The sequence below is a fragment of the Microbacterium sp. Root61 genome (assembly GCF_001427525.1).
Taxonomy (GTDB): domain Bacteria; phylum Actinomycetota; class Actinomycetes; order Actinomycetales; family Microbacteriaceae; genus Microbacterium.
The window spans coordinates 2,490,400-2,605,742 of sequence record NZ_LMGU01000001.1 but is presented as its reverse complement, the minus strand read 5'-3'; the positions used below and the strand labels follow the sequence as shown (position 1 = coordinate 2,605,742).

Annotated in this window: 96 protein-coding genes (2 of these 96 only partly in view); 41 read left to right on the top strand and 55 right to left on the bottom strand. The window is 69.2% G+C overall.

Annotated elements, in window-relative coordinates:
• Positions 1–1,293 carry the 5' portion of an argininosuccinate synthase gene (gene argG, locus ASD65_RS12350; protein WP_056223079.1) on the bottom strand. It extends 150 nt beyond the left edge of the window, so the window shows 1,293 of its 1,443 coding nt (coding positions 1–1,293); it begins with the start codon at positions 1,291–1,293; the stop codon falls past the left edge of the window.
• A gap of 220 nt (positions 1,294–1,513) precedes the next feature.
• On the opposite strand from argG, the gene ASD65_RS12345 reads away from it, so the two are divergent.
• On the top strand, positions 1,514–8,590 hold the full coding sequence (locus ASD65_RS12345) for a DUF5979 domain-containing protein (protein ID WP_056223077.1): 7,077 nt from the start codon (positions 1,514–1,516) through the stop codon (positions 8,588–8,590).
• A gap of 67 nt (positions 8,591–8,657) precedes the next feature.
• Here ASD65_RS12345 and ASD65_RS12340 read toward each other — a convergent pair whose 3' ends face one another.
• On the bottom strand, positions 8,658–9,368 hold the full coding sequence (locus ASD65_RS12340; RefSeq protein WP_056223075.1) for a Pr6Pr family membrane protein: 711 nt from the start codon (positions 9,366–9,368) through the stop codon (positions 8,658–8,660).
• A gap of 123 nt (positions 9,369–9,491) precedes the next feature.
• Between ASD65_RS12340 and ASD65_RS12335 the strand changes: the two genes are divergently transcribed.
• Together ASD65_RS12335 and ASD65_RS12330 are read left to right on the top strand one after the other, a co-directional pair.
• Positions 9,492–10,778, top strand: coding sequence for an adenylosuccinate synthase (locus tag ASD65_RS12335; protein WP_056223073.1), 1,287 nt, complete (start codon positions 9,492–9,494; stop codon positions 10,776–10,778).
• A complete protein-coding gene (locus ASD65_RS12330; RefSeq protein ID WP_056223071.1) occupies positions 10,778–11,992 on the top strand; it encodes a lactonase family protein in 1,215 nt (404 codons plus the stop codon). The genes ASD65_RS12335 and ASD65_RS12330 overlap by 1 nt, the downstream gene beginning before the upstream one ends.
• A 29-nt stretch (positions 11,993–12,021) precedes the next feature.
• On the opposite strand, the gene ASD65_RS12325 is transcribed toward ASD65_RS12330, so the two are convergent.
• Positions 12,022–13,182, bottom strand: a complete 1,161-nt coding sequence (locus tag ASD65_RS12325; RefSeq protein WP_056223069.1) for an AI-2E family transporter — start codon at positions 13,180–13,182, stop codon at positions 12,022–12,024.
• A 102-nt stretch (positions 13,183–13,284) separates the two neighbouring features.
• Here ASD65_RS12325 and ASD65_RS12320 point away from each other — a divergent pair, with 102 nt between their 5' ends.
• A complete protein-coding gene (locus ASD65_RS12320) occupies positions 13,285–13,578 on the top strand; it encodes a chorismate mutase (RefSeq protein ID WP_056223066.1) in 294 nt (97 codons plus the stop codon).
• A gap of 159 nt (positions 13,579–13,737) precedes the next feature.
• On the opposite strand, the gene ASD65_RS12315 is transcribed toward ASD65_RS12320, so the two are convergent.
• The 4 genes from ASD65_RS12315 to ASD65_RS19065 all read right to left on the bottom strand — a co-directional run bounded on the left by ASD65_RS12315 (position 13,738) and on the right by ASD65_RS19065 (position 16,085).
• The gene (locus tag ASD65_RS12315; RefSeq protein WP_056223064.1) at positions 13,738–14,433 is read right to left on the bottom strand and encodes a hypothetical protein; all 696 of its coding nucleotides are present in this window, start codon (positions 14,431–14,433) and stop codon (positions 13,738–13,740) included.
• The gene (locus ASD65_RS12310) at positions 14,430–15,335 is read right to left on the bottom strand and encodes an ABC transporter ATP-binding protein (RefSeq protein ID WP_056223062.1); all 906 of its coding nucleotides are present in this window, start codon (positions 15,333–15,335) and stop codon (positions 14,430–14,432) included. The genes ASD65_RS12315 and ASD65_RS12310 overlap by 4 nt, the downstream gene beginning before the upstream one ends.
• Positions 15,332–15,733 (bottom strand): GntR family transcriptional regulator, encoded by a 402-nt coding sequence (locus ASD65_RS12305; RefSeq protein WP_056223060.1) that lies wholly within the window; start codon positions 15,731–15,733, stop codon positions 15,332–15,334. The genes ASD65_RS12310 and ASD65_RS12305 overlap by 4 nt, the downstream gene beginning before the upstream one ends.
• A gap of 196 nt (positions 15,734–15,929) precedes the next feature.
• Positions 15,930–16,085 (bottom strand): hypothetical protein, encoded by a 156-nt coding sequence (locus tag ASD65_RS19065; RefSeq protein ID WP_156378866.1) that lies wholly within the window; start codon positions 16,083–16,085, stop codon positions 15,930–15,932.
• Positions 16,086–16,128: 43 nt separating this feature from the next.
• Here ASD65_RS19065 and ASD65_RS12300 point away from each other — a divergent pair, with 43 nt between their 5' ends.
• The 3 genes from ASD65_RS12300 to ASD65_RS12290 all read left to right on the top strand — a co-directional run bounded on the left by ASD65_RS12300 (position 16,129) and on the right by ASD65_RS12290 (position 19,329).
• Complete coding sequence (locus ASD65_RS12300) at positions 16,129–17,430, top strand: quaternary amine ABC transporter ATP-binding protein (protein WP_082561921.1); 1,302 nt, start codon at positions 16,129–16,131, stop codon at positions 17,428–17,430.
• Entirely contained in the window at positions 17,430–18,335 is a 906-nt protein-coding gene (locus tag ASD65_RS12295; RefSeq protein WP_056223056.1) for an ABC transporter permease, read from the top strand. The genes ASD65_RS12300 and ASD65_RS12295 overlap by 1 nt, the downstream gene beginning before the upstream one ends.
• Positions 18,336–18,435: 100 nt before the next feature.
• Positions 18,436–19,329: a glycine betaine ABC transporter substrate-binding protein gene (locus ASD65_RS12290; protein ID WP_056223055.1), complete on the top strand. Its 894-nt coding sequence runs from the start codon at positions 18,436–18,438 to the stop codon at positions 19,327–19,329.
• Between the two features lie 69 nt (positions 19,330–19,398).
• On the opposite strand, the gene ASD65_RS12285 is transcribed toward ASD65_RS12290, so the two are convergent.
• From ASD65_RS12285 to purL, 4 genes are all read right to left on the bottom strand, one after another.
• Positions 19,399–20,295: a hypothetical protein gene (locus ASD65_RS12285; RefSeq protein ID WP_056223053.1), complete on the bottom strand. Its 897-nt coding sequence runs from the start codon at positions 20,293–20,295 to the stop codon at positions 19,399–19,401.
• Positions 20,296–20,341: 46 nt separating this feature from the next.
• Complete coding sequence (locus ASD65_RS12280; RefSeq protein ID WP_056223050.1) at positions 20,342–21,235, bottom strand: hypothetical protein; 894 nt, start codon at positions 21,233–21,235, stop codon at positions 20,342–20,344.
• An 81-nt stretch (positions 21,236–21,316) separates the two neighbouring features.
• Entirely contained in the window at positions 21,317–21,451 is a 135-nt protein-coding gene (locus tag ASD65_RS19400) for a hypothetical protein (RefSeq protein WP_268778132.1), read from the bottom strand.
• A 9-nt stretch (positions 21,452–21,460) separates the two neighbouring features.
• A complete protein-coding gene (gene purL / locus ASD65_RS12275; protein ID WP_056223048.1) occupies positions 21,461–23,803 on the bottom strand; it encodes a phosphoribosylformylglycinamidine synthase subunit PurL in 2,343 nt (780 codons plus the stop codon).
• Positions 23,804–23,953: 150 nt separating this feature from the next.
• On the opposite strand from purL, the gene ASD65_RS12270 reads away from it, so the two are divergent.
• Both ASD65_RS12270 and ASD65_RS12265 read left to right on the top strand, forming a co-directional pair.
• On the top strand, positions 23,954–25,681 hold the full coding sequence (locus tag ASD65_RS12270; protein ID WP_056223046.1) for an acyl-CoA dehydrogenase: 1,728 nt from the start codon (positions 23,954–23,956) through the stop codon (positions 25,679–25,681).
• Between the two features lie 121 nt (positions 25,682–25,802).
• Positions 25,803–26,702, top strand: a complete 900-nt coding sequence (locus ASD65_RS12265) for a TerC family protein (protein WP_056223044.1) — start codon at positions 25,803–25,805, stop codon at positions 26,700–26,702.
• Positions 26,703–26,705: 3 nt separating this feature from the next.
• Here the strand turns inward: ASD65_RS12265 and ASD65_RS12260 are convergent, their stop codons facing one another.
• The 12 genes from ASD65_RS12260 to ASD65_RS12215 form a co-directional block, all read right to left on the bottom strand.
• Positions 26,706–27,380 (bottom strand): response regulator, encoded by a 675-nt coding sequence (locus ASD65_RS12260; protein ID WP_056223041.1) that lies wholly within the window; start codon positions 27,378–27,380, stop codon positions 26,706–26,708.
• Positions 27,377–29,899 (bottom strand): DUF4118 domain-containing protein, encoded by a 2,523-nt coding sequence (locus ASD65_RS12255; RefSeq protein WP_056223038.1) that lies wholly within the window; start codon positions 29,897–29,899, stop codon positions 27,377–27,379. The genes ASD65_RS12260 and ASD65_RS12255 overlap by 4 nt, the downstream gene beginning before the upstream one ends.
• Positions 29,900–29,932: 33 nt before the next feature.
• The gene (kdpC, locus tag ASD65_RS12250; RefSeq protein ID WP_056223035.1) at positions 29,933–30,544 is read right to left on the bottom strand and encodes a potassium-transporting ATPase subunit KdpC; all 612 of its coding nucleotides are present in this window, start codon (positions 30,542–30,544) and stop codon (positions 29,933–29,935) included.
• Positions 30,545–30,566: 22 nt separating this feature from the next.
• Positions 30,567–32,735, bottom strand: a complete 2,169-nt coding sequence (gene kdpB, locus ASD65_RS12245) for a potassium-transporting ATPase subunit KdpB (RefSeq protein WP_056223033.1) — start codon at positions 32,733–32,735, stop codon at positions 30,567–30,569.
• Between the two features lie 2 nt (positions 32,736–32,737).
• On the bottom strand, positions 32,738–34,426 hold the full coding sequence (gene kdpA / locus ASD65_RS12240) for a potassium-transporting ATPase subunit KdpA (RefSeq protein WP_056223030.1): 1,689 nt from the start codon (positions 34,424–34,426) through the stop codon (positions 32,738–32,740).
• Entirely contained in the window at positions 34,426–34,515 is a 90-nt protein-coding gene (kdpF, locus tag ASD65_RS19060; protein WP_156378865.1) for a K(+)-transporting ATPase subunit F, read from the bottom strand. The genes kdpA and kdpF overlap by 1 nt, the downstream gene beginning before the upstream one ends.
• Positions 34,512–34,664 (bottom strand): hypothetical protein, encoded by a 153-nt coding sequence (locus tag ASD65_RS19055; RefSeq protein ID WP_156378864.1) that lies wholly within the window; start codon positions 34,662–34,664, stop codon positions 34,512–34,514. Before ASD65_RS19055 ends, kdpF begins: the two co-directional genes overlap by 4 nt.
• 121 nt (positions 34,665–34,785) lie before the next feature.
• Complete coding sequence (locus tag ASD65_RS12235) at positions 34,786–35,592, bottom strand: esterase/lipase family protein (RefSeq protein ID WP_056223027.1); 807 nt, start codon at positions 35,590–35,592, stop codon at positions 34,786–34,788.
• A 10-nt stretch (positions 35,593–35,602) separates the two neighbouring features.
• Positions 35,603–37,714 (bottom strand): APC family permease, encoded by a 2,112-nt coding sequence (locus ASD65_RS12230; protein WP_056223024.1) that lies wholly within the window; start codon positions 37,712–37,714, stop codon positions 35,603–35,605.
• A 79-nt stretch (positions 37,715–37,793) separates the two neighbouring features.
• Entirely contained in the window at positions 37,794–39,014 is a 1,221-nt protein-coding gene (locus tag ASD65_RS12225) for an amidohydrolase (protein ID WP_056223022.1), read from the bottom strand.
• Positions 39,015–39,081: 67 nt separating this feature from the next.
• On the bottom strand, positions 39,082–40,110 hold the full coding sequence (locus ASD65_RS12220; protein WP_056223019.1) for a LacI family DNA-binding transcriptional regulator: 1,029 nt from the start codon (positions 40,108–40,110) through the stop codon (positions 39,082–39,084).
• A gap of 13 nt (positions 40,111–40,123) precedes the next feature.
• Positions 40,124–41,806 carry a glycoside hydrolase family 13 protein gene (locus ASD65_RS12215; RefSeq protein ID WP_056223016.1) on the bottom strand — a complete coding sequence of 561 codons (1,683 nt, stop codon included), beginning with the start codon at positions 41,804–41,806 and terminating at the stop codon, positions 40,124–40,126.
• 54 nt (positions 41,807–41,860) lie between these two features.
• Between ASD65_RS12215 and ASD65_RS12210 the strand changes: the two genes are divergently transcribed.
• On the top strand, positions 41,861–42,382 hold the full coding sequence (locus ASD65_RS12210) for an adenine phosphoribosyltransferase (RefSeq protein ID WP_056223014.1): 522 nt from the start codon (positions 41,861–41,863) through the stop codon (positions 42,380–42,382).
• A 29-nt stretch (positions 42,383–42,411) separates the two neighbouring features.
• Here ASD65_RS12210 and ASD65_RS12205 read toward each other — a convergent pair whose 3' ends face one another.
• Complete coding sequence (locus ASD65_RS12205; protein WP_235566688.1) at positions 42,412–43,347, bottom strand: 2-hydroxyacid dehydrogenase; 936 nt, start codon at positions 43,345–43,347, stop codon at positions 42,412–42,414.
• A 90-nt stretch (positions 43,348–43,437) separates the two neighbouring features.
• On the opposite strand from ASD65_RS12205, the gene ASD65_RS12200 reads away from it, so the two are divergent.
• The gene (locus ASD65_RS12200) at positions 43,438–43,869 is read left to right on the top strand and encodes a DUF1761 domain-containing protein (RefSeq protein ID WP_056223011.1); all 432 of its coding nucleotides are present in this window, start codon (positions 43,438–43,440) and stop codon (positions 43,867–43,869) included.
• Positions 43,870–44,028: 159 nt separating this feature from the next.
• Here ASD65_RS12200 and purQ read toward each other — a convergent pair whose 3' ends face one another.
• Together purQ and purS are read right to left on the bottom strand one after the other, a co-directional pair.
• On the bottom strand, positions 44,029–44,736 hold the full coding sequence (gene purQ, locus ASD65_RS12195; protein ID WP_056223008.1) for a phosphoribosylformylglycinamidine synthase subunit PurQ: 708 nt from the start codon (positions 44,734–44,736) through the stop codon (positions 44,029–44,031).
• Positions 44,733–44,981: a phosphoribosylformylglycinamidine synthase subunit PurS gene (gene purS / locus ASD65_RS12190; protein ID WP_056223007.1), complete on the bottom strand. Its 249-nt coding sequence runs from the start codon at positions 44,979–44,981 to the stop codon at positions 44,733–44,735. Before purS ends, purQ begins: the two co-directional genes overlap by 4 nt.
• Positions 44,982–45,553: 572 nt before the next feature.
• On the opposite strand from purS, the gene ASD65_RS12185 reads away from it, so the two are divergent.
• The 5 genes from ASD65_RS12185 to ASD65_RS12165 all read left to right on the top strand — a co-directional run bounded on the left by ASD65_RS12185 (position 45,554) and on the right by ASD65_RS12165 (position 51,470).
• The gene (locus ASD65_RS12185; protein WP_056223004.1) at positions 45,554–46,834 is read left to right on the top strand and encodes an ABC transporter substrate-binding protein; all 1,281 of its coding nucleotides are present in this window, start codon (positions 45,554–45,556) and stop codon (positions 46,832–46,834) included.
• A gap of 83 nt (positions 46,835–46,917) precedes the next feature.
• A complete protein-coding gene (locus tag ASD65_RS12180; RefSeq protein ID WP_056223002.1) occupies positions 46,918–48,027 on the top strand; it encodes a carbohydrate ABC transporter permease in 1,110 nt (369 codons plus the stop codon).
• Positions 48,024–48,935 (top strand): carbohydrate ABC transporter permease, encoded by a 912-nt coding sequence (locus ASD65_RS12175; protein ID WP_056222999.1) that lies wholly within the window; start codon positions 48,024–48,026, stop codon positions 48,933–48,935. The genes ASD65_RS12180 and ASD65_RS12175 overlap by 4 nt, the downstream gene beginning before the upstream one ends.
• A gap of 5 nt (positions 48,936–48,940) precedes the next feature.
• Positions 48,941–50,437 (top strand): GH1 family beta-glucosidase, encoded by a 1,497-nt coding sequence (locus ASD65_RS12170; protein WP_056224809.1) that lies wholly within the window; start codon positions 48,941–48,943, stop codon positions 50,435–50,437.
• A 19-nt stretch (positions 50,438–50,456) separates the two neighbouring features.
• On the top strand, positions 50,457–51,470 hold the full coding sequence (locus ASD65_RS12165) for a LacI family DNA-binding transcriptional regulator (protein ID WP_056222997.1): 1,014 nt from the start codon (positions 50,457–50,459) through the stop codon (positions 51,468–51,470).
• An 84-nt stretch (positions 51,471–51,554) separates the two neighbouring features.
• Here the strand turns inward: ASD65_RS12165 and ASD65_RS12160 are convergent, their stop codons facing one another.
• The 3 genes from ASD65_RS12160 to ASD65_RS12150 all read right to left on the bottom strand — a co-directional run bounded on the left by ASD65_RS12160 (position 51,555) and on the right by ASD65_RS12150 (position 55,018).
• Entirely contained in the window at positions 51,555–52,442 is an 888-nt protein-coding gene (locus ASD65_RS12160; protein WP_056222994.1) for a VOC family protein, read from the bottom strand.
• A gap of 162 nt (positions 52,443–52,604) precedes the next feature.
• On the bottom strand, positions 52,605–53,936 hold the full coding sequence (locus ASD65_RS12155; RefSeq protein ID WP_056222992.1) for a uracil-xanthine permease family protein: 1,332 nt from the start codon (positions 53,934–53,936) through the stop codon (positions 52,605–52,607).
• A gap of 77 nt (positions 53,937–54,013) precedes the next feature.
• Positions 54,014–55,018 (bottom strand): phosphoribosylaminoimidazolesuccinocarboxamide synthase, encoded by a 1,005-nt coding sequence (locus ASD65_RS12150; protein WP_082561739.1) that lies wholly within the window; start codon positions 55,016–55,018, stop codon positions 54,014–54,016.
• Positions 55,019–55,072: 54 nt separating this feature from the next.
• Here ASD65_RS12150 and ASD65_RS12145 point away from each other — a divergent pair, with 54 nt between their 5' ends.
• Positions 55,073–55,699, top strand: a complete 627-nt coding sequence (locus tag ASD65_RS12145; protein WP_056222986.1) for a PadR family transcriptional regulator — start codon at positions 55,073–55,075, stop codon at positions 55,697–55,699.
• Entirely contained in the window at positions 55,696–57,225 is a 1,530-nt protein-coding gene (locus ASD65_RS12140) for a DHA2 family efflux MFS transporter permease subunit (protein WP_056222984.1), read from the top strand. Before ASD65_RS12145 ends, ASD65_RS12140 begins: the two co-directional genes overlap by 4 nt.
• A gap of 121 nt (positions 57,226–57,346) precedes the next feature.
• On the opposite strand, the gene ASD65_RS12135 is transcribed toward ASD65_RS12140, so the two are convergent.
• The 3 genes from ASD65_RS12135 to purD all read right to left on the bottom strand — a co-directional run bounded on the left by ASD65_RS12135 (position 57,347) and on the right by purD (position 61,008).
• A complete protein-coding gene (locus ASD65_RS12135; RefSeq protein ID WP_082561738.1) occupies positions 57,347–58,240 on the bottom strand; it encodes a siderophore-interacting protein in 894 nt (297 codons plus the stop codon).
• 140 nt (positions 58,241–58,380) lie between these two features.
• Positions 58,381–59,583 (bottom strand): L-2-hydroxyglutarate oxidase, encoded by a 1,203-nt coding sequence (gene lhgO / locus ASD65_RS12130; RefSeq protein WP_056222981.1) that lies wholly within the window; start codon positions 59,581–59,583, stop codon positions 58,381–58,383.
• Between the two features lie 156 nt (positions 59,584–59,739).
• The gene (purD, locus tag ASD65_RS12125) at positions 59,740–61,008 is read right to left on the bottom strand and encodes a phosphoribosylamine--glycine ligase (protein ID WP_056222979.1); all 1,269 of its coding nucleotides are present in this window, start codon (positions 61,006–61,008) and stop codon (positions 59,740–59,742) included.
• Positions 61,009–61,239: 231 nt separating this feature from the next.
• On the opposite strand from purD, the gene ASD65_RS12120 reads away from it, so the two are divergent.
• Positions 61,240–61,608 (top strand): sterol carrier family protein, encoded by a 369-nt coding sequence (locus tag ASD65_RS12120; RefSeq protein WP_056222974.1) that lies wholly within the window; start codon positions 61,240–61,242, stop codon positions 61,606–61,608.
• Positions 61,609–61,671: 63 nt separating this feature from the next.
• On the opposite strand, the gene ASD65_RS12115 is transcribed toward ASD65_RS12120, so the two are convergent.
• Genes ASD65_RS12115 through ASD65_RS12105 form a run of 3 tightly spaced genes read right to left on the bottom strand, consistent with a single transcriptional unit; the run spans position 61,672 to position 64,618 of the window.
• Positions 61,672–62,442 carry a heme ABC transporter ATP-binding protein gene (locus tag ASD65_RS12115; protein WP_056222971.1) on the bottom strand — a complete coding sequence of 257 codons (771 nt, stop codon included), beginning with the start codon at positions 62,440–62,442 and terminating at the stop codon, positions 61,672–61,674.
• Complete coding sequence (locus ASD65_RS12110; protein ID WP_056222969.1) at positions 62,439–63,512, bottom strand: FecCD family ABC transporter permease; 1,074 nt, start codon at positions 63,510–63,512, stop codon at positions 62,439–62,441. Before ASD65_RS12110 ends, ASD65_RS12115 begins: the two co-directional genes overlap by 4 nt.
• The gene (locus tag ASD65_RS12105) at positions 63,509–64,618 is read right to left on the bottom strand and encodes a heme/hemin ABC transporter substrate-binding protein (protein WP_056222967.1); all 1,110 of its coding nucleotides are present in this window, start codon (positions 64,616–64,618) and stop codon (positions 63,509–63,511) included. Before ASD65_RS12105 ends, ASD65_RS12110 begins: the two co-directional genes overlap by 4 nt.
• 169 nt (positions 64,619–64,787) lie before the next feature.
• Here ASD65_RS12105 and ASD65_RS12100 point away from each other — a divergent pair, with 169 nt between their 5' ends.
• Positions 64,788–67,982 (top strand): HtaA domain-containing protein, encoded by a 3,195-nt coding sequence (locus ASD65_RS12100; protein ID WP_056222965.1) that lies wholly within the window; start codon positions 64,788–64,790, stop codon positions 67,980–67,982.
• Between the two features lie 119 nt (positions 67,983–68,101).
• Positions 68,102–68,491, top strand: coding sequence for a potassium transporter Trk (locus ASD65_RS12095; protein ID WP_235566687.1), 390 nt, complete (start codon positions 68,102–68,104; stop codon positions 68,489–68,491).
• Positions 68,492–68,495: 4 nt separating this feature from the next.
• Here the strand turns inward: ASD65_RS12095 and ASD65_RS12090 are convergent, their stop codons facing one another.
• Positions 68,496–69,107 (bottom strand): hypothetical protein, encoded by a 612-nt coding sequence (locus ASD65_RS12090; RefSeq protein ID WP_056222964.1) that lies wholly within the window; start codon positions 69,105–69,107, stop codon positions 68,496–68,498.
• A 166-nt stretch (positions 69,108–69,273) separates the two neighbouring features.
• Here ASD65_RS12090 and purM point away from each other — a divergent pair, with 166 nt between their 5' ends.
• From purM to ASD65_RS12070, 4 genes are all read left to right on the top strand, one after another.
• Complete coding sequence (gene purM, locus ASD65_RS12085; RefSeq protein ID WP_442922454.1) at positions 69,274–70,326, top strand: phosphoribosylformylglycinamidine cyclo-ligase; 1,053 nt, start codon at positions 69,274–69,276, stop codon at positions 70,324–70,326.
• A 6-nt stretch (positions 70,327–70,332) separates the two neighbouring features.
• Positions 70,333–71,793 (top strand): amidophosphoribosyltransferase, encoded by a 1,461-nt coding sequence (gene purF / locus ASD65_RS12080; RefSeq protein ID WP_056222959.1) that lies wholly within the window; start codon positions 70,333–70,335, stop codon positions 71,791–71,793.
• A 48-nt stretch (positions 71,794–71,841) separates the two neighbouring features.
• On the top strand, positions 71,842–73,074 hold the full coding sequence (locus tag ASD65_RS12075; RefSeq protein WP_056222956.1) for an MFS transporter: 1,233 nt from the start codon (positions 71,842–71,844) through the stop codon (positions 73,072–73,074).
• An 83-nt stretch (positions 73,075–73,157) separates the two neighbouring features.
• Positions 73,158–73,577 carry a TIGR02611 family protein gene (locus ASD65_RS12070; protein WP_235566686.1) on the top strand — a complete coding sequence of 140 codons (420 nt, stop codon included), beginning with the start codon at positions 73,158–73,160 and terminating at the stop codon, positions 73,575–73,577.
• 3 nt (positions 73,578–73,580) lie between these two features.
• Here ASD65_RS12070 and ASD65_RS12065 read toward each other — a convergent pair whose 3' ends face one another.
• Positions 73,581–73,760 (bottom strand): DUF3073 domain-containing protein, encoded by a 180-nt coding sequence (locus tag ASD65_RS12065; protein WP_056222954.1) that lies wholly within the window; start codon positions 73,758–73,760, stop codon positions 73,581–73,583.
• A gap of 150 nt (positions 73,761–73,910) precedes the next feature.
• On the opposite strand from ASD65_RS12065, the gene ASD65_RS12060 reads away from it, so the two are divergent.
• Complete coding sequence (locus ASD65_RS12060; RefSeq protein ID WP_056222951.1) at positions 73,911–74,462, top strand: universal stress protein; 552 nt, start codon at positions 73,911–73,913, stop codon at positions 74,460–74,462.
• A 167-nt stretch (positions 74,463–74,629) separates the two neighbouring features.
• On the opposite strand, the gene ASD65_RS12055 is transcribed toward ASD65_RS12060, so the two are convergent.
• Together ASD65_RS12055 and ASD65_RS12050 are read right to left on the bottom strand one after the other, a co-directional pair.
• On the bottom strand, positions 74,630–75,244 hold the full coding sequence (locus ASD65_RS12055) for a PadR family transcriptional regulator (RefSeq protein WP_056222949.1): 615 nt from the start codon (positions 75,242–75,244) through the stop codon (positions 74,630–74,632).
• The gene (locus ASD65_RS12050; protein ID WP_082561736.1) at positions 75,241–76,188 is read right to left on the bottom strand and encodes a DUF4097 family beta strand repeat-containing protein; all 948 of its coding nucleotides are present in this window, start codon (positions 76,186–76,188) and stop codon (positions 75,241–75,243) included. Before ASD65_RS12050 ends, ASD65_RS12055 begins: the two co-directional genes overlap by 4 nt.
• Positions 76,189–76,353: 165 nt before the next feature.
• Between ASD65_RS12050 and ASD65_RS12045 the strand changes: the two genes are divergently transcribed.
• Complete coding sequence (locus ASD65_RS12045) at positions 76,354–77,124, top strand: MerR family transcriptional regulator (protein WP_056222946.1); 771 nt, start codon at positions 76,354–76,356, stop codon at positions 77,122–77,124.
• Between the two features lie 55 nt (positions 77,125–77,179).
• Here the strand turns inward: ASD65_RS12045 and ASD65_RS19230 are convergent, their stop codons facing one another.
• A complete protein-coding gene (locus ASD65_RS19230; RefSeq protein WP_200948663.1) occupies positions 77,180–77,344 on the bottom strand; it encodes a hypothetical protein in 165 nt (54 codons plus the stop codon).
• Positions 77,345–77,563: 219 nt separating this feature from the next.
• Between ASD65_RS19230 and ASD65_RS12040 the strand changes: the two genes are divergently transcribed.
• The 5 genes from ASD65_RS12040 to ASD65_RS12020 all read left to right on the top strand — a co-directional run bounded on the left by ASD65_RS12040 (position 77,564) and on the right by ASD65_RS12020 (position 83,638).
• Positions 77,564–77,833 carry a DUF7218 family protein gene (locus ASD65_RS12040; RefSeq protein WP_056222943.1) on the top strand — a complete coding sequence of 90 codons (270 nt, stop codon included), beginning with the start codon at positions 77,564–77,566 and terminating at the stop codon, positions 77,831–77,833.
• A gap of 35 nt (positions 77,834–77,868) precedes the next feature.
• Positions 77,869–78,831, top strand: coding sequence for a DNA topoisomerase IB (locus ASD65_RS12035; RefSeq protein WP_056222940.1), 963 nt, complete (start codon positions 77,869–77,871; stop codon positions 78,829–78,831).
• Positions 78,832–78,882: 51 nt separating this feature from the next.
• Complete coding sequence (locus ASD65_RS12030) at positions 78,883–79,347, top strand: fluoride efflux transporter FluC (RefSeq protein ID WP_056224803.1); 465 nt, start codon at positions 78,883–78,885, stop codon at positions 79,345–79,347.
• Entirely contained in the window at positions 79,344–79,721 is a 378-nt protein-coding gene (gene crcB / locus ASD65_RS12025) for a fluoride efflux transporter CrcB (protein ID WP_056222937.1), read from the top strand. Before ASD65_RS12030 ends, crcB begins: the two co-directional genes overlap by 4 nt.
• A 116-nt stretch (positions 79,722–79,837) precedes the next feature.
• Entirely contained in the window at positions 79,838–83,638 is a 3,801-nt protein-coding gene (locus tag ASD65_RS12020; protein WP_082561735.1) for an efflux RND transporter permease subunit, read from the top strand.
• On the opposite strand, the gene ASD65_RS12015 is transcribed toward ASD65_RS12020, so the two are convergent.
• The 4 genes from ASD65_RS12015 to ASD65_RS12000 form a co-directional block, all read right to left on the bottom strand.
• Positions 83,575–84,609, bottom strand: a complete 1,035-nt coding sequence (locus tag ASD65_RS12015; RefSeq protein WP_056222934.1) for a hypothetical protein — start codon at positions 84,607–84,609, stop codon at positions 83,575–83,577. The two genes, ASD65_RS12020 and ASD65_RS12015, sit on opposite strands and share 64 nt — an antisense overlap.
• A 186-nt stretch (positions 84,610–84,795) precedes the next feature.
• Positions 84,796–85,725: an aldose 1-epimerase family protein gene (locus ASD65_RS12010; protein ID WP_056222932.1), complete on the bottom strand. Its 930-nt coding sequence runs from the start codon at positions 85,723–85,725 to the stop codon at positions 84,796–84,798.
• Between the two features lie 2 nt (positions 85,726–85,727).
• The gene (locus tag ASD65_RS12005) at positions 85,728–86,330 is read right to left on the bottom strand and encodes an antibiotic biosynthesis monooxygenase (protein WP_056222928.1); all 603 of its coding nucleotides are present in this window, start codon (positions 86,328–86,330) and stop codon (positions 85,728–85,730) included.
• Positions 86,331–86,388: 58 nt separating this feature from the next.
• Positions 86,389–87,426, bottom strand: a complete 1,038-nt coding sequence (locus ASD65_RS12000) for a hypothetical protein (protein ID WP_235566685.1) — start codon at positions 87,424–87,426, stop codon at positions 86,389–86,391.
• 333 nt (positions 87,427–87,759) lie between these two features.
• On the opposite strand from ASD65_RS12000, the gene ASD65_RS11995 reads away from it, so the two are divergent.
• Positions 87,760–89,967, top strand: coding sequence for a DEAD/DEAH box helicase (locus ASD65_RS11995; protein WP_056222922.1), 2,208 nt, complete (start codon positions 87,760–87,762; stop codon positions 89,965–89,967).
• A 159-nt stretch (positions 89,968–90,126) separates the two neighbouring features.
• Here ASD65_RS11995 and ASD65_RS11990 read toward each other — a convergent pair whose 3' ends face one another.
• Positions 90,127–91,386 (bottom strand): glycosyltransferase, encoded by a 1,260-nt coding sequence (locus tag ASD65_RS11990; RefSeq protein WP_162248500.1) that lies wholly within the window; start codon positions 91,384–91,386, stop codon positions 90,127–90,129.
• Between the two features lie 128 nt (positions 91,387–91,514).
• Between ASD65_RS11990 and ASD65_RS11985 the strand changes: the two genes are divergently transcribed.
• Positions 91,515–92,819 (top strand): M23 family metallopeptidase, encoded by a 1,305-nt coding sequence (locus ASD65_RS11985; protein WP_156378861.1) that lies wholly within the window; start codon positions 91,515–91,517, stop codon positions 92,817–92,819.
• Here ASD65_RS11985 and ASD65_RS11980 read toward each other — a convergent pair.
• Positions 92,816–93,889: an Rv2578c family radical SAM protein gene (locus ASD65_RS11980; protein ID WP_056222914.1), complete on the bottom strand. Its 1,074-nt coding sequence runs from the start codon at positions 93,887–93,889 to the stop codon at positions 92,816–92,818. The two genes, ASD65_RS11985 and ASD65_RS11980, sit on opposite strands and share 4 nt — an antisense overlap.
• A gap of 201 nt (positions 93,890–94,090) precedes the next feature.
• On the opposite strand from ASD65_RS11980, the gene ASD65_RS19325 reads away from it, so the two are divergent.
• Complete coding sequence (locus tag ASD65_RS19325) at positions 94,091–95,683, top strand: M15 family metallopeptidase (protein ID WP_056222911.1); 1,593 nt, start codon at positions 94,091–94,093, stop codon at positions 95,681–95,683.
• Between the two features lie 164 nt (positions 95,684–95,847).
• Positions 95,848–97,011, top strand: coding sequence for an acyl-CoA dehydrogenase family protein (locus tag ASD65_RS11970; protein ID WP_056222909.1), 1,164 nt, complete (start codon positions 95,848–95,850; stop codon positions 97,009–97,011).
• Between the two features lie 245 nt (positions 97,012–97,256).
• Here ASD65_RS11970 and ASD65_RS11965 read toward each other — a convergent pair whose 3' ends face one another.
• Positions 97,257–98,249, bottom strand: coding sequence for a 1-phosphofructokinase family hexose kinase (locus ASD65_RS11965; RefSeq protein ID WP_056222906.1), 993 nt, complete (start codon positions 98,247–98,249; stop codon positions 97,257–97,259).
• A 189-nt stretch (positions 98,250–98,438) separates the two neighbouring features.
• Positions 98,439–100,157 carry a SulP family inorganic anion transporter gene (locus ASD65_RS11960; RefSeq protein WP_056222904.1) on the bottom strand — a complete coding sequence of 573 codons (1,719 nt, stop codon included), beginning with the start codon at positions 100,155–100,157 and terminating at the stop codon, positions 98,439–98,441.
• 338 nt (positions 100,158–100,495) lie between these two features.
• Between ASD65_RS11960 and ASD65_RS11955 the strand changes: the two genes are divergently transcribed.
• Together ASD65_RS11955 and ASD65_RS11950 are read left to right on the top strand one after the other, a co-directional pair.
• The gene (locus tag ASD65_RS11955; RefSeq protein WP_056222902.1) at positions 100,496–100,879 is read left to right on the top strand and encodes a YciI family protein; all 384 of its coding nucleotides are present in this window, start codon (positions 100,496–100,498) and stop codon (positions 100,877–100,879) included.
• Complete coding sequence (locus ASD65_RS11950) at positions 100,879–102,093, top strand: RNA polymerase sigma factor (RefSeq protein WP_056224801.1); 1,215 nt, start codon at positions 100,879–100,881, stop codon at positions 102,091–102,093. The genes ASD65_RS11955 and ASD65_RS11950 overlap by 1 nt, the downstream gene beginning before the upstream one ends.
• Here the strand turns inward: ASD65_RS11950 and ASD65_RS11945 are convergent.
• The 5 genes from ASD65_RS11945 to ASD65_RS11925 all read right to left on the bottom strand — a co-directional run bounded on the left by ASD65_RS11945 (position 102,090) and on the right by ASD65_RS11925 (position 106,857).
• A complete protein-coding gene (locus ASD65_RS11945) occupies positions 102,090–102,662 on the bottom strand; it encodes an ECF transporter S component (RefSeq protein ID WP_056222899.1) in 573 nt (190 codons plus the stop codon). The genes ASD65_RS11950 and ASD65_RS11945 overlap by 4 nt on opposite strands.
• The gene (locus tag ASD65_RS11940; RefSeq protein ID WP_056222896.1) at positions 102,659–103,543 is read right to left on the bottom strand and encodes a siderophore-interacting protein; all 885 of its coding nucleotides are present in this window, start codon (positions 103,541–103,543) and stop codon (positions 102,659–102,661) included. The genes ASD65_RS11945 and ASD65_RS11940 overlap by 4 nt, the downstream gene beginning before the upstream one ends.
• 28 nt (positions 103,544–103,571) lie before the next feature.
• Entirely contained in the window at positions 103,572–104,435 is an 864-nt protein-coding gene (locus tag ASD65_RS11935; protein WP_082561734.1) for an energy-coupling factor transporter transmembrane component T, read from the bottom strand.
• A complete protein-coding gene (locus tag ASD65_RS11930; protein ID WP_056222891.1) occupies positions 104,432–106,225 on the bottom strand; it encodes an ABC transporter ATP-binding protein in 1,794 nt (597 codons plus the stop codon). The genes ASD65_RS11935 and ASD65_RS11930 overlap by 4 nt, the downstream gene beginning before the upstream one ends.
• A 77-nt stretch (positions 106,226–106,302) precedes the next feature.
• Positions 106,303–106,857: an ECF transporter S component gene (locus ASD65_RS11925; RefSeq protein WP_056222888.1), complete on the bottom strand. Its 555-nt coding sequence runs from the start codon at positions 106,855–106,857 to the stop codon at positions 106,303–106,305.
• Between the two features lie 139 nt (positions 106,858–106,996).
• On the opposite strand from ASD65_RS11925, the gene ASD65_RS11920 reads away from it, so the two are divergent.
• Positions 106,997–110,572: a S8 family serine peptidase gene (locus ASD65_RS11920; protein WP_056222886.1), complete on the top strand. Its 3,576-nt coding sequence runs from the start codon at positions 106,997–106,999 to the stop codon at positions 110,570–110,572.
• Between the two features lie 51 nt (positions 110,573–110,623).
• Here the strand turns inward: ASD65_RS11920 and ASD65_RS11915 are convergent, their stop codons facing one another.
• On the bottom strand, positions 110,624–111,598 hold the full coding sequence (locus ASD65_RS11915; RefSeq protein ID WP_056222885.1) for a pirin family protein: 975 nt from the start codon (positions 111,596–111,598) through the stop codon (positions 110,624–110,626).
• Positions 111,595–111,915, bottom strand: a complete 321-nt coding sequence (locus ASD65_RS11910; RefSeq protein WP_235566683.1) for a GNAT family N-acetyltransferase — start codon at positions 111,913–111,915, stop codon at positions 111,595–111,597. The genes ASD65_RS11915 and ASD65_RS11910 overlap by 4 nt, the downstream gene beginning before the upstream one ends.
• 142 nt (positions 111,916–112,057) lie before the next feature.
• Here ASD65_RS11910 and ASD65_RS11905 point away from each other — a divergent pair, with 142 nt between their 5' ends.
• Positions 112,058–114,592: a DEAD/DEAH box helicase gene (locus ASD65_RS11905; RefSeq protein WP_056222884.1), complete on the top strand. Its 2,535-nt coding sequence runs from the start codon at positions 112,058–112,060 to the stop codon at positions 114,590–114,592.
• Positions 114,593–114,904: 312 nt separating this feature from the next.
• Positions 114,905–115,343, top strand: partial view of a DUF1684 domain-containing protein gene (locus ASD65_RS11900; protein ID WP_056222883.1) — the 5' portion only. 308 nt of this gene lie beyond the right edge of the window; only the first 439 of its 747 coding nucleotides appear in the window; the start codon lies at positions 114,905–114,907; its stop codon lies beyond the right edge, outside the window.

Below are 115,343 nucleotides of genomic sequence, written 5' to 3'. Positions count from 1 at the left end.
CCCGCCGATGAGGCCCATCGCGGCGTACTGCTCGAGCCGCGAACGGGAGTCGGCGATGTCGAGGTTGCGCATCGTCAGCTGGCCGATCCGGTCGGTGGGGCCGAACGCGGCGTCGCCGACACGCTCCATCGAGAGCTTCTCGGGGCCGTACGACATGTGCGGCGCAGTCGTGTCCAGGATCGTGTAGTCCTCGCCGCGACGCAGACGCAGTGTCACGGTTCCGGTGATCGTGGAGCCGACCCACTTCTGGATGGACTCGCGCAGCATGAGCGACTGCGGCTCGAGCCAGCGGCCCTCGTACATCAGTCGACCGAGACGCCGACCCTGCTCGTGGTAGGTCGCGAGGGTGTCCTCGTTCACGATGCTGTTCACGAGGCGCTCGTAGGCGATGAACAGCAGCGCCATGCCCGGGGCCTCGTAGATGCCGCGGCTCTTGGCCTCGATGATGCGGTTCTCGATCTGATCGCTCATGCCGAGACCGTGGCGGCCGCCGATGCGGTTGGCCTCGAAGACGAGCGCGACGGGGTCGCCGAACTCGACGCCGTTCAGGGCGACCGGGCGGCCGCTCTCGAACGTGACGGTGACGTCCTCCGTCGCGATCGCGACCGAGTCATCCCAGAAGCGCACGCCCATGATCGGCTCGACTGTCTCCAGCGACACGTTGAGGTGCTCGAGGGTCTTGGCCTCGTGCGTGGCACCCCAGATGTTCGCGTCGGTCGAGTACGCCTTCTCCGCGGAGTCGCGGTAGGGGAAGCCGTGCTCGACGAGCCACTCGCTCATCTCCTGGCGGCCGCCGAGCTCGGTGACGAAGTCGGCATCCAGCCACGGCTTGTAGATGCGCAGCGCCGGGTTGGCCAACAGGCCGTAGCGGTAGAACCGCTCGATGTCGTTGCCCTTGTAGGTCGAGCCGTCGCCCCAGATGTCGACGCCGTCCTCCTTCATGGCGCGCACCAGCAGGGTGCCGGTGACGGCGCGGCCGAGCGGAGTCGTGTTGAAGTAGGTGCGTCCGCCGGAGCGGATGTGGAACGCGCCGCACGCGAGGGCGACGAGGCCCTCCTCGACGAGCGCGGTCTTGCAGTCGATCAGGCGCGAGATCTCGGCGCCGTACTCCAGCGCGCGGCCGGGGATGGCATCGATGTCGTCTTCGTCGGGCTGACCCAGGTCGCCGGTGTACGTGCAGGGGATCGCTCCCTTGTCGCGCATCCAGGCCACGGCGACGGATGTGTCGAGGCCTCCGGAGAAAGCGATGCCGACGCGCTCGCCGACGGGCAGGGACTGAAGGACCTTCGACATGCCTCCAGCCTACCGGGGCCGTCTGCGGGTCGGGATTCTCATCGATCGAGGGCGAATGGATGCGGAGACGCGCCGCAGCGCGCGACTTCTGTCTCACCAGTAACTCTGGTGCACGCGCTCGCCCTCTGGCTAGGCTGACCGCGGGGGAGGTCTGTGCACCCCGAAAAGCGTGATAAGACGTGCAATCCGGCTCTGCCGTGGATCCAACGGAGGAACGCCCTTGTCTTCGACTCGACGATTCAAGGCCACTGCGGCCGTCGCGGCATTCACCATCGCGATCACCTCCCTGGTCGCTCCCGCCGCCGTCGCGGCGCCGGTCCTTCCGCCGCCGGTGCCGGCGGCCGTCACGTCGGTCGCCTCCTTGACCAAGACCGCTTCGGTCGACGAGATCGCTCCGGGCGACACCTTCACCTACACCCTCACTGTGGGCTGTTCGGCGATCACCGACGTGGGCTGTCGCGGCGCGGTCCTGACGGATGATGTTCCGGCCCCATTCGTGCTCGTTTCCGCCACGGTGGGCGCGGGCGCCAACACCGCGTCCGCACCCGTCATCAACGGCAACAGCGTCCGCGTCGACTGGACCACGCCGCTGGGCGACGGCACCACAGGCATCCTTGACGCCACGACCGGGATCGTGCAGCTCGAGGTCCGCCTCCCCGCGGACGCGTCCTACGACGCGAACGGCGTCGAGGTCTTCAACAACGCCTTCATCGAGGGCGTGAACTTCGAAGACGTCGATGCCGAGGTCGGGGTGACGCCGATCATCCCGCTCATCCTGAAGACGACGGCATCCAAGACACTGTCTCCGACGTCGAGCATCGCGACGCCCGGAACGACCGTCGAGGCCACCCTCGGCGGATCGAACGAGTCGGACGCGACGGTGGACAGCCTTGTGATCCAGGACCCGGTCGACGTGGCCGCGACCCCGAACCCGTTCGAGTACCTCGGGTTCACCGGCTTCGGCACCGTGACGCCGCCGGTCGGCGCCACCGGTCCGCCGCTGTACGAGGTCTACGCGAACGGTGCGTGGGTCGCGGCGCCGGGTGGCGCGCTGCCTGCTGGCGTCGATCCTGAGGACGTGCGGGGTACGCGCGTGACGTTCACGGGCGACATCCCGGCCGGTGCCACGGGCTCGGTCGTGCTCGACCTCGAACTCACCGACCTGGCGGCCGAGCAGCCCGACCGCTTCGTCGTGACCAACACGGTCTCGTCCGAAGTCGCGGTGGGCGCGGAGACCGCCTCGGATGACGCCTCGGCCACGTTCACGCTCCTTCAGAACGACATCCAGGTCGCGGCGACGAAGTCGTTCGCCCCGGCCCTGGTGATCGCTGGCGAGAGCAGCACGGTGAACCTCGGCGTGACCAACACCTCCACGATCCCGCTGGACTCCCTCGCCCTGCGCGAGCCGTCCACCGGGGTATTCCCCGACGCGTATACCTTCGGCGGCTTCACGGACGACATCACCTACCCGTCCGGAGCGACCTCCGGAACCGTCATCTACCACTTCGCCGACGGTACGGAGCAGTCCGTGCCGTTCGACGACGGCGACACCCCGGCCGACCCGAGCGGTGACCTGGCCGATGTGGAGTCGTTCGAGGTCGTGTTCGAGGGTGACATCCAGCCGGGCGGCGAGAGTGCCGTCTCCTTCGCCGTCGACACCGACCCCGACCTCGCCGGACTGCCGCTCGCCGTCAACAACGAGGTGGCCGCCGTCGGCACGAATGCCGGCGCTACTGCGCAGAGCCCCGCCGACGCCGACCTCTATATCTACGACGAGATCATCGAGCCGTACATCGGCAAGCAGATCCGGCCGGACACGATCCTGGCGGTACCGGGTCAGATCGCGACCGTGACCCTCAACGGCGGCCTCACCGAACGACCGAATCCGCCCGAGACCCCGACGGGCACGACGGGCCACGCCTCGCAGATCGTGATCCAGGATCCCGAAAACCCGGTGGGCTCGGATGCCTGGTGGAACGCGTTCGATCTGACCGCCATCACGCAAACACCTGTGCCGGCCGACTCCGAAATGACGATCGAGTACTACGACACGACTGACGGCACGTGGAAAACGCTCGCCGGCCCGATCGTCGGCCCGACCATCTACTCCGCAGCCGTCGACCCGTCGATCTCGGACGTCGCGGGCGGCGTCCGCTTCGTCTACGACTACACGGGCTCCGACACCGGCTTCGCGCCGGGCACCGACCTGTCACCGAGTTTCACCGTCGCGCTCCGCGACGACGGACGCTACACCCCCGGCCCCCCGTTCTCCGATGACACCTCCACCTTCGTCGGCAACTGCGCGCAGTCCAGCGCCACCGCATCCACCCCCGGCGTCCCGGGCGGCTCGGCCGCGCTCTCCGACCAGGGCAGCTGCCCCGAGATCGAGTTGGTTCCGCCGACACCCGGCGGCGGCGACATCATCGACAAGACGTTCGGCACATCCAGCTCCGGCGGCATCAAGACCGTCATCGCGCGCAGCGGTGACACCATCCCGTCCGTGCTGCGCTGGTCGACGGGCGGGTACTCGGGCCTCGACCGCGTCGAGATCACCGACGTCGCGGCACCGGAGACCACTCCCGTCGCGCAGAGCGTCTTCGACGCCTTCAACCTCACGCGGGTGCAGCCCATCACCCCGGCGACCGATCCGCTGATCGCCTACGACCAAGTCCGCGAGGTGCTGCTGTACAACGGTGCCGCGTGGGTCAAGGCCGCCAACGACCCGTGTCCGGCCCTGTGCATCGGCACGTTCCCCGGAGTCACGCTCACCGGCGCCGAGCAGTCCTCGACGCTCGGGGTGCGTCTCGTGATCGTCGAGAGCCCGAACCGTGCCGCGGCATCCGCCGGTGATCCCGCTGCTCCGCCGGTCGGCTCGGGCGTCGCCCGCTCGATCGGCAACGACCGCCCGATCACCTTGACGTGGCAGGTGCGCGACACGCGTCGCTCGGACGGAGCCCCGGCACTCGGCGACATCGAGTACAACCTCGCCGGCCAGGACGGCATCGTCCGTAACACCGTCAACGCGACCGGATACCCGTCCGGCGGCGGCACGATCAGCGCGAACGACGCAGACGACGTGATCATCATCGACGTGCCGATCACGACCACGACCGACAAGAGCTGGCTGGACGGTCCGCTGGCGATTCCGACCGCGACTGCCGGCCTTCCTCCCACGGCGTACCCGCTGAGCCGCATCGTCATCACGACGCGCAATACGACTCCGGCAAAGGTCGACAACCTGTGGATCACCGATCCGGCTCCCGGAGCGAACGTCACGGTGTTCGACACGCAGGAATTCAACCGGTTCCTGCGCATCGACAACCCGGCCGGTGCTGACCCGACGAAAACGTTCGTCGACGTCTATTTCGAAGACGGCACGGTCGTCACGTACGACCGGCAGAGTGCCCTCGAACTTCGTCCGATCGGCCTTCCGAGCGGGCACGGCGACATGATCGGTTTCCAGGTCAGGTACGAGGGCCGCATCAATGCCGGCGCGGCGGGCGTGGTCGAGCTGCAACTGCGGCTCATGGCGCGAAATCGTGTGACAGGCGAACTGGTGACGGTGGCAGATTCTCCCGTCACGAACACCGCACAGGGCATCGTCGCCGACGTCGACCCGCCGGGCACCTGCCCGCCGCCGGGCACCGGCGCCGACGAGCCGCGCTACTCGTGCGACAACGGCTCTGCGACGCTCGTTCTGGCCGAACCGACGTTCGACATGGACGTGACGAAGTCCTTCACGCCCGCCGAGCAGAAGGAGCCCGACAACTCGCCGATCATCATGAACCTGACGGGCCAGCCCTCAGGCACGGTCCGCGCGGTCACCATGCTCATCGGCGACTCGGACGAGGCATTCTGGAACGCCTTCGACCTGGTCGGCGTCGATCCGAGCTTCACGCTCGCCACGCCGATCACTCGCGTGCAGGGCTGCTACCGCACCGGCGGTACCTTCTCCGTCGTGGATGACGAGGTCGTGGTCACCGGCGGGACCGGAGACCAATGCAGTTCGTTCGGTGGCTCGCTCGCCGATGCCGTCGCGTTCATGAACGCGGCTCCCGCCGACGTGCACCAGATCTCGTTCCAGTTCTGGAGCGAGAGCGGGTTCGGCTGGTCGAATCCCGCCAACCCGCTGCAGAAGATTCCCGTGCTCGTGCAGCGCCGCGCCGAGCTGCGCACCGGCGGACCGGTGCCCACCACTCGCAGTGATCAGGTCGCCGCGCCCGGGCAGCCCGGCCCGGGTCTGTTCGACAACGAAACCGTCGGGTTCGCGATCTCCAGCCAGGTATCGATCGGTGCGCCTTTGGATGCCGAGGACAAGGCGGAGGCGCAGTACCGCTATCTCCACCGGCAGAACAGCATCAGCGTCACCAAGACGCCGAACGGGGACGTGCGCCCCGGGGTGGCGATTCCCTACACGATGACGTTTGCCAATACGGGCGAGCGGCCCATCACCAACCCCGTGTTCAGTGATGAGCTGCCGGTGGATGCCGAAGGGCCGCAGCTGATCTTCGACCCGGACCGCGATCCGAGCGTGTCGCCGTACACATTCGCGCTCAGCGGCCCGACTCCGGATCCCACGATCGGGCTCCCGCTGCCGACGGACCCGAACGACCTCACGATCGTCGAGCAGCCATCCCGCATCGTGTTCACTCCACCGCCGGGCACCGTGCTGGGCATCGGCCAGACATACACGATCACGATCCAGCTGATGCTGCGTCCCGGCATCACGTCCGACATGGACGTCGTCAATACGGCCGTGATCACTGGCGGAGAGCCGTTCGACGGCTGCACGACGGCCCCGCTCGATCAGAGGCTCGACACGTGCAGCGACACCTCGACCGTGTCGCCGCTCGCGGTGCCGGCGCTGAGCACGATCAAGTCGGTGAAGGCAGACACCCCGCACGGGCTGACCGGCGTCCCGGACGTGTTCAGCGTCGTGAACAACTACACGTGCGACGGCACGGCGACCGCCGACGGCTTCTATCGCTACCCGTGCGTCCCGGTGACACTGCCGGGCGACACTGAGACGTGGCGCTTCACGGTCACGAATGCGGGCACCCTGCCGATGGACACCGTGGTCTCGATCGACAACCTCCCGATCCCCGGCGACCAGGGCCTCATCGCTGTCTTGCCCCGCGAAAGCGCATGGGAACCGACATTCGTCGGCGGCGTGGCGCTGATCCCCACGCCGACGACCCCGCCGGGCGCGGTGCTGACGACGTTCTATTCGACGTCGTCCACTCCGTGTATCGCGAATCTGAACCCGCTGGGCACGCAGTGCCCGCCGGGTTCCTGGCTGCCGCTGGCGGGCGCTGACCCGGCATCCGTCCGCAGCTTGATGTTCGTCATCCGGATGCCTGCCGGCGATCTACTCCAGCCTGGTGAGGCGCTGAACCTGCAGTACCAGACGCGAACGACGCCGACCGATCGGTCAGACACCAACTACCCGATCGCCTACAACACTGTGGCGACGGGGGGTGCAGCCATCCAGGCCGACTTGACGCGGACTCCGGTGCCCGCGACCGAGGGTCGTCGCGCAGGTATCTCGTACCCCACCGGTCCGATCTCCCTGGAGAAGATCGTGTCCGGCCCGGCGGCCGAGCTCGCCCCCGCGCTGTTCCCTGTGCGCCTGGTGTGCACCGTCGACGGGCAGCCCATCGCGGGTCTGCCACCTGTGGTGATCCTCCGGCCGGGTGCCGACCCCCACGTCGTCGACGGGCTCCCCATCGGCGCGGAATGCACGGCGACGGAGGGCCAATTCGGCCAGACGGCGACAGAGATCGGCACCGCCACTGTCGGCGGTCCCGATGACCCCATCGATGTCGTGTCGATCGAGAACATCTACAACGTCTCGGACCTCTCGATCCGCAAGATCGTGGATGCGGCAGGCAAGGACAAGGAGGGCAACTCGATCGAGTACGGCCCGTTCCCGTTCAGCGTGACGTGCACGTTCCGCGGTTCCGAGGTGTGGGCGGACGGATACGACGCCGACAACCCGATGGCGGAGAGCCTGACGGTCGATGAGCTGTGGGCCATGGCCGGGATCCCGGTCGGCAGCACCTGCACGATCACGGAGGATGACGCGCTGGGCGCGACATCCTCGTCCTTCACCGTGTCGGTCGATGGCGATCAGATCGACGCCGTCGACGGCAACTCGGTCGACGTCGTGATCCGGGATGGCCAGCAGGTCGAGGTCGAGGCGACCAACGCCTTCGGTGCCGGCTCCCTCGCGCTCGAGAAGGCCGTCACCGGCGACGCGGCGGCGGACTTCGGAGCGGGTCCGTTCCTGCTCAACGTGAGCTGCACGCTGGACACCGGCAGCGGGCCGACCATCGTGTGGTCGGGCTTCGTGGCCCTGGGCGGGGAGAACCCGCTGACGAAGACCATCGACGACATCGCCGCTGGTGCGACCTGCACGGTCCACGAAACGTTCGCCGGCGGCGCGAACGAGAGCGTCGTCTCACCCGAGACGGTCACCATCGGTGACAGCACCACCGTCACCGTCACGGTCACCAACACCTTCAACGCAGGGTCGATCACCGTCACCAAGGTCAGGGACGGAGCGGGCGCCGATCTGTGGGGCGCCGGACCGTTCGAGGTCACCTTGGACTGCACCACGACCTTCCGTCGTTCGGTCGACATCCCAGGCGGCGCGGTGCGTGAGCTGAATGAGGCCAACGGCTACACGACGACCTATGAGCCGCTCCTGGTGGGGCTGAATTGCACCCTCACCGAGACCGACTCGGGCGGCGCGACCAGCACCGCGATCACCGACGCCCAGGGCGAGCCGATCGACGTGGTCCAGGTGGTCGAGGGCGCCACTGAGGTGACCGTCACCAACACCTTCGATGTGGGCGACCTCGTCGTCACCAAGACGGTCTCCGGCGGCGCGGCGGCTGCGCACACGTCCGACACCTTCCAGGTGTCGGTGGCGTGCACGTGGAACGGCGACGAGATCGAGATTCCGGAGGGCGCCACCCGGCCCTTGACGGTCGCCGCGCCCGCGCGTTACGAGGATCTCCCGATCGGAGCCGAGTGCACCGTGCGCGAGTCCGACAAGGGCACCGCGAGTGCGGTGACGATGACACCGGCATCCGAGTCGGATCCGACGAGCGCCGTGGTGACGATCGGAGCGGATGCCGCGGCATCCGTCTCCATCGACAACCGCTTCGATCCGCCGCTGCCGGCGACGGGCTCCGATCCGACGCCGCTGATCATCGCGGCGAGCACGGCCGGGGTGCTGATCCTCGCCGGGGTCGTCGTGATGCTCGTGATGCGTCGCCGCCGCAAGGACTGATCTGGGCTGAGCGCAAAGCCGCCGCCGTGCACTCCAGGGTGTGCGGCGGCGGTTCGCGTTGCGGGGGTCAGCTGACGGCGGCCTCCACAGCGACGCGGCGCTGTGCACGCCACCGGCCGACCCAGACGACGAGCAGGCCGACGCCGACGATGGCGATCGCGATGCCGACGATGTACCCGGCGACGCCGACGTAGCCGCCCGGCACCAGGTGCGGGTCGAGGAAGGGATACGGGTACCACCACGGATTGCCCGACGCCGGCGCGATGATCATGTCGGCGCGCAGCAGCGTGTAGACGGCCCACACGATCGGGTAGATCGCGATGATCCCCACCGTGCTCCACGGCAGCGGGCGACGCTTCGGTGCGACGAACAGATCGACGAGCATGAACACCGGGATGACGACGTGCAGGATCTCGTTCGACCACCACACCGTCACGCCTTGGTCCAGAACCACGTTGCGCAGGAGGGTGTTGTAGACGATGCCGGTCACGATCATGTAGGTGGTCAGGCACGCCAGCAGGATGGCGAGCCAGCGCGGCTCGGTCTCGGCGTCCTTGCCCTTCGTCCATGCCCACACGGCCGCGACGACGAGCAGTATCGCCGTGAACAGATTCGACTGGATCGTGAAATAGCTGAGGAAGTTCGCGACCACGGTCGGCACGTGGCTCGCGTAGTCAGTGGTCGCCTCGAGGGCGCGTTCCGTGGTCCTGATCAGTTGGGCGATGATCGCCGCGAAGGTGAGCGCGGCCGCGGCCACTCGGGCGTAACTCCAGGCCATTCTGTTCTCCTCAGGTCGTGGTCAGCATAGCGGCGCACACGCGCTGATCCCCGGAATCCCGGAGGGCACGCCCGCCCCGATAGGATGGGGTGTACCGTCGGACCCCACCCGAGGAGTGTCTTCATGCCTGGAATCGTCATCATCGGTGTGCAATGGGGAGATGAAGGCAAAGGCAAGGCGACCGACCTCCTCGGTGAGCGCACCGACTGGGTCGTCAAATTCAACGGCGGCAACAACGCCGGCCACACCGTCGTCATCGGCGATGAGAAGTACGCCCTGCACCTGCTGCCCTCCGGCATCCTGTCGCCCGGCGTCATCCCCGTCATCGGAAACGGCGTCGTCGTCGATCTCGAGGTCCTCTTCGCCGAGCTCGAGGCGCTCAACGCGCGCGGCGTCGACACCTCCCGCCTGAAGGTGAGCGCGAACGCGCACATCATCACGCAGTACCACCGCACGCTCGACAAGGTCACCGAGCGCTTCCTCGGCAAGCGCATGATCGGCACGACAGGTCGCGGCATCGGTCCGGCGTACGCCGACAAGATCAACCGCGTCGGCATCCGCATGCAGGACCTGTTCGACGAGAACATCCTGCGGCAGAAGGTTGAGGGCGCCCTCGACCAGAAGAACCACCTGCTGGTGAAGGTCTTCAACCGCCGTGCGATCACCGTCGATGAGATCGTGGACGACCTCCTCTCCTACGCGGACCGCCTGCGGGGCATGGTGTGCGACACATCCCTGCTGTTGACCGACGCCCTGGACCGTGGCGAGGTCGTCGTATTCGAAGGCGGCCAGGCCACGATGCTCGACATCGACCACGGCACCTACCCGTTCGTCACGTCGTCGTCCGCGACGGCCGGTGGCGCGGCCACCGGTGCCGGCGTCGGACCCAACCGGCTCGACCGCATCGTGGGCATCGTCAAGGCCTACACGACCCGCGTCGGCTCGGGCCCGTTCCCGACCGAGCTGTTCGACGAGCAGGGCGATTGGCTGCGCTCGCGCGGCTTCGAATTCGGCACGACCACCGGGCGCCCCCGCCGCGTCGGCTGGTACGACGCTCCGATCACCCGATACGCCACGCGCATCAACGGCATCACGGACCTCGTGCTCACCAAGCTCGACATCTTGACCGGGCTCAAGGAGATCCCCGTGTGCGTCGCCTACGACGTGGACGGCAAGCGGTTCGACGAGGTGCCGGTCAACCAGTCCGACTTCCACCACGCCGTGCCGATCCTGGAGTACTTCCCCGGGTGGAGCGAGGACATCTCCACGGCGCGCACCTTCGATGACCTTCCGCTCGCGGCCCAGGAGTACGTCCTGGCGCTCGAGGCCATGAGCGGCACACGCATCTCGGTGATCGGCGTGGGCGCCTCGCGCGATGCCGTCATCGTGCGCCACGACCTCGTGGACTGATGCGGTTCTGGCTCGGCGGGTACACCGCCGACATGGGCGGCAACGCCGACGGGATCGGCACGCTCGTCGCCGGCGCCGCGGATGACGGATCCGCGGGTGGGGCGCTCTCGTTCACGGGCGATGCCGTGACCGCGGCGTCGCCGTCGTGGCTGGCGCAGCATCCGACCCTCGACATCGTCTACGCGACGCTCGAGGCGGCCGGCACGGTGGCCGCGTATCGCCGCACCGGAGAGTCGTCGTTCGTGCCGCTCGGTGCCCCGGTCGAGGCCGGGGCCGCGGTCTGTCACGCCGTCGTCGCGCCGGACGGCGGCTCGCTGATCGCCAGCTGCTGGGGCGATGGTCGGGTCGTGCGCGTGGTGCTGGATGCCGCAGGTCGACCCTCGGCCCCGGTGCTGGCTGCGCCTGCCACGGACCCGCATTCCGGGCCTGTCGACCCGTTCAGCGGAGTGGATGCCGCTGTCGGCATACGCCCCGCCGGTGTCGATGCCGAGCTCGCCGCCGCGGCCCGCTCACTGCGCGCTGCCGCAGGCGACGAGTTCGCCCACCTCGTCCCGGGGTACGACGAGGGTCTCGATGAGGAGGAGCCGGCCGAAGAGGAAGCCACCGATCCGGGCCGGGTCTCGCGCGCACATGCCGCCGTGTTCCTGCCCGACGGCCGGATCGCGACGACCGACCTCGGATTCGACTTGGTGCGGATCTGGCGCCCGACGACGTCCGCGCTGCGCCTGGATCACGAGGTCGTCCTACCCTTCGGCACGGGCCCGCGGCATATGGTCCTGCACCCGAGCGGTCACCTGCACGTGGTGACGGAGTACTCCCTCGAGGTGTTCACGCTCGGCGCCGGGCGTGATGGCCGGTGGAGCCTGCTCGGGGGAGTCGCGGCATCCGGGATCTCGGTCGACGGCGACGCCGCTGCGGAGCTCACCCGTTCGCCGGATGGCGAGTACCTCTACGCGGCGCTGCGGGGCAGCAACACCATCGCCACCCTGCGCGTGCGCGGCGCGGGCGAGCGCACCGAGCCGGTGGCACTCGTCGACGCAGGCGTGAACTGGCCGCGCCACCACCTCGTGGTGCGCGACACTCTACTGGTCGCGGGGCAGCTCTCGGACGAGATCGTCTCGCTCACGATCGACCCGCGCACCGGCGTTCCGGGCCGGGTGCGCTCGCGCACCGCGGCGCCGTCGCCTACCCGCATCCTCCCCGCACGCGCGTAGGCATCTGCGTTCGGAACGAACGCGCCGCGCTACTCCTCCGGGACGATCTTGGCATCCTGCTTCGGGATCACCACTTGTTTGATGATCAGCAGGATCGAGGCCGTGACCGGGATCGCGACGAGGGCGCCGAGCAGTCCGAGCAGCGTGCCGCCGACCAGGGCGCCGATGACCACGAGCGACCCGGGAACCGAGATCGCGCGGTTCATCACCTTCGGCGTGAGCACGTAGGCCTCGAGCTGCATGTAGATCAGGTAAGCGATCGCGAAGATCAGCGCGGCGAGCGGGTTGGAGAAGAGTGCGATCACCGTGGCGACCATCCAGTACAGCACCGAGCCGACGAGCGGGATCAGTGTCAGCAGGAATGCGACGACCGACATCAGCGCGGCGAACGGGAGTCCCAGCACCAGGTGCAGGATCAGCGCGACGATCGAGTTGCAGAACGCCAGGATCACCATGCCCATCAGGTAGCCGCCGATGGAGTCGGTGATCTGCTCGGTCATGCTGGCCACGGCGGGGCGGCTGCGGGCGGGAGCGAGACGGTTGAACGCCACCTTCATCATCGGCAGGCCGGCCAGGAAGTACAGGCTCAGCACGAGCACGATGATCAGCCCGGAGATGGTCGTCGCGATGCCGACGCCGACCTTGACGACGCCGCCGCCGATGGTCGCCAGGTTGGCCGGGTTCGAGAGGAACTTCTGGATCTCGTCGACGGCAACGCCGACGACGTCGCTGAACGTCGCATTCAGCCATGCGTAGAAGTCGGACTTCTCGAAGTTCGTGATGATCCCCGGAATGTCCTTGATGAATGAGGTGATCTGTTGTACCACCGTCGGCACGATCAGGGTCAGGACACCGACCAGGATCAGGGCGAACACCGAGTAGACGATCACGATGCCCCAGCCGCGACCCACCTTGTGCGCCTCGAACCACCGGACGATCGGGTCCAGCCCGAGCGCGGCGAAGAGCGCGAACACGACATAGATGACGATGGTCGACAGATTGCCGAACGCGATCCCCAGCGCGAGTGCGACGAGGCCGCCCAGGGTGACCGAGAAGCCCACGGCGAACGGGTTGCTCACGCTCGTCCAGATATGCGCCCGCGGAGCAGGGGCCTGCGGTGCGACGGCGGGCGTCGCGGCATCCGTTCCCGTTGCGGGATCTGAAGCCAAAGGAGCAGCGGCATCGGTCATGCACACACTCTAGAGCCACCATGCCGCTGGACCAGGGACTTGTCGCGCGAAGCGCCGGGATGGCAACCGGACCGGGTATCGTCGATTCCCGAGGAGGGCGCCATGACCACTGATCCCGACGAGACGCTCCAGCGTCTGCGCGGCAGCATCGACAACATCGACGCCGCGCTCGTGTTCATGCTCGCCGAGCGATTCCGCTGCACGCAGCAGGTCGGCGTGCTCAAGGCCGAGTTCGGCATGCCGCCCTCGGATCCGGCGCGCGAAGAGCACCAGGTCGCGCGCCTGCGTCGCCTGTCCGAAGAGGCCGACCTCGACCCCGCGTTCGCGGAGAAGTGGTTCAACTTCGTCGTGGCCGAGGTCATCCACCACCATGAGCGGGCCGCCGAACGCCGCTGACACGGGCACCATTCCCGCCCACGTGGCTTCCAAGCTGTATCGCCACACGTTCTGGTGTGGCCTCACGCAGGAAGGCGGGTCGGACGTCCGCGTGCCTTTGCGTTGAGACGACGGATGCCGCGACCCGGCGGGTCGCGGCATCCGTCCGTTCCTTCGTGGTTACGGCGTCGCGCGCCGCAGGACCAGGTACGACACCCCGGCCACGACCACGATCACGACCAGCGACCACAACGCCAGGCCGACAGCACCGAGGGTCGCGAACCAGGTGAACATCTGCACCCACGCGTTCGCGCTGCCGACCAGCCACAGGATGCCGACGAGGATCACGGCGAAGCCGACCAGGACGACAGCCAACCACAGGCCCCCGAAGCGCTTGTAGATGAGGGCGCACGCGAATCCGATGACGAAGAACAGCATCGCGATGACGAAGTAGAACAGCAGGGCGCCGGCGGGCCCGGACTCCCAGACCCAGTCGAGACGGAAGAACCAGCCGTTCATGCCCCACCCGCCGGTGGCGACCTCGATCAGCCCGCCGACGAGGAACACCAGCGAAAGGATCGCGGAGGTCATCGCGGCGGTGAGCAGGGTGCCGAGGTAGAAGTCGCGTCGGGTAACGCTCATCGCCTGCGAGAACGGGAAGGTCAGGGTGAGCGCCTGCACGCCGACCACGAGGAAGTACCACAGGGGCGCCTGAGCGCCGCCGCCGTACTTCGCCTCGCTGATGCCGGCGTTCGAGAGGATGGCGTAGATGGCGAGGGTCAGCAGGAAAGAGCCGCCCAGGATGAGCAGCGGGATCCACACGTAGGTCTGCTTGTTGATCAGCTGCATGCGGACCACGTTCAGGGTGCGGCTCATCGGAGTGCTCCTTCGTCGCGAGCGGCGGCCGGGGTGGCGTTCTGCGTGACACGGACGATCAGCTGCTGGAGCGAGACCGGAGCGACCTCGAGTCCGGCCGCGACCAGCGCTTCCCGGTCCTGCGGGGTGAGGGTGCCGAGGACCGTCACGGAAGTGACCTTGCCGAGGCTCTCGCGGTGGATGACCTCGCGTCCCGCGACGAACGCGTCGACGGCGGCGGCATCGCCCACGATGTTCGCGGCACGGTCGCGCACGGCATCCGTGTCCTCGTTCATGATGATCCGGCCGCGGTCGATCACGAGCACCTTCTCGATGAGGTTGGAGACCTCGTCGATGAGGTGGCTGGAGAGGATCACCGTGCGGGGATGCTCGGTGTAGTCCTCCAGCAGCCGGTCGTAGAAGATCTGCCGGGCGACCGCGTCGAGGCCCAGGTACGGCTCGTCGAAGAACGTGATCTCCGCACGGGCGGCGAGTCCGATGATGACGCCGACCGCCGAGAGCTGGCCGCGGGAGAGCTTCTTGATGCGCTTCTTCACGGGGAGCTGGAAGTCGTGGATGAGCGACTGCGCGAGCTCTTCGTTCCAATGCGGGAAGAACAGCCGGGCCGTCTGGAAGGCGTGTGTCGGCGTCGCGTCGTCGGGGTACTTCTGGCTCTCCCGTACGAAGCACATCCGCGACAGCACGTGCGCGTTCTCGTACGGGTGCTCGCCGAACACGCGGATGTCGCCGCTCGTGGCGAAGTTCTGCGCGGTCAGCATCGACATGAGGGTCGTCTTGCCGGCGCCGTTGCGGCCGAGGAGGCCGTAGATGGTGTCCTGCTCGATCGTGAAGCTCACGTCATCTACAGCGAGCGTCTCGCGGTAGCGCTTGGTGAGTCCGGTCACTTCGATGACGGCGGTCATCGTGCGGTCCTTTCGGTGGGGTCGGATGCCGCATCCGGCGCCGCGGCGGCGCGTTGGCGGATGAGGCGGGAGAGATCGTCGGGCGAGAGGCCGAGCTTGCGGGCTTCCGCGAGCAGCGGGGTCACGAAACGGTCCGCGAACGCCGTCCTGCGCTCTTCCAGCAGGAGATCGCGGGCGCCGGCGGCGACGAACATGCCGATGCCGCGGCGCTTGTAGAGCACACCTTTGTCGACGAGCATCGCGATTCCCTTCGCGGCGGTGGCGGGATTGATGCGGTAGAACGCTGCAAGCTCGTTCGTCGACGGCGCCTGGCCCTCTTCGGCCAGGCTCGCGTCGATGATCGAGTCCTCGACGCTCTCTGCGATCTGCAGGAAGAGCGCCTTGCCTTCGTCCATCACATCAACCTCGTTCTATGGTTAGTTACTCAGGTAACTAACCATAGAACCGGGTCGAGTGTCAACCCACTTTCCCGGATCCCGCGCCGTGACTGGCATGCGGGCAGATTCACACGACCCCATCCCGAAGTCGGGCTTCGTCGAGGATCGCTCTCGGTTTGGCGAAGTGCATCTATCTCGTTACCGTGGAAAGAGGGCCTCACGGCCCGTCAACGACCAGTCCGCGATCGAAGCGTCTGGGCCGCGAGGTCCGCGCCGCGAGCGTATGGTCGATGGTCTTGGTGATGGATCCGAAATGCATCACCCCGAGCAGCAGGCGCGATGGAACCCACGTGCCGCCGCCGATGACTGTCACCCGGGCGTAACCGATGCTGCAGCTAGTGCGCTGCGCCGAGGTGATGCACTTGTCCGTTTCCCCTGCCCTTGAAGCGAAGAACCTGTACAAGGTCTTCGGGCGCCATCCGCAAGACGCCGTCCGCCGGCTCTCCGCCGGAGAGACGCGCGCCGACGTGAAGGACGCCGGAACCGCGGCCGTCATCGATGCGAGCTTCACCGTCCAGCCAGGCGAGATCTTCGTGATCATGGGACTTTCCGGTTCGGGGAAGTCCACCATCATCCGAATGCTCAACGGACTCCTGGAGCCCACCGCAGGCGAAGTCGTGGTCCAAGGCAGAAGCGTCACGTCGGCGTCGGCGTCGGAACTGCGGTCGATCCGACGCTCGTCGATGTCGATGGTCTTCCAGCACTTCGCCCTTCTTCCGCATCGCACCGTGCTCGACAACGCCGCATATGCGCTGGAGATCCAGGGCGTCGACAAGGCCGAGCGGATCGAGCGTGCGCGAGAGATCCTCGGCAAGGTCGGGCTCGCCGATCGGGCGGATGCGTACCCTGACGAGCTCTCCGGTGGAATGCAACAGCGCGTCGGCCTGGCCCGTGCGCTGACCGCCGGCACCGACATCCTGCTGATGGATGAGGCCTTCTCCGCCCTCGATCCCCTGATCCGCCGCGAGATGCAGGAGCAGCTGGTCGAGCTGCAGCACGAGCTCGGCCGGACGATCATCTTCATCACCCACGACCTGAACGAGGCGATGTTCCTCGGCGACCGCATCGCGGTGATGCGCGACGGTCGCATCGTGCAGAACGGGACGCCCGAGGAGATCCTCACCGACCCGGCGAACGACTACGTCGCGCAGTTCGTGCAAGACGTCGATCGTGCACGCGTGCTCACCGCCAGCGCGGTGATGGAGCCCGCCTACGCGACGGTGCCCGTCAGCGCCGGCGTGCGCGGAGCGCTCCGGGTGCTGCGCGAGCTGCAGGTCGCGTCGGCGTTCGTCGTCGAGAATCGCAAGCTGATCGGTGCCGTCAGCGATCGCGCCGTCATCTGGGCGGTCAAAGCGGGTCAGGGCGACCTGCGCGCCATCGCAGACCACGCCGTGCCGACCGTGGGCCCCGACGATCCGCTCACCGACGTGGTGGAGCGTTCGATCGAGAGTCCGCTCCCCGTGGCGGTCGTGGACGCCGATCGACGACTGCTGGGCATCATCCCGCGCGTCACGTTGCTGGCGGCGCTGGGCAACGTCCCTCCCACAACCCGGGAGCTGTCGATCATTCCGGCCATCTCGGTGGATCTCGTCGAGGAGCTCAGCCAACTGGTCGAAGCGCCCCGGCTCGAGACCGCGAGCGACGGAGGTGACCGCTGATGGATGGATTCCGCCTCCCCCTCGGTGCGTGGGTCAAGTCGTTCGTGGACTTCGTCATCGACACCCTCGGCTGGTTCTTCGACATCATCGCGGTGCTGTTCCGCGGACTCTACGACGGCGCCGAATGGATCTTCACGGCACCCCCGTTCTGGGTCGTCATCATCGCCCTCGCGGGTATCGCCTGGCTGTCGAAGGGGTGGAAGCTCGCCGTGGGTACAGCCGTCGGACTGCTCGTGATCGGCGGTGTCGCGCAGTGGGAGAACGCCATGCAGACCCTGGCGCTCACGTTCGTCGCCGTGCTCATCGCGATCGCGATCGCCGTTCCGCTCGGTATCTGGGCGGCGCGCTCCCGGACGGTGTCCGCTGTCGTGCGTCCGATCCTCGACTTCCTGCAGACGATGCCGGCCTTCGTCTACCTCATCCCGGCGATCTTCCTCTTCGGTGTCGGCGTCGTTCCGGGCATCGTCGCGACCATCCTGTTCGCGATCGCCCCCGGCGTGCGGCTCACCGAGCTCGGCATCCGCGGCGTGGACAAGGAGGTCGTGGAGGCGGGCAACGCCTTCGGCGCGACGCCCGGCCGCATCCTGCGACAGATCCAGCTGCCGCTCGCTATGCCGTCGATCATGGCCGGCGTGAATCAGGTCATCATGCTCGCCCTGTCGATGGCGGTCATCGCCAGCATGGTCGGTGCTCCCGGCCTCGGCAAGGACATCATCCAGGCGCTCAGCCGGACGAACATCGCACTCGGCTTCGAGGCGGGACTCGCCGTCGTGATCCTGGCGATGATCCTCGACCGGATCACGAGTGGATTCGGCGGGCGCAGGACACGCACCCGGTCCCGCGCGAGCTCGGCCGCAGCACCCCCTCGCGACGCCGCGCGCTCCACCGTCGCCGCCGCTCGCTGAGCTATAGACCGAGGCGCGCTTCGGCGTGCCGACGAGCCCACGGTACCCGTGGGCATCCCCAACGCCCGTGCCACAGCACACGGGAGGAAAGGAAGAATCCATGAACAAGCGACACCTCATCGGTGCCCTTGCACTAGGAACCGCCGCCAGCCTCGCGCTGGTCGGCTGCGCAGGAGGAGCCGGCGGTGACGAACCGGCGGAGGCATCGAAGGACATCACCATCGGTGTGTTCAACGGCTGGCCTGAAGGCGAGGCCGCGTCGTACGTGTGGAAGCAGGTGCTCGAGGAGAAGGGCTACAACGTCGAGCTCGAGTACGCGGACGCGGGTCCGGTGTTCGCCGGTCTCGCGAAGGGCGACTTCGATCTGGCCCTGGACGGCTGGCTGCCGACGACGCACGCCTCGTACTTCGAGGAGTACGGCGATGACATCGTCGATCTCGGAGCCTGGAACGAGGATGCCAAGCTCACCATCGCGGTCAACGCGGATGCGCCGATCGACTCCCTCGCCGATCTCGCGGCGAACGCGGACGAGTTCGGCAACCGTCTGATCGGCATCGAGCCCGGCGCGGGGCTCACCGAAGCCACCGAAGACGGGGTTATCCCCACCTACGGGCTGGAGGACATGGAGTACATCACGTCCTCCACGCCGGCGATGCTCGCCGAGCTGGGCAAGGCGCTGAAGGCCGGCGAGAACGTCGCCGTCACGCTCTGGCGCCCGCACTGGGCCTACGACGCGTTCGACATCAAGGACCTGGCGGACCCGGAAGGCACCCTGGGCGATGCGGAGTCGATCCACACCGTCACCCGCACCGGTTTCAGCGACGACTTCCCCGAGGTCGCGGAGTGGCTCACGGCGTTCACGATGGACTCGGATGTGCTCTTCTCGCTCGAGAACGCGATGTACAACACGGATGACGAGGTCACCGACTACACGGACATCGTGAAGACGTGGATGTCGGAGAACAAGGACTACGTCGACGCACTGACGTCGTAGTGACTCATCGAAGGGCGTCGGGGAGACCCGGCGCCCTTCGTCGTTCGCGGGTGGCCGGAGCGGGCCGGGTCAGTGCTTCGGCTTGATGACCCGGCCGGGGGCGGTGTCCGTCGACCGTGCGGGAACGGGCCAGGGCGACGGTGCGACGGTGTTGCGCGCACCGGTGCCGCCCGCAGTCCCGGTGGCGGGGGGAGGGGTCGTCGAGACCCGCGGGGTCGCGGCATCCGGAACCTGCGGGTGCGCGCCCGTCGTCAGCTCGAGCGCCACCTTCTCCTCGAGCACTTCGATGGCGCCGTCGGACAGCGAGATGAGCCCGTCCAGCTCCTGCCGTACGCGGCGATACGCCAACTGGCGCTCGGCGGGGGTCGCGGCCTGGTCGATCGCGACCGTGAGAAGCTGCTTGGCCGTGTCGAGGCGCTTGCGCTCGACATCTGTGAAGGACGAGTCCCGGATGCGGCGGGCATCACGCTCGGCGACATCGAACGCCACCTCGAAGTCGGTGACGGCATTGCGGTAGTCGGTCAGCTGCTCGCGCGTGAGCTTCGTCTTGGCCGACGCGGGCCGCAGTCCGTCGGCGAGCTTCTTGGCGCGCAGGAAGGCGGCCGTGAGCGGCTGGCGGCCATCGCTCATCGCGGGGAAGGCGATGAGCTTCGCGACGTCCAGCTCGTATTCGAGCCAGCGGGCAGTCACAGCATCGTGCGAGGCGAACAGGCGCTCGAGCTGCGTGCCCTGCGGCGCCGGCGCTGCCGCGGCTGCCACGGGGATCGCGCCGGTGGCGGATGCCGCGGCCAGGGCCGTGCCGTTCGCCGCGGCCTTCAGCTCGGCCTTCGCGTGCAGTACCTCGAGGCGCCGCGTGTGCCGGCGTCGCGCGTTCCGCTCCCAGGCGCCACCGACACTGCCCACCACACCCATCACCGGGAAGACGAGCCACCAGTATTGGCCGAGGAAGTCGAACAGGGGCTGCACCCTGCCATGGTACGCCGAGGCCGTGCGTGCTCGCCCGCGTATCGGCTCAGCGCGGGTGCTTGCCGGTGCCCGACGCGGGCGGGGGAGGCGGCGGAGGCGGGGGATCGTCATCCGCCGTCCCGCGCTGCGGGAAGCGCCACGAGGCGGATCCGGCGCCGTCCGAGACCCGCGCGATCGCCTCCGCCGACCAGGCGACCGCGCGCTGCGCGTTCGCGAGGAGGTCCTGGGCCGTGTCGACCCAGGTGCCGGTGAAGGGCGCTCGATTGGACGTCCGGCCGAGCACCTGGTCTTCGGCGGCGTCGAAGGAACGCTCCACGCGCCGCACCGCGTCGCGGTAGGCGGCGAAGTCCGCCGGCGCCATGCGCGCGTCGGCCGACGACGGGCGCAGCCACTGCGCCTGCGACTGCTCGTGCAGGAACTCCGCCATGACCGGAGCGGTGCCGTCGCTCATGGCGGGGTACGCAATGGCCTTGGCGGGGTCGGTGTCGTACTCCATCCACCGCACCAGCACCGCGTTGTGCGCGCGGAGGACTTTGGCCAGAGGGTAGTCGGACGGGTCGGCCCCGACGTGCGGCACCGTCGCCCGGGCGGCACGCAGGCTCGCCTGGCGGGCGCGCAGGCCGGCCGCTGCCGACTTGGCCGTCTGCCGTGCGTTCTGCAGGGTGCGGCGTGCGGCAGCGACATCCCGGTCCGACCCGTGACGAATCGATCGGTCCGCCTGTGCGCGCACCAGTTCGGCGTGCGCGACGGCGAGATCCGCCTGTCCGCGGGTCACGGCTTCGCGTGCTGCCCGCACATCGTGCTTGGCGGCATCGAGCTCGAGACGGCGGGCCGCGGCGGTGCGCTGCCCGCGCAGACCGAACCAGCCGAGCGTGCCCGCGCCGACGGTCAGCGGCACGATCCACCAGACCTCGGCGAAAAACGCCCAGAGCGGATCCACGTGTTCATGCTATCCGCGCACGGTGGCATGCCGCCTGGGAATCAGATCCCGGTATCGGCGCATCCGGCGCAGCGCGTCGGATCAGCCGAACAGAAGCGCCAGCACAGTGGCGCCACCGCCCACGAGAATGAGCGCGACGATCACCACCCACGCAATCACCTTGATGCGCTTCTGACGGGTCTCTGTGTAGACGCTGTACTCGTCCTCGTCGGCCATGTGCTCAGTCTAGAGGGAGGGCTCGGACACTGTGGCACCGAATGCTGCCGGGAGCGTCGCGGTCGACAGGTCGCGCAGCTCGCCGGCGGACACCGTGAAGACGTCCTGCACTTCGAGCACCGACTCGGCGCCCGCCGCAGCATCCGTGACACCGATGCGCAGCACGGGGTAGCCGCGGCCGTCGCACAGCCCGCGGAACTTCACGTCGTCCTCGCGCGGCACCGTGACGATGACGCGACCGGTGGACTCGGCGAACAGTGCTGCCGAGGCATCCACGCCGTCGCGCTCCATCAGCTCGCGCAGCCACACGCGGGCCCCGACGCCGAAGCGCATGACGCCCTCGGCCAATGCTTGAGCGAGTCCGCCGGAGGAGAGGTCGTGTGCGCTGGAGAGGAGGGACTGCTGGGATGCCGCGTGCAGCAGCTCGGCGAGCCTCTTCTCCTGGCCGAGGTCCACGGCCGGCGGGCGACCGCCGAGGTGGTTGTGGATGGTGCCCGCCCACGCCGAGCCGCTGAGCTCGGTGGCGGTGACGCCGAGGAGGTAGATGTTCTCGCCCGGGTCCTGCCAGCCGCTCGGGATGCGGCGGGCGACGTCATCGATGATGCCGAGCACGCCGACGACGGGGGTCGGGAAGATCGGCGTCGAGCCGGTCTGGTTGTAGAACGAGACGTTGCCACCGGTGACGGGGACGCCGAGTTCGAGGCATCCGTCCGACAGGCCTTCGACGGCCTGCGAGAACTGCCACATGACCTCGGGGTTCTCCGGGCTGCCGAAGTTGAGGCAGTCGGTCACCGCGGTGGGCACGGCGCCGGTCACGGCGACGTTGCGGTAGGCCTCGGCGAGGGCCAGCTTCGCGCCCTCGTACGGGTCGAGCTGGCAGAACCGGCTGTTGCAGTCGGTGGAGATCGCGAAGCCGAGGCCGGACTCCTCGTCGACGCGGACCATGCCGGCGTCATCGGGGAACGACAGGGCCGTGTTGCCCATCACGTAGTAGTCGTACTGGTTCGTGACCCACGCCGTGTCGGCGAGGTTGGGGCTGGCCACCAGCTGCGTGAACTGGCTGCGCAGCGTCTCGGGGTCGAGGGCGCGGGGCAGGGCGCTGGCAGAGTCGTCGCGGAGCGCGTCGATCCAGGTGGGGTAGGCGACGGGGCGCTCGTAGACCGGACCGTCGACGGCGACCGTGGACGGGTCGACGTTCACGATCTCCTGACCGTGCCAGTCGATGACGAGGCGTCCGTCGCCGGTGACCTCGCCCAGGACGCTGGTCTCGACGTCCCACTTGCCGACGACCGCGAGGAACGCGTCGAGCTTCTCGGGCGCGACGATCGCCATCATGCGCTCCTGCGACTCCGACATGAGGATCTCTTCGGCGGTCAGCGAGGGGTCGCGCAGCAGGACGTTGTCGAGCGAGACCTTCATGCCGCTGTTTCCGTTGGCGGCGAGCTCGCTCGTGGCACAGGAGATGCCGGCGGCGCCGAGGTCCTGGATGGCCTCGACGAGATCGTCGCGGTACAGCTCGAGGCAGCACTCGATGAGCACCTTCTCGGCGAACGGGTCGCCGACCTGTACGGCGGGGCGCTTCGTGGGGCCGCCGGCCGAGAACGTGTCGGAGGCGAGGATGGATGCCCCGCCGATGCCGTCGCCGCCGGTGCGGGCCCCGAAGAGCACGACCTTGTTGCCGGCGCCGGTGGCGTTCGCGAGCTTGATGTCCTCGTGGCGCATGACGCCGACCGCGAGGGCGTTGACGAGGGGGTTGCCCTGGTAGACCGCGTCGAACACGGTCTCGCCACCGATGTTCGGCAGGCCGAGGCAGTTGCCGTAGAACGAGATGCCGCTGGTCACGCCGTGCACGACGCGGGCCGTGTCGGGGTGGTCGATGTCGCCGAAGCGCAGCTGGTCCATGATCGCGACCGGGCGCGCGCCCATCGAGATGATGTCGCGGACGATGCCGCCGACGCCGGTCGCGGCGCCCTGGAACGGCTCGATGTAGCTGGGGTGGTTGTGCGACTCCACCTTGAAGGTGACCGCCCAGCCCTCGCCGACGTCCACGACGCCCGCGTTCTGGCCCATGCCGACCATGAGGCGCTCGCGCATCTTGTCGGTGACCTTCTGCCCGAACTGGCGGAGGTAGATCTTGCTCGACTTGTACGAGCAGTGCTCCGACCACATGACGGAGTACATCGCCAGCTCGCCGCTGGTGGGGCGGCGGCCCAGGATCTCGCGGATCTGCGCGTACTCGTCCGCCTTGAGCCCGAGGGCGCCGTACGGCTGCTCGCGTTCCGGGGTGGCGGCGGCGTTGGCCACGGTATCGATGGATGCCGTTGCCTGGGTGGTTTCTGCGGGGGTGGTCACGCGGCTCAACTCCAGGAAAAATCGGGGGATGCCGGACGGATCAAGTCTACGTGGGGGGCGGGCGAACCCGGCACGCTCCCAGGTGGTGACACTGGGTCGCACGTATACTGGTTCTCAGTGTCATCCTCGATGAAATCCAAGGAGCAGGTCATGGCAGAGTCGTCCCCTTACATCCCGCCGGTCGATGACTATGCGTTCCTGCTCAGCGAGGCATTCGGACTCGATCTGGTCGAGCGCGCCACGGGCGGTGAGCTCACCGCCGAGGACGCGGAGGAGATCCTCGCCGCCGCGGGTGAGTTCGCAGCATCCGTGATCGCGCCCCTTGAGGCCCTGGGCGACAGCGTCGGCGCGCGCCTGGAAGACGGCCAGGTGCATCTGCCCGCCGGGTTCGCCGAGGCCTATCGCGCGTTCGTGGACGCCGGGTGGATCACCGCCGAGGCGCCGGTCTCCGCCGGCGGCGACGGGCTGCCCGGCGCGGTGCGCGCCGGGCTGGGCGAGATGTGGAACGCGTCCAACGCGGCGTTCGCCCTGTGCTGGCTGCTCACGGCGGGGCAGATCCACGCCCTCAACGCCGCGGCATCCGATGAGCTGCGCGAGACGTACCTGACCAAGCTCGTCTCCGGCGAGTGGACCGGGACGATGAACCTCACCGAGCCCGAGGCCGGCACCGACCTGGGCGCGATCCGCACGATCGCCACCCCGCGCGACGACGGCAGCTGGGCGATCCGCGGGCAGAAGATCTTCATCACGTGGGGCGACCACGACATCGCGGAGAACATCGTGCACCTCGTGCTCGCGCGCACCCCCGGTGCACCCGAGGGCGCGAAGGGGCTGTCGCTGTTCGTGGCGCCCAAGTTCCTTGTGAACGAGGACGGCAGCCTCGGTGAGCGCAACGCCGTCACCACGGTCGCGATCGAGCACAAGCTGGGCATCCACGGCAGCCCCACCTGCGTGCTCGCCTACGAGGACGCGACCGGCTACCTCGTCGGCGAGGTCGGCGGCGGTCTGGCGGGGATGTTCATCATGATGAACGCGGCTCGCGCCGGCATGGGGTTCCAGGCGACCGGCATCGCGGACCGCGCGTACCAGCAGGCCGCGGCGTACGCCGCGCAGCGCCTGCAGGGCCGGGTGCTCGATCGCCCCGCCGGTGCGCCCATCGCCGAGCACCCCGACGTGCGCCGGCTCCTCCTGTCGATGTCGAGCAAGATCTTCGCCATGCGGGCCCTCGGCGTCTACGCCGCCGACCTGCTCGACCGCGCCGACACCGATGGCGCGGAGGCCGGGCTCGCGGAGTTCTTCGTGCCGATCCTCAAGGGATGGGCGACGGAGGATGCGGTCCAGGTGACCAGCGAGGCCATCCAGGTCTACGGCGGCATGGGGTTTATCGAGGAGACCGGTGCGGCCCAGCACTACCGGGACGTCCGCATCACCACGATCTATGAGGGCACCACGGCCATCCAGTCCAACGACCTCGTCGGGCGCAAGGTCGTCCGCGACGGCGGCGCCGTCGCCGAGGAGCTGCTCGCGCGCATCGATGCGACGGTCGCGCAGCTGCGTGGCTTCGACCACCCGATGGCCGTCCGCACCGCCGACCGGATCGAGCGGGCCGTCGCCGCGGCCCGTCGCGCGACGGCGGACCTGCTGGCGCAGGCGGGCTCGCCGCGCGACCTGTACGCCGTCAGCGTGCCGTACCTGATGCTGCTGGGCACCCTTGCCGGCGGATGGATGCACGCGCAGGCCGTGTGCGCGGTGCTCGCCCATGAGACTCCTTCGGCGACGGATGCCGCACGCCTCACCTCTGCGGACTTCTACGGCAGCCACCACCTGCCGCGCGTGCACGCGCTCGCCGAGACCGTGGCCGGCGGCGAGGTCGTCTGACCCGAGTCCTGTCGCGAGACTGCAACCGAGCGTCGAGACAGCGGGCTTCAGCCACAGTCTCGACCTCCCGTTGCAGTCTCGCGGGGCGGGGCGCCACCGGGGCGGCCCCTACGATGGGCACGTGGAATTCACCCTTGCCTTCACTCCTGACCTGATCGCTGTCTTCCTGACGCTGTTCGTCTTGGAGATCGTGCTCGGTGTCGACAACGTCATCTTCATCTCGATCCTCGCTTCCAAGCTCCCCGTCGAGCAGCAGGCCAAGGCGCGCAATCTGGGGTTGACGCTCGCCATGCTGATTCGCGTGCTCCTGGTCTTCTTCGCGGGGTGGATCATCACGTTGAAGGAAGACGTCGTGGTCTGGTTCGGCATCGGATTCTCGTGGAAGGACTTCATCCTCATCGCGGGTGGATTGTTCTTGGTCTACAAGGCCGTCACCGAGATCCACCACAAGCTCGAAGGCGCCGAAGAGGAGCATCCCGGCAAGAAGGTGGCGCAGATCACCTTCGGCTCGGTGATCGCCCAGATTCTGCTGCTCGACATCGTCTTCTCGCTGGACTCGGTCATCACCGCGGTGGGCATGACCGAGAACATGATCGTCATCATCACCGTCGTAGTGCTGTCGTTCGGCATCATGCTGTTCGCGTCGCGCTGGATCTTCACGTTCGTCAACACCCACCCGACCGTGAAGATGCTGGCGCTGTCGTTCCTCCTGCTGATCGGTGTCTTCCTCATCGCGGAGGGGTTCGGCGCGCACATCGACAAGGCCCTCATCTATATGCCCATGGCGTTCGCGATCCTGGTCGAGGCGTTGAACCTCTGGGCCGCCGCGCGCAAGGCCAAGCGCGCGCAGGTACGCCGCCAGGCCGTGCAGCTGCGTCCGACGTATCCCGATGTCGATGAGTCCGTCGCCGTCGGCGCCGCGCTTTCGAAGAATCCGGATGCTGGGTCGGTCGGGCTTTCGACCAAGCCCGTGGCGGGTGTCACCGACCTCGACGACGAAACGCGCGCGGGCCTGGGCTGAGCCTCAGTCGAGCGCGAGCCGGTAGCCCATGCCGGATTCGGTGAGCAGGTGCACCGGATGCGCGGGGTCGGGCTCGAGCTTCTTGCGCAGCTGCGACATGTACAGCCGCAGGTAGCCGGAGTCGCTGACGTGCTCGCTCGCCCAGATCTCCTTGAGCAGGGTCTGGCGGGTGACGAGGGCGCCCGGGTTGCGGGCGAGGAACTCCAGCATCCGCCACTCGGTCGGGGTCAGATGCACCCGCGCGCCCGCACGGGTCACGTCGTGGGCGGCCAGGTCGATCACGATGTCACCGAACCGCACGACGGGATCGGCGGTCGAGGTCGCCGTGCGCCGGCCCAGCGCTCGCAGCCGGGCCAGCAGCTCGTCGATCTGGAACGGCTTGGTGACGTAGTCGTCGGCGCCGGCGTCCAGGGCCTCCACCTTGTCGGCCGAACCCGTGCGGCCCGACACGACGATGATCGGTGCCTTCGTCCAGCCCCGCAGCGCCTCGATGACCTCGACGCCGCCGAGCCGCGGCATCCCGAGGTCCAGCAGCACGATGTCGGGATGCGCCTGCGCGGCCAGCGCGATGGCCGCCGCCCCGTCGGGTGCCGCGACGACCTCGTAGCCGTGCGCGGCCAGCGTGATCCGCAGCGCACGGACGAGCTGCGGATCGTCGTCGGCGATGAGCACCTTCACGAGGCGGCTCCTTCGATGGGGGCGGATGCCTGCACCACTGGCAGCGCGACGACCATGGTCAATCCGCCGCCGGGGGTGTCTTCGGGAGTCAGAGTGCCGCCCATGCCTTCGGTGAATCCCTTCGAGAGGGCGAGCCCCAGTCCGAGACCCGCCGTGTTGTCGGTGTCGCCGAGGCGCTGGAACGGCGCGAAGATGTCGTCGCGGCGCTCGATCGGCACGCCCGGTCCATGATCCACGATGCGGATCTCCGCCACGCCACCGAGGCGGCTGGTGGCCACGCGCGTGCGCCGTCCGTCGGGGCTGTGGCGGTGCGCGTTGGCGAGCACGTTGACCAGCACGCGCTGCAGCAGCACGGGGTCGGCGCGCAGCGGGGGCAGCTCGGGGTCGAGCGCGAGCTCCACCTCGACGGGACCGAGTCCCAGCTCGTCGACCGCGGCGAGCACGGCTTCGGCCGCGTCGACGGGGGAGAGCGAGACGGCCAGGACGCCGGCTTCGACCCGGCTGACGTCCAGCAGATCGGTGACCAGGGTCGACAGCGTGGCCAGGCTCTCATCGGCCGTCTCGAGCAGCTCGCGCTTGTCGTCGGCGGACAGGGCGGAACCCGCCGCGCGGAGGCCGCCGACCGCGGCGACGGCGGCGGCGAGCGGGCGGCGCAGGTCGTGGCTGACGGCCGAGAGCAGCGCGCTGCGCACCTGGTCGGTCTCGGCGAGAACGCCGGCCTCGCGGGCCGTCTCGGTCAGGTCGGTGTGTTCCAGCGCTGCCGCGAGCTGGGCGACGATCACGTCGAGCAGACGTCGCTCCGAGGCATCCAGGTCGCCGCCGTGCAGTTCGAGCGTGGCCCGGGGCGACGCGCTGTCGCCGACGGGGAGACGGATGACGCGGCCGTCCGGGACGGGCTCGCCGTCGGTGGCGAGCACGGCGCCGTCGCTGCCGATGAGGCGGACGCCTGTCATCCCGAACGCTTCGCGGGTGCGGCTGACGAGGGCCGGGACGGCGCTCTGTCCGCGCAGGACGCTGCCGGCTACCGTCGCCAGCAGTTCGGATTCGGCGGCGGAGCGACGGGCCGCGCGGGTGCGGCGGGCGGCCTGGTCGACGATCCAGCTGACGAGGATGGCGATCACGACGTACAGGATGAGGGCGAGGGCGTGCAGCGGGTCGGCGATGGTGACCGTGAACAGCGGCTCGACGAAGAGGTAGTCGAGAGTCAGGCCCGACAGGATGGCGGCGAACAGGGCGGGCCAGATGCCGCCGACGAGGGCCACCACGACCACGAGCAGCTGATAGGCCAGCACATCGGAGGTGATGGAGGCGTCGCTGCTGAAGGTGAACAGCATCCAGGACAGCAGCGGACCACCGATGAGCGCGAGGGCGAAACCCATGAGGCGGCGCTTCAGGCTCAGCGCCCCGCCGGTCACGCGCGGCAGGTGGAGCCGCCCGCCGGCGGCGGCGTGCGTGACGATGTGCACGTCGATGTCGCCGGATTCGCGCACGACGGTGGCGCCGATGCCGGGGCCGGTGAACGCCGTCGCGAGACGGCCGCGGCGGCTCACGCCGATGACGAGCTGAGTGGCGTTGACGCTGCGGGCGAAGTCGACGAGGGCGTGCGGCACGTCGTCGCCGACGACCTGGTGGTACGAGCCGCCGAGCGACTCCACCAGCGCGCGCTGGGCGGTGAGAGCCCCGGGAGCCTCGCTGCGCAGTCCGTCCTGGCTGGACACGTGCACGGCGAGCAGCTCACCACCGGCGGAGCGGGCCGCGATGCGGGCTCCGCGGCGGATGAGGGTGTCGCCCTCGGCGCCGCCGGTGAGAGTCACCACGACCCGCTCGCGCGCATGCCAGGTGCCCTGGATGCCGTGCTCGGTGCGGTACGTCTTCAGAGCGCTGTCGACCTCGTCGGCCAGCCAGAGCAGCGCCAGTTCGCGTAGGGCGGTGAGGTTGCCGAGCCGGAAGTAGTTCGACAATGCGGCATCGATGCGCTCGGCCGGGTATATCAGTCCAGCTGACAAGCGATCCCGCAACGACTGCGGTGCCAGGTCGACGACCTCGGTCTGGTCGGCTCCGCGGACCACGGCATCGGGCACCGTCTCGCGCTGCACGATGCCGGTGATCTGCTCGACCACGTCGTTGAGCGACTCGATGTGCTGCACGTTGACGGTCGTGATGACGTCGATCCCGGCATCCCGCAGATCATCGACGTCCTGCCAGCGCTTGGCGTTGCGCGCGCCGGGCGCGTTGGTGTGGGCGAGCTCGTCCACCAGCGCGATCTGCGGTGCGCGGGCGATCACGGCGTCGACGTCCATCTCGGTGAGTTCGACCCCGCGGTGGGACAGGACCTGGCGCGGAACCTCGACGAGGCCGGTCATCTGCGCCTGGGTCTCGGCACGGCCGTGCGTCTCGACGACCGCGATGACGACATCCCGGCCTTCGCCCTGGAGCCGCCGCCCCTCCTCGAGCATCTCGTAGGTCTTGCCGACGCCGGGGGCGGCGCCGAGCAGCACCCGCAGTCGTCCGCGCTTCATGCGCTTCACCCTACGACCTCCCCCGTCGCCGGCTCAGCGCTGCAGCGCGTCGAGCGCGAGGTTGAGCTGGAGGACGTTGACGCGCGGCTCGCCGAGGTAGCCGAGGTCGCGCGCCTGGATCTGCGACTCCACGAGCTCGCGGACGGATGTCGCATCCAGGCCCCGGGCCGCTGCGACGCGGTCGACCTGCAGCAGCGCGTAGGCGGGGCTGATGTGCGGGTCCAGGCCCGAGCTGGACGCGGTGACGGCGTCCGCCGGGATGGCTGAGACATCCACGCCCTCGAGGTCCGCGATCGCGGCCTGGCGGTCCTCGATCGCGGTGACGAGGTCGTCGTTCTCCGGCCCCCAGTTGCTGCCGCTGGAGGCGCCGCCGTCGTACCCCGCCCCCGCGGCGGAGGGCCGCGACTGGAAATACTCGGGCAGGGCGTTGCCGTCGGCATCGGTGAAGGACTGTCCGATCAGCGCGCTGCCGACCGGGGCCCCCTCCGTATCGGTGATGATCGAGCCGTTCGCCTGCCACGGCATCAGGACCTGGCCGATGCCGGTGATCAGGAGGGTGTAGCCGATGCCGAGGATGAGGGTGAAGGCGAGCATCGCGCGGAGGGCGACCCCGGCGGTGCGGAGGGTGGTGCGGGTGGGGAACATGGGTTCTCTCCTGGGTGCGGGCTCAGAAGCCCGGGATGAGGCTCACGACGATGTCGATGAGCTTGATGCCGATGAAGGGGGCGATGACGCCGCCCAGTCCGTAGACGAGCAGATTCCGGCTCAGGATCTGCGACGCGCTCGCCGGGCGGTACTTCACTCCGCGCAGCGCCAACGGGATCAGGATGATGATCACGATCGCGTTGAAGATGATCGCGCTCGTCACGGCGGATGCCGGGGAGCTCAGCTGCATGATGTTCAGCGCCGCGAGCCCCGGGAAGACCGTCATGAACATCGCCGGGATGATCGCGAAGTACTTCGCGATGTCGTTGGCGAGCGAGAACGTCGTGAGCGCCCCGCGCGTGATCAGCAGCTGCTTGCCGATGCGCACGATGTCGATGAGCTTGGTCGGGTCGCTGTCGAGGTCGACCATGTTGCCGGCTTCCTTCGCGGCCGACGTGCCCGTGTTCATCGCCACGCCGACGTCGGCCTGCGCGAGCGCCGGAGCGTCGTTCGTGCCGTCGCCGGTCATCGCGACGAGGTTGCCGCCCTCCTGCTCGCGGATGATGAGCGCCAGCTTGTCCTCGGGCGTCGCCTCCGCGAGGTAGTCGTCGACGCCGGCCTCCGCCGCGATGGCCTTGGCCGTCAGCGGGTTGTCGCCGGTGATCATCACCGTGCGGATACCCATGCTGCGCAGCTCGGCGAAGCGCTCGCGGAGGCCGTCCTTGACGACGTCCTTGAGGTGGATGACGCCGAGCACTCGGCCGTGGCCGGTGCCGTCCAGCTCGGCCACGACCAGCGGCGTTCCGCCACTCATCGCGATCGCGTCGGTCTCGCTCATCAGCTGTGCCCGCACACCGGTGGCGATGCGGACGCCTTCGGCCTCGAGCCATGCGGTGACGGCCGACCCGGCGCCCTTGCGCACGACAGTGCCGTCGGCGAGGTCCACGCCGCTCATGCGCGTCTGGGCCGTGAAGGGCACCACGATCGCGTCGCCGGGAAGATCCGCACGGATACCTCGGACCGCAGCCAGTTCCACCACCGAGGTGCCCTCGGGGGTGGGGTCGGCGAGCGAGGCCAGGGCCGCGGCCCGGGCGAGCTCGTGGTCGGGCACTCCCGGCATCCCGACGAAGTCCGTCGCGCGCCGATTGCCGTAGGTGATCGTGCCGGTCTTATCCAGCAGCAGCGTGGTGACATCTCCCGCGGCCTCGACCGCGCGGCCCGACATCGCCAGCACGTTGCGCTGCACGAGGCGGTCCATCCCGGCGATGCCGATCGCCGACAGCAGCGCGCCGATCGTCGTCGGGATCAGGCACACCAGCAGCGCCACGAGCACCGGGATGCTGACGGGGCTTGCCGCGTACGACGCGATCGGGTTCAGCGTCAGCACGACCACGACGAACACGATCGACAGGCTCGCCAGCAGGATGTTCAGCGCGATCTCGTTCGGCGTCTTCTGCCGGCTCGCACCCTCGACGAGCGCGATCATCCGGTCGACGAAGGTCTCGCCGGGCTTGGAGGTGATGCGCACGACGATGCGGTCGGACAGCACGCGGGTGCCGCCGGTGACTGCGCTGCGGTCGCCGCCGGACTCGCGCACGACCGGGGCGCTCTCGCCCGTGATCGCCGACTCGTCGACGGTCGCGATGCCGTGGACGATGTCGCCGTCCCCGGGGATCAAGTCGCCGGCGGTGACGATGACGACGTCGCCGAGCTGCAGCTCGGCCGAGGCGACCTCGACCAGCGCCGCGTGCTCGGCCGCGGCATCCGCCTTCGCGTCGTAGGAGGCGACGCGGTTGGCCATCGTGCTGGTGCGGGTCTTGCGCAGGCTCGCGGCCTGCGCCTTCCCGCGGCCCTCCGCCACCGACTCAGCCAGGTTTGCGAAGAGCACCGTGAGCCACAGCCAGACGGCGATGCCCCAGGTGAAGCCCATCGGCACCTCGCTGCCGCCGGACTGCTCGGCGCCGCCGAGGAAGGGCTCGGCCAGGGCGATGAGCGTTGTCAGCGCGGCCCCGACCCAGACCAGGAACATGACCGGGTTGCGCCACAGGGCGGCCGGGTTGAGCTTGCGCAGCGCGCCGGGCAGGGCGCGCACGAGCTGTGCCCAGCTGAAGGCGCGCGCCGAGGTCGGCGGTTTCGGTGTGTGCGCGTTGTCGACGGTGCCGGCAACGGGGGTGAGCGATGTCGTGGACATGATCAGACGAGACCTTCCGCCAGGGGACCCAGCGTGAGAACGGGGAAATAGGTGAGAGCCGTGATGATCACCGAGACGACGACCAGGAGGCCGACGAACTGCGGGCGATGCGTGGGCAGGGTGCCGACCGTCGTGGGACGGGTGGACTGGGCGGCCAGGGAGCCGGCCAGCGCGAGGGCGAGCACGATCGGGATGAAGCGCCCCAGCAGCATCGCGACGCCCAGGGCGGTGTTCAGCCACGGGGTGTTCGCGGTCAGGCCGGCGAACGCCGACCCGTTGTTGTTCGCGGCCGAGGTGAACGCGTAGAGCACCTCGCTCATGCCGTGCACGCCGGGGTTCCAGATCGAGACGTTCTCGACGTCGGACGCGATCGCGGGGATGCCGAAGCTGAGCGCGGTGCCCAGCAGCACGAGGGTCGGCGTGACCAGGATGTACAGGCTGGCGAGCTTGATCTCGCGTGGGCCCACCTTCTTGCCGAGGTACTCGGGGGTGCGTCCGACCAGCAGGCCGCCGACGAACACGGCGATCACCGCGAGCACCAGCATCCCGTACAGACCCGAGCCGACACCGCCGGGGGCGACCTCGCCGAGCATCATGTTGATCATCGGCATCATGCCGCCGAGGGCCGTGTACGAGTCGTGCATCGAGTTGACCGCGCCTGTGGAGGTTAGGGTCGTGACGCCGGCGAACAGGGTCGAGCCGAACAGACCGAACCGCTGCTCCTTGCCCTCCATCGGGGCGCCGGCGAGCTGCGGGGCGGTGCCGTTGCCGAGCGCCTCCAGCCACGTTCCCGCGACGACCGTGACCAGGAACAGGGTGCCAATGACGGCGAGGATCGCGTAGCCCTGGCGGTTGTCGCCGACCATCTTGCCGAAAGCGCGGGGCATCGCGAACGGGATCGCGAGGATCAGCAGCATCTCGAGCACGTTCGTCCACGCGGTGGGGTTCTCGAACGGATGCGACGAGTTGGCGTTGAAGAAGCCGCCACCGTTGGTGCCGAGCTCCTTGATGACCTCCTGCGAGGCGACCGGCCCGCCGGGCAGCACCTGAGTGCCCCCGGTGATCGTGGACACCTCGGTGAAGCCGTTGAAGTTCTGCACGACCCCGCCGATCATCAGCGCGATCGCGCCGATGACGGCGAGCGGCAGCAGGATGCGGGTGATGCCGCGCACCAGGTCGACCCAGAAGTTGCCGAGGGTGCTGGAGCCGCGACGGGCGAAGCCGCGCACGAGGGCGATCGCGACGGCGATGCCGACCGCGGCCGACACGAAGTTCTGCACCGCGAGCCCGGCGAGCTGCACGGTGTAGCCCATCGTCAGCTCGGGCGAGTAGGACTGCCAGTTCGTGTTGGCGACGAAGGATGCCGCGGTGTTGAACGCGAGCCCCTCCGGCACGGCGGGCAGGCCGAGGTTGTACGGGAGGACCGCCTGGAAGCGCTGCAGGGCGTAGACGAACAGGAAGCCCATGAGCGAGAAGATCAGCACCCCGCGGGCGTAGGCGCCCCAGGTCTGTTCCGCGCGGGGGTCGACGCCGACGATGCGGTAGAGACCGCGCTCGACGCGCCAGTCCTTCGCGCTCGTATACGTGCGGGCGATCCAGTCGCCGAGGGGACGGTAGAGCAGCCCGAGGATCAGGAGAAGGGTCGCGAACTGGAGGACTCCGAGCCAGATCGTCGCGGCATCCGGGCCCATCAGAACCGCTCCGGCTTCACGAGGGCGACCACCAGGTAGGCGATGGCGGCGACGGCGAGGACGGCGGCGACGATCGAGAACACGATCACAGTCGTTCGACCCCCTTCGCGATGAGCGCCACGAGCGCGAAAAGCGCCAGCGTGGCCACGAGATAGATCACATCGAGCACAGGAGACTCCCGTTTCGGCCGGCGCGAGCCGGCACGGATGCCGCACGACTGCTGTGGTGCGGATGCCACAAGGGGCACGGCATCCGATGCAACACCTCGTTCAGGCGCCCATCGGACGTCCTTACGGTTTCCACACGGGCCGGGAGGGAACCCATACGGGACCCTCACGGCGAGCCGAGGAACGCGCTGCTCAGTCGGCGGACAGCAGGCGGATGGCGTCCAGTACGGCGGAGTGCGTGCGGCGCGATCCGAGCACACGGAAGTGCCCGGACGTGGGGACGAGCACGTTCGTGGCCCCGTCCAGCGCGCTGCCGTCGGGGATATGCGGGTCGAATCTGCCGAAGATCGACACGATGCGACCGTTGACGGATTGCTCGCGACCGAGCGACACGATCGTCTCGTCGTCGGGGAGGAAGGCGCGGATGCTCGGCACGATGAACAGCCCGGCCAGTTTCGATCCGTGGAACGGGGTGCAGATGGCGACGAGTCCGAGCAAGCCGAGCGGATTGCCCGTCGGCGACGTGGCTGCGGCATCCGCCGGGTCTTCACCGCTGGCCGCGGCATCGGCGGCGGCCGCTGCCGCGCCGGAGGACACCAGCAGGTGCTTGCCGATGAGTCCGCCCTTGCTGTGTGCCACGAGCACACGGCCCGAGGGTGAGGCCGGCCGTTTCTCGAGGTCGCGGCCGAGACGCGCCGAGGTGTCGGGGATGTTGCGGCGGTTGGTGCCGAGACCGTGGACGACGCCCACGCGGTGGCCGGCGGCGTTGAGGGCGTCGCCGAGCGGGCGCAGGAACGTCCAGTGCTCGTAGACGCCGGGCAGCAGGATGACCTCCGGCAGCTCGTCGGACCCTGTGCGCCAGGCAGGGGGCACAGGCCGGGTGCCGATCCGCCACGGGCCGGCGAGGAACGCGAGCTGGCGACGCCCGGCGTACATGTAGTCCAGACCCCACCAGACGGCGCGCAGAAGGAGGTTCGGCCGCTGCTCGCCGGTGGTCATGAGACGCAGTCTACGAGTCGGTCCCCGAGCTCTCCGGTGGGCCTGCCGGCCGAGACACCCGCGCGTGGTGCGCGGCCTGGTTCTGCGGGAGGCCGGAGCGCTCCTGGCCGGGCAGCACGCGCGACCGGCGGCCGTAGATGAGCTCGGTCGAATCCAGCAGCCACGGCACGAGCGTGATCGACACCCCGTGCACGAGCATGAGGTCGTTCGCGATGCGCCGCGCGCGACGGTTGTGCAGCAGCGACTCCCACCAGTGCCCCACGATGTACTGCGGCAGATAGACCGTCACCACCGACGAGCCGTGCTTCTTGCGGTACTCCTTGATGAAGCCGGCGACCGGGCTCGCGAACGTCCGATACGGCGAGTCGATGATCATCAGCGGCACCGGGATCTCGTGCTCGGCCCACTGCTTCTGGAGGAAGTCGGTCTCCTCCGGCGTGGTCGACACGTGGACCGCGAAGGTCTTCTCGTGTTTCGCGGCCAACGCGTAGTCGATGGCCTTGATGACGGGCTTTTGCAGGCGGTTGACGAGGATGATCGCGACATCCCCCTCCGAGCCGAAGTGCGTCTCGTCGTCGACCGTGATCTCGTGCTCGACGTCTCGGTAGTACCGGTTCACACCGATCATCAGCGTCGCGAGGATCGGGATGGCGATGAACACCAGCCAGGCGCCGTGCGTGAACTTGGTGATCGTCACGATCAGCAGCACGAACACCGTCAGGGTCGCGCCCGCGGAGTTGATGACGAGACCGATCTTGGCGCTGCGTCGCGCGGACATCGCCGCCTCCTGAGCGGCCTCCTTCGGTGGGAGCGCCCGCCATTCGCGCAGCGCTCGCCGCCAATGTCGCACCATGCCGATCTGGCCCAGGGAGAACGAGACGAACACACCGATGATGTAGAGCTGGATCAGGGTCGTGAGGTTCGCCTGGTACACGATCAGGACGGCGATCGCGGCGAGGCCGAGGATGATCATGCCGTTGGAGTAGACCAGGCGGTCGCCGCGGGTGTTGAGCGCCTTCGGGGCGTAGCCGTCGCGGGCGAGCACCGAGCCGAGCAGGGGGAAGCCGTTGAAGGCCGTGTTGGCGGCCAGCAGCAGCACCAGGGCGGTGGCCGCCTGGATGATGTAGAACGGGATCGACCCCATCCCGAACGTCGCCGAGGCCACTTGGGCCATCAGGCTCGGCTGCGGATTGTTCGCGCAGTCGAAGCCGATGAGCGAACACGGGTTCTCGGCATAGTGCACGCCGGAGATCAGGGCCAGCGCCGTCAGGCCGGCGAACAGGCAGATGGCGATGCCGCCCATCAGCGTGAGGGTCATCTGCGCGTTGCGCACCTTCGGCTTGCGGAACGCGGGCACGCCGTTGGAGACGGCCTCCACACCGGTCAGAGCCGAACAGCCGCTGGAGAACGCGCGCAGGATCAGCAGGATGACGGCCGCTTGGCCGAGGCTCTCAGCCTCCACGGAGTACTGGGCGCTGGAGGCGACGGGCGGGTCGCCGAGGACCGTTCGGGCGATGCCGACGACGATCATCAGGAAGACCGAGCCGATGAAGATGTACGTCGGCAGAGCGAACACGAGGGATGCCTCGCGCACACCGCGCAGGTTCACGATGACGATGATGATGACGAAGAACACGGCGAGCTCGACGCGCAGGGGGTTCAGCTCCGGGATCGCCGAGATGATGTTGTCGACGCCGGACGCGACCGACACCGCCACAGTCAGCACATAGTCCACCAGCAGAGCGGATGCCACGACCACACCGGGCACTTCGCCCAGGTTCTTGGACGCGACCTCGTAGTCACCGCCACCGGACGGGTATGCCTTGATGAGCTGGCGGTAGCTGACCACGACCACGATCAGCAGCACGATCACCGCTGCCGCGACCGCCGGGCTGAACGACAGGAAGCTCAATCCGCCGATCATCAGGATCATCAGAAGTTCCTGCGGCGCGTACGCGACCGACGACAGTGCGTCCGACGCGAAGATGGGCAGAGCCATCTTCTTGGGGAGCAGCTGGTCGTCGAGCTTCTCCGACGTGAGAGGGTCGCCGATCAGGAGCCGTTTGGCGATCGGGGACGCATCTCCCGGTTCGCGACTGTCATTCGTCACGGCGGGCGACACTACGCCTGTCCCAGGTCCGATGCAACGTGACGGGCGGGCGTTGCGGGAACCGTGACCTAACGGATTCCTTGCGTTCCGCTTACGGGGTGTCCAGGAACTCCCGTGCGGCGACGACCAGCGCGTCCACTCCACGGCTCAGCGTGGGCTGGATCACCGGTGCGAAGAACGGCGAGTGGTTGGTCGGGATGGAGGTTTCGAGCGTGCCCGCGGCCTCGGCATCCGCGTACAACTGCACGTCCACCCCGCCCCAGAACCAGTACACGAGCGGGACGCCGGCCTCGCGGGCGAACCACGAGACGTCCTCGCTGCCGGTGAACATGCCCGGGTCCACGACCGCGCCGTCGCCGAACGCACCGTCGAACGCGGCGACCAGTCGCGCGGTCGCGTCGGCGTCGTTGATGGTCGGCGGCAGCGTGTGGTCGGTCACGATCACGGGCGGCCGCTCGGCTCCGGATGCCGCGGCCTCGGCGTGGACGATGCGCTCGACCTTCTCCAGCACACGGGCGCGTGCCTCGTCGTCGGGGTAGCGGAGGCTCAGCTCGAGCTTCGCCTCGGCCGGGATGATGTTGTTCTTGAGCCCCGCGTGGATCGACCCCACCGTCACGACGGCGACGTCGCGGGGGTCGACCTCGCGCGACACGATGGTCTGCAGGCGCATCACCGTGGCCGCGGCCATGACGACGGGGTCGATCGTGGACTGCGGGCGGGAGCCGTGGCCGCCGCGGCCGTGCAGCGTCACGGTGAGCCCGTCGGAAGCGGCCATCTGGGTGCCGGGGCGGACGCCGATCGTGCCGGCGGGCAGCGGCGTCACGTGCTGGCCGAGCACGATGTCGGGGGTCGGGAAGCGCTCCAGAACGCCGTCGGCGATCATCGCCTGTGCGCCGGCGCCGTACTCCTCGGCGGGCTGGAAGACGGTGACGATGGTGCCCGCCCACTCGCTCTTGGTCGCGACGAGACGCTCGAGCGCACCCAGCATCGCCGTGACGTGCATGTCATGACCGCACGCGTGCATGACGGGTACGTCGAGACCGGACGGGTCCGTGCCACGCGCGGTGCTCGCATACGCGAGGCCGGTGGCCTCGGGAACCGGCAGTGCGTCCATGTCGGCGCGGAGCCAGACGACCGGTCCTTCGCCGTTGCGGATGACCGCCGCCACTCCCGTCTTGCCGATGCCCTCCTCGAACTCGATGCCGAGGTCGGTGAGATGCTGCGCGATGACACCGGCGGTACGGGTCTCCTGGAAGGACAGCTCCGGGTGGCGGTGCAGGTCGATGTACAGCGCTTCGAGGTCGATGGTCATGCCCCGAGCCTAAAGCGTCCTCCGGGGACGAGGGTAAGAGGTGTTTCGGGACGAGCGGATGCCGCGACTACAGGTCGAGATGGCCGGTCGTGCCGCGGATGACGAGCTCGAACGGAAGCGTGGGGTGGGGCTCGACGGGATCTTCCGCGGTGCCCGCCGAAGCGGGTTCGAGCTCCGCCAGGATGGCGGCGACGGCCCGCTCGCCCTGGCCGAGCGGGAACTGGTCGACCGTCGTGAGCTGGAAGAACTCACCGAGCTCGTGGCCGTCGATGCCGATCACGGACAGGTCGGCGGGTACGCGGAATCCGAGATCCCGTGCGGCCAGCAAGGCACCGATGGCCATCTCGTCGGAAGCGGCGAAGATCGCGGTCGGGCGCTTCCCGGGCCGCTCCAGCAGCTGCATGGCCGCGCGGAATCCGCCCTCGATCGTGAAGTCGGCCGGCTCGTAGAGGGATGGATGGGCGGGGATGCCGGCATCCGCCAGCGCCTGCTCGAAGCCCTGGCGCCGTCGTGTCGGGATGTGGAAGTCGATGTCGAACTCGGGGCTCGCACCGATGTGGGCGATGTCACGGTGCCCCAGTCCGAGCAGGTGCTCGGTGGCCAGGCGGGCCACGGCCGTGTCGTCCACCATCAGGGTGGAAAGCCCCGGATTCGGTCCCCCGATCGCGATCACCGGCAGGTTGAGCTCGAGCAGCCGCTCGATCTCGGCCTCACCGAGTTCGATCGAGATCGCGATGATGCCGTCGACGCGCTGGCGGCGCAGGAACGTGTCGAACACGTTCTGCCGCTGCTCGCGGTCGGCGGTGAGGTTGTACAGCGTGACGTCGTAGCCGCGCTGCATGAGCGCGGCGGCCACGCCGCTGAGCACAGTGCGGAAGAACCAGCGGTCGATGAAGGGCACGAGCACCCCGATGCTGCGGTTGCGTCCCGACGCCAGACTCGACGCCGACGCCGACACGACGTACCCGAGGCTCTGCGCGGCCGCCTCGACCCGGGCGCGCGTCGCCACCGACACGTGTCCCCGCCCGCTCAGCGCGCGAGAGACCGTGGCGGTGGAGACTCCGGCATGCCGGGCGACCTCATCGATGCTGACCATGGCGGACGCGCTGTCAGTTCGCCGCGGTCAGCCACACGGTGACGTCCTGCGGCACGGCGGACCCTGTGAGGGGCTCGCTGCTGAGCACCACGCGCGCGCCCTCGGGCAGCTCGAGCGGCTTCTTGCCGAAGTTGGTCAGCACCGTCACATCGCCGTTGCGGAACGCGACGACCTTGCGCTTGTAGCCGTCCAGCCATTCGACCGACCCGAGTCCGAGGTCGTGCGCGTGGCGCAGTCGCAGGGCCTCGATGTACATCGCGAGGGTGGATGCCGCATCCGTCGTCTGCACGTCGCGGGCGAGTTCTGCCCACTCGGGCGGCTGCGGCAGCCAGGCCGCGCCGGTGGTGTTGAAGCCGTAGGCCGGGGCATCCGCTTCCCACGGGATCGGCACACGGCAGCCGTCGCGGCCGTATCGCTCGCCGTGCGTGCGGAACCAGGTCGGGTCCTGCCGGGCGTCGTCGGGAAGCTCGATGACCTCGGGCAGGCCGAGCTCCTCGCCCTGGTAGAGGTACGCGGAGCCGGGGAGGGCGAGCATGAGCGCCGTCGCCGCGCGGGCGCGGCGGAGGCCGAGCTCGGGGATCGGCTTGCCGGGGGAGTCCGGACCGATGCCGTGGCCCTGCGGGTTCTCGGCCGTCAGGGCGAGGCGGCTGGCGTGCCGCACGACGTCATGGTTGGACAGCACCCACGTGCTCGGGGCGCCGACCGCGCTGAAGGCCGCGATGGACTCGGCGATGATCCGGCGCTGCGTGTCCGGCTTCCAGTCGCTCATCAGGTAGCCGAAGTTGAACGTCTGCTGCATCTCCCCCGGACGCACCCACTTCGCCATCTCCTCGACGGTCGGCAGCCAGGCCTCGCCGCACAGGGCACGGTCGCCGTCGTACTCGGCGAGCACTTTATGCCAGTCGCGATAGATCTCGTGCACGCCCTCCTGGCCCCAGTAGGGCACGTCGTCGGTGTCGCCGCCCATGGAGTCGCCCGCCGCGCGCGGGAAGTAGTCGGGCAGTCCGTCGGCCTTGACCAGGCCGTGGGCCACGTCGACGCGGAAGCCGTCGACACCGCGGTCGAGCCAGAAGCGGAGGATGCGGCGGAACTCCTCCTGCACCTCTGGGTTGGACCAGTCGAAGTCGGGCTGCGAGGAGTCGAAGATGTGCAGGTACCACTGGCCGAGCGTGCCGTCGGCCTCGGTGATGCGCGTCCACGCCGGGCCGCCGAACACGGACTCCCAGTTGTTCGGCGCCTGCTCGCCGTGCTGGCCCTTGCCGTCGCGGAACATGTAGCGCGCGCGCTCGGGGCTGCCCGGGCCCGCGGCGAGGGCCGCCTGGAACCAGACGTGCTGATCGGACGAGTGGTTCGGAACGAGGTCGACGATCAGACGGATGCCGCGGGCATGGGCCGCGGCGAGGAGCTCGTCGAAGTCGGCGAGGGTGCCGAAGATCGGATCGACATCGCAGTAGTCGGTGACGTCGTAGCCGGCGTCCTTCTGCGGCGACACCATGAACGGTGAGAGCCAGAGCGCGTCGACACCGAGGGTGGCGAGGCTGTCCAGCCGCGCGGTCATGCCCCGCAGGTCGCCGATGCCGTCGCCGTTCGCGTCGGCGAAGGAGCGCGGGTAGATCTGGTAGATGACGGCGGAGCGCCACCATTCCGAGCCGGGGGTCGCGTTGCGGGAGAGCGCCGAGGTGTCGAGCGAAGTCATGCGGTCCAGGCTACTGCAAGCGCTTGCACAGGCGCCCATCGGTAGTGTGGGCGGGTGCCGTCACCCGAAGAGCTTGCCCGCGTCGAGTCCCTGATCGCGTCGATCCCCGACTACCCCGAACCGGGGGTGCTCTTCCGCGACATCACGCCGCTGCTGGCGGATGCCGCGGCGCTGCGTGTGGCGATCGACGCCATGATCGAGCCCTTCGCCGGCACATTCGACGTCGTCGCCGGAGTCGAGGCGCGCGGGTTCCTGCTCGCCGGAGCCGTCGCGGTCGCCGCCGGTGTCGGGCTCGTGCCGATCCGCAAGGCCGGCCGTCTGCCGCGGCCCGCGGCATCCGTCGCGTACTCGCTCGAATACGGCAACGCGACGATCGAGATCCACGACGACATGCCCGACGGCACCCGCGTGCTGCTGGTGGACGACGTGCTGGCCACCGGTGGCACGCTACGCGCGGGCCAGGAGCTCATCGCCACGGTCGGCTGCGTGCTGGCCGGCACCTCGGTGCTGATGGAGCTCGAGGCCCTCGGCGGCCGCGCCATCGCCGGCGACGTGCACGCCGTCTACCGGGTCTGAGCCGGGCAGGTCCGCGTTCGCGCTCGGACTCAGCGGTGGTCGATGACGATGTTCAGCGGCTGCTCGCCGGCCAGCATCCGTTCGATCTGCCTGCGAACGAGGCGCGCGATGCGTGGCTGCATGGCGCTGGATGCCCCGCCCACGTGCGGGGCGATGAGTACGCCGGGCAGCGTCCACAGCGGGTGATCCGCGGGCAGCGGCTCCGGGTCGGTGACATCGAGCGCGGCGCGGATCCGGCCGCGCTCGACGTGGTCGACGAGGGCGGCCGTGTCCACGAGTGTCCCGCGGCCGACGTTGACCACGAGGGCGCCGTCGGGCAGAGCGGTCAGGAACGCGTCATCGACCAAGTGCCGGGTCGCGTCGCCACCCGGCAGCGTGACGATGACGATCTCAGCTTCGGGGAGCAGCGCCGCCAGCTCGTCGACGCCGTGCACCGGCATCCCGTCCTCCTCGCGGGCGCGGCTGGCGACCACCGTCAGCTCGACCTCGAACGGCGCGAGCCGTGCGGCGACGGCCTTGCCGACACCGCCGTAGCCGAGCAGCAGCACGCGCCGATCGGCCAGGCTCGTGGCGAAGTCCGGGGCCCAGCGGCCCTCGTCCTGCGCGCGGATGTACTGCGGGAGATGGCGCTGCGCGGCCAACGTGAGGGCGAGCGCGAGCTCGGCGGTGGAGGTCTCGTGCACGCTCGAGGCATTCGCGAACACGAAGCCGGCCGGCAATAGAGCTTCGACCCCGTCGTAGCCGATGGACTGGCCTTGGACGAGCCCGACCTGCATGGTCTCGAGGATCGGCAGCACGCGCGCCAGGCTCATGTACGGCGGCACCACGATGTCGAGGCGCTCGCTCGGGGCGGGGTCCTTCATCGTCCAGACGTGCACGTCCACCCCCTCCGGGAGTGGCTGCAGTGCGGCCGCGAGCTCCGCGGTCGGAACGGACACGATGAGGGAAGGGATGCCGGTGGTCACCCGTCCACGCTATCGATACGGCGCGGAGCCGAGGTCGCGACGTCTTCCCGCGGTACGCTCCCCGCGCAGGCCTACAGCGAGGAGACGCAGATGATTCCCGAGATCAACTACTGGGCGGTGCTGCTGGCGACGGCTTCGAGCATGGTCGTCGGCTCGATCTGGTACACGCCGAAGGTCTTCGGCACGCGCTGGGCGAAGCTCGCCGACGTCGACATGAACCGGCCCGGAATGAGCGCCACCTTGCCGATCATCGTGACGGTGCTGGTCAGCTTCGTGACCGCGTGGGTGCTGGCCGGCGCGACCACCATCGCGTGGCACTTCTACGGCGGCAGCTACTTCGTGGCGGCGCTGGTCACGGCGATCCTGCTGTGGGCGGGCTTCACCGCGGCCCGCTTCATCACGCACGACGCCTTCGAAGGCCGGCCGACATCGCTGACCGTGCTGAACATCGCGCACGAGCTCGTCACGGTCGTGATCATGGCCATCCTCATCGGAGTCTGGCCGCCCGCCGGCACCGTCTGACCCCGCCCGGGTTCTCCCCGCGAGACTGCAACGGGACTTCGAGACTGCGGGCGATACCCGCTGGCTGGACGCGCGGGTGCAGTCTCGGCGAAAGCGAGCGTGCGGAAGTGCCGCGTACGAGCGCGTCCGTCGAGCGAGTCGTCGGGCGGATGCCGCGGCTCAGGCCGCGGCGCCCACCACAGCGGCGATCGCGGAGGTGAAGAACGCGAGTCCGTCGACACCGGAGCGCATGGCGTTGCGGGTGTCGGGGCCGAAGCCCTCTTCGACCGCGTGCTCGGGGTGCGGCATGAGGCCCACGATGTTGCCGCGCTCGTTGGTCAGGCCGGCGATGTCATCGAGCGAGCCGTTCGGGTTGATCCCGAGATAGCGGAAGGCGACGAGGCCTTCGCCTTCGACGCGTGCCAGAGTCTCGGCATCCGCGATGTAGCCGCCGTCCGCGTTCTTCAACGGGATGACGATCTCCTGGCCGACCTCGAAGTCGCTGGTCCAGGCGGTCGACGCGTTCTCGACGCGCAGTCGCTGGTCGCGGCGGATGAACTGCTGGTGCGCGTTGCGGATCAGACCGCCGGGAAGCAGGTGCGCTTCGACCAGCATCTGGAAGCCGTTGCAGATGCCGAGGATGGGCATGCCCTTGGCCGCGGCATCCTTCACCTCGCTCATGATCGGCGCGAGCGCCGCGATCGCGCCGGCGCGCAGGTAGTCGCCGTAGCTGAAGCCGCCCGGCAGCACGAGGGCGTCGACGCCCTCGAGGTCGTGCGAGCCGTGCCAGAGGGCGACCGGCTCGGCACCGGCGACGCGGATGGCGCGCTGCGCGTCGCGATCGTCGAGCGAGCCCGGGAAGGTGATGACGCCGATGCGGGCGGTCATTCGACCACCTCGACGCCGACCACGTCCTCGATGACCGAGTTCGAGAGGATCTCGTCGGCGATCTCGCGGGCCTTGGCCAGGACGTCCTCGCCGACCTCGCCCTCGACGGTCAGCTCGAAACGCTTGCCGATCCGCACGCTGGTGAACTGGTCCACGCCGAGCCGGGCGAGGGCGCCGGCGACGGCCTTCCCCTGCGGGTCCAGCAGCTCGGCCTTGGGCATGACGTCGACGACGATGGTGGGCATGTGAGACGCTCCGGATGTCGCGGGCAGGGGATCCCTCCCAGTCTACGTGTGCCCACGCAGAGCCCAGACCCCACCCGCGAGCTCACAAGAACGGCCCGGTCCAGCCCTGCTGAGCGTGCACTTCTTGTGAGCTCGCACGGGTCGCCTCGCGCGGGTCGCGGGTCGCGGGTGGCGGGTGGCGGGTGGCGGGTCGCGAGGGGTGGTGGTGGGTCGCGAGGGGTAGTAGGTGGTGCGTGGTGGATGGTGCGCACTCCGACCCCACCGCGAGCTCGCAGAAAGTGCACGCCGGCGCCCTCGTGGGCGCGCACTTCTCGTGACCTCGCGAGTGGGTGAGCACGCGGGAATCGGAGCGCGTCGGAGCGCGGGCGGCGACGGCGGTGGACGGCGGCGTGATCGAATCGTGACCCGGTCATGGGAGCGCTCCCTTGACAGTCGTGGGACCGCTCCCATATCGTACTGAGCGTCCGGTGAGAGCGCTCCCACCACGGTCGTCCGAATCAATCCGACGGTCGCGGCCCGGGGAAGCGGCCCACGCACACAGGCACCACCCCCACACCACAAAGGAGTGACACGTGAACTCACGCGCACTGCGGCGCACGGCGATCCTGACCGCTGCCGCATCCGTTTCAGCCCTCGTTCTCGCGGGCTGCGCATCCGGTGGCGGCACCACGCCGACCGCCGACCCGAACAAGGAGATCACCCTCACGGTCGCCACGTTCAACGACTTCGGGTACACCGACGAGCTTCTCGCCGAGTACACGAAGGAGCACCCGAACGTGAAGGTCGTGCAGAACAAGGCGGCGACCTCCAACGACGCCCGCGCGAACTACTTCCAGAAGCTCGGCAAGACCGGCCTCGCCGACGTCGAGGCCATCGAGGTCGACTGGCTGCCCGAGGTCATGAAGTACTCCGACCTGCTCGCGCCGGTTCCGGCCGACCTGACCGACCGCTGGCTGGACTGGAAGGTGGATGCCGCCACCGACCCCGACGGCAACCTCATCGGCTACGGCACCGACATCGGCCCTGAGGGCATCTGCTACCGCTCCGACCTGTTCGCCGCCGCCGGTCTCCCGACCGACCGCGACGAGGTCGCCGCTCTCCTCGAGGGTGACTGGGCGAAGTACTTCGAGGTCGGCAACACCTACACCGCAGCAACGGGCAAGGCGTTCTTCGACTCCGCAGGCGGCACCTACCAGGGCATGATCAACCAGGTCGAGGCAGCCTACGAGGACCCGAAGACCGGTGACATCATCGCCACCGAGAACCCCGAGGTCAAGGACATCTACGACCAGGTGCTCGACGCCAGCGCGACGCAGTCCGCTCACCTCGGCCAGTGGTCCGACGACTGGTTCGCCGGCCTGTCCAACGGCGCGTTCGCCACGATGCTGTGCCCGGGCTGGATGCTCGGCGTCATCTCCGGCAACGCCGAGGATGTCACCACGTGGGACATCGCCAACGTGTTCCCCAACGGCGGCGGCAACTGGGGCGGTTCGTACCTGACCGTTCCCGCCAACGGCGAGAACGTCGCGGCGGCACAGGAGCTGGCCGACTGGCTGACCGCTCCCGAGCAGCAGATCAAGGCGTTCACCAACGCCGGCACGTTCCCGAGCCAGAACGAGGCGCTCACCGACCCGACTCTGCTCGAGTCGACGAACGAGTTCTTCAACAACGCTCCGGTCGGGCAGATCCTCACCGACCGCGCGAACGCCGTGACCGTCGCTCCGTTCAAGGGCGCGTTCTACTTCCAGATCAACGACGCGATGCAGAAGGCTCTGACCCGCGTCGAGGACGGAACGCAGGACGCCGCGACCTCATGGGACCAGTGGGTCTCTGAAGTCAACGCGATCAAGTAGCAGTTCGGATGCCGCGGACCCGGGCCGAGACCCGGGTCCGCGGCATCCTCCCCCTGCCCGGGGACGATGAATCGAGGACAGTCGTGACCACGACCACCACCCCGCCGCGCGCACGCTCGGCACGAGCCGAGGACCGGCCCCCACGCGAACCAAAGCGGATCGGCTTCGGCCGCCGTGCCGCCTCGTGGGACATGAAGCTCTCGCCCTACCTCTATATCTCGCCGTTCTTCCTCCTCTTCATCGTGATCGGGCTGTTCCCGATCGCGTACACCGCCGTGATCTCGTTCATGGACTGGGACCTGGTGCGCGGCAGCGGCACGTTCGTCGGCTTCGAGCAGTACGCCTACGTGCTCGGCAACCCGAAGTTCTGGATCGCACTGCGCAACACGTTCAGCATCTTCCTGCTGTCGACTGTGCCGCAGCTGATCCTCGCCGTCTTCATCGCCGCGATGCTCGATCAGAACATCCGCGCCAAGACGTTCTGGCGCATGGGCGTGCTGGTCCCCTACGTGATGGCCCCCGTCGCGGTGGCGCTGATCTTCAGCAACATGTTCGGCGACAAGTACGGCATCATCAACACGCTGCTGGGCAACATCGGCATCGCACCGATCCCGTGGCACTCGAACGCGTTCGCCAGCCACATCGCCATCGCCACAATGGTCAACTTCCGCTGGACCGGGTACAACACCCTCATCCTGCTCGCCGCGATGCAGGCGATCCCGCGCGACTACTACGAGGCCGCGACCGTGGACGGCGCCGGCAAGATGCGCCAGTTCTTCGCCATCACCGTGCCGAGCCTGCGCCCCACCCTCATCTTCGTCATCATCACCTCGACGATCGGCGGCCTGCAGATCTTCGACGAGCCGCGCATGTACGACCAGTACGGCACCGGCGGCGCCAACTACCAATGGCTCACCATCACCCTGTGGCTGTACGACATCGGATGGGGCGAGTGGAACTTCGGCCGCGCCGCGGCGCTGGCCTGGATCCTGTTCCTGATCATCCTGGTGATCGGCATCATCAATCTGTTCGTCACGCGCGGCCTGGTCCGCGATGAAGGCGCCCGCGGCTCGCTGTCGCGCCGAGATCGGCGGTTCGCCGCCCGGGAGGCGCGTCGCGCCGTGGCAGCGGATGCCGCGTCCCGCAGCATCCCGGCATCCGATCCCCGTCCCCGAGAGGAGGGAGAGCGATGAGCACCGTCGCCCGCGTCCCGCTCCATGTCCAGGACGACCAGATCCCCGCCGAGGAGAAGCGTCGCCGCCGGCCGCGCCACATCCGCGGGTCGCGCCCCGGATGGTTCGTCTACAGCTCGCTCGCCGTCGTGCTCATCGCCGCGGTGTTCCCCTTCTACTGGTCGCTCTTGATCGGGTCGGGGGACGCCGGCACCATCCGTGACCCGAACATGTCGTGGCTGCCCGGCGGCAACTTCTTCGACAACGCCGCAAAGGTCATCAACGACCCCGCCGTGAACTTCTGGCAGGCCCTCGCGAACTCGATCTACAGCTCGGCGCTGATCTCGGCATCCGTGGTCTTCTTCTCCACCCTCGCCGGCTGGGCGTTCGCAAAGCTGCGCTTCCGCGGCAGCAAGTGGCTGCTCATCTTCGTCGTGGCCACCATGGCCGTGCCGATGCAGCTCGGAGTGGTGCCGCTGTACATCCTGTTCAGCGAGATCGGCTGGACCGGGCAGATCGGCGCCATCATCATCCCGGCGCTGACCAGCGCGTTCGGCGTGTTCTGGATGACGCAGTACCTGCAGCAGGCCGTGCCCGACGAACTCATCGAGGCGGCGCGCGTCGACGGCGCGAGCTCGTTCCGCACCTTCTGGACGATCGGCGTCACCGCCGCACGCCCGGCGGCGGCGATGCTCGGACTGTTCACGTTCGTGTCGTCGTGGAACAACTTCTTCTGGCCGTTCATCGTGCTCGACCGGCAGAACCCGACACTGCCGGTGGCGCTGTCGCTGCTGCAGTCCAACTACTTCGTCGACTACTCGGTCGTCCTTGCGGGCGTACTGCTGTCGACGATCCCCCTGCTCATCCTCTTCATCTTCGCCGGCAAGCAGCTCGTCAGTGGCATCATGGCCGGAGCGGTGAAGGGATGACTTCGATGACCGCCACCACCGAAAGGACCACCGCGACCGTGGCTGTGCCAGTTCGACCGTTTCCCACCGACTTCCTCTTCGGCGCCGCCACCGCCGCGTTCCAGATCGAGGGCGCGGCCTTCGAAGAGGGCCGTCGCGCCTCCATCTGGGATGCGTTCTGCCGTGTGCCCGGCGCTGTGATCAACGGCGACACCGGCGACGTCGCGTGCGACCACTACCACCGCTACCCGGAAGACGTCGCGCTCATGAAGAGCATGGGACTGCAGACGTACCGGTTCTCGACCTCGTGGTCGCGCGTGCGTCCGGACGGCGGCGACATCAACCCGCAGGGCGTCGACTTCTACAAGCGCCTGGTCGACGAACTGCTGGATGCCGACATCCTGCCGTGGCTGACGCTGTACCACTGGGACCTCCCGCAGGCGCTGCAGGACCGCGGCGGCTGGACCAACCGCGACACCGCCGACCGCTTCACCGAGTACGCGCTCGACATGCACGAGGCGCTCGGCGACCGGGTCAAGGTCTGGACGACGCTGAACGAGCCGTGGTGCTCGTCGTTCCTCAGCTACACCGCCGGGGTGCACGCGCCGGGTCACTACAGCGTGACCGAGGGCATGCTCGCCGCGCACCATCTGATGCTCGGCCACGGTCAGGCCGTGCGCGAGCTGCGCCGCCGCGACGCGTCGCTCGATCTCGGGATCACCCTCAACCTCACGGTGGCCGACCCCGCCGACCCGAACGATCCGGCGGACATCGCCGCCGCGCGCAAGATCGACGGCCGTTTCAACCGCTGGTTCCTGGACCCGGTGTTCCGCGGTGAGTACCCCTCCGATGTGGTGGAGGAGATCCGCGCGGTGGACCCGGCATCCGTCGCCGCCCTCGAGGAGGCGATCCGCCCGGGCGATCTCGAGACGATCGCGACCCGCATCGACGCCCTCGGCGTCAACTATTACCACGGCGAACTGGTCGGCGCGCGGCCGCCGGTCACGCCGCAGCGCAGTGGGGATGCCCCGACCGAGCGAGCGACCGCGTCGCCGTTCCCCGCGTCGGAGGGCATCTACTGGTACGACCGCGGTCTGCCGCAGACGGCCATGCACTGGGACGTGCAGCCCGAGGGCCTCACGCGACTGCTCGAGCGGGTCTGGGATGAGTACGCGAAGCCGGCCGGCACCGTGCTCTACGTCACCGAGAACGGCGCGGCATACGATGACGCGACTGTCGTCGAGGACGGCGAGACCCGGGTGCACGACCCCGAGCGCACCGACTTCCTGTGCGTCCACCTCGGTGCGATCCTCGACGCGATCGACGCCGGCGTCGATGTGCGGGGATACTTCTACTGGTCGCTCCTGGACAATTTCGAGTGGGCGTGGGGCTACGACAAGCGGTTCGGCATCGTGTGGGTCGACTACGACACGCAGGAGCGTGCGCTCAAGGACAGCGGACGCGACTACCGTCGGATCATCTCGCAGCGCGCGCTGGACGTGGCACCGGGACCAGCGGAGTAGGCCGAGAGACGAGGACCAGATGAGTGCGGGGGCGATCCACGGAGCCGTCACGATCGAGGAGGTCGCCGCGGCAGCGGGGGTCTCCCGCTCGACGGTGTCCCGTGTCGTGAACGGTTCGACGGCGGTGAGCCCGAACGCGCTGGAATCGGTGCGGCGGGCGATCTCCGATCTGAACTACGTGCCCAACCGCGCTGCCCGGTCGCTCGCGAGCCGACAGACGCACGCGATCGCATTGATCGTTCCGGAGGACACCACGAGGTTCTTCGGCGACCCGTTCTTCGCCTCCATCGTCTCGGGCATCAACGCCGGGCTGCGGCGCTCGGACTACGTCCTGAACCTGTTCATCGCCAGCGATGACCCCGGCGACAAGACCACGAGCTACGTGCGCGGGGGCAGCATCGACGGGGCGATCATCGTGTCGCACCACACCAGCGACAGCTTCATCGACCGGATCGCGGCCGCGGTGCCGGTCGTCTACGGCGGCCGGCCCGTGCGCGAGCGTGAGAACGCGTACTACGTCGACGTCGACAACGTCATGGGCGGTCGGGATGCCACGGCCTATCTGATCGCGCGCGGTCATCGCCGGATCGCCATGGTCACCGGGCCTTTGACGATGCCCGCGGGGGTCGACCGACTGGACGGCTACCGCGAGGCGCTCGCCGCCGCCGGACTCGAAGAGGGTCCGGTGGAGGACGGCAACTTCACGGCCGACGGCGGAGCCGCCGCGATGCGCCGCATCCTGGCGCGCGAGGACCGGCCGGATGCCGTGTTCGTCGCGAGCGACCTGATGGCGCGCGGCGCGCTGTCGGTGCTGGCGGCCGAGGGGCTGCGGGTGCCCGACGACATCGCGATCATCGGGTTCGACGATTCGCCGGTCGCGACCTCCGTCACGCCGCAGCTGACCACGATGCGCCAGCCGTCGTTCGAGCAGGGCGAGAAGATGGCGGCCGTGCTGATGGCTCTGCTGGCCGGAGGCGACCCGCAGCGTGTGACGATCCTGGAGACCGAGCTGATCGAGCGCGAGTCGGTCTAGCTCTTTCCCCTTTGCGAGCTCACAGAAACTGCCCGTTCGAGGCGTCGCGAGCGCGCACTTTCTGCGAGCTCGCGGGGCTGTGAGCTAGCGGCCCGGAGCCGTCGCCAGCATCGCGTTGTTCCACGGGTCGTCGAACATGAGCGTGCGGCCGTCGTCGCGCACGGCGATGCCGTGCCCGGCGAGACGTTCGGCGAGGGCGCCGAGCGAGTCCGCGTCGGGCAGGTCGAGGTCGACGCGGCCCAGCCCGAGGGCCGGCATCCGCGGACCCGCGCCCCGCGAGTTCCACACATTCATCGCCATGTGGTGGTGGTAGCCGCCGGCGCTGACGAACAGGGCCTGGTTGCCCATGCTGGCGGTCTCGTCGAAGCCGAGGGCATCGACATAAAACGCGCGGGCGGAGGCGACATCCCCGACTGACAGATGCACGTGGCCGATGGATGCCGCATCCTGCGCCGTCGATCCGGCAACGGCGGCCTCGGTCAGATGTTCGGAGAGGAAGGCGTTCGGGTCGAGGGCGAGTGTGCCCATCTCGATCTGCCCGTGCGTCCATGACCATTCGGTGCGAGTGCGGTCCCAGTACAGCTCGATCCCGTTGCCCTCGGGATCGGTGGCGTAGAAGGCCTGGCTGACGATGTGGTCGGCGCTGCCGGTGAACGTGCCGGGGGCGTGCCGTGCGACCGAGTAGAGCGCGGCGGCCAATGCGGTCTGCGACTCGAAGAGGATCGCGGTGTGGAACAGCCCGGCGCTGCCGGGGGTGGCGTGGCGCAGTTGCGGCTCGCGGCGCAGGATCACGAGGGGCCGGCCGGCGCGTCCCAGCGACACGGTCTCGCCGGCGGCGTCGAGCACCTGCAGCGTGACGACGTCGCGGTAGTACGCCGTCATCGCGTCGAGGTCGCCGACCAGCAGCGTCACCGCGCTCATCGCGGTGTCCGCCGCGAGCTTGTCGGTCCCCGTCACGAGCTTTTCATTCATGCGTATAGACAACGCTGCGGACGGGCATTCGATTCCCGAGCTGTGTCCTCCCCGATCCTCGCGAGATCACAAGAAGTGTCCGCTCACGTCGTATTGAGCGTGCCGTTTTTGTGAGCTCGCGAGGAGGGGGCCGGGTGCCAGGGGCTCGCGGGCGGAGGGGCGCTACTGGGGGTCGCCGCCGAGCTGGCCGATCACGGGGAGCGGGCCGCCGTCGTCGGCGCCGGTCTTGCGCCACCGGGCGATCGCGTTGCCCACGTGGTAGATCAGCAGGGCCGCCGCGGCACCGATGACGATCGCGCCGAGCTGGAAGTCGCCCCACTGCATGGTGAAGCCGGCGATCGCGATGACGAGGGCGACGGCGCCGGTGTACTGGTTGACGGGGCGCGAGAAGTCCACGCGGTTGTCGACCCAGATCTTGATGCCGATGATGCCGATCAGGCCGTAGAGGGCGGTCGTGACGCCGCCGAGCACCCCCGGCGGGATGGAGTTGAACACCGCGCCGACCTTCGGCGAGAGCGACAGCAGGATCGCGGCGATACCGGCGACCCAGTACGCCGCGGTCGAGTAGACGCGGGTCGCGGCCATGACGCCGATGTTCTCGCCGTACGTGGTCGTACCCGATCCGCCGAAGGTTCCGGCGATCGTGGTCGCGACGCCGTCCGCGATGAGTGCGCGTCCGGTGTGACGGTTGACCGAGGCATCCGTCATCGACGCGACACCGCGCACGTGGCCGACGTTCTCTGCGATGAGCACCAGCACGACGGGCAGGAACATCGCGATCGCGCTCCACGTGCCCGGCGATGCGAAGTCGGCGATGTGGAACTCGGGCAGGCCGATCCAGTCGGCCTGCTCGACCGCGGTGAAGTCCAACGTGCCGTTGACGGCGCCGATGATCACCGACGCGATGTACCCGACGATGACGCCGAGGAAGATCGAGATACGGCCGAGGAATCCGCGGAACACGACGCTGAACAGGATGACGGCGACGAGCGTGATGGTCGCTGTGAGTGGTTCGACCTGGAAGTTCGTCCACGCCACGGGGGCGAGGTTGAAGCCGATCAGGGCGACGATCGCACCGGAGACGACGGGGGGCATCAGCTTGTCGATCCAGCCGAGTCCGGCGAACTGCACGATGAAGCCGACGGCGGCGAGCAGGATGCCGACCGCGACGATGCCGGCCAGGGCCGAGCCCATGCCGGCCGATGCGGTGGCGGCCGTCACCGGCGCGATGAATGCGAACGACGAGCCGAGGTAGCTGGGCAGCTTGTTCTTCGTGATGATCAGGAACAGGATCGTGCCGATACCCGAGAACAGCAGCGTCGTGGGCACCGGGAACCCGGTGAGCACGGGAACCAGGAATGTCGCCCCGAACATGGCGATGACGTGCTGCACGCCGATCGCGATCGTGGCGCCCCAGTTCAGTCGCTCGTCGGGTCGCACCACCTTGCCGGGCTCAACGGTGCGACCGTTTCCGTGCAGGGTCCAAGTGGGCATGGGCGCTCCTTCGATGATGGTGCAGTCGGGGACTGCGAGGTGTCGCCTCGCGTCGTTGCGAGGCGGATGCGGCGGACTCAGCCGCCGGTGAGACGCTCCAGCAGCTCGCGGTAGCGGGCGGCCGTGCGCTCGACGATCTCGGTGGGCAGCTCGGGCGGCGTGCCCTGCTTGTCCCAGTTCGCGGCGAGCCAGTCGCGCACGATCTGCTTGTCGAAACTCGCCATCCGCGCCGCCGGGGTCGTGCCGATGCGCCAGGCCTCGGCATCCCAGTACCGCGACGAGTCGCTGGTGAGCACCTCGTCGCCGAGGGTGAGCACGCCGTCGGCATCGGCGCCGAACTCGAACTTCGTGTCGGCGAGGATCAGGCCGTGCGCCTCGGCGAGCTGCGCGGCACGGCGGTAGATCTCCAGCGACGTGTCGCGGAGGGCGGCCGCGACATCCGCTCCGACCAGCTCCACGGTCTGCGCGTACGAGATGTTCTCGTCGTGCTCGCCCATCGGCGCCTTGTACGCCGGGGTGAAGATCGGCTCGGGGAGGCGGTCGCCGTCGGTGAGTCCGGCGGGCAGCGGGATGCCGCAGACGGTGCCGTCGGCCTGGTACTCGACCCAGCCGCTGCCGGTGAGGTAGCCGCGCACGACGCACTCGACGGGGTACATCACCAGGGTCTTGACGAGCATGGTGCGTCCGGCGACCTCGGCGGGGATGACCTCGTGCGCGGAGTCGTCGGCGCCCAGTCGGTGATCGGCCACGAGATGGTTCGGGATGCGTCGACCGCCGTCGCCGCCGGCGAGCTGGTCGAACCACCACAGGCTCAGGGTCGTGAGCAGTTCGCCTTTGCCCGGGATGCCGGGTTCGAGCACGTGGTCGAACGCGCTCACGCGGTCGCTGGCCACGACGAGCAGGCGCGCGGCGTCGGCGCCGTCGGGGGTGTCGGCCGGTACGTAGAGGTCGCGCACCTTGCCGGAGTACACGTGGCGCCAGCCGGACAATGCGAGGGATGAAGTCACTCGCCCATTATCGCGGAGCGCGCGCTCGGGCGTGGTGCGGGGTGGAGGCGGTGCATTGGTGGAGGTATAGTCCATGTGGACTAGTCGGTCCGGAGTAATCACCGCTCGGCTGCGACCAGAGGAGCACCTGTGAAGGATGTTGTCGATCGGCTGACGCCGCTCGGACTCATGATGCTCGCGCTGCTCCGCGAGGGCGACATGCACCCGTACGAGATGATGCGGCTGCTGCGCCAGCGGCGGTCCGACCGTCTCGTCCCGATGACCAACGGCACGTTCTACCACACGGTCGCGCGGCTCGAACGGGCCGGCCTCCTCGTCGAGACCGGCGTCGATCGTGACGGCAACCGCCCCGAACGCACCACCTATGGCGTCACCGAGGCCGGCGGCGCCGCGGTGATCGAATGGGTGCGGCGCGAGCTGCCGCGCATCGATCGTCCCGCCGAGTTCCGCGTCGCCATCGCCGAGGCGCACAACCTCGACCGGGACGAGGTCATCGACCTGCTCGGCATCCGGCGGGCTGCGCTCGCCGCGGGGCAGGAGCTGCAGAGCGCAGGGCATCATGGCGCGCGCGCCCGCGGGGTGCCCGAGCAGTTCCTCCTCGAGCTCGAGCGGAACGACGTGCTGGTCGGGGCCGAACTCATCTGGCTCGACGGGCTCATCGACCGGCTCGAAAACCATGTCTTCGCTTGGGGGCCCGCCGAACTCGGTCCGCACTCCGAGCGCTATCTCGCTGACCGAAAGGCTGCACGGCAATGACCGAACAGACGACCCGGGCCGCGGCATCCGTCGCCCCCACCGCACGCAGTCCGTGGCCAGCCCTGTGGGCGCTGGTCATCGGATTCTTCATGATCCTGGTGGACACCACGATCGTCTCGGTCGCGAACCCGGCGATCAAGGCCGCGCTCGACCCGCACACGAACAACCTCGACAACGTGGTGTGGGTGACCTCGGCCTACCTTCTGGCCTACGCCGTGCCGCTGCTGGTCACCGGTCGCCTGGGCGATCGCTTCGGGCCGAAGAACATCTACCTGATCGGTCTCACGGTCTTCACGCTGTCGTCGCTGTGGTGCGGTCTGTCGGGGACGCTGGACATGCTCATCGCCGCGCGCGCCGTGCAGGGACTCGGTGCCGCGCTGATGACCCCGCAGACCATGGCGATCATCACGCGCACCTTCCCGCCGAACCGCCGCGGTGCGGCCATGGGCCTGTGGGGTGCGACCTCGGGTGTCGCGATGCTCGTCGGGCCTCTCGCCGGCGGCTTCCTCGTGGATGGCCTCGGGTGGGAGTGGATCTTCTTCGTCAACGTGCCCGTCGGCATCATCGGCTTCGTCGCCGCGTGGATCCTCGTTCCGAAGCTCGAGACGCACTCGCACAGCTTCGACATCCTGGGTGTCTTCCTCAGCGCGATCGCCCTCTTCCTCATCGTCTTCGGGCTGCAGGAGGGCGAGACATACGACTGGGGCGTGATCTGGGGACCGATCACGGTGTGGGGCATGATCCTCACCGGCGTCGCGGTGCTCGGCCTCTTCATCTGGCAGCAGAGCCGTCGCAAGAAGGAACCGCTGGTGCCGCTCGAGCTGTTCCGCAGCCGCAACTTCTCCATCTCCAGCATCGGCATCGCCGCGGTCGGCTTCGCCGTCACCGGGATGTCGCTGCCGATGATGTTCTTCATCCAGCTGGCGCGCGGGCTCACCCCCACCGAATCGGCCCTGCTGCTGATCCCGATGGCGGTGTTCGCCGGCATCCTGTCGCCGTTCGCCGGCAAGCTGCTGGACCGCACCGATCCGCGCCTGATCCTCGTGCCCGGACTGGTGCTGTTCGCGGGCGGACTCATCTGGTATTCGACACTGATGAACGCCGAGACGCCGATCTGGATGTTCCTGCTGCCCTCCGCGGTGCTGGGCATCGGCAGCGCCGGGATGTGGGGGCCGCTGGCCACCATCGCCAACCGCGACCTGCCGATCCAGCAGGCCGGTGCCGGCGCCGGGGTGTACAACACGACCCGCACGGTCGGCTCCGTGCTCGGCTCGGCGGCCATCGCCGTCTGGATGCAGTCCCGGCTCGAGGCGAACCTTCCGGGAGCGTCCTCGGCGCAGAGCGGGTTCGGTCATGGGCAGCTCCCCGCCGCCGTCGTGGACGGGTTCTCGACCGCGATGTCGCAGGCCCTGCTGCTGCCGCCCGTGGTGCTGCTGCTGGCCGCGGTCGTGATGCTGTTCCTGCGCGCGCCGCGGGGGTCGAGCAACGAGGACTGGCACGCGGCGAAGGTCGACGCGGGGGCCTGAGGGGCGGCCTCACGCGAGACGTGGCAAACGGTGCTTCCCGGACCTGGTTCGGGTACGTTGGCCACGTCTCGCGGGTGGGTTCGACCGTGCGTACTCCGCAGTGAGTCGAACGCCGCGCAGGTCAGTCCGGGTCGGAGGGGTCGACCGGGGAGTGGTGGTCGAAGCCGACGACGCCGCTGCGCCAGTAGCCGCTGACGGACGCCTGCTCCGACGGCAGCCCGAGCGTGCGGCGCAGGTGGCGACGCAGCGGAACGAGAGCGGATGCCTCGCCCGCCGCCCACACGTACGTGCCCGCGTCGATCGGATCCAGCGCGTCGAGCGCGGCCTCGGTGGCCTCGGGAGCGACGACGTGCACGGCCACGCGCTCTGACCCGGCCACGCCGAGGTAGTCCGCGACCCAGTCGCCCGAGCCGGGCAGGGCCGCGATGATGTCGATCCGGGCGGTCGGCGGGAGCTCGCGCACCCAGCGCGCGACCGACGGCAGCGAAGTCTCGTCGCAGATCAGGACGGCGCGGCTGACGCCTTGCGGCGCGGCCTTGGAGCCGCGGGGACCGACCACGACGATGCTGTCGCCGACGGATGCGCGCGCTGCCCAGCCCGAGGCCGGTCCGGCATCGGCGTGCAGGAAGAAGTCGACGTCGACCGCGACGGCGCCGTCCGGCAGTGTGTGGATCGCGAGCGGGGTGAAGTCGCGCGAGAAGGTCTGCCCCTCGGGCCGGATGATGCCGTCCTCGTCGGGTCCGACCGGCGCCGGTGCGACGAGCTCACCGGTCGCGGGGTCGGGCAGGAAGAGGCGGATGTGGTCGCTCGGTCCGCCCGAGACGAAGTCGGCGAAGTCCGGTCCGGTGAGGGTCACGCGCACGAAGTCCGGCGCCGGTGTGCTGACGGCGACGACCGATGCGGGGCGCGCCGTGAACCGGTTGCGCCCGCCGGCACGGAAGAACGGCGATGTGGTGTCGGCGGGGGGCCGACCGGCTCGACCGGCGCTCACGGGAGTGGTGGCGGCATCCGTCATGGTGTTCCTCCTCGCGGACGCCGACACGGAGCGCCCCTGTCCAGCCAACCACGCTGTGGCTAGGCGAGGTCGTCGCGTCCCGCTCGGTGAGCGCGAGCGACGCGGTCCAGGCTGGCCTCCTCGGCACCGCAATGCCCGGATCAGCGCGGGCTGGGCGTCAGGTAGTGCTCGATGACGAAGTCGGCGATCGCGATCGATGAGGTCGCCGCAGGCGAGGGGGCGTTGCGCAGCAGGGTGACGGGGCCGACCTGATCGACGGCGAAATCGTCCAGCAGCTCGCCGCTGCTGCCCCAAGCCTGGGCGCGGACGCCGGCGCCGGTCTTGTGCGCGAGATCCGACATCTTCAGCTCCGGCACGAACCGTCGCGCCTTCTGGAAGTACAGCGGCTTGATCAGAGAGCCGGAGATCTCATCGACGCCCATGCGCCAGTGCTCCTTGGCGAGCGGCCATGCGCCGGGCCAGCGGAGCGATTCCCAGGTGTCCTTGACCGAGATCGTGAGCCATTTGTAGCCTTCGCGCGCGAGTGCGGGGACCGCGTTGGGGCCGACATGCACGTTGTCGTAGACCCCGCGCGTGAAGTGCACGCCGAGGAAGGGGAAGCGCGGGTCGGGGACCGGATAGATCATGCCGCGCACCAGGTCGGTGCGCTCCGGGGCGAGCTCCCAGTACTCGCCGCGGAACGGGAGGATCTTCGGCGACGGGTCGGCCCCGATCAGGCGGGCTACCGCATCGGACTGCAGCCCGGCGCACACGATGACGCGGTCGAACACGTCCTCCGACACGGGCGTGGTCACCCGCACCGTGCCGTTCTCGAGCCGGATCCCGGTGACTTCGTGGCCCAGCAGGACCCGACCACCGGCGGCCCGCACGTCCTGTGCCATCGCCTCGGTGATGGAGGCGTAGTCCACCACCGCGGTGTGCGGCGAGTGCACGGCGGCGACACCCGCGACGTGCGGTTCGATCTCGCGAAGCGCGGCCACGTCGTCGATGCGGGCGAGATCCGGCACGGCGTTCTCGATCGACCGCCGTTCGATCTCGGCGAGGGCACCGAGCTCGGACTCGTCGACCGCGACCACGAGCTTGCCGACCTCGCGGTGGGGCAGGCCCTTCTCCTCGCAGAACTCGCGGATGGAGACGCGGCCCGCCGCGCACAGCGTGGCCTTCAGTGATCCGGGCTTGTAATAGAGGCCCGCGTGCACGACGCCCGAGTTGTGGCCGGTCTGATGCTGGGAGAGTCGGGTCTCCTTCTCCAGCACCGTCACCTCCGCGCGGCGCGCGCCGAGTGCACGGGCGAGTGCGATGCCGACGATGCCGCCGCCGATGATGCCGATGCGCTCGGTCATGCCTCCGACCTTAGCTGCGCGGTGCTCGGGGCTCCGCCGACCTCGAGTACGTCACATGCTCAGGGTGAACCTTCTGCTCTCCGGCTCACGCCGCCGAACCGCGTTCACTGAGCGACCGGTTGGGACGAACCGTCTCCTGACCCGACCGGTGAGCGTCTACTCCCGGACGCGGGCGGCGATGTCGGTGCGGTACTGGGCGCCGTCGAGGGAGACCTCGGCGACGGCGCGGTAGGCGCGGGCGCTCGCCTCGGCGAACGTCGTGCCGAGCGCGACGACGTTGAGCACGCGGCCCCCGGTCGCGACCAGCGCACCGTCGCGCTCCGCGGTGGCGGCGTGGGCCAGGTGCACGCCGTCGACGGCGGCCGCCGCATCCAGTCCGGTGATCTCGCGGCCGATGATCGGCGCCTCGGGGTAGCCCTCGCTCGCGACGACGACCGTCACGGCGACGGCCTCGGCGAAGGCGGGCAGCGGGTGGTCCTCGAGGTTGCCGGATGCCGCGGCGAGCAGCAGTCCGGACAGCGGGTCGAGCAGCCGGGGCAGCACGGCCTGCGTCTCGGGGTCGCCGAAGCGGGCGTTGAATTCGATGACCTTGATGCCGGCCTCGGTGATGATGAGGCCGGCGTAGAGGAGGCCGATGAAGGGCGTGCCCTCGGAGTCGAGTTGGCGGATGACGGGCTCGGCGACCTCGCGGGTCACGAGCTGCACGAAGTCGGCCTCGCCGCCGAAGCGCTCGGTCAGCCAGGGGAGCGGCGAGTACGCGCCCATGCCGCCGGTGTTGGGGCCTTCGTCGCCGTCGCGCAGGCGCTTGTAATCCTGTGCCGGGCTCAGGGGCAGCACGTGGTCGCCGTCGCTGAGGAAGAACAGCGAGACTTCGGGCCCGGCGAGGAACTCCTCGATGAGCACCGGCCCGGACGGGAGATAGGTGTCCGCGTGGGCGAGAGCCTCGGCGCGGTCGGCCGTGACGATGACGCCCTTGCCGGCGGCCAGGCCGTCGGCCTTGACCACGTGCGGACTGCCGAGCTCGTCGAGCGCGGACTCGACCTCGGCGCGGGTGTGGGCGCGCACCGCGCGCCCGGTCGGGACCCCGGCGGACTCCATGATCCGCTTCGCGAACGCCTTCGACCCCTCGAGCTGCGCGGCGGCCTTGCCGGGGCCGAACACCGGAATGCCGCGCTCGCGCAGGGCGTCGGCGACGCCGGCGACGAGCGGCGCCTCGGGGCCGATCACGACGAGGTCGATGTTCTCGTCGTTCGCGTACTCGGTGACGGCGGCGGGATCGGTGCCGTCGAGCGTCACGAGGGTCGCGTCGTGCGCGATTCCGGCGTTGCCGGGGGCGGCGAACAGCTCGTGTCCGGCCTCCTCCGCCTTCAGCGCGAGGATGATGGCGTGCTCGCGCGCGCCGGAGCCGAGGACAAGGATTCGCACCCCTCCAGCCTATCGGCGGCGGTGTCGCCGCGCCCCCGGTCTCCGCCCGCCCGACCCCAGCGCCTGATGCCGGCACCGCCGCGTCTCCGTCACCTCTCCGTCACCGAGACTGCAACGGAGCCTCGAGACGGTGGGAAAAGCCCGCAGTCTGGAGGCTCGACTGCAGTCTCGAGGGAAAGCTCGACTGCAGTCTCGAGGGAAAGAGGGGCCGGCCCGCGGTACCGTGAGGGCGTGGCACGGAAGATCCTGACCGACGAAGGACGCACCGCCCTGGCTGCCGTGCGGGCAGCGGATGCGGCATCCGTCGCTCCTGCCCGCACCGACCTCGCGACCGCGGTGCGCTACCTCCTGCAGCTGCTCGCCGAAAAGGCTCCGGGGCACACGGTCGAGGTTCGCGTGCCTCCGTTCGGGGCGGTGCAGGTGCTCGAGGGGCCGCGCCACACGCGCGGCACCCCGCCGAACGTCGTCGAGACCGATCCGGCGACCTGGATCGCGCTCGCAACCGGCGCCGAGCAGTGGACGGATGCCGCGGCCTCCGGTCGCATCCTCGCCTCCGGCACCCGTGCCGACCTCACCGAACTGCTCCCGCTGCGCCCCTGACCTCGCCCACCATCGCGTGTTTCTCGGCATAGCGAAGCCACCCCACCCCGCCCCGCGCGGGACCTACCGCCGCGGCACGATGACCGGCGCACCTGTGATCGGATGCGGGAACACGTCCACGGCCTGGCCGTAGACCTCCTCGATCCGCTCGGCGGTCAGCACCTCGGCCGGCGGCCCTGACGCCGCGACCCGGCCCTGCGACAGCAGTGTCACCCGATCGGCGTAGGCCAGAGCGGCGCCGAGGTCGTGCAGCACGATCGCCACCGCGGCTCCTTCCCGCGCCCGGCGCTGGACGATGCGCAGCACGTCCTCCTGATGGCGCAGGTCGAGCGCGGCGGTGGGTTCGTCCAGCAGCATCACATCCGTGCTCTGCGCGAGCACGCGGGCCAGGGCGACGCGGGCGCGCTCGCCGCCGGAGAGCGAGGGGATGCCGCGGCCGGCCAGGGGCGCGACATCCGTCGCCTGCATCGCCGCCGCCACGATCCTGTCGTCGTCGTCCACGGCGGGCGTCCGCGCCCACGGTGCTCGTCCCATCCGCACGACGTCCTCGACGGAGAACGGGAAGCTCACCGCGTTGTGCTGCAGCAGCACGGCACGCAGGCGCGCCAGGTCGCGCGACGGGAAGCCCCGCAGGTCTCGGCCATCGAGCTCGACCTGCCCTGACGAGGGGGCGACATCCCCGGCGAGCACGCCGAACATCGTCGACTTGCCCGCGCCGTTCGGTCCGACCAGGGCGTGGACCTCCCCGGCGGCCACGGTGATCGAGGCATCCCGCAGGATCGTGGTCTCTCCCACGGTGACGGTGACCGTCCTGGCGTCGAGTCGGACGTTCATCCCCAGCCTCCCGCCTGCTTGCGCGTGCGCAGCAGCAGCCAGAGGAAGAACGGCCCGCCGATGAGGGCTGTGATCATGCCGATCGGCAGGTCGGCGAGCGGCACGGCCGTGCGGGCGACGAGATCGGCCCCGGCCAGCAGGAGCGCGCCACCCAGCGCGCTCGTGATGATGAGCGGCCGGTGCGCCGGCCCGATCGCCATGCGCATGAGGTGCGGCACGACGAGTCCGACGAACCCGATGATGCCGGCGAACGCGACGGCAGCGCACACCAGCAGGGCGACCGTCACAATCACGCCGATGCGCAGCGGCTCGACCCGTACGCCGAGGTGCCGCGCGGTGCGCTCGCCGAGTGCGAACAGATCGAGTTGCCGGGCGACGAGGATCGCCACGACGAGCCCGACGAGCACGAGCGGCGCGACCAGCGCGATGTTCTGCCACAGGGCGCCGTTGAGGCTGCCGAGCTGCCAGAACACGATCTGCTCGCGGGTGGCGCTGGTGCCGAGGAAGGTGAGGAACGCCAGCCCGGCCCCCGCGATCGCGTTGATGGCGATGCCGGTGAGCAGGAGGGTCACGACCTCGGTGCGCCCGCCGGTGCGGCTGATGAAGTAGACCGACAGCACCGCGACCAGACCGCCGACGAACGCGAAGGCCGGGGTCGTCCAGAGGCCGAAGACGGTCAGGCTGAAGGTGAGGCTGGCGGCCGCACCGAGGGCGGCGCCGGAGGAGACGCCTACCACGGCGGCATCGGCCAGCGGGTTGCCGAAGATCGCCTGCATCAGCACGCCCGAGACAGACAGGGCGGCACCGACGAGCAGGCCCAGCACGATGCGGGGGAGTCGGATGCCGAGCACGACCCCCGCGGCCGTCGGATCCGCGACCGCCCAGGGGCTGTCGATGCCGACGGCGCCCAGCAGCACTCCGACGACCTCCGACGGGGAGAGCGCGTACTGCCCGAGCCCGAGCGAGACGACGACGGTGGCGACGAGGGCGACCGCGAGCACGATCGTGACGATGATGAACCGCCCGCGTCGGTGGCGACTCGGGGTGGGGACGACGACTTCCGAGGTCACGGTGCTGTCGTGGGGGCAGGAGCGGCGGGGGAGTCTGCGGGGGCGTACACGGCCCGGGCGAGCGCGCGGACGATCTCGGCGGTGCGGGGGCCGAAGCTCAGGATGTCGGCATCCGCCATGTCGACCACGCGCCGGTGCTGACCGGCAGGGGTCTGCTGCAGCGCCGGGATGCGCTCCAGCAGTCCGTCGATCCCGTTCACCGAGGCGAGTCCATCGGTCATCATCACGAGGATGTCGGGGGCCGCGGACACGAGCGCCTCGGCGGTCATCGGCTTCATGCCCACCCAGCCGATCTCGCCGGCGACGTCGACCCCGTCGACCGCCTCGATCAACGAATCGGCTCCCGAGTCCTTGCCGAAGATGTAGTAGATGTTGGCGCTGCCCCGCACGTAGAGGAACAGCATCCGCGGTCGATCCGTCTCGGCGGCGGGTGCGATCGCGTCGACCTCTGCGGTGGCGGCGGCCAGCTCGGCGTCGAGTCGTTCCGCCAGGGCGGCGCCGCGGCTCGGCACGCCGAGCGCCGCGGCGATCTCGTGCACGAGGTCATCGGCGGTGTCGAGGCGGCGTTCGGCGGTGACGACGATGATCGGGATGCCGGCATCCCGCAGCTGTTGGCGCACTTCCTTCGGACCGATGGAGGTGTCGGTCAGCACCACGGTCGGTGCGAGCTCGAGGATCGCCTCGGCGTTGAGGGTGTGCCCCGCCTTGGTGACGACGGGCAGGTCGGCCGTGCCCGGGAAGTCGGTGGACGAGTCGCGGCCGACGAGGTTCTCGCCGAGGCCCAGCCCGACGACGGTGGCGGCGATCGTGCCGGAGATGTCGATGGCGAGGATGCGGTCGACGTCGGTGACCTCGACGCTGCGGTCCTCGGAATCCGTGACCGTCACCGGCAGCTCCGGTGCGGTGGCGTCGTCGACGGGGGTGATGGCCCGGTCCGGAAGGCACGCGGTCGCGCCGCCCTCGTGCGTGCGCACGTCCTCGGCCAGCGCCAATGAGGCGAGCGGGGCATCGGAAGCCGCGCAGCTCGAGTCGGCCTGCGCGGTCGGTGCGGCGCATCCGGTGAGCGCGAGCAGCGCGATGAGAAGCAGGGCAGAAGCACGACGCATTAGGCAAGGCTAACCTAAAACTTGACGTTGGCTGTGAACGTGCCCTACGGTCGAGAGCGTCGCGACTTAGCTAAGCCTAACCAAATTCGCGACATCCTTCACTCGACTGCATCGCTGCACGGGACCGGCGCTTCGGCGCGCGCTTCCGGCCGCACACCCGGAGATGACTGTGTCCACGCACCTTGCCCTCGACCGAGGAAAGGCCGTCATAGCGGCCCTTCTCGCCTTCCTACTCGTCCTCGCAGGCGCCGCGATCACCCCGGCCGCGCAGGCCGCAGACGGGCCGTCGGTGTCCGCCGGAGCCGTCCCGCGCGCGGGTGGAACCGTCACGGTGACGGGTTCCGGGTTCTCCGGAGTGAGCCCGGGGGTCTATCTCGCAGTGGGTCCCGCGGGGCTGCCCGGCTTCTACGCCGGCTCGTCACAGCTCGGCGACACCGTCTGGATCGCTCCCGGCAACGAGTCCGGCGGCGAGGGCGCGGCACGGACCGCGCCGATGGGGGCGGACGGCACGTTCAGCGTGCAGATGTCGGTACCCGCGTTCGCGGACGGCAGGCAGTACTCGATCTACACCTCGAAGGCGCACGGTCAGGGCTTCTCTGACCCCAGCCAGAACACGACGACGGCCCTCGCGTGGGAGCCGCTGCCGGCCGTCGCGACCACCACCACGCTGATGGTGGATCCGGCCGGCTCCAGCCGTGCAGGCGAGACGTTCACGCTCGGCGCGACCGTCGAGCCCGCGGCATCCGGATCCGTCTCCTACTTCCGAGGCGATGCGAAGGTCGGCGAGGCTGCCGTGGGCAGCACCGTGACCACGAGCGTGGCGGATGCCGGAACCGTCTCGCTGTCGGCGGTGTTCACGCCGGCCGATCCGGCTGCCTTCGTCGGATCCACCTCGGCCGCCGTCTCCTACGAGATCACCGCGGCGTCCACGCCCAGCCCCACACCGACGCCCACGACCACTGCTGGGGTCCCGACGGTGACTGTTTCGAAGACGGCTGGGTTGGATGCGGCGGGTGAGACGGTCACGGTGACCGGTACCGGCTTCGTTCCGAACCCGCCGGCGACCTCGGGCACGCGTCCTCCTCTCCAGGGGAAGTTCACGGGCTCGTATGTGGTGTTCGGCAAGTTCCTCGACGAGTGGAAGCCCTCGACCGGTGCGCCGAGCAGTGCGCGTACGTCGATCGCGCAGAAGTGGGGCGTGCTGGAAGCGGATCTCGCCACGATCGGCGGCTCTGCTGCCGGCGGCATCGTGATCGGGGCGGACGGCTCGTTCCAGACGGAACTGACGGTGTCGGCATCCGAGGTCAACGACCTGCTCGCCGGCAACTACGGCATCTACACCTACCCGGGCGGTGGCGCGAAGTAYGCACCGTTCGAGACCTACACCCCGATCACCTTCGCCGAACCCGCCCCGGTCCCGACGGTGACCGGCTCGGTCACCGATGTCTCCAAGGCTGCCGGCGCGACCGTGAAGACGGTCGCGACCAACCTCGGCCCGATCACCGGCGCCTATGCCGCCATCATCGAGAAGGGCACGGAGGCCGACGTCACCGCCAGCAGTGGTTTCGTCGCGATGAGCTACGTCATGGGCATCACGGGCGGCGCGTTCGAGAAGAACCTGATCGCGGCAACGGCGAACCTGGATCGCACGAAGCAGTACGAGGTCATCGTGTGGAAGCAGCACACGATGCCCGACTCGCTCACGATCTACACGCGGTCGGACATCGCCTTCACTCCGGCCCAGTGGGACGTCCTGTTCCCGCCGACCGAGCCTGAGGTCCCGGCCACGCCCGAGGTGCCGGTCGTGACCCCGACGGTGCCGGGCGGATCCCTGCGCTGGGCCATCTCGTCGTCGTTCACCTCCTACGTCACGGGCAGCATCGCGCACGGCAGCGTCTCGGTGTCGGGCGGAGCAACCCGTTCGGGCGGCCTGTTCCAGTTCGGTCAGGCCACGGGCAGCACGTACTCCGCAGCCTCCGGCACCGGCACGGTCTCGTACGTCGGCGCCGCGCGGTTCACCGGCCACAACGGCATCCTCGACGTGACCATCGCGAACCCGCAGCTGCGGATCACCTCGCCCACGGCGGCGACGCTGTACGTCACCAGCGGCGGCGCGCAGGTCGCCTTCGCCACTGTCAACCTCGGTGCGGCCGCCCGCACCGAGAGCAACGGTGCGGTCACCTTCGCCGGTGCTCCCGCGAGCCTCACGGCCGCCGGGCAGAATCAGGTGCTCGGGGGCTTCTCGACCTCGCTCGACCCGCTCACCTTCACGGTCGGCACCGCGTCTGCCGCGCCGAGCGGCTCCACCGGGACCGTCGCGACCACCGCCGCGGCCGCGAAGCCGACAGCACGTGCGCTGCCGACCACTCCTCCGGCCACAGCCGGCATCGAGGTCGACGACGCCACGTTGACCGCCTTGCAGGCGGGCGAATCGGCGACGGTCTCGGCCTCCGGATTCGCACCCAACGAAGCCGACATCGCGGTGGTCGTGTACTCGACCCCCGTGCTGCTCGGGACGGTGACAGCGGATGCCTCTGGCACCGCCACGTGGACCGGTTCGCTGCCCGCGACGCTCGAGGACGGCGACCACACGCTGACCTTCCAGGGCGCCTCGGTCAGCCGTGGTCTGACGTTCTCGCTGCAGCGCGCGGCATCCGCCCTGGGCGCCTGCACCACGCAGGGCGCCGAGCTGGCGTGGGGCTTCAAGGAGTCCTTCCGCACGTACATCGAGGGGATCGCCGCCGGCGGCTGGGAGCTCACCGACGTCGCGTACGAGTACCCCTCCTATGTGTGGGCGAACGGCACCGGATCGTTGGATGTCGATGACCACACCGGCCTCGTGACGTACGGCGGGGCGATCCGGTTCACCGGGCACGCCGGTGCGCTGGACACCACGCTGTCGGACTTCCGGCTCGAACTGGCCGGCGACACGGGCTACATCGTGGTCGACGTGGCGGGCACCACCCAGACGGGTGAGCCCATCTCCGCGGCCGGCGTGCGACTCGCCGAATTCGCGGTGCCCGACCTGGAGATCACCGACGGCGCCCTCGTGCTCGACGCCCTCCCGGCGACACTGACCGAGGCCGGCGCGGCCGCGTTCGGCACATACCCGGCGGGCGAGGCGATGGACCCGGTGTCGGCCGTCATCCCGGTCGACGGGTGCGAGGTCACCGCCGCCGCTGCGGAGAACGAGAAGCCGGTCGCCGCCGAGCAGACCGCAGTCGTCGAGGACGAGGCTTCGGCCCCGGTCTGGCCGTGGATCGTCGGAGGCGGAGTGCTGCTGCTGATCGGAGCCGCCGCCTGGATCATCGTGGCGCGTCGCCGCGCCTCGGCGCACTCCGCGTCGGAGACGCCGGTCGAGTGACCGCAGCCGAAGACTGAGCCGGTCACCCGACCGGTTCGCGACCGACACCCCCGCGAGGCTTCCGCGGGGGTGTCGGTCGTTCGTGAGCCCGGCGCCCCGACGAGTGGGACAATGGAGACATGGCCGATACGGCGAACACCCCTGACGAGACGTCCACGCAGCCGAGTGCTCCGACTGCCGAGGCGGCACCGCACATCGTCATCGACGATGAGCTGGTGACGGTGAAGGTGCGCCGCGCACCGAAGTACGCCGTCTTCATGGGTCTCGGCGCGATCATCGGCATCCTGGTCGCACTGATCCTCACCTTCGCCTTCAACGGCAGCGGCGAGGAGAGCCCCAACACCGGGATGGTCTACTCGCAGACGCAGGTCTTCGGGTTCCTCGCGCTGATCTTCGTCGTCGTCGGCATCGTGGTCGGCGGCGTCGTGGCGCTGATCCTCGATCGCGTCATGAGCAAGCGTGCACGCGACGTCGTGATGGACCGCGAAACCGCGCACTACGCGGAGTGACGCCTCAGGCCAGTTCGGCGATGATCGGATGGATCGCCGCGTCGAACGCGACCACATCGCCGCGCAGACCGTCGGTCACCGCGATCGTGAGTGAGCCGATCCACCACACCCCGCGCTGACTGAGCGGCAGCACCTGCACATTGAGCTCGAACGAATGCGCCCGCCGCCCGACCTGCCGCTCGTGCTCCGCGATCGCACTCGCGTAGGCGCGGTACGAGACGCCGGGCTTGGCAGACGCGTCCTTGCGGTATCGCTCGTGCGCCGACTGCGAGTACGCCAGCGCCTCGGCCGCGTGAGGACGCATCGCCGTGATCAGCTCGGCCGAGCCCTCGGTGGGCAGGGCGACCTGGGTGTCGAAACCCTCGACGAGATCCAGCGGCACAGGGGACGGATGCGCCTGCGGCTCGACAGTCATCGCCCAGTACTCGCGCCACTGACGCTCGAGCAGAGCCTGCGCCGCCTCGGAGCGGTCATTGACCCGCGGTGCGATGCCCCGCAAGTGCGGCAGCTCGTCGGGAGAGCGGATGCCGAGCACCTGGCGCAGGTAGAGCGCGAGCAGCACGGGTTGACCCGCGTCCTCGCGGATCACCCATTCTGGAGCACCGACGCCGCCCATGCCCGTCATTCTACGGCGGCGCGGGTCCGGTGCGCCCGGCACAACCGCGGATGCGGCATCCGCCCGTCCCGCCCGCCGGTAGGCTGGACGTGTGGCCTCCTCCGCCCCCAATCCCTATACCGAAGCCGGCGTCGACACCGCTGCGGGTGACCTCGCAGTAGAGCTGATGAAGTCGGCCGTTCGTCGAACCCACGGCCCCGAAGTGCTCGGAGGTGTCGGCGGCTTCGCCGGTCTCTTCGACGCCAGCGCGCTGCGTGCCTACGAACGTCCGCTGCTCGCGACCAGCACCGACGGCGTCGGCACCAAGGTCGCGATCGCCCAGGCGATCGACAAGCACGACACGATCGGGCTCGACCTGGTCGGCATGGTCGTGGACGACATCGTCGTGGTCGGCGCCAAGCCGCTCTTCATGACCGACTACATCGCGTGCGGCAAGGTCTTCCCCGAGCGCATCGCCGACATCGTCGCGGGCATCGCGCGCGGCTGTGCCGAGACGGGCACCGCGCTCGTCGGCGGCGAGACCGCCGAGCACCCCGGCTTGCTGGGCCTGAACGACTACGACGTCGCGGGCGCCGCGACCGGCGTGGTCGAGGGCAGCCGCATCCTCGGCGCCGACCGCGTCCGCCCCGGCGATGTGGTGCTGGCGCTGGCCTCCAGCGGCCTGCACTCCAACGGCTACTCGCTGGTGCGCCACATCGTCGCCGGTGCCGGCATCCAGTACGGCGACCGTGCGACCGATCTCGCGAGCGACGGTACGACGTGGGGCGAGGCGCTCCTGGAGCCCACCCGCCTGTACACCGCTCCGCTGCTGCGCCTCATCGCGCAGACCGGCGACGCCGTGCACGCCCTCAGCCACGTCACGGGCGGCGGCATCGCCGCCAACCTCGCGCGCGTGCTGCCGCAGGACACCTGGGTCGAGCTCGACCGCTCCACGTGGTCGCCGCCGCCGGTCTTCCGCGTGCTCGCCGACCTCGGCAACCTCGAGCTCACCGCCACCGAAGGCACCTGGAACCTCGGCATCGGGTTCCTCGCCGTCGTGGCCGCCGACAAGGCGGAGGCTGCGGCATCCGCTCTCCTGCAGGATGGCATCGCCACCTGGCAGGTCGGCGTCGTCGGCGACGGTCCGCGTCCGGCGGGCGAATTCGAACAGGGTGCGAAGGGGGTCGACGGCGGCGCCGTGCGACTCGTCGGACAGTACAGCGACCAGGGAGCGAAGTAACCCCCAATGTGCGGCATTGTCGGCATGGTGGGCCGTGGGCCCGTCAACCAGGAGATCTACGACGCCCTCCTCCTTCTCCAGCACCGCGGGCAGGACTCCACCGGCATCGCCACGGCGGAGGCCAACGGCGTGTTCCACATCGCGAAGGCGAAGGGGCAGGTCCGTGAGGCGTTCCGCACCCGCGACATGCGGGCGCTGCTCGGTGAGATCGGGCTCGGTCATGTCCGCTACGCGACGCAGGGCACCGCGGCCAACGAGGAAGAGGCGCAGCCCTTCTACGTGAACGCGCCCTACGGCATCGTGCTGGTGCACAACGGCAACCTCACCAACACGCGTGAGCTGACCAGCGAGCTGTTCCACACCGACCGCCGCCACCTGAACACCACCTCCGACACGGAGCTGCTGGTCAACGTGCTCGGCAGCGAGCTGCAGTCCGAGATCGCCGGGCTCGAGCTCGATCCCGAACAGGTCTTCCAGGCCGTCGCCCGTGTGCACGAGCGCGTCGAAGGCTCGTACGCCGCTATCGCGCTGATCGCCGGCTACGGTCTCCTCGCGTTCCGCGACCCGTTCGGCATCCGCCCCCTCATCCTGGGCACGCGCCCGGCGGACGAGGGCGGCTACGAGTGGGTCGTGGCATCCGAATCCCTCGTGCTGGAGAACGCCGGCTTCGAGGTCGTCCGCGATGTGCTTCCCGGTGAGGCCGTGTTCATCGACCTCGAGGGTCGCCTGCACACCAAGCAGTGCGCCGCGAACCCCGTCCTGGCGCCGTGCTCGTTCGAGTACGTCTACCTCGCCCGCCCCGACTCGGTCATGAACGGCATCGCCGTGTACGAGTCGCGACTGCGTATGGGCGAGCGCCTCGCCGACACCATCGCCAAGCACACGCCGGTGGACACCATCGACGTGGTCATGCCGATCCCGGACTCCTCGCGCCCCGCGGCGATGCAGGTCGCCCGCAAGCTCGGCATCGAGTACCGCGAGGGCTTCTACAAGAACCGCTACGTCGGCCGGACGTTCATCATGCCCGGGCAGGCCGTGCGCAAGAAGAGCGTGCGCCAGAAGCTCAATGCGATGTCGAGCGAGTTCAAGGGCAAGAACGTGCTGCTGATCGACGACTCGATCGTGCGCGGCACGACGAGCCGCGAGATCATCCAGATGGCACGGGATGCCGGGGCCAAGACCGTGACGTTCGCCTCGGCCGCGCCGCCGGTCCGCTACCCGCACGTGTACGGCATCAACATGCCGTCGCGTCAGGAGCTCGTCGCGCACGACCGGACGATCCCCGAGATCGCAGCGGAGCTCGGCGCCGACTTCCTGGTCTACCAGGAGGTCGAGGATCTGAAGGCCGCGATCCTCGAAGGCTCCGACCTCGATGACCTCGACATGAGCTGCTTCGACGGCCGCTACATCACCGGCACCGTCAGCGCGGAGTACCTCGCGTGGGTCGAGGGCTCGCAGGAGTCCTGACCCCCCGTTTCGTTCGCCCGGGCTGCGGGCGGCACCTAGGCTGGAATGATGCACTCCAGCCCCGCCCGCCCGCTCTGGCACGGCAGGGCTCTCGCGCTGCTCGGGATCGTGCTGTTCGCCTTCTCTGTGCGGGTGGCCGTGGCATCCCTCTCGCCGGTCATCGACCACATCGCCGTCGACTTCGCCATGCCGGCCTGGGTGATCGGCCTCATCGGCACGGCGCCGCCGGTCTGCTACGCGATCTTCGGCATCCTCACCCCGCGGATGGAGCGGCGGTTCGGACTGGAGCGGCTCGTGATCGCGGCATCCGCCGTCGCCACGATCGGGCTACTGGCGCGCGGGCTCGCCGATTCGTCCGTCACGCTGCTGCTGGCGACGGCGACCATCTTCGCCGCGGTCGGTGTCGGCAACATCCTGCTCCCGCCCCTGGTCAAGAAGTACTTCCCCGACCGCATCGGTCTGATGACCACGGTCTACTCGACCACTATGGCGGTCGCGACATTCCTGCCGCCGCTGATCGCGGTGCCCGTGGCCGACAGCGCCGGATGGCGCTTCTCGCTCGGCATGTGGGCGGTGTTCGCCGCGGCCGCGATGATCCCCTGGATCACGATGCTCGTGCGCGAGCGCGCCTCTGCCGGCGACAAGGTCGATGTCGAGACCGCCAACCCGCAGATGTTCGGACGCATGTGGCGACTGCCGCTGGCCTGGGCGATCATGGCGGGCTTCTCCGTCTCGGCCACGATCGCCTACACGTCCTTCGCGTGGCTGCCGACGATCCTCATCGATGTCGCCGAGGTCACCCCGGCCACCGCGGGTGTGCTCCTGTCGCTGTTCGCAGCGATGGGTTTGCCGGCCTCACTGCTGATCCCCGGCCTCGTCGCCCGCTACGGCGCCATCCGCCCGCTGTTCGGAGTGGCTGTCGTATCCGGCCTCGCCGGCGTGGCCGGGCTGCTGTGGTTCCCGACGGCAGCACCGTGGCTCTGGGCAGCCCTCCTTGGCATCGCGCCGCTGCTGTTCCCGCTGACCCTCGTGCTGCTCGGCCTGCGCGCCCGTACGCACGAGGCCGTTGTCGCGCTGAGCGGATTCGTGCAGAGCGTCGGGTATGCCATCGCCGCGGTCTTCCCGTTCGCGATCGGGCTGCTGCACGACGCCACCGACGCCTGGACCCTGCCGCTGATCGTCCTGGCCGGCGTGATCGTCGTGGCCATCCCGGCGGGCGTCGTCATCGCCCGCCCGCACACGATCGAGGACGACTGGGAGCGCCGTCACGGAGCCTGGTGACGGATGTCGAGGCGCACGCTCGACGTGTGTCCCGACCGGCCGACTCTCAGGATAGTCGCGATATATCGTGTTATCTTCGGTGCATGAGTCGCGAACCGCTTCCCAGCAACGCCGAGCAATCCGCCGTATGGGGTGGAGAGCACCTCTCCGATGACCTCGAACGCACCGTGCGTGCGGAGATCGTCGCGGCCGAGCGCCCTGATCGCCCGATCCGGCGCATGCTGCGGCAGGTACGCGACTGGGTGTCGCGGCATCCGCGGCTGAATGTCGCCTACCGTGTCGCCGTCGGCGTCTTCGGAGGGCTGCTCAGCGTCGCCGGACTGCTCCTGGTGCCGCTGCCGGGTCCGGGGTGGTTGATCGTGTTCCTCGGGCTGGCGATCCTCGGCACCGAGTTCCACTGGGCGCGACGGATCGCCGCGTGGCTCAAGCGGCAGCTCGACCGATTCTGGACCTGGTGGCGCGCTCGTCGCGCGCGCAGGGCCTCGGCGAAGGCAGCCGCCTGAGCGTCAGGCCTTCTCTTCTTCGTACTCGTCCTCGTGCTCGTCGGCCCACTTGTCGACGTAGAGGTCGCCTTCCCCCTGAGGGTGCAGCTCCCGTTCGAGGGCAGAGTAATTGACGCTCGGGCTGTAGGACTTCAGCTCCCGCGCGATCTTGGTGTGTTTCGCCTTCTGACGGCCACGCCCCATGCGAGACCCCCTCATTTCTGCGACGCGGGCTTTGCGTCACCCGCTACGTTCACGAAACCGGCCGCAAGCCGGTAAGAGTAACATTCAGGATATCACGGAGCCTCTGCCCACCCGCGGCCAGTGGCCCATTTGAGAGGGGCTGCACAGAGTATGTCCGAAGAGGCATCCGCCATTCCGGCGAAGGATCCCGCTTTCGATGAGGCGGCCATGCACGGCGCCGTCATCGTGGGTGTCATCCCCGGGCAGTCCGGCCGTGTCCTGAAGGAAGCTGCGCGCTACGCGCGGCTGCTGCACGCACCGCTTCTGGTGGTGCACGTGGACGTGACACGCTTCGTCACCTACGAGGATCCCGACGGCTACGTCCACTCGGCACCCATCGATATCAACGGGGCCGTGGGTGAGAGCGACCTGGCCGAGGTCGACGCGGCGGCGAAGGAGCTCCTCGACGGGCACGACGTCCAGTGGGCGGTCCATCAGCTGGTGGGCGACCCCGCTCTGGCGATCAAGCACCTTGCGGAGCAGGTGGACGCGAAGCTCCTGGTCGTCGGCACCCGCAAGCGGGGAATCGGCGAATCCATCCGCGAGTTCTTCACCGGTGCGGTCGCCGCCCGGCTCGCGCACCGTCAGCACCGGCCGATCCTGGTCGTGCCGCTGGGGGAGCCGGTCGCCGACGACGAAGACATCTGGCCGGACCAGGCCTAGCCCAGCGGCCTCAGCACAGGACCCGGATGGGTCCTGTCGTGCGGCGTGGGCGCGCATCGTGCTCCTCGCGCCGAGCCTGTACGTCGGGCGACGCGTGACGTGCAGGCTCGGTCCCGCCCTTGCTCGCGTCCGTGCGCATGTCGTTCGCGTCGCCCGACGAGTCCATGTCAGCCCCGCAGTCCGCGGGTGAGCGCGCCGGCGACGTCGTCCAACGCCGTGGTGAGCGTGTCGATGAGCGAGGCCTCCAGCGACCCGCCGCGCGCGACATGCGTGCGCAGGTCGCTGCGCACGCGGGCGCGGAACTCGTTGATCGCGGCATCCGCCCGGTGGAGCTGTTCGCGACTCTGCGTTCGCGGGTCGTCCTGCGGGGGTGTGTACGTGCGCGTCGCGCTCGCGCGCTCGTCGCGGGAGGCGGCGGCGAGGTCGGCGCGCAGACTCTTCATCGCATCGCGGACGCTGCCGCGCACCTCGTCGGCGATCAGGCGGACCGAGTCGGTGAGACCCGCCTCGATCCCCTCGAGGTCGGCCGAGCGCAGCGCCACTTCGGCGCGACCCGCATCCGTGATCTCGTAGACCGTCTTGCGGCCGTCGACCGACTTCGTCACCAAACCCTCTTCCTCGAGCTTCGCGAGCCGGGGGTAGATGGTGCCGGCGCTCGGCGTGTAGGTGCCGCCGGTGCGGTCCGAGAGTGCCTGCATGATGTCGTAGCCGTGCCGCGGACCCTCGTCGAGGAGGTTCAGCAGGTACAGGCGCAGATCTCCGTGGGAGAAGACGGGGCTCATGACCGGTCCTCCTGGCCGAAGTCCTTGCCGAAGTCGGTACCGAACCCGCTGGCGAAGCCGCCGGAAGCGTCGTCGCCGAACGCCTCTTCGCCGGGATCGACGGCCGGCGCGGGCGCCGGGGCGGGGATCGGGGCTCCGGCGCGGCGCACGACGGTCACATCGCCCGACACCGAGTTGGCCCGCAGGTCGACGAACGAGCCGCTGAGCTCGCCCACCGAGCCGGCGTAGTTGGTCGTGGGGCTGCCGCCGGAACGGACGATGCCGTCCAGCTGCACGCGCCCGCTCACGCTGCGCACGACGTAGTTCGCGGGCAGGCCTTCGTCCAGCCGCATGGTGGCGTTGCCGCTGACCGTGTTGAGGTTGATCTGGCCGATCTCGCCGACCGAGTCGACGAACATCGCGCCCGAGACCGTGTCGATCGTGGCCTTGCGGATCTCTCCGGTGGCCGCGACATCCCCCGACACGCTGTTCGCGTTGAGGGCGCCGACCAGCTCGCGCACCTGTACGTCGCCGGAGACGGCGTTGACCGTGAGGTCGCCGATGATTCCGTCGACGATGATGTCGCCGGACACCGTGTTCAATCGGGCGTCGTTGCGGATGCCGGAGACGAGCGCGCTCGCACTCACGACACCGAGGGTGAGAGCGATCGCGCGGGGCACGGCGACGCTGATCTCGGCTTTCGCGCCGCCCGAACCGAAGTTGCGGAACACTTCGAGGAAGTTGTCCCAGCGCAGTTGCGGGTGGTCGATCTCGACGACGTCACCGGTCACCTCGATCCGCAGATCTTTGACGGTGACGTCGTGCACTTCGATCCGCATGCCGGGCTCATCGTGCGCGATGACGTCGATCTGGCCTCCGACGAGGCCGACTTTGAGCTTGCGCACGGTCTCGATGTCGATGACGCGCGTTTCGCCCGGGTGGATGATCCACTTCTCGAGGGTCATTGTTGCTCCTGGGTTCTGAGATAGCTCGCGATATATCGCGATAAGGAACAATAACACGATATATCGCGAGTCTGTCAAGTCTGCCGTCGCAAAAGTCGGATGCCTCGGGCTTGACATTGACGCCACGTCAACCTTTACCGTGGAAAACACGAAAGGAGGTGGCCCATGGAGTGGTCCATCCAACAGATCGCGAAGCTCGCCGGAACGACGAGTCGCACTCTGCGTCACTACGACGACATCGGCGTGCTGCGCCCGTCGCGCATCGCCGGAAACGGCTACCGCCACTACGACCAGGACGCTCTGCTGCGGCTGCAGCGGATCCTGCTGCTGCGAGACCTCGGACTCGGACTGCCGCAGATCGCGGAGGTGCTCGATCGCGGAACCCCGCAGGAGGACGCGCTGGCCGGCCACCTCGCGTGGCTGCAGCAGGAACAGGACAGGCTGGCGCGGCAGATCGCGTCGGTGCAGAGCACCATCGAGGCATTGAAGGGAGGTGAACGACTCATGGCAGAGAACATGTTCGACGGCTTCGACCACACCCGGTACAAGGAGGAGGTCGAGGAGCGCTGGGGCAAGGCCGCGTACGCGCGCAGCGATGCGTGGTGGCGCTCGATGAGCGCCGACGAGAAGGCGGCGTGGCAGCAGCGCGTGACCGACCTCGGCCGCGACTGGGTCGCGGCGGCCGAGAGCGGCCTCGCGCCCGACAGCGCGGCGGCACAGGCGCTCGCGGCCCGGCACGTGGACTGGCTGACGAGTGTGCCCGGCACGCCCGCGGCCACCCCCGGGGGCGATGTGAAGGGCTACGTCATCGGCCTCGGCGAGATGTACGTCGCCGATCCGCGCTTCGGCGCGAACTACGCGACGGCGGCGGGCGGAACGGCGGGCGCCGAATTCGTCCGCGACGCCTTGCGCGCGTACGCGGAGGACAGCCTCTAGAAACAGCGGATGCCGCGGGCTCAAGCCCGCGGCATCCGCTTCGTCGCTTCTCGGGCTACGTCCGGTTGCGTCCGCTGATGACACGGAAGAGGAAGACGATCAGCGCGATCACCGCGGCGATGATCGCGACCCAGAGGAGCCAGTTCAGCGCCGAGTTCAATCCGCCGATGATCGCAAGGACGATCGCGACGACGATGACGATGATGAGGGCTAGGTTCATGGAGGGTACTCCTTCTCCTTCAGCCGGGCGCGAGTGATGTTCCGCACACGGGTGCCGAAAACGTTGGCACGCAGGAGATACTGCCACCATCGTGCCCGTCCGGCTACGGGGTTGACAGGCCCAGACCCCGCCGCTAACACCCGCGCGTCGTACCGTCAAGCCCTGTCCGTGCCGCAGCGGGCGATCTACCGTCGCAGGCGAGGGCGGAAGGAGCACACGATGCCGGGTGGACGCGGATCGAACAGTCTGAAGGATCCCCAGCTCTACGAGGAGCTGCGCGACGAGGGAGCCTCAAAAGAGAAGGCGGCGCGCATCTCCAATGCTGCCGCGCGCGACGGTCGGGCCACCGTCGGTCGCCGCGGCGGGGAGGCGGGGGACTACGACGAGTGGACCGTGCCGAGACTCCGGGCGCGTGCGAAGGAACTGGGGATCACGGGATACTCGGGTAAGCGCAAAGGCGAACTCATCTCGATGCTGCGCAACCACTGACAACGGCCGGCTCTCGGCGCGAGGAGGACGACATCGTGCCGAAACTCATCCGTGTGCACCCCGCGGAGGACCCCGGCTACCGCCGCGTCCGTGCCGGCAGGGGATTCCGCTACCTCGACGATCACGGTGCCGCACTCCCGGAGGCGGAGCGCGAACGCATCGATGACCTCGTGATCCCGCCGGCCTGGACCGACGTGTGGATCTCGAAGGAGGCGATGGGCCATATCCAGGTCGTCGGCACGGATGACGCGGGCCGTCGTCAGTACATCTACCACCCCCGCTGGACGCAGCGTCGCGATCGGGGGAAGTACGCGCGTGCCCTCGCGCTGGCCGATTCCCTGCCGCGCGCGCGAGCCAAGGCGACGACGGCTCTGCGGCGCGAGGGTCTGGGGCGCGAACGCGTGCTCGCGACCGCCTTCCGACTGCTGGACCAGGTCGCGCCGCGGGTCGGATCGGCGAAGTACTTCACTTCCCACGGCAGCAGAGGACTGACCACGCTGCAACGGCGTGACGCGGTGGTCGAGGCATCCCTGATCACCCTCTCCTATCCCGCCAAGAGCGGGAAGCGCGCGCTGCTGACGATCGAGGACGAAGATCTCGCCACCGTCGTGACGGAGCTCGCGATCGGACGGCCGCGCTCGGCGCTGCTGTCGTACGAACGGGGCCGACGGCGGGTGCCGTTGTCGCCGAGTGATGTGAACGCCCACGTGCGCGCGCTGACCGGCGGGTCGTTCACGGCCAAGGACTTCCGAACGCTGCGCGGCACGATCCTGGCCGCGGAGGCGCTTGCGCAGATCGGCGTCGTCGACACGAAGAAGGATCGCAAGAGGGCAGAGACGCTCGCGGTTCAGGCGACCGCCGACGGTCTCGGCAACACGGCGGCCGTGGCGCGCAACTCCTACATCGATCCGCGCGTGTTCGACCGATACCGGCGCGGGCGGCTGCTCTCGCTGGACGGATCGAGAGATGCCGCGATACGTGCTCTGCTGCTGGACTGATCGGTCGTGGACCCCCGTGACGGCGACCCGGCCGCTCGCTATCCTGGCGACATGACGGCCGTCGAGCACGTGCAGGACAGCGCCCCGAAGCATGTCAGACCGGCCTTCGCGCAGTGGCAGCTGATCCTGCTCGTCTTCCTCGGAGGAGCGATCGGCACCTCCGGCCGCGAAGGCCTGTCCCTGGCCCTCCCGGCGAACGGCGGGGTGCCCTGGGCGGTTCTGATCGTCAACGTGCTGGGCGCGCTCCTCCTGGGGTTCCTGCTGACGGCGCTCGGGCGGGTGAAGCCGGAGACCCCGCGACGCCGCGATCTGCGACTGTTCGCCGGCACCGGGATCATGGGCGGCTTCACGACCTACAGCTCGCTCGCCACCGACACCGCGACGCTGTTCGAGACCAACGCCGCGCTCGCCGTCGGCTACGCGCTCTTCTCGGTCATCGCCGGTTTCGCCGCCGCGGCCCTCGGGATCTGGCTGGGCGGCCGACTCCCGGCCCGAACGACGGAGGGCCAGGCATGAACGGCCTCGTCTTCCTCGCGGCCGTCGTCGGCGGCGGCATCGGCGCGAGTCTGCGCTTCGTCGTGGACGGCCTCATCATGCGGCACGTGAAGAGCGGCTTCCCGTGGGGCACCGCGATCATCAACGTCTCCGGCTCCTTCCTCCTGGGGCTGCTCACCGGTCTCGCTGCGTCGTCGGTGCTGGATTCGGAGTGGCTGTTCGTCATCGGCGGCGGAGTGATGGGCGGTTACACGACCTTCAGCACGGCGATGGTCGACACCGTGCACCTGTTCCAGAAGGGGCGGCACCGCGACGCGTGGATCAACGGCCTCGGGATGATCGTCGTGACCGTCCTCGCAGCCATGCTGGGACTGGTGCTGGGCCGCTCGTTCTAGCCGATGTCCGCAGGGTTGTGCGGCTCACGCGCATGGGATACTGAACGCGTCGAATACAGCACCGTATCGGCGGTGCCTCTTGAGTGCCGTCGACCACTCCTCCACTGAGAGACACCGTGTCGAAACTTGCCGTTCTGAGCCTGCGCAACCGCGCGCTCATCGCATTGATCACCATCGTCGCCGCGATCTTCGGCGGTCTCGCACTCACGAACCTCAAGCAGGAACTGATCCCCTCGATCGAGTTCCCCGCGCTGATCGTCGTCTCGACCTACCCGGGCGCCTCGCCCGAGGTGGTCGCGAACGACGTCTCGACGCCGATCGAGACCGCGATCCAGGGTGTACCGGGGCTGGAGTCCACGAGCGCCACGAGCACGACCAACGCCTCGATCATCCAGGCGTCCTTCACGTACGGCACCAACCTCGCCACGGCCGAGCAGAAGATCACGCAGGCGATCAACCGCATCAAGAGCCAGCTGCCGGAGGGCGTCGACCCGAACGTCATCTCCGCGAGCATCGACGACTTCCCGGTGATCCAGCTCGCGGTGACCGGCTACGACGACCAGGAGACGATCCAGGCGCAGCTCGAGGCGAACGTCGTCCCCGAGCTCGAGGACGTCGCCGGGGTCAACGCCGCGCAGATCGTCGGCGGCGTCGGCCAGCGCATCACGATCACCCCCGACCAGGCCAAGCTCGCCGAGGCCGGGTTCACCCAGCAGGCGATCCGCGATGCGCTCGACCAGAACGGCGTCCTGTTCCCGGGCGGTGAGATCACCGAGAACGACCAGACACTGACGGTGCAGACCGGCGTGAAGATCACGACGGTCGATGACCTGGCGGCGCTGCCGCTGGTGCCGACGGATGCGGCGCAGTTCCAGTCCGGTCCCGTCACGATCGCGGATGTCGCGACCGTGGCCTCCGACACCGATCCCGTCACCTCGATCTCCCGCGTCGATGGCGAGCCCGCTCTGACGATCGCCGTCACCAAGCTCCCGTCCGCCAACACGGTGGACGTCTCGCGCGGTGTCCTCGCGGTGCTGCCGGATCTGGAGAAGAGCCTCGACGGCGCCACCTTCACGGTCGTGTTCGACCAGGCCCCGTACATCCAGCAGTCGATCGAGGCGCTCGCGCAGGAGGGCATGCTGGGGCTCGTCTTCGCCGTGCTCGTGATCCTGCTGTTCCTGCTGTCGGTGCGTGCCACGCTCGTCACGGCCATCTCGATCCCGACCAGCGTGCTGATCACCTTCATCGGGATCCAGGCGTTCGGCTACTCGCTGAACATCCTCACGCTGGGTGCTCTGACCATCGCGATCGGTCGTGTCGTGGACGACTCGATCGTCGTGATCGAGAACATCAAGCGGCACTACGTCGGCGATGCCGACAAGATGGCGTCGATCAAGCGCGCGGTGCGCGAGGTCGCCTCGGCCATCACCGCCTCCACCATCACCACCGTCGCGGTCTTCCTGCCCATCGCGTTCGTCGGTGACGTCACCGGCGAGCTCTTCCGCCCGTTCGCGATGACCGTGACGATCGCCATGACGGCGTCGCTGTTCGTGGCCCTGACGATCGTGCCGGTGCTGGCGTACTGGTTCCTGCGCCCCGGCAAGCCGATCCTCGACGCCCACGGGCAGGAGATCGACCCAGAGGACCCGGCATCCCCGCCCAGCCGCCTGCAGAAGGCGTACCTGCCGGTGCTGCGCTGGACCCTCAAGCACTCCTGGGTCACGCTGCTGATCGCGGTGCTGGTGCTCGCGGGCACGGTCGCGATCGCGCCGCTCATGAAGACGAACTTCCTCGGTGACTCGGGCCAGAACACGTTCACCATGACGCAGGACATCGGCCCGGCGCCGAGCCTGGACGCCGAGGACGCCGCCGCCGCGCAGGTCGAGGACGCGCTGCAGGGCATCGACGGCATCCAGACCGTGCAGGTGTCGATCGGCTCCAGCGGATCCGCGCTGCGCGACGCCTTCTCCGGCGGCGGGAGCGGGATCACCTACTCGATCACGACCGACCCGGACGCCGACCAGGTAGCCGTCCGCGAGGACGTGCAGCAGGCCGTCGCCGATCTGGACGACGCCGGCACCATCACCATCGCCTCCAACGGCGGCGGGTTCGGCTCGAGCGACATCGCCATCGACATCACCGCTCCGGACGGCGACACGCTGCAGACCGCGACGGATGCCGTGGTGGAATCGGTCACCGGCCGCGACGGCGTCGGGCAGGTCTCCAGCAACCTCTCGGCATCCCTCCCGTACATCGCGGTGACCGTCGACCGTGACAAGGCCGCCTCGCTCGGCCTGTCCGAGGTCGCCGTCGGCGCCCTCGTGTCCAACACGATGCAGCCGCAGCGGATCGGTGCCGTCGAGATCGACGAGACGCAGCTCACGGTGTACCTCGCCGCGTCGCAGACCCCGGCCACGATCGACGAGCTGCGCGCCCTCACCGTGCCCAGCGCCGCCGGTCCGATCCCGCTGTCGGACGTCGCCACGGTCGAGCAGAGCGAGGGGCCGACCTCGATCACCACCGAGCGCGGACAGCGCACGGCCACGGTGACGGTCTCGCCGTCTACGGATGACCTCGCGACGGCTTCGGCCAGCGTGACGACCGCGCTCGCCGACGCCGACCTTCCCGCGTCGGCGGATGCCTCGCTGGGCGGCGTCGTCTCCCAGCAGGAGGACGCCTTCTCGCAGCTGGGTCTCGCGATGCTCGCCGCGATCCTGATCGTCTACATCGTGATGGTCGCGACGTTCAAGTCGCTGCGCCAGCCGCTGCTGCTGCTCGTGTCGGTGCCGTTCGCGGCGACGGGTGCGATCCTGCTGCAGATCGCGACCGGTGTGCCGCTGGGCGTCGCGTCGCTCATCGGCGTGCTGATGCTGATCGGCATCGTCGTGACGAATGCGATCGTGCTCGTGGACCTGGTCAACCAGTACCGCGAGAAGGGGCTGTCCGCGCACGATGCGACCATCGCCGGTGGCGCGCGCCGTCTGCGACCGATCCTGATGACCGCTCTCGCGACGATCTTCGCCCTCACGCCCATGGCGATGGGCCTCACCGGGCACGGCGGCTTCATCTCGCAGCCGCTCGCGATCGTCGTGATCGGCGGACTCATCTCCTCCACCGTGCTCACGCTCCTCGTGCTGCCGACGCTGTACAACCTCGTCGAGGGTGCCCGCGAGCGTCGCGCCGCCCGCCGGAAGGGACAGGACGGCGTCGTCGCAGAGCCGGAGCCCGCGCTGGCTCTCGCCGGTGTCGCGGCGGCCGAGGCGGCCCCGATGGTCTTCGAGTCGCGCCGCGCCCGTCGCGCCATGAGCGAGGCAAACGGCGAGGTGCCGACCGACACCGGCATCATCGATGTCCCCGCGTCGGCGCAGGTCGTTGCCGGTGCTGCGGCTCTCGAGTCCGCGACGGTCGAGACGGATTCTGCGGATGCCGCAGCCGCCGCGGCTGTGGAGTCCGACGCCGATGCGGTCGAGGTCGAGGCTGACGTTGCAGAGGCCGGGGATGCCGAGTCTGATTCCGACACCGAGTCGGGCGCCGAGACAGACGTCGACGCCGAGTCCCTGGCCGAGGTGGAGCCGGATGCTGAGGCGGATGCCGCAGTCGCGACCGACGTGGCCACGGATCAGCCGGAGTCGGACGAGACCGCATCGGACGAGCCCGCGGAGGAGTCCGCGAGCGACGAGCCAGACGAGCCTGCGGAGGAGTCGGAGTCGGACGAAGCGACCGATGAGCCCGTGGAGGAGTCCGCGAGCGACGAGCCAGAGGCCGACGAAGCCACGGTCGAGCCGGCCGAGGAGTCCGCGCCCAGCGCGGACGCCGATACCGCCGAGGCGGAGTCAGCGGAGGAGTCGCCGGATCAGGCCGAGACGGATGACGAGCAGACCGGGGATCGCGAAAGCCGGCCCGACGACACGGTCTGACGCAGCACCGGTGGGAAGAGGCTCCGCGTCGGACTGATATCCGACGAACGTCCGGATGTCGCCGGCGCGGGCCCGTGCCCACCCTTCGGGTGAGCGCGGGGAGCCGAGGAGACGCTGATCGCACGATGCGGGAGCGGTGTGAGACACGACACGGTCGCGCCGCCATCTCCGTCAAGGGAGCGTGAGGTCACGAGGGGCGCGAAGGAGAGACCGAGCGCGGGGCCCGCAAGCCGGGCGGCGGAAGCAACCGCGTGGTGTCCGTCGATCTCCCGCATCCGGCCTGCGGGGGCGGTCTCGGGAGCGGACGCCGCGGCCCGCGGCACGAGGCATCCGAGGAACATGGTCATCCAGACGAACATCGCGGTGAAGCCGATCAGCTCGAACGCGGCGAGGTTGATGAACCCCAGGTTCATCACGACGTAGGCGCCGACAAGAGCCCCGGCCGCCGGGATCGTCCGCTTTCCGAGCGGACGCCCGGTCCCGCGCAGGAGGGCGGGGGCGGCGATCATCATGGCCGCGACCGAGATCGGGATGCCGAATGCCAGGCCTTCGTGCAGCGCGGTCAAGGTGTCGATCGGAACGAGCCCCACGCCCGTCAGATGCAGTCCCACCGACGCGGTGAGCGTCGACAGCACGATCGGAGAGCGGCGGTGTGAGCGGGATCGCGCGACATGCGCGCGAAGCTCGATGTAGACGCGCCGCGACAACAGGGCGATCAGGGTGCCCGTCGTCATGATCGTCGCGTTGAAGATCGCGCCGGAGAGCACCGGGAAGGTGCCCAGGTGGCTGAAATGCAGGTGCCACCACAGCGGGTCGGGAGTCGTCAGGATCGCCAAGGCGACGCCGATCGCGAGGAGACCGGCGATGGTGGAGAACGCACGCGCGCTGGCAACTCGGGTGATGCCGTGCGGCAGGCCGGTGAGAGACGCCAGGAAGCGTCGCGGAGTGACAATGGTCGGAGCAAGGGTCATTTTTTACGCAGGTTCGTTCGTAGCGCCCCCGACCGGGTTCCCCTACGACGTGACCGCCGCCCCCACGGATCGGGAACGCGAAGCCTTAGTCGTCCCCAGATGACTCTTTCTCGCTGATCGTATCCTGATCGGGACGTGATTCGCGCAATCCGGGTATTACGGGTGAATGAAGACTCTCGCCAGTGGCTACAGCGAGAGCGAGGATGCGATTCCCCAGCGCAGCTCCCACGACTCGCCTGACGCGAGCCAGCGCAGACCCTGACCGGAGTTCAGCGCGTCAGGAGGGGCGGTCATCGGCTCGACGGCGACCGCCAGCGCCTGGCCTGGATATGCATCCATCGTGTACACCTGCACGTAGTCGAATCCCGGCCCCTGCCAGAGCTCGACCGAGCGCCCGTCGGCCGCGACGAGTGTCGTGCGCACGCGTCCGTCGGCGGACCGACCGAGCGAACCGTAGGCGTAATTCAGGGTCACGTCGCCCAGCCGAGCGCCCGCGCGCAGGTCGACGTCGGGAGTGACGGCGACCTCGTCCACCGGCAGCAGCCGCTCATCCAGCACGAACCGTGTCGCGCCCGGAACGGTCAGGGTCAGGTCCGCGGTGGCCACGTCGCCGAGGCACACGTAGGGGTGCGTGCCGAGAGCGACGGGTGCATCATCCGCTCCGATGTTCGTGACGCGGTGGGTGACCTCGATCCCCGACGCGGTGACCGCGTAGGTGACCGTCGTGTCGAGGTGGAACGGGTAGCCCGAGCGCGGGACGACCGGCGCGCTCAAGCTGACCGCATCCGCCGACTCGTCCACGATGTCGTACGACGCGAACCGCAGCAGTCCGTGCGAGGCGGTGCCCGTCGGGATGTCGGTGATCGGCAGACGGTGGCTCGCACCGCGCTGCGTCCAGGCGCCGTCGCGGACCCGATTGGGCCACGGCACCAGCACGACACCGGAGGCGGCGGGCGTCATCGTGCCCGCCGGGTAGGGCGGGACGAGGTCGATCCCGGTGACCCGCAGACCGCGAAGGGAGGCCCCGACCTGCGCGATCTGGGCGGTGACCCGCCCATCGGCGGTCGCGAGATGCACCTGCCGTCCGGTGGGATCGGCGGGAAGCGTCGTACTCATCATCACCTCTGCAGCCACGGCCGCAGCAGCCGCGTCACCCAGGGTAGGACGAAGTAGGTCATGATCGGCGTCAGCAGCACCGTGGTCAGCAGCACCCGCAGCACGAGCGGCCAATCCCCCAGCCCCGGCACGTAGCTCAGCAGCCACGTCGCCAGGAGATTCGTCGGGAAGAAGCCGAGCCAGATCGTGACCGCCTGCTTCCACCGGGGTGGGGCTGCCGGGATCGGCTGCAGGATCGGACCGGTCGGGGTCGCGGCATCCGTCTCGCCCATCGATTCGATGTGCGTCGCGAACGGGGCGTCGAACCATCCCTCGATCCCGGTGCGCCGCTCGACGCGGACCTCGTGGGCGAACGGTCGACCGGAGTCGAGCCACCATTCGCGCTGCGCGGACTGTTCCCACGCCTCGAGCGTGGGGATGTCGCGGAAGCGGTACAGCATGTACCAGAGGTCGCTGCCCTCACCCGCCCGGACCCAGCCGGAGCCGAGGAATCCGTCGAAGGTGGTGGCCAGGTCGGTTCCCGCCTGCATCCAGCTTGTGGCCACGGATGCGCGTGCGGGATCGATGCGTCGCTCGATCGCGACGGTGATGGGTTGGTCCGTCATGGTCCTATTCCACTCGATCTTCCTGTCCGTCGATGCCGGCGGGCGAGCGGCGGCCGGCTCAGTCCTTCTGGCCGGTGACCCCGAGGAAGCGGATGAAGAAGGAGATCCAGCCGAAGATCAGCGCGAAGACGATGATCTCGAAGGCGGTGAGCGTGAAGTAGGTGACGATGAACAGGATGACCGAGGCCACGGTCGCGGCCAGGAACACCCAGGATGCGAGGAAGTAGGTGCGCGGCATCCCCTTCAGCACCCTGGGGCCGCTGATCAGGAGCGCCAGGAACATCGCTGCCATTCCGGACGCCGAGAGGTTGTGCAGCAGCAGGTTCACGTTGACGGGGAAGATCCCGACGCAGGCGAGCATGACTCCCATGATCACGAACAGCACCGAGACGGTGCGCGGGGCACGGGGGTTCGTGAGCACCCCGGCTTCGTGGAGCGCCTGCATGTCATGGGCGAGGTAGACCGCGAACGTCGTCACGAGCAGGCCTCCGGCGATCAGCGTGCCGTTGAAGATGAAGCTCGAGAGCGACGTGAACGAGCCGAGGTGGCTGAAGTGGATGGTCCACCATGCCGGGTCGGTCGTGGTGACCATCGCGGTGAGCGTCCCGATCACGATGAACGCCATCAGCAGTGACGACATGCGCTGCGTCGTCATGCGCGAGACCGAGAGGTACACGAAGTACACCGTCAGGCCGAGGGCGACCGCCATCAGCACGACGGCCCAGAACGTGATGACCGGGAGTCCGACGAATCCGAGGCTCAGCACCCGGAAGATCGCGAACGTGGCGAGGAACGCCAGGGCGGCATGGACGATCACGACCGAGATCGTGTTGACGGTGAACTTCCACGAGGGGAGCGCGCGGCGCCATTCCTGGCCGGGGCGGTTCCGCGTGCGCCAATAGCCGATCGTCGCGGCGACCACGGCGATGACCCCGGCCCCGATCGCAGCGGCGAGCCCGAAGGACCCCCCGGCGGTGGACAGCGGCTGGTCGGGGGCCAGGAGGGACACGACGAAGCCGTATAAGGCTCCGAGGATGCCGCTGGCGCCGGCCGCGTAAACGGCCTCCGACTCGGCGCGCAGATTCGGTGCTGGCACGGAAATGTCGGTGCTTTGCCCGACCTGCTCGGATCGCATGGCGTCAGTGTAGGGCCGGAAGCCTCCGTCGTGGCGGTTTCTCAGGGTCGGATTGACCGCTGCGCTAGACTGAACCCAGTCGGCTCTGGACACCGCGATGGTTCGCGGTTGGGTTTGTGAGTCCAAGGGGCCGATGGTGGGGATGATTCCATCCCGACGACCATCACGTGAAATGGCCCCCGGCCGACAGTGTCCGGGTTACTCCCTTGCCGCATGTTGCGGCGTTGCCTCCGTATGTCACGGAGCGCTCTGGAGTGCTGTCCTCACATCGAGACAACCCAGAAAGACACCAGCATGCCCAATAACAAGAAGAAGCCCTCCAGCTCGCGCCCGAACTTCGAGCCGCGCTACGGCGAGAAGAAGACGTCGTTCCACGACCGCCAGCACCGTCCCGCCACGGGTGCCGCCAAGGCCGGCAGCCGCAGCTCCGGACACCGCGGCTACCGCGCACCCGAAGAGGGTGCTCCCGCGGCCAAGGGCCGTTGGACCTCGACCCAGCGCGCCGGTCGCGATGAGTCCCGCGGCATCCGCGACCATGCCCCCCGCTCCGACCGGGCCCAGGGCGAGCGTCCCGCACGCTCGTTCAGCGACCGTCCCGCGCGCTCGTACGACGACCGTCCGGCTCGCTCCTACAGTGACCGTCCGGCGCGTTCGAACGATGACCGCCCGGCCCGTTCGTACAACGACCGCCCGGCGCGTCCGTACAGCAACGACCGTCCGGCCCGTTCGGATGACCGGGGCGCCCGTTCGTACAATGACCGTCCGGCCCGTTCGGATGACCGGGGCGCCCGTTCGTACAATGACCGTCCGGCTCGCACGGACGACCGTCCCGCACGTTCGTACAGCGACCGTCCCGCGCGTCCGTACAGCAACGACCGTCCGACCCGTTCGGATGACCGTGGTGCCCGCTCCTACAGCGACCGTCCGGCGCGCACGGATGACCGTGGTGCCCGTTCGTACAGCGATCGCCCGGCCCGTTCGGATGACCGTGGTGCCCGTTCGTACAGCGATCGCCCCGCGCGTCCGTACAACGACCGTCCGGCGCGTTCGGATGACCGTCCGGCTCGTTCGTACAGCGATCGCCCGGCGCGCTCGAACGACGACCGTCCCGCGCGTTCGTACACCGAGCGTCCGGCTCGTTCGAACGACGACCGTCCCCGTCGTGACTTCGGTGACCAGAACCGCCGCCCCGCGGCATCCGGGAACCGTTCCGACTGGAACGCCGAGACCAAGGCGAAGGCGCACCACGACCACGTGGACGTCGTGCACGAGCGCCTGCAGGCAGAGGCCGTACAGGCCGACGAGGTCGGCTCGACCACGTGGTCGGACCTCGGCCTCGGCCAGAACATCGCGAACACCCTGATCGATCTCGGCGCCCCGTCGCCGTTCCCGATCCAGGCCGCGACGATCCCCGAGGTGCTCGCCGGCCGCGACGTACTCGCACGTGGCCGCACCGGCTCCGGCAAGACCATCGCCTTCGGCGCCCCGCTCGTCGAGCGCGTGCTCAAGGCTCAGGCCGGAAAGAAGCGCGAGTTCGCCCGCGCTCCGATGGCCCTGATCCTCGCCCCGACGCGCGAGCTCGCGCTGCAGATCGACCGCACCATCCAGCCGATCGCCCGCAGCGTCGGCCTGTTCACGACCCAGATCTACGGCGGCGTGCCCCAGGGGCGTCAGGTCGGCGCACTGCGCAAGGGAGTCGACATCATCATCGGCACCCCCGGCCGCATCGAAGACCTCATCAACCAGGGCAAGCTCGACCTGTCCAACGTGATGATCGCCGTGATCGACGAGGCCGACCACATGAGCGAGCTCGGCTTCCTCGAGCCCGTCCAGCGCATCCTGCGCGAGACCGCCGTCGGCAGCCAGAAGCTGCTCTTCTCGGCGACGCTCGACCGCGAGGTGGCCGGCGTCGTGGACGAGTTCCTGGTCAACCCGGCCGTCTACGAGGTCGCCGGCGAGACGCAGGAGACCGGCACGATCGAGCACCGCGTGCTCGTCATCGAGCACCGCGACAAGGCCGAGATCCTCGACGAGCTCGTCGACCGTGAGGGCAAGACCCTGGTCTTCGCCCGCACCCGCGCCTACGCCGAGATGCTCGCCGAGCAGTTCGCCGACCGCGGCATCCCCGCCGTCGCGCTGCACGGCGACCTCAACCAGGCCAAGCGCACGCGCAACCTCGAGCGGCTCACCTCCGGTCGGGTGCGTGTGCTCGTCGCCACCGATGTCGCCGCGCGCGGCATCCACGTCGACGACATCGACCTGGTCGTTCAGGCGGATGCGCCCGATGAGTTCAAGACGTACCTGCACCGTTCCGGCCGCACCGGTCGCGCCGGTGCCCAGGGTCGCGTCGTCACCCTCATCACGCGTCAGCGTCGTCGGAAGATGACCGAGATGCTCGAGCGCGCCGAGATCGACGCACCGTTCGAGGACGCCCGCCCCGGCGACGACCTCGTCGCCGAGATCGCCGGCGCTCTGCCGACCAACGCCGAGCTCACCGCGTAGTTCGGGTCTCGCACATGCCCGTTCGGCTTCGGCCGAACGGGCATGTCGCGTCTGCGGGCCGTCCCTTCCTGCGGACATCCCGTCCGACGCGCGGATCGCCCGGCTTGAACAGGCCGCATGTCGCGGTCGATGTCCGCACGACGGGACGGATGCGGGACGTCAGAGCAGGGTTTCGAGCAGCTCGGCCGCCCGGTTCGGGCCGCCGAGCTCGTCGAGCTGACGCCCGACGCGTGCCGCGGCATCCCGGAACGACGGATCCGCCAGCACGCGATCGACGCCGCCGGCCACCTTCGCCGCGCTGGGCGTGCCGGTCTTCAGGTTGAACCCGGCGCCTGCCCACGCGACGCGCGCCGCGATCTCGGGCTTGTCGAGGTCGCCGCCCGCGATGACGAGCGGGATGCCGTGCGCCAGAGCGGCGAGGGTCCCGCCCCAGCCTCCGTTGGTCACGACGAGATCGACCTGAGGGAGCAGATCGGCGTACGGCAGGAATCCGGCGACGCGCGCGTTGCGCGGGACGGGGAACGGCAGCTCGTCACGGTCGGGCACGCCGGTGGAGACGACGACGATCATGTCTCGGTCGGCCAGTGCGTCCAGGGTCGGGCGGATCAGGTCGGACGGGTCGATGTTCTGCGTGCCCTGCGTGACGTGGACCACGGTGCGTCCGTCGAGATCGGCCCACCAGGGCGGCAGCGCGGATGGTGTCGGTGCGGGGCGCAACTGCCCGACGAAGTGCACGGATGCCGGACGGTCGGTGCGCTCGTAATCCAGCAGCGGTGCGCCGCTGGCGACGAGCAGCCGGGCGGAGAACGCGACCCGGTCGAAGGGCGCCTTCGACGGCGGGAGCCCGATCTCGGCACGGGCGGACGCGAGCGGCTTCGACAGCGGACGCGCGATCAGCGGCACCGCGGTGCGGAGGACGGCATCGCGGAGCCTGGTCACCGGATTGCGCCCCGGTGTCAGGCCCATCCCGCTCGGCGGCCCTTCCCGGCCGATCAGGTTGAGCGGGAGCACCGCGACCGTCCCCCACGGGCAGGCGGTCTTCTCCGCGTAGAGCGCCGTCCCGATCGACATCTCGTCCCCGGCCAGCGCCTCCCACGGCTCGCGCTCCCACTCCGCCGTGAGGTCCTCGAGCTGCGCCGGCGCGGTCTTGATGAAGACGTCCTGCACGTTGATGAGCAGCTGCCCCAGCCCCTTCTTCCCGACGAGTCGGGGGAAGGTGGCCGTGAGATCGTTCTCATCGAACTCCGGCGCCTTCGTCCACGGCACGTGCCGAGCACCGGATGCCTCGACTCCGGGTCTGAACGCCGAGCCGGTGTAGAACCGCACGTCGTGTCCGCGCGCGACGAGCGCGGCCGCCACGGAGAGCATCGGCGTCACATGCCCGGTGAAGGGCATCGCCGTCAGCAGGAGCTTCGCCATGGTCACATCGTGGCCCATGCTGCGGCATCCGTCACCCGTGCTGACCCCGATATCGGGGGCGGGCGGCGGTCAGTACCGCTTTCCCCGGCCCGATAGGCTTCAGGAAAACTGAAGGATGGAGTCTCTGCGTGACAATCCGCCGCGTGCCCTTGCTGTTCGTCTCGTTGGTCGCCGCGGTCGCACTCGTCGCGACTGGGTGCTCGGCGGAAGCCGATCCCACCACGGCCACCACCGCGCCGCCACCCGCCGACTCCGTCGCAGGCGTCACCGTGCCGGACGCGTTCACCGCGATCACGGTCATCCCCATCGGCAACGCACCGCTGCCATTCCGTGGCTCGGACGGCAAGTACCACGTCGTCTACGACCTGCAGCTCACCAACGCGACGGCCGAACCGGCCACGCTCGAGCGCATCGAGGTGGTCGATGGCCTCAAGCCGACGAAGATCATCGCGAGCTTCTCCGGTGCCGCGCTGGTCGACACCACGTGCACGTTCGGAGACTGCAACCGGCTGCGCTCGCTGCCCGCGGGCTACGTCGACACCGCCGTGATCGCACCGCAGGAGAGCCGGGTGCTGTTCATCGACTTCACCCTCGATTCGCTCGACGACGTCCCGACGGCGCTGCTGCACCACCTCTACGGAACCGGCGCCGCGTCGCCGGCATTCGGCACGCCGGGGCCGATCGACTACCTGACCACGCCCGTCGCGATCTCCACCGAGACCGTGCCGGTCATCGCGCCCCCGCTGCGCGGCGACAACTGGATCGCTCTCAACGGCTGCTGCGAGCCGGGCTTCCCGCACCGCAGCTCCGTGATGTCGGTCAACGGCAAGCTGAACAACAGCCAGCGCTTCGCCATCGACTGGAAGCGCACCAACGATGCGGGCGAGTTCTACTCGGGCGACAAGACCAGCAACGAGAGCTACGTCGACTACGGCACCGAGATCCTCGCCGTCGCCGACGGCACGGTCGTCTCGATCCTCGATGGCATGGAGGCCAACGCTCCCGGCACGCTGCCGGCCCACAACCCCGAACTGGCCGCGAAGCTCACGGTCGAGAACGTCGACGGCAACCACGTCGTGCTGGACATCGGCGGCGGCGTGTACGCCATGTACGCCCACATGATCTCCGGCTCACTCACCGTCAAGCCCGGCGACAAAGTGACCGAGGGGCAGGTCATCGGCAAGCTCGGAAACACCGGCAACGCGAACGCCTCGCACTTGCACTTCCAGCTGATGGATGGCCCGAGCCTGCTCGAGGCGGACTCGTTGCCGTACGAGTTCAAGAGCTTCGACTATGACGGCCAGGTCGATCCGTCGGCCATCGCCGACGCGGACGACTATCTGTCGGGGACGTTCCTGCAGGGCAAGCTGCCGAAGTCGGAGTCGCGGACCCTCGAGCTGCCACTCAACCTCGCGATCGTCGACTTCCCCTAGAACAAGCGGTCGGCCTCGAGGGCGGCAGCCACCGCGCGCCCCCTCGAGGTCGTGACGACGGTGGACCGCACTGCAAGACCCGGCGGTGCGGACCCGCGCGGCGGGTCCTCCTCGTCATGACCGTTCAGGCCGTGGACCCGGAGGAGCGGCCGCATCCGCTTGCTCAGCCAGGACCGGTACGGCTTCGGTGCTACAGACGCCATGCCGGGATACAGCCCGAGGTAGGACGACACCAGGTCGGGTCGCTCGCGACCCAGCCACCGCATGAACCAGGACTTCGCCCCGGGGCGAAGATGCAGGGCGCCGTAGACGACGCGGCTCGCGCCGGACGCCTTGATCTGCGCGAGGGCGTCATCCAGCGCCGCGATCGAGTCGGTCATGTGGGGGAGGATCGGCATCAGGAACACCGTCACGCGGAACCCCGCGTCGGCCGCGGCGCGCACCGTCGCGAGGCGGGCATGCGCGGTCGGAGTCCCCGGCTCGAGGGAGTGCTGCAGCGATTCGTCGAACACGGCGATCGACATCGCGATCGAGATGGGGACGGATGCCGCGGCCTCCTGCAGCAGCGGCAGGTCCCGGCGCAGCAGCGTTCCCTTCGTGAGGATCGAGAACGGCGTGCCCGATTCGGTGAGCGCCGATACGATTCCCGGCATGAGCCGATACCGCCCCTCGGCCCGCTGATACGGATCGGTGTTCGTGCCGAGCATGACCGGCTCGTGCTGCCACGACCCGCGCCGCAGCTCCTTGGTCAGCACTTCGGCGACGTTCACCTTCACGACGACCTGCGAGTCGAAGTCGCGCCCTGCATCGAGGTCGAGGTACTCGTGCGTCCCGCGCGCGAAGCAGTAGACGCATGCGTGGGAGCAGCCGCGGTACGGGTTCACCGTCCAGTCGAACGGCATCGCCGATGCACCCGGCACGTGGTTGAGGGCGCTCTTGCACATCACCTCGTGGAAGGTCATGCCGGCGAACTCCGGAGTCGTGACCGAACGTACGAGACCGTCGAGGCGTTCGAGTCCGGGCAGGGCCGCGGCATCCGCCACACCCAGTTCCTGTCCTTGCCACCGCATTCACCAATGGGAACATAGATACGAAACTCTGTCAAGGTGGGCGATGCGTTCCTCGAACGGGTGGCTCACCAGTCACCACGAACACGCGCACGGGGGTGGATCGATCGGGGGCTTCCGGGACAGAATGGGCTGGTGACGGGTCCCGAACCGCACGAATCCCCCCTTACTCGACGCGCCCGCCGATCGCCGCGTGCCGAGGCGATGCCTGCTGCCATCGACACCGCAGGGTCGAGCACCCACGCGGCCATCAGCCGCAGAGCGCTGCGCGAGCACCACCCCGTCGAGGGTCATGCCGAGCAGCCGTCCGCGATCCCCGCGACCAGCGCCCTGCGCGCCCGCCACCACAGATCGACGCCGTCGCCGCTCGTCCCGCTCGACTTTCCGGCCGCAACGAACCCCACGGCTACGACGGCGCCCGCGGCCCCGGCGCCGGCCGCTGCCACGGTCCCGACCATCGACCCGGCAACCCCCGAGTCCTTCTCGCCGCCGGTTCCGGTGCGGCGGAACCACGCGGCATCCGGTCGCCGAGTCGATGCGCCGATGGTGCCGGACCTCGCGCTCACCGAGGCGGCGGACGCGCACGCCGTCGATCTCGTCATCCCCGACCTCCCGCTCGACGAAGACCCGCATTACCTTCCGCCGCCGATCATGCCGGCACCGGCGAGAGCGCTGGCGTCTGCGACCGAAACCCCGCCGATCTTCCATCCGCGCTGGACGCCCACGACCTCGGTCCGCCCGATCGTGCCGTCGCGGGGACAGGCACCCGCCGTCTCGATCTCGGTCCGCCGTGCCGCGCGCGGCGGTGACCTGATGGCGGGTGCCGCCGCTCCCGTGCGGCACGCCCGGCAGCGTCGGGCCGCACGCATCCGGGCCGTCTTCGTCATCGCTGCGGCGGGGGCCCTGGTGTTCGGAGGCGCAGCCGCCGTGACCGCCGCCGTCACCGGTTCCCCCGTGTCCGACAGTGCGGGTGCGCTCGCCCTGCTCGCCCCGGTGCCCCAGGTGGCCGCGTCGATCGCCCCGCCGCCCGTGCCGCCACCGGCGCCCTCCGCCGTCGCGGAGCTCGCGGCCATCAGCCCGTGCGACACACCGGAGGTCACCGCCGCACTGACGGCCGGCGACGACGCCGCGACCATCGCCGCGATGGGCGGCGCCACCGAGTTCCGGCAGGCCGTGGCATCCGGCATGGCGCCATGCGTCTCCCTGGCCGATCCGGCGCGCGTCTGGGTCGTCATCAACAAGGTCCGCCCGTTCGTCCCGCTCGACTACGCCCCGGCGTCGGTCGCGATGCCGGAGGGCGTCCGCAGTCTCTCCGGTGGGGCTCTGCGATCGGATGCCGCAGCCTCACTCGCCGCCATGGCCGCTGCCGCGGCGACCGCCGGTGTCGGTGAGATCGCGCTCGAGAGCGGCTATCGGTCGTACACGACCCAGGTGACCTCGTACGGCAACCAGGTGGCGGCCCGCGGTACGGACGGGGCCGATCTGGTCAGCGCGCGACCCGGCTACAGCGAGCACCAGAGCGGACTCGCGGCCGACGTGGTGGCGTGCGCCGGCGGGTGCGGAACGCTCGACGACCTCGCCGCGACGGCGCAGGGGCAGTGGGTCCTTGCGCATGCGTTCGAGTACGGCTGGATCGTGCGGTACGAGGACGGGGGGACCCCGGTGACCGGCTACCTCCCCGAGCCGTGGCACCTGCGGTACATCGGGCCCGATCTGGCGCGTGAGTATCACGACGGCGGCTGGCACACGTTCGAGGAGTTCTTCGGACTCGAACCCGCCAGCGGCTACATCGGATAGAGGCATCCCACAACGCGGTACCCAGTTCCATCGTTCGCGGGATGCGATGTCACAGGGGTTCAGCGCGCGCCCATCCCGGTACCCTACAATCGCAGCGGCGACGCGGCTCCACGAACCGTCGCCTCGACACGGACCGCGCGACGCGGACAGGGAAGGACCGGCACATGGATCGCCAGATCTACGACGAAGACCACGAGGCGTTCCGCGACGTCGTCAAGGAGTTCCTCAAGCGCTTCGCGAGCGAAGAGAAGCGCAAGCAGTGGGAGGTCGACGGCGAGATCGACCGCGCGACCATGCTCGCCGCGGGCGAGGCGGGCATCATCGGACTCTCGGTTCCCGAGGAGTTCGGCGGCGCCGGGATGCTGCAGGACTACCGCTTCCGCTCGATCGTGCTCGAAGAGGTCATCGGCGCCGGCTACGGCTCGCTCGCCGGGGCTTTCGGCATCCAGGACGACCTCGCCGTGCCGTACATCGCGCACATGGGCACGCAGGAGCAGAAGGAGAAGTGGCTCCCCCGCATGGCCACGGGCGAAGTGCTCGGCGCGCTCGCGATGACCGAGCCCGGCACCGGGTCCGACCTGCGCGGCATCAAGACCACCGCGAAGAAGGTCGACGGCGGCTACATCGTCAACGGCGCCAAGACGTTCATCTCGTCGGGCGCGACCGCCGACATCGTCGTCACGTTCGTCAAGACGGGCGAGGGCAACAAGGCCGACGCCTTCAGCCTCGTCATCCTCGAGGACGGCATGGCCGGTTTCGAGCACAGCAAGAAGCTCGAGAAGATGGGCTTCCACGGCTGGGACACGGCGGAGATGTCGTTCGTGGACGTGTTCGTGCCGGACGAGAACCTCATCGGCGGCAAGGAGGGGCTCGGCTTCATCCAGCTCATGATGAACCTGCCGCTCGAGCGCCTCTCGATCGGTGTCGCGGCTGCCGCCGCGGGCGAGGCCGCGTTCGTCTGGACGCGCGACTACACGCTCAGCCGCGAGGCGTTCGGCCAGCCGATCGCCGACTTCCAGAACACGCGCTTCAAGCTCGCCGACATGGCCACCACGGTCGACGTGATGTGGGCCTACGTCGACCGCGCCATGATGCTCTACACCGAGAAGAAGCTCACGGCTGAAGAGGCCGCGAAGGTCAAGTTCTGGACCACCGACCGCGAGTGGGAGCTGCTCGACACCGGCGTGCAGCTGCACGGCGGCTACGGGTACATCACCGAGTACCCGATCGCCCGCGCGTTCCTCGACGCCCGCGTGCACCGCATCTACGGCGGCACCAACGAGATCATGCGTGACCTCGTCAGCCGCCAGATCGTCGGCAAGCGCTGACCGTTCGCTGAACCGGTGTGAGACGTCTGTAAAGGTGCGACTTCACGGCCTTTAAGTTGATCCTCGGCTTTCAACCTGAGCTCAGTTGCGTGAGTTGATCCATGAAATCGATGAGATGTTGCGGCGGGGCGGCCTCGGAGGACTGAGCCGACCCGCCCAACATCTGCGTCGTCGACGAGCAACTGGCCGGACGATAGGGCTGGATGCGAATGTCGGTCGGTCGGCGGACACGTTCGGAAGGCGCATCAGGAATGTGGGCGTCGTTCGCGCGTGACGTCGATCGGGGTGAGGCCCGCCTCCAGTGCGTGGACGTCGTCCGAATGACACAGTTCGGTTCCCGGCAGCATAGCGGTGGCGCCGCCAGAGGCGACCGCCGTGCGGAATGACGTGGTCACGTCATTCCCCTGAGCGAGCCGAAACACGAATCCCCCGAGGAAAGAATCGCCGGCCCCGACAGTGCTCTTAGCCTCAATCGGTGCCGCGGGCAGGCGCAACGCCTCGTTTGCGGTGACAACCAGTGCGCCGTCGGCCGCCATGGTGAGAGCCACCACTTCGCACCCACCGGTATGCACGAGTTCGCGAGCGGCCTCCTGCATTTCGACCTCATCATGGAGTTGGGCACCGACCAGTTCGCCCAGTTCGCGCCGGCTCGGCTTGATCAGGTACACGCCCTCGTCGAGTGCAGCGCGCAAGGCCTCACCGGACGTATCGATGACGCACCGTGTCCCTTTCTCGCGGGCGAGCCGCGCGATGCGTGCATAGAGGTCCACCGGGGCGCCGGGAGGCAGGCTTCCGCTCGGCACGATGTATCCGCCGATGGGCATGTCGTCGGCCACCGCAGACAGGAGGGCCCTCCACTCAGGCTCTCTCAGCTCGGGACCGGGCAGCACGAACCGGAACTGCCGGCCAGTGTCAGTCTCATCGACGGTGAAACTCGAGCGCGTGTTGGCGGCGACACGAACGGCACGGCCGACGATGCCTTCTCGCTCGAGCAAGTCGCGGTAGGCCTGGCCGGTCGGACCGCCGACCGTGTACACGGCGATCGATCGGCCGCCGAGGTTGTGTATGACACGCGAGACATTGATCCCGCCGCCACCCGGATCCAACCGGGTGGGCCCACAGCGCATCTTATGCTCGGGCACCACCTGAGCAGCGGTGGTTCCGATGTCGAGCGCGGGGTTCGGGGTCACCGTGACGATGGGATCGTGATGGAGCGGGTGCTTCCCATGTGCTGCCATGGGGTCAGTGTACGAGCCCGAGGGCTCCACGCCGAGGGGCACGTAGTTTGGGTGTTGCCCACCAGACGCGTTGCGGGGCGCTTGTGGTCGCAACGGCGAATCACGCTGATTCCCGCACTACATCTACGGCGGGAATCTGCCCCCGGCACGGCTGATCTCAGTTGACTGACTCGGCGTCACGCGTCAGAGTCAGCTTCCGCTCGTCTCGTCCTCTGCGCTCTGGGCCAGTTGCGCCTGCACGGCCCGGTGGACGTTGCCGTGAACGTGGTCGGTGCCGATCCGATCGAGGATGCCCTCGGCCTTCAGCACGGCGAGGACTCGTGATTTGATTCGGGCCAGTCGCAGCGTGACGCCCTCGGCGTCCATCAGGTCGACGAGTTCGGTGAGTTTCGCTGCGCCCTGCGAGTCGACGAACGCGACGCCTTCCAGATCGATCACCAGTGCCGTGAGGGGCGGGTCCGTGGAGATGATTTCGCGGATGCGCTCATCGAGTGCCTCCGCGGTGGCGAAGAACAGGCCGCCGTCCAGACGTATCACGGCGATCCCGGGGAAGGTCTCATCGGCAGGGTTGAGGTCGATGTCGCGGAAGACCTGGGTGCCGGGCTCGCGGCCCAGAAGAGGCATGGCGGGTCGCGTCGAGACGTAGATCAGCCACCCGAGCGACAACGCGATGCCGATGACGATCCCGAACAGCACGCCCGCCGAGAGCACCCCCACCAGCGCCGCCACAGCAATCCAGAAATCGAATCTGGACACGCGCCGCAAGCGAGCGAACTCCTTCACGTCGATCATGCCGAACACGACCGCGTCGATGATGATGGCTCCCAGCACCGCCTTCGGCAGTTCCGAGAAGAGAGGCGCGAGGAAGAGCAGTGTCAGAATCACCAGCCCTCCCGTGGTCAGCGATGCCACGGGCGTGCGCGCGCCGGCGGAGTCATTGAGTGAACTGGCCGACAGGCTCGTCGAGACCGGCATCCCCTGGAACAGACCGGCGCCGACGTTGGCCATCCCCTGGGCGACCGCCTCCTGGTTCGCATCGATGCGGTAATGGTGCCGGGTCGCGAAGGACCGGGCGTCGCCTGCCGTCTGCGAGAACCCGATCAGCAGCAGCGCCAACGACGCAACCACGATCTCAGGGACGTTCCGCAGCACGATGTCGAGGCTCGGCAATTGCGGGACGGGCAGCCCGCTCGGCACGGCGCCGACCAGCGCCACGCCTCGTGCGCCTAGGTCGAGCAGGGAGGAGGCGAGGAGACCGCCGAAAACCAGCACCAGCGCGCCAGGGACCTTCGGCGCCCAGAATCGCAGAGCCAAGATCACCGCGAGGGCCCCCGCGCCGACCACCAATGTCGGGACGTGGATGGCGCCTAAGCCGACGATCCACGACGCGAACTCTCGCCAAACGTTGTCGCCCTCGCCGGAGGTGCCGGTCAACTTGGGCAGCTCGCCGACGACCACGTCGACCGCGGCCCCGGCCAGGAACCCGGTGACGACGGCCCTCGAAAGGAACTGGGCGATCCAGCCCATTCGGAAAAGCGCGAGAAGCAGCAACAGGATGCCGGTCACCAGCGTGATCGCGGCCACGAGCTGTGCCGCATCACCGCCGGTGACACCGGTCACGATCACCGCACCCCCAGCGACAGTCGCCAAGGCCGAGCTCGGTCCGGTGGAGATTTGACGTGACGTGCAGAACAGCGCGTAGATGATCGCGCCGGCCGCCGCTGCGTACAGGCCGTTCTGAACCGGGATGCCCGCGATCTCGGCATAGCCGAGGTTCTTCGGCACGATCATCGCGACGACGGCCACTCCCGCGATGATGTCCGCACGCAGCCATCGCGCCTCGTACCGGGGCAGCCAGCGCAGGATTGGAAGAAACCCCCCGGAGCGGCTCTTCGCCTCTGTCCGCACAGTTGCCTCCGACCATCGCCGCGTAAGGGAGCCCGGCAAGGTTGGGGACGCGCTTCGCCGGCACCGTGGACCGGTGTTCCCGAAATTGCCCTGACGGCATGATACGTCGCGGTGACTCGCCGGTCACGATGCTCTCGTCGCACGCGATCCAGCTCGCGCAGACCTGTCTTTGCCGTACGGCGGGCTCTCGGGGCTTTCCGGATGCCGCGACCTCTGGCCTCGATGGGCGGGGGTCGCGGCATCCGTTGATTCGAGCGGCATTTCCTGGATGCTGTCGATCCGGGGCGTGCTCGATCGTCATGGTGGTGCAAGCATGAACCGACGAGAGGAACGCGATCATGCGCTACACCCTGTTGTTGCACTACCCCGAGATGAGCCCCGACGAGCTCGGACCCGAGGCGATGGCCGAGGGGATGCGGGCCTTCGACCTGTACGCCAAGGAGCTGAACGACGCAGGCGCCCTGCAGTCGGCCGAGGTGCTCCAACCCTCCGCGATCAGCACGACGGTCTCGCTCGCGGGCGGCGAACTCGTCGTCCAGGACGGACCCTTCGCGGCCACGAAGGAGCAGCTCGGCGGCACCTTCGTGATCGACGTGGCCGACCTGGACGCGGCGATCGCCTGGGCGGCCAAGGTGCCGTCCGCGCAGTACGGCACGGTGGAGATCCGCCCGACCGCGACGCGCTTCGTCGACGGCGAATGGACGGCGTTCGCGGGGATGTGATGCCGCCGCACGAGGGTCCGGATGACGCACGTGCCGCCGCCGAGCGCGCGGCGCGTGCCTCGTACGGCCGCCTCGTCGCGCTGCTCGCGGCGCCGACGCGCGACATTCCACTCGCCGAGGACGCACTCGCGGACGCCTTCGAACGCGCCCTCACGGTGTGGGCCGAGCAGGGTGTGCCGGCGAACCCCGAGGGCTGGCTGCTCACCGTCGCACGCAACCGACAGCGCGACCTCCTGGGGTCGGCAGCGCACCGCACATCCGCCGTACTGGAGGAGGAGGCATCCGTCATGGCCGTCCTCGACGATCTCGATCTCGACGCGATCCCCGACAAACGGCTCGAGCTGCTGTTCGTGTGCGCGCATCCGGCGATCGACGCCGCCGTGCGCACCCCGCTCATGCTGCAGGTCGTGCTCGGCATCGGCGCGGCCGAGATCGCCCGCGCGTTCGCGGTGCCGCCGGTGGTCATGGCGCAGCGGCTCGTGCGGGCGAAGCGCCGGATCCGGCACGCGGGCATTCCGTTCGCCGTGCCGACGCGGGCCGACATGCCGGCGCGGCTGCCCGCGGTGCTCGAGGCGGTGTACGGCGCCTACGCGGTGGCGTGGAGGGATGACGCCGACCTGTCCGGCGAGGCGCTCTACCTCGCGGTCACCCTCGCCGAGCTGCTGGGCGACGAGCCCGAAGCGTACGGTCTGGCCGCGCTGGTCGCGCTCTCCGCCGCGCGGGGCTCCGCCGCCGGCGGCGAGTTCGTCCCGCTCGACGAGCAGGATCCGGCGGGGTGGGATGCCGCGCTGATCATCCGAGGAGAGCAGATGCTGCAGACGGCATATGCGTTCCACCGTCCCGGACGGTTCCAGCTCGAGGCGGCGATCCAGTCCGCCGTCACGGCGCGCGCATCGGGAGAGGCGGTGGACGCCGCCGTCGTGGAGCGCCTCCATGTCGCGCTCGTCGCGGTGGCCCCGACCCTCGGCGCACGGGTCGCGCTCGCCGCCGCGACCGGCGACGCCCGTGGCGCGGCGGCGGGTCTTGCGGCCCTCGATGAGATCGATGGCGCGGGGAGCTTCGGTCCGTACTGGGCCACGCGGGCGCACCTCCTCGCCGCCGCGGGACGGCGGGCCGATGCGGCCGCGGCTTACGACCGCGCCATTGCGCTCGTCGAGGGCGCGTCCGAGCGGCGGTGGCTGGCTGCCCGCCGCAGCGCACAGCGCCTGATCTAGTGCTGCCCTGCGGGCCCGTCGCCGCGGCCGAGGCCCCGGCTTGCGAGGCCGCGCCTTCGGGCGAGCCGCGCCACACCGGTGGCACGAAGCCGGTCGCCGATCAGGATCCCGAGGAACGTGCCGGCGAGGCAGCTCGCGAGTGTCAGCGCGAAGAAGCCGACCTGGGTCCAGAAGGGCATCGACCACAGGTCGAACGACACCGCCGCGAGAATCGGGTACACGATGCCGACGAACGCGGCCCCGGCGAAGTACTGCCACGTCTTCCAGGACCGGTACAGCGCCAGGAGGAACGGCAGCTCGGCGAAGAACGCCCACCACAGGTTGGTGGCTAGGAACGGGAAGACCACGAGGCCGGAGATCAGCCCGACGAGCAGTCCGGCAAGTGGGCGTTCGAGCAGCCGGAGCGCGACGACGGCGGGAAGAAGCCAGAGGCCCGCGATCATGACGGAGAAGAACGGCACGACGGCGAACAGGGCGGTCGACAAGGCCGTGGCGCCCCACAGCAGCACACCCCCGGCCACGCCGATCGCCGCGCACGTGAGCAGGTAGGCGGTCGAGACCCGGCTCACCGCACGGCTCCCTCGATCGAGCCGGCCTGTTGCGACTTCGGAGCGGGGGAGGCGGCGCCGACGCGCCAATAGCCGCAGAAGCTCACGTGGTGCTTGTCTACCTCGCGCTCGGCCACCAGGTAGCGGCGGGCGCCGGTCGGCAGCGCCTGCTCGCCGGCGATGTAGGCGTGGAAGGGGGCATCGGGCAGCGTGGCACTCCGCAGGGCCTCGAGGGCGAGCACTCCCGGCTTGGCATCGTGGTCATCGCGCACCAGCCATTGCACATCGATGCCCGCCGGCGCAGTGAACTCCAGCACATCGGCGACGGAGGGCGCCTCGAGGATGACGACGCCCGAGGCGTCCGTCGGCAGGCTCGCGCAGATCGCGGTGATGGCGGGCAGCGCCGTCTCATCGCCGACGAGCACGACGCGGTCGGTCCCGCGCTCGGGGTTGAACGTCAGCCCCTCGTCGATGATCACGACGCTCTCGCCGACCTCGCACGACTGCGCCCAGCGCGAGGCGGGACCGGCAGAGCCGTCGTCCATCGAGCCGTGCAACACGAAGTCGACGTCGATCTCTGGCCCGCCCGAGGGGCCACTCTCGCGGTAGGCGCGCACGGAATAGTTGCGCATGACCGGCCGCATCCCGTCGGGAATGCGAAGGTATTTCAGGTAGCCGAAGATCTTGTTCGCCTTCGCCGGGATGCGGTCGAGCCCCTCGTCGCCGCCGAGCGGCAGGAAGATGCGGAACCACTGGTCGTAGCCCATGTAGTCGAATCGGTCGATCTCGCCGCCGCCGAGGGTGATGCGTGCCCAGTGCGGGCTCAGTCGCTGCGTGCGCAGGACGCGCAAGTGCAAGAGTTCCTGGTGGGCGGGCTTGACGAGGCTGCTGAAGCGCGGCATCGGGGTCCTCTCGAGCAGAAGGGGTGCGTCAGGTCAGGGTCCACGGGAAGAAGGCGACGAACAGCCCGGCGGAGACGATCCAGAACGCGAGGACGAACACCACGTCGCGCGCCCGGAACGGAACGAGGTGCCGCTCGGTGCGGTCGGGGTAGGCACCGAAGGCGCGGGCATCCATCGCCAAGGCGACGCGCTCGGCGTGCCGGATGGCGCCAGCCAACAGCGGCACCATGTAGCCGCCCCAGCGCGCGAGGGCGGCGAACGGGCCGCGCCCGCCATGTGCGCCGCGCACCCGGTGCGCCTGGCGGATCACCTCGAGCTCGTGGCCGAAGCGCGGCACGAAGCGGAAGGCCGCGAGCGCGGTGTAGCCGATCCGGTACGGCACGCGCAGCTGCTGCACCATCGAGCGCACCAGGTCGGGCCCGGTGGTGCTGAGGCCCGCGAGCAGCGCGAGCGAGGTGATCGCGGCGAGGCGCAGGGACGTGGCGAACCCGATCTCGAGGGCGCCCTCGAAGAGGGTCCAGCCGCCCACCTGTACGAGGACCGGGGTGTGGTCGACCTGCCCGGCATCCACCCACAGCGAGAAACCGATGCCGATCGCGGCCACGGCGACCGGGATGGCGACGAACAGCAGCAGCGCGATGCGGCCGGTGAACCGCACTCCGACGAGCACGAGTGCGTAGGCCAGCGCGAGGAAGGCGAGCGGTGTCGCCAGGTCGCGCACGAACACGAGGAGCAGCATCGCCGGCGCGGGGCCGGCGAGCTTCGCGAGCGGGTTGAGGGCGTACAGGAACCGCGCCCGCGAAGCCGGAGCGGTCCGTGCATAGGGATCGAACACGGAACGCGGCGCGGGCGCCTGCGCGGGGGTGGACAGGGCCGGCGGCAGCGCGGTCATGCGACGCCTCCGGGAAGGTCCGCGAGGCGGGTCGCACGCGCGAGTTCGGGATGCCGCGACAGTCCGTGCAGCGCGGTCTGCAGGGGCGGCGGCCGTAGTCCGGCCCGTGCGATGAGAGCGTGATCGGCGAAGATCTCGCTGCTCGGACCGTTGCCGATGATACGGCCGTCGTCGATGACGATCACGCGGTCGGCGTACTCGGTGACCAGCTGCATGTCGTGGGTGACGACGAGAATCGTTGTGCCCTCGTCGTTGAGCTCGCGCAGCAGATCGAGCAGCTCGTCGGCGCGCGCACGGTCCTGCCCGAACGTGGGCTCGTCCAGAACGAGCACCGGCGCGCCGGCGACCAGCGCCGTACCGACCGACAGCCGACGCTTCTGCCCGCCGGAGAGGAGGAACGGATGCGACCCGGCCTTCTCGGTGAGGCCGAAGCGGTCCAGCAGCTCCTCGGTGCGAGCGCGCACGTCGGCGTCGGGCAGGTGCCGGAGCCGCAGTCCGTGCGCGAGCTCGTCGAACACGGTGTGCGCGATGAACTGGTGCTCGGGGTTCTGGAAGACGAACCCGACGCGCGACGACAGGGTGCGAGCGTCCGCGCGACCGACGTCGAGATCGCCGATCGTGACCGCGCCCCGCGGCGGCGCGATGACGCCGGCGATCGCCTGGATGAGTGTGGTCTTGCCCGCGCCGTTCGCGCCGACGACGGCGACGAACTCTCCGGTCGAGATGTCGAGGTCGATGTCGTGCAGGATGGTCGAGCGGCCGCGGCGGAGTGTGAGGTCGCGCACTCGCACGAGCGGGGGCGTTTCGTCTCGCTGCGCCGGCTCAGCGACCGGGGAGGGCTGCGCCGCCTCACCCACCGGGGAAGAGTCGGCAGGCGCCACCTCCGGCCCGTTCTCGGCCTCGAGCGCGGCACGCAGTTCGAGCGGAGTCAGCGGCAGCGGATTCAGCATCCATCCCGCTCGGCGCAGTCGCAGCGCCGCGAGGGTCGAGGTCGGCAGCCACACGCCGAGCTCGTGCAGTTCGTCCGCCCGTCCGCGCAGGATGTCGTCGACCGTTCCGTCGGCGACGAGGCGCCCAGACTGGTCGAGCACGACGACGCGGTCGACGAAGCCGATGGCGGCATCGAGGTTGTGCTCGACCAGGACGATCCCGCGATCGCCGTCGGCGACGAGCTCGGCCAGCGCCGCATAGACCTCCTCGATGCCCTGCGGGTCGAGGTTCGCGGTCGGCTCGTCCAGCACCAGCAGCGGCGATCCCATCGCCAGGGCGCATGCGATAGCGAGTCGCTGGCGACCGCCGCCGGACAGCAGGTCGGGGTTCTGCGTGCGCCGCTCCCAGAGGCCGACGCGGCGCAGCGCGCTCTCTGCGCGAGCCAGGACCTCATCCACCGGGATGCGCAGGTTCTCCGGTCCGAAGGCGACCTCGTCCAGCAGCGTGCCCGTCACCAGCTGTGCATCGGGGTCTTGGAACACCATCCCCACCCGGGTACTGAGCTGCGCGACGGTGGAGGCGGATGCCTCGGCATCGCCGACCCAGACCGTGCCGGTCACCTCGGCCGGAACCGCGTGCGGGATGAGCCCGTTCAGGGCCAGGGTGAGCGTGGACTTCCCCGAGCCGCTCGGTCCGAGGAGCAGTACCACCTCGCCCGGAGACACATCGAAGGTCACGTCCACCGGGGTCGGGGCATCCGCTTCCTCGTGCGTGATCGAGAGTTCGCGGACGCTCAGGAGGGGTGCCGCAGCGGCCGCCCTGACAGAGGGGGCGGAGGCGTCGCGGTCGATCACGGTCACGGGGGTTCCAGGCTGGAGGGGACTTAGCTCCTCCTAACTTAGTCCACCCTTACCGTCGGAGAACCTCGAGCGTCGCGTCAGTCGCGGCGACTCGTGCGCGCCACACCCGCCCGGCGCAGAGCCGAGCCGATCGCCAGGCCCACCGCCGTCCAGATCACCGGGCCGAGCACGAACAGCGACAGATAGACGATCTGGCCCCACACCGGGAAGCGCGAGACATCGGCGGCGAACCAGATCGCGCCGCCGATCACGACACCGACGATGATCGCCGAGATGAAGAAGCGCCACGCCTCCCACCTCTTGTAGCGGGTCAGAGCGGCAACGCCCTCCTGCAGCCCGCCGATCAGCAGTGCGGTGCCGATGTAGCGCCCCGCCCACAGCGGAACCACGGCACTGGCCACCAGCGCGGCCACGAAGTGGGTGATCAACGCCACCCACGGACGACGCAGCAGCTCCTGGGCCACGACGCCGGGAAGGACGTGCACGCCGAGGACGAGTCCGTAGAGGAGCGGGACCGCCGCGGAGACCGGTCCGCTGATCGCCCCCGCACCGGCTTGCAGGGCGCCCGTGGCGACACCGATCGCCGCGCAGGTGAGCAGAACGCTCGTCGAGATTCGGGATGACGGTGCCACATGCCCAGCGTAATGGCCGTCAGTCATCGATTTGCCCGCGAACCCCTTGGCTGGGAACGACCTGTGAGTTATGTTTTGCGTGGCAGATCGCAGGTGACCTGCCTCTTCGCTCGGCACACCCCCATGTTTGGAGCGCACTATGAGTCGCATCACCCTGAGGGCAGCAGCGGTCGTCACACTCGCCGCACTGTTCACCGGTTCCGCAACAGCAAGCTTTGCTGCGACACCCGGAGGGGAGTTGCCGCCGCCGACACCGATCGACTCACCCACAGGGTCCTACATCGTGCTGCTCGACGAAGACCCGGCAGCGACATATGCCGGCGGGGAGGCCGGGCTCGTGGCGACGCGACCCGATGAGGGCGAGAAGCTCGACACGCAGTCATCCGCCGTGAAGAAGTACGAGGCGTTCCTTGCGAAGCGCCAGAAGGCGGTCGCCGCCGAATCCGGCGTGACCGTCGATGCGACCTACCAGACGGTCCTCAACGGCTTCAGTGCCCAGATGTCGCCCGAGCAGGCGGCGAAGGTGTCCGCCAGCGAAGGCGTGCTCGCGGTCTACCCCGACGAGATCTACCACCCTGACGCCACACCTTCCACCGAGTTCCTCGGGCTCGAAGGCCCCGGCGGCGTCTGGGAGTCCGTCGGCGGCATCTCCGAAGCGGGCAAGGGAATCGTCGTGGGTGTCGTGGACACCGGCATCGCCCCGGAGAACCCGTCGTTCGCCGGTGACGCGCTTGGCACGACCGCGGGCGCGGCGCCTTATCTCGACGGCAACACCGTGGTATTCGACAAGGCCGACGGGACGCAGTTCCGCAGTGACCGTGTGAGCGGGGCCCAGTGGAGCAACGACGCGTACTCGACCAAGCTCATCGGCGCCCAGTTCTTCTCCACCGGTGCCGCAGCGGCAGGGTTCGACTTCCAGTACGACATCCTCTCGCCGCGTGATGGCGCAGGCCACGGTTCGCACACCGCGAGCACGGCGGCCGGCAACAACGCCGTCACGGCCTCGGTGGGCGGTGTCGACTTCGGCGCGATCTCGGGTGTGGCCCCGGCCGCCAAGGTCGCGGCGTACAAGGCCTGCTACGACGGCCCCGACCCCCTCGACAACACCGACGACATCTGCGCCGGCAGCGACCTGATCGCGGCCATCAACGCGGCCGTGTCGGACGGCGTCGACGTCATCAATTACTCGATCGGCGGCGGCGCAGCCACCACGACTCTCGCGGCCGACGACATCGCGTTCTTCAACGCGGCTGTCGCGGGTGTGTTCGTCGCGGTCAGCGCCGGCAACGACGGCCCCGGTGCCTCCACGGCCGACCACGCGTCGCCCTGGTACACCACGGTCGCGGCATCCACGATCCCGACCTACGAGGGAACCGTCGAGCTGCCGTCCGGCCTCAAGGCCGCCGGCGCATCGGTGACGGTGCCCTTCGGCGGCACGGTCACGGGCCCCGTCGTCTACTCGGGTGACATCGCTGCGGCGGGTGCGTCGGCGGCGAACGCCGCACTGTGCTTCCCCGACACGCTGGATACAGCCAAGGCCACGGGCAAGATCGTCGTCTGCGATCGCGGCACCAACGCCCGCGTCGAGAAGTCGGACACGGTGAAGAACGCCGGCGGCACCGCGATGATCCTCGTGAACGTCACGCCGGGTTCGCTCGACAACGACTTCCACGTGGTCCCGACGGTCCACATCGACGCGCAGTACCGCGCGGCGCTGCTGGACTACGTGCGCAACACCGCGGACGCCACGGCTACCCTGGTCGGCGAGAACACCACCGGCGTCACGACGCCCACGCCGCAGATCGCGGGCTTCTCGAGCCGCGGACCGATGCTGGCCGACGGCAGCGACATCCTCAAGCCGGACGTCGCCGCACCGGGTGTGGCGATCCTCGCCGCGACCAACAACCCCGCCGGCACGGCACCCACGTTCGGGTTCCTCTCCGGCACCTCGATGGCGTCCCCGCACGTCGCCGGCCTCGGTGCGCTGTACCTCGGTGAGAACCCGAATGCGACACCCGGTGAGGTCAAGTCGGCCCTGATGACGACCGCGTACGACACGGTCAACTCGGATGGCTCGGCCTTCACCGACCCGTTCTCGCAGGGTGCCGGTCACGTCGACCCCAAGAAGTACCTCGACGCCGGGCTCGTGTACAACAACGGTCCCACCGACTGGGCCGCGTACCTGAAGGGTGTCGGGCTCGCCGACCTCGGCGTGCCGGCCATCGATGCGAGCGACCTCAACCTCGCCTCGATCGCGATCGGCACGCTGTCCAAGGCGCAGACGGTCACGCGCACGGTCACGGCGACCGGTCCGGGCACCTACCAGGCATCCGCGTCGATCCCCGGTGTCACCACCACGGTCTCGCCGGCGACGCTGAGCTTCGGTGCCGCAGGCGAGCAGAAGTCGTTCACGGTCACGTTCCAGAACTCGTCGGCTCCGGTCGAGGAGTGGGCCACCGGCTTCCTCACCTGGACCGGTGACAACGGCAAGGTCGTGCGTTCCCCGCTGGCCGTGCAGCCCGTGACGGCGGATGCCCCGAAGAACGTCCTCGGCGAGGGCATCACCGGCAGCACCGACGTGACCATCGACTCCGGTGTGGACGGTCAGCTCGCCCTCGGCCTGACGGGCCTCGCGCCCATCGATCTGCTGACCGATCCCGCCCACGCGGTGCCCGGCCACTCCGGTGACCAGGACTCGGGCAACGCGAACGGCGACGTGTCGTGGATCCAGGAGGTGCCCGCGGACAGCTCGCTCGCCCGCTGGTCGCTGGACTCGTCGGATGACACCGGCGCCGACCTCGACCTGTTCGTCTACCGCATCGTGAGCCCGACCGACACGCGCTACTACCAGCGCTGGACATCGGCCACCGGTTCGGCCGATGAAGAGGTGTCGCTGGATGACCCGACGCCGGGCTGGTACATGGTCGTCACGAACATGTACCTCACGACCCAGCCCATGACGTGGGACCTGACCTCGGCGATCGTCGCCCCGGGTGGTGCCGGCTCGCTCACGGCGACGCCGAACCCGCTGCCGGTGACGTTCGGCCAGCAGGCGACGTACTCGCTGTCGTGGACCGGTCTGCAGCCCGACACCAGCTACCTCGGCGTCGTGCAGTACGGCGACTCGGCGGTGCGGACGGTTCTCCAGGTCGACGCGGGTGCTGCGGCACCGGTGGCCACCACGGCGCCGAAGCTGACCGGAACCCCGAAGGTCGGATCGACCCTCAAGGTGTCGGACGGAAAGTGGGAGCCGAAGGATGTGGCCCTCACCTACCAGTGGCTTCGCAACGGGGCTCCGATCGACGGTGCCACCACCAACCGGTACAAGGTCACCAAGGCCGACATCGGAGCGACGCTGTCAGCCCGGGTCACCGCCACGCAGGCGGGAAACATCAACACCGGCTCGGCGGTGAGCAACGAGGTGTTCGTCGCCTTCAGCTCGAACACCAAGGTGACGATGAACCGCTACGTCGGCAAGACGTCGGACAGCTACGCCGTGACGGTCGCAGTTACACCGTCGGGTGGGGCGCCGGCCGAGGGTGCGGTCACAGTCTGGGTCGACTCGAAGAAGTACACCGGCACCCTCGCGGGTGGCGCGGTCACCTTCAACCTGCCCAAGCAGAACCGTGGGATCCATGTCGTGATCGCCCAGTACGCGGGTAGCGCGACGGTGGAGGGGTCCACCGGACTCTCCGGGTTCCTCGTCCTGAAGTGATGTGACACGGAGGGGCTCGGGCCTAGCCCGGGCCCCTTCGTCCTGCGCGATTCAGACGCGGCGGCGGCGACGCGTCAGGCGTACGTGCGGCAGGGGCGGGGCGGGGATACGCTCGTCGCCGTGGCCGACCACGCGCCCGAATCGGGCTGAGCCGGCCTCCCAGGCGTCGCGCGCCTCGACGATCTCCTCGTGCGAGCGTGCGACGAAGTTCCACCACATCACGATCTCGTCCTCGAACGGCTCGCCGCCGAGCAGGAACACCGTGGCGCCGTCGCTGCTCTCGAGCTCGATCGTGGTGCGTCCGGTGCCGAGGTAGAGCAGGTGCGCCGCATCGACGGATGCGACCGTCTCGATGACGACCACGCCGTCCACCCCTGCGAGCGCATACTCCCAGTCCGCGCGCAGCGGGATGCGCACGCGCGAGCCGGCGGGCACGTGCACCTCAGCCCCGACGATCGGCGTGTACGCCGTCGCGGGCGAGTGCACGTCGCCGAGCTCGCCCATCACGACCGTCGCGGTGCCGGGTTCGCCGCGCACCGGGTCGAGCGCGAGGGTCGGCAGCGACTCGTGCCGCTCGAACGCGGGCGCGCCGTGGCGGCGGGATTCGGGGAGGGCGACCCAGAGCTGGAGCGCGTCCAGGGCGGCGGCCTCTTCCCCGACCGAGTACTCGGAGTGCGCGATCCCGGCTCCGCTGGTCATCAGGTTGAGAGCGCCCCGTCGCACCACCACGTCGCTGCCGACCGTGTCGCGGTGCCGAACCTCGCCGACGAACGGCCAGGTCACGGTCTGCAACCCGATGTGCGGGTGCGGTTCGACGCGCATGCGGGTGACCTGCGGGCCGAAGCGGTCCAGGAAGCACCACGCCCCGACCATCGGCAGGTCGCGCTGCGGCAGCGCGCGATGCACCTCCATGCCGCGTACGCCGCCCAGCGGCACCGCACGCGATTCCAGCAGCAGCGCCCGTGGGCCGTCGCAGGGCGCGGTCGCCTCGGCGATGGCCTCGGCGTCCACGTCGAAGCGGCTCATACCCCGCCGCCTCCCGACGGCCAGTCGATGGTGAGGCCCGGAACGTCGTTCTCACGCAGGTAGCGGACCACGAACGGGCACTGCGGAACGACGGTCTCGCCGCGAGATGCGACATCCGTCATCGCCTGCGAGACCAGGACGGAGGCCAGCCCCTTGCCTTTGAACGCAGGATCGACCTCGGTGTGCGGGAAGACGAGTCGGCCGCGCGCGTCGGGCACGAACTCGGTGAATCCGCCGAGCACCTCGCCCACGTGGATCTCGTAGCGTCCGGCCTCGTCATTGCGGGTCACGGTGAGCACGTCGCTGATATCGGTCACGGTCTTCCTCTCGTCGTGAACTCCAACGTACGGCGCGGCCGGGGTGTTCCGCCACGGTCGGGGGTGCGGGCGCGGCCTAGGCGAGCGGAGCGCAACCGGGCTGGCGGGGGTGCAGCCCAGGTGGATGAGGCAGACTCGGGAGATGCCCGACGCTCTCCTCGACCTCGTGCCGCGCGGGTCCGACCCCGATGCGGTCTACGAGGGGTTCGTCCAGTGGGCCTCCGGGCGCGGCCTGACGCTGTATCCCGCGCAGGACGAGGCGATCATCGAGCTGGTCTCGGGTGCGAACGTCATCCTTTCCACCCCGACCGGCACCGGCAAGTCGCTGGTCGCCGTCGCCGCGCACCTGGCGTGCCTCGCCCGCGGCGGGAAGACCTATTACACGGCACCGATCAAGGCGCTCGTGAGCGAGAAGTTCTTCGCGCTGGTCGAGATCTTCGGAGCGGCGAACGTGGGGATGGTCACCGGCGACTCGTCGGTGAACCCGGATGCCTCGATCATCTGCTGCACCGCCGAGATCCTCGCGAACCAGGCCCTGCGCCACGGCGCCGACACCGACGCCGACCAGGTCGTGATGGACGAGTTCCACTACTACGGCGACCCCGACCGGGGGTGGGCCTGGCAGGTGCCCCTGCTGCTCCTGCCCCGCGCGCAGTTCGTGCTGATGTCGGCGACGCTCGGCGACGTCACCGAGATCGCCGACGACCTCGTGCGGCGCACCGGGCGGCCGACCGCCCGCATCACAGGAGTCGAGCGTCCCGTGCCGCTGCACTTCTCCTACGCCCGCACCCAGATCCACGAGACCGTCGAGGAGCTGCTGGAGACCGGGCAGGCGCCCGTCTACGTCGTGCACTTCTCGCAGGCCGCGGCCATGGAGCGCGCGCAGGCGCTCTCGTCCGTCAAGGTCGTCACCCGCGCGCAGCGGGACGAGATCGCCGAGGCGATCGGCGGCTTCCGCTTCACCACCACGTTCGGTCGCACCCTCTCCCGGTACGTGCGCGCCGGTATCGGCGTGCACCACGCGGGCATGCTGCCGCGCTACCGACGATTGGTCGAGACGCTCGCACAGCGGGGGTTGCTCCGGGTCATCTGCGGCACCGACACGCTCGGCGTAGGCATCAACGTCCCGATCCGCACCGTGCTGATCACGGCGCTCTCGAAATACGACGGACAGCGGATGCGGCAGCTCAGCGCCCGCGAGTTCCACCAGATCGCGGGGCGTGCGGGACGAGCGGGGTACGACACCGCCGGCACCGTGGTCGTGATGGCGCCCGAGCACGAGATCGAGAACACCGCCGCGGTGGCCAAGGCCGGGGACGACCCGAAGAAGCTGCGCAAGGTCGTGCGCAAGAAGGCTCCGGCCGGCTTCGTCAACTGGGGCGAGGCGTCGTTCGAACGCCTCGTCGCGGCCGAGCCCGAGCCGCTCACGCCGCACCTGCAGCTCACCGCCGCGATGATGATCAACGTCATCGCCCGGGGTGGCGACGTCTTCGCGAACATCCGGTCGCTCGTCTTCGACAACCACGAGCCCCGGCCCCGCAAGTACGAGCTGGCGCGCCGCGCGCTCGCGATCTTCCGCACGCTCGTCGCGGCCGACGTCGTCGAGGTCGGCCCGGATGGCGGCATCCGTCTCACCGTCGATCTGCAGCCGAACTTCGCCCTCAACCAGCCGCTGTCGCCCTTCGCGCTCGCCGCGATCGAGCTGCTGGATCCGGAGGAGTCGCGGTCCGTGGCATCCGCCCCTCCCGCCGGATCGCAGCCGAGCATCGGCACCGGGCACTACGCGCTCGACGTCGTCAGCATCATCGAGGCGACGCTGGACGACCCGCGGCCGGTGCTGTCGCAGCAGCAGTTCATGGCGCGCGGCGAGGCGGTCGCCGCGATGAAGCGCGACGGCATCGAGTACGACCAGCGCATGGAGCTGCTCGAGGATGTCACCTACCCGAAGCCTCTCGCCGAGCTGCTCGAGCAGTCGTTCGAGGTGTTCGCCTCGAGCCAGCCGTGGGTGCGCGACTTCGCGCTGTCGCCGAAGTCGGTGGTGCGCGACATGTTCGAGCGGGCGCTGTCGTTCGCCGAGTTCACCTCGATGTACCAGCTCGCCCGCAGCGAGGGCCTGGTGCTGCGCTACCTCAGCGACGCGTATCGGGCGATCCGTCAGACGGTTCCGGCAGAGGCGCAGACCGAGGACCTGCTCGACCTGATCGCGTGGCTCGGTGAGCTGGTGCGACAGGTCGACTCGAGCCTGGTCGACGAGTGGGAGAGCCTGATCAACCCGGTCGACGACCCGACCGCGCCCGTCGTGCCGCCCGCACCGCCGTCGGTGCTGACCAACCGCCGCGCGTTCGTGGTGCTCGTGCGCAACGAGCTGTTCCGTCGCGTGCAGCTCGCGGCGCGGCAGCGCGACGACGAACTGGCCGAGCTGGATCCCGACGTCGACTGGCCGGCCATCCTGGACACGTACTACGACGAGCACGACGAGCTGCTCACCGGTGGCCCCGCGCGTTCCCCCGCGCTGGTGAGCATCGACGAGTCGGAGCCCGGCATCTGGCGCGTCGAGCAGACCCTCGACGACCCCGACCACAACCACGACTGGCGCATCCGGGCGGAGGTCGACCTCGCGGCATCCGAAGAGGAAGGCACCGCGGTGGTGCGCGTCACCGAAGTGCTGCGGCTGTAGTCGGACGGGCTTGTCTGGCCCGCCGTGCGCCACAACGTCGAAGAGCCTCCGTTCGTCGGCCCCTTCGGGCCCGATTTCGCCGACGTCGTGGTGATCTCCGACATTGCGGTGGAGGGGTGTCGCGGACCGAGCTTGCGGCCCGTGCGCCACATTGTCGGAGATCTGCGGTTCTTCGACCGGTCCGGGGTTCTTTTCACCGAGGTTGTGGCGATCTCCGACGTTGCGCGTGGAGGAATCGGCTGCCCGCGGGCTGGGACGACACACGCGGCCACACGATTTCGCGGCCGCGCGGCGCGGTGATCGAATACATCCATGACGAGTGACGTTGCAACACCTGTGGATGCGATCGCGGAGTGGACCGACTGGAACGAGAGCCGTCGTGCCTCCGTGACGGGGCCGCTCGGCTCACTGTCGCTGGTGCTGACGCAGTGGTCGGGGTCCGGAGTCCCGCCGGTCGACGACAGCGAGGCGCGCAGCGGCCACCCCGAGGACGCCGTCCTGACCCGGCTGACCCGCACTGACATCGACACGGGCGAGCCGCAGCACGGCTACCGGATCTGGCGAGCGGATGCCCCGGCCCGGGCCGCGTTCGAAGAGATCGAGTCGTACGACTACGACCCCGACCTCGTCGTCGAGGGGCATTTCGAGCTGGTGGACGAGGAGCGCGTCGTGCCCTTCGAACATCTGAAGGATGCCGGCGGCACGCGCGAGCACATCGTCTCCGGCGACCTCGTCTTCACGTGGGAGGGCC

Excerpts from the sequence above, each read along its gene's own strand:
- ASD65_RS12340 (WP_056223075.1), bottom strand. The coding sequence starts at position 9,368 with ATGGCCTGGAGTTACGCCCGAGTGGCCGCGGCCGCGCTCACCTTCGCG.
- ASD65_RS12335 (WP_056223073.1), top strand. The coding sequence starts at position 9,492 with ATGCCTGGAATCGTCATCATCGGTGTGCAATGGGGAGATGAAGGCAAA.
- ASD65_RS12330 (WP_056223071.1), top strand. The coding sequence starts at position 10,778 with ATGCGGTTCTGGCTCGGCGGGTACACCGCCGACATGGGCGGCAACGCC.
- ASD65_RS12325 (WP_056223069.1), bottom strand. The coding sequence starts at position 13,182 with ATGACCGATGCCGCTGCTCCTTTGGCTTCAGATCCCGCAACGGGAACG.
- ASD65_RS12320 (WP_056223066.1), top strand. The coding sequence starts at position 13,285 with ATGACCACTGATCCCGACGAGACGCTCCAGCGTCTGCGCGGCAGCATC.
- ASD65_RS12315 (WP_056223064.1), bottom strand. The coding sequence starts at position 14,433 with ATGAGCCGCACCCTGAACGTGGTCCGCATGCAGCTGATCAACAAGCAG.
- ASD65_RS12310 (WP_056223062.1), bottom strand. The coding sequence starts at position 15,335 with ATGACCGCCGTCATCGAAGTGACCGGACTCACCAAGCGCTACCGCGAG.
- ASD65_RS12300 (WP_082561921.1), top strand. The coding sequence starts at position 16,129 with ATGCACTTGTCCGTTTCCCCTGCCCTTGAAGCGAAGAACCTGTACAAG.
- ASD65_RS12295 (WP_056223056.1), top strand. The coding sequence starts at position 17,430 with ATGGATGGATTCCGCCTCCCCCTCGGTGCGTGGGTCAAGTCGTTCGTG.
- ASD65_RS12290 (WP_056223055.1), top strand. The coding sequence starts at position 18,436 with ATGAACAAGCGACACCTCATCGGTGCCCTTGCACTAGGAACCGCCGCC.
- ASD65_RS19400 (WP_268778132.1), bottom strand. The coding sequence starts at position 21,451 with ATGGCCGACGAGGACGAGTACAGCGTCTACACAGAGACCCGTCAGAAG.
- ASD65_RS12270 (WP_056223046.1), top strand. The coding sequence starts at position 23,954 with ATGGCAGAGTCGTCCCCTTACATCCCGCCGGTCGATGACTATGCGTTC.
- ASD65_RS12255 (WP_056223038.1), bottom strand. The coding sequence starts at position 29,899 with ATGAAGCGCGGACGACTGCGGGTGCTGCTCGGCGCCGCCCCCGGCGTC.
- kdpC (WP_056223035.1), bottom strand. The coding sequence starts at position 30,544 with ATGTTCCCCACCCGCACCACCCTCCGCACCGCCGGGGTCGCCCTCCGC.
- kdpB (WP_056223033.1), bottom strand. The coding sequence starts at position 32,735 with ATGTCCACGACATCGCTCACCCCCGTTGCCGGCACCGTCGACAACGCG.
- kdpA (WP_056223030.1), bottom strand. The coding sequence starts at position 34,426 with ATGGGCCCGGATGCCGCGACGATCTGGCTCGGAGTCCTCCAGTTCGCG.
- ASD65_RS12235 (WP_056223027.1), bottom strand. The coding sequence starts at position 35,592 with ATGACCACCGGCGAGCAGCGGCCGAACCTCCTTCTGCGCGCCGTCTGG.
- ASD65_RS12225 (WP_056223022.1), bottom strand. The coding sequence starts at position 39,014 with ATGACCATCGACCTCGAAGCGCTGTACATCGACCTGCACCGCCACCCG.
- ASD65_RS12220 (WP_056223019.1), bottom strand. The coding sequence starts at position 40,110 with ATGGTCAGCATCGATGAGGTCGCCCGGCATGCCGGAGTCTCCACCGCC.
- ASD65_RS12215 (WP_056223016.1), bottom strand. The coding sequence starts at position 41,806 with ATGACTTCGCTCGACACCTCGGCGCTCTCCCGCAACGCGACCCCCGGC.
- ASD65_RS12200 (WP_056223011.1), top strand. The coding sequence starts at position 43,438 with ATGATTCCCGAGATCAACTACTGGGCGGTGCTGCTGGCGACGGCTTCG.
- purQ (WP_056223008.1), bottom strand. The coding sequence starts at position 44,736 with ATGACCGCCCGCATCGGCGTCATCACCTTCCCGGGCTCGCTCGACGAT.
- purS (WP_056223007.1), bottom strand. The coding sequence starts at position 44,981 with ATGCCCACCATCGTCGTCGACGTCATGCCCAAGGCCGAGCTGCTGGAC.
- ASD65_RS12175 (WP_056222999.1), top strand. The coding sequence starts at position 48,024 with ATGAGCACCGTCGCCCGCGTCCCGCTCCATGTCCAGGACGACCAGATC.
- ASD65_RS12170 (WP_056224809.1), top strand. The coding sequence starts at position 48,941 with ATGACCGCCACCACCGAAAGGACCACCGCGACCGTGGCTGTGCCAGTT.
- ASD65_RS12165 (WP_056222997.1), top strand. The coding sequence starts at position 50,457 with ATGAGTGCGGGGGCGATCCACGGAGCCGTCACGATCGAGGAGGTCGCC.
- ASD65_RS12160 (WP_056222994.1), bottom strand. The coding sequence starts at position 52,442 with ATGAATGAAAAGCTCGTGACGGGGACCGACAAGCTCGCGGCGGACACC.
- ASD65_RS12155 (WP_056222992.1), bottom strand. The coding sequence starts at position 53,936 with ATGCCCACTTGGACCCTGCACGGAAACGGTCGCACCGTTGAGCCCGGC.
- ASD65_RS12150 (WP_082561739.1), bottom strand. The coding sequence starts at position 55,018 with ATGGACTATACCTCCACCAATGCACCGCCTCCACCCCGCACCACGCCC.
- ASD65_RS12140 (WP_056222984.1), top strand. The coding sequence starts at position 55,696 with ATGACCGAACAGACGACCCGGGCCGCGGCATCCGTCGCCCCCACCGCA.
- ASD65_RS12135 (WP_082561738.1), bottom strand. The coding sequence starts at position 58,240 with ATGACGGATGCCGCCACCACTCCCGTGAGCGCCGGTCGAGCCGGTCGG.
- lhgO (WP_056222981.1), bottom strand. The coding sequence starts at position 59,583 with ATGACCGAGCGCATCGGCATCATCGGCGGCGGCATCGTCGGCATCGCA.
- ASD65_RS12115 (WP_056222971.1), bottom strand. The coding sequence starts at position 62,442 with ATGAACGTCCGACTCGACGCCAGGACGGTCACCGTCACCGTGGGAGAG.
- ASD65_RS12105 (WP_056222967.1), bottom strand. The coding sequence starts at position 64,618 with ATGCGTCGTGCTTCTGCCCTGCTTCTCATCGCGCTGCTCGCGCTCACC.
- ASD65_RS12095 (WP_235566687.1), top strand. The coding sequence starts at position 68,102 with ATGGCCGATACGGCGAACACCCCTGACGAGACGTCCACGCAGCCGAGT.
- ASD65_RS12090 (WP_056222964.1), bottom strand. The coding sequence starts at position 69,107 with ATGGGCGGCGTCGGTGCTCCAGAATGGGTGATCCGCGAGGACGCGGGT.
- purM (WP_442922454.1), top strand. The coding sequence starts at position 69,274 with ATGAAGTCGGCCGTTCGTCGAACCCACGGCCCCGAAGTGCTCGGAGGT.
- purF (WP_056222959.1), top strand. The coding sequence starts at position 70,333 with ATGTGCGGCATTGTCGGCATGGTGGGCCGTGGGCCCGTCAACCAGGAG.
- ASD65_RS12075 (WP_056222956.1), top strand. The coding sequence starts at position 71,842 with ATGCACTCCAGCCCCGCCCGCCCGCTCTGGCACGGCAGGGCTCTCGCG.
- ASD65_RS12070 (WP_235566686.1), top strand. The coding sequence starts at position 73,158 with ATGAGTCGCGAACCGCTTCCCAGCAACGCCGAGCAATCCGCCGTATGG.
- ASD65_RS12065 (WP_056222954.1), bottom strand. The coding sequence starts at position 73,760 with ATGGGGCGTGGCCGTCAGAAGGCGAAACACACCAAGATCGCGCGGGAG.
- ASD65_RS12060 (WP_056222951.1), top strand. The coding sequence starts at position 73,911 with ATGTCCGAAGAGGCATCCGCCATTCCGGCGAAGGATCCCGCTTTCGAT.
- ASD65_RS12055 (WP_056222949.1), bottom strand. The coding sequence starts at position 75,244 with ATGAGCCCCGTCTTCTCCCACGGAGATCTGCGCCTGTACCTGCTGAAC.
- ASD65_RS12050 (WP_082561736.1), bottom strand. The coding sequence starts at position 76,188 with ATGACCCTCGAGAAGTGGATCATCCACCCGGGCGAAACGCGCGTCATC.
- ASD65_RS12045 (WP_056222946.1), top strand. The coding sequence starts at position 76,354 with ATGGAGTGGTCCATCCAACAGATCGCGAAGCTCGCCGGAACGACGAGT.
- ASD65_RS19230 (WP_200948663.1), bottom strand. The coding sequence starts at position 77,344 with ATGAACCTAGCCCTCATCATCGTCATCGTCGTCGCGATCGTCCTTGCG.
- ASD65_RS12040 (WP_056222943.1), top strand. The coding sequence starts at position 77,564 with ATGCCGGGTGGACGCGGATCGAACAGTCTGAAGGATCCCCAGCTCTAC.
- ASD65_RS12030 (WP_056224803.1), top strand. The coding sequence starts at position 78,883 with ATGACGGCCGTCGAGCACGTGCAGGACAGCGCCCCGAAGCATGTCAGA.
- crcB (WP_056222937.1), top strand. The coding sequence starts at position 79,344 with ATGAACGGCCTCGTCTTCCTCGCGGCCGTCGTCGGCGGCGGCATCGGC.
- ASD65_RS12015 (WP_056222934.1), bottom strand. The coding sequence starts at position 84,609 with ATGACCCTTGCTCCGACCATTGTCACTCCGCGACGCTTCCTGGCGTCT.
- ASD65_RS12010 (WP_056222932.1), bottom strand. The coding sequence starts at position 85,725 with ATGAGTACGACGCTTCCCGCCGATCCCACCGGACGGCAGGTGCATCTC.
- ASD65_RS12005 (WP_056222928.1), bottom strand. The coding sequence starts at position 86,330 with ATGACGGACCAACCCATCACCGTCGCGATCGAGCGACGCATCGATCCC.
- ASD65_RS11995 (WP_056222922.1), top strand. The coding sequence starts at position 87,760 with ATGCCCAATAACAAGAAGAAGCCCTCCAGCTCGCGCCCGAACTTCGAG.
- ASD65_RS11990 (WP_162248500.1), bottom strand. The coding sequence starts at position 91,386 with ATGGCGAAGCTCCTGCTGACGGCGATGCCCTTCACCGGGCATGTGACG.
- ASD65_RS11980 (WP_056222914.1), bottom strand. The coding sequence starts at position 93,889 with ATGCGGTGGCAAGGACAGGAACTGGGTGTGGCGGATGCCGCGGCCCTG.
- ASD65_RS19325 (WP_056222911.1), top strand. The coding sequence starts at position 94,091 with ATGCCTGCTGCCATCGACACCGCAGGGTCGAGCACCCACGCGGCCATC.
- ASD65_RS11970 (WP_056222909.1), top strand. The coding sequence starts at position 95,848 with ATGGATCGCCAGATCTACGACGAAGACCACGAGGCGTTCCGCGACGTC.
- ASD65_RS11965 (WP_056222906.1), bottom strand. The coding sequence starts at position 98,249 with ATGGCAGCACATGGGAAGCACCCGCTCCATCACGATCCCATCGTCACG.
- ASD65_RS11955 (WP_056222902.1), top strand. The coding sequence starts at position 100,496 with ATGCGCTACACCCTGTTGTTGCACTACCCCGAGATGAGCCCCGACGAG.
- ASD65_RS11950 (WP_056224801.1), top strand. The coding sequence starts at position 100,879 with ATGCCGCCGCACGAGGGTCCGGATGACGCACGTGCCGCCGCCGAGCGC.
- ASD65_RS11940 (WP_056222896.1), bottom strand. The coding sequence starts at position 103,543 with ATGCCGCGCTTCAGCAGCCTCGTCAAGCCCGCCCACCAGGAACTCTTG.
- ASD65_RS11935 (WP_082561734.1), bottom strand. The coding sequence starts at position 104,435 with ATGACCGCGCTGCCGCCGGCCCTGTCCACCCCCGCGCAGGCGCCCGCG.
- ASD65_RS11920 (WP_056222886.1), top strand. The coding sequence starts at position 106,997 with ATGAGTCGCATCACCCTGAGGGCAGCAGCGGTCGTCACACTCGCCGCA.
- ASD65_RS11915 (WP_056222885.1), bottom strand. The coding sequence starts at position 111,598 with ATGAGCCGCTTCGACGTGGACGCCGAGGCCATCGCCGAGGCGACCGCG.
- ASD65_RS11905 (WP_056222884.1), top strand. The coding sequence starts at position 112,058 with ATGCCCGACGCTCTCCTCGACCTCGTGCCGCGCGGGTCCGACCCCGAT.